The organism is Acidiferrobacteraceae bacterium (assembly GCA_037388825.1).
Lineage (GTDB): Bacteria > Pseudomonadota > Gammaproteobacteria > Acidiferrobacterales > JAJDNE01 > JARRJV01.
Genome location: JARRJV010000025.1, coordinates 3662 through 90891 on the forward strand (window position 1 = coordinate 3662; position 87230 = coordinate 90891).

Here is an 87230-nt window from a genome sequence, read left to right on the forward strand (position 1 = left end):
GTTGTATTTCTATAACGGAAATGGGGTCCACGCCGGCGAAGGGCTCGTCCAGCAGGATAAACTCCGGCTCCGTGGCCAACGCCCGGGCAATCTCGGCCCGCCGCCGCTCACCCCCGGAAAGGCTGATTCCCAGCGTATTTCGCCGCTCCTCGATGGCCAGGTCATGCAGCAGGGTCTCCAGCTTCTGCTGTCGTTGCTCGGCGTCCAGGTCAGACCGGGTTTCCAGGATGGCCAGGATGTTCTGTTCCACAGTCAGTTTGCGAAAGATCGAGGCCTCCTGGGGCAGATAACCCAGCCCCAGGTGCGCGCGCCGGTGCATGGGCAGGCGGGTGATGTCCTGTCCGCCCAGGGTCAGGGATCCCCCGTCAGGGCGAATCAGTCCGACAATCATGTAAAAGCAGGTAGTCTTCCCCGCTCCGTTCGGGCCGAGCAGGCCCACTACCTCACCGCTGGTGATCTCCAGGGAGACATCGTTGACGACCTGGCGTCCGCGATACTCCTTGTACAGGCCGGATACCGCGAGGGTATTCTTGTTTTGCTTTTTCGTGGTCACGGCTTGGTTTCCGGCTGGCGCCACAGGGTGGCGGATATCGGGTGACCAGGCCGACCCCACGCCTCCAGAATTCCCTTGTCCAGATCATAGATCGCCTTGTCTGCGGCAATCCGGTCGCGCCCCCGTTGCACGTCCACCTGGCCGTTCAGGGTGATCTGCCGGGGATGGGCATCGTAGCGTATGTTTTCTCCGCGCAGAATGATCTCCCGCGGTTCCTCTTCCACAAGCTGGCGTGCCCGCGCGGGCCTTCCCTGCGCGGTAACGGTTTCCAGCTCACGGCCATGCCTTATTGCTGTAGCAACGTCGGCGGAAATGTGCAGGCTTCCCTGGCGCAGGGAGACGCCGCCGCGATACTCGCTCTTCCCGGTGGCCTCGTTGTAGACAATGGAGTCTGCGCGCAGGTACACGGGCTGGTTCTGATCGGATTCCAGCGCTCGCGCCGTTGCCGGCGGGAACAGGATCGCGCCGACGATCAACAGGGCCGACAGGCGTACACAGGTGGCTGCTTTCACTGCTTCTCCGCTGCGGGTTTGGGCCGGGGTTTGAGCAGGACCTTGGTATGGTTGGCCGATACATCGCTGACCACCCGTCCCTTGCGCCGTTCCACGATTCGCACATTGTCGAACATTTCGATTTCCCTTCCACTGTCCGGGAAGCTGGCACGGTCGGCCCGTGTTGTTACGGTAACATCCCCCGGGTGGTACTGAACCAGGTCCGGCTTGTCCAGCAGGGACAGCTTGCGTACGGGAAAGTGCGTGAGCCGCTGCGCCGTCAGGCGGTACTCCGGTCGGCCTGTCTTGTCCATCTGCGTTGCGTGCATGTTTTCCATGGTGTAGTCCGGTACATCGGCCGAAGCGGGGCCTGGTGCGGCTCGTGGCAGATGAATCAGTCCCGATAGCCACCAAAGCAGGGCGGCGAACAGAATGACAGCCGCGGTGAGAGTTAGATGTTTTCGGTCCACGTGGACACCGGGCCAGGTCTCTACAGATATTTCTTCATTTCGTCGGCGTAGGACCCCTGCGCGTACATGAGCATTTCGCAGAATTCCCTCGCTCCGCCCCGACCGCCGGGACTGGGCGTCACCCAGTGGGAATATTCGCGGATCAACGGATGTGCATCGTGCACGGCGACGGAGAGGCCGACACGCCGCATGATCGGCAGATCCACGATATCATCGCCAACGAAGGCAGCCTGTTCGGGCGACAATCCGAGTTTTCCGATTAGCGCCTCGAATACCGGAAGCTTTTCTGCGGCGCCCTGGAACAGGTGCTTGATCTCAATGTCGCGGCACCGGTGCTCCACCACGCGCGAAGTCCGACCGGTAATGATCGCGGTCTCCACGCCGTTGCGCACCAGCATTTTCATGCCGTGACCGTCCCGGGAGTTGAACGCCTTGTACTCCTCGCCGTTATCCCCGAGGAAAAGGCTGCCGTCCGTCAGCACACCGTCCACATCGAAAATCGCAAGCCGGATGCCCCGCGCCCGCTCGATGACATCGCGGTCGATTTCGAATGTGGGTGCGAGATGGGCGGGTACCGGAGTTGGTTCGGTCATGGCTCTATACCAGTCCCGCACGAAGCAGGTCGTGCATATTGAGGGCGCCGATGATCTTCCGGTCCGGATCGATGACACAAATGCTGTTGATCTTCTTCTCCTGCATCAGGTTCACGATTTCCGCCGCGAGGACGTCATCACCGGTAGTGATGGGGTCGTGGGTCATCACATCGCTCATTCGTGCGTTGTAGACGTCGACGCCCTGGGCAAGAATGCGCCGAAGGTCGCCATCGGTGAACATCCCGACCAGGCGATCGTCGCCGGCAACCACGCCGGTCATGCCCAGGCCCTTGCTGCTCATTTCCACCAGTGCCTCGCGCAGCGGTGCGTCGTCCCGCACCACCGGAACACGGTCGCCCGTGTGCATGATATCGCGAACATACAGAAGAAGGCGTCGCCCCAGCCGGCCGCCGGGATGAGAGCGGGCGAAGTCATCAGCGGTAAACCCGCGCGATTCCAGAAGTGCCACCGCGAGGGCATCGCCCATAACCAGGGTCGCGGTCGTGCTGGACGTGGGCGCCAGGTTCAGCGGACATGCCTCCTTTTCCACACCGATGTCCAGGACGACGTCGGATTCATGCGCCAGCGGCGAGTTGCGGTTGCCGGTCATGGCGATGAGCCGAATATCCATGCGCTTGATCAATGGGAGGATAGTCAGGATCTCTTCCGTGTTTCCCGAATTGGAAATCGCGAGCACCACGTCCTGTTCCGTAATCATGCCGAGATCCCCGTGGCTCGCCTCTCCCGGGTGTACGAAAAAGGCCGGCGTTCCTGTACTCGCCAGCGTTGCTGCAATCTTGCCACCGATGTGCCCGGACTTGCCCATGCCAACGACCACGACACGACCCTGACCGGCCAGTATGATCTGGCAGGCGCGGACGAACTCGTCACCGATTCGATCCGCGAGCGCACCTATGGCCCGGGTCTCCAGCTGGACGACGTTCTTGGCGGGATTGAGAAAGACGGAGGATTCGGCCATGTGGCGTAATCGCTTGGCAGCCGGCTTGGCTGTATGTTTCAGGAATTGCGGGCCAGTATAATCCAATGTCGCCGGATTCGCCTATGAGGCGGCGAAATCCCGGAATAATCTGAGAGCCGGACGAGGAACGATGGAAGTGGATGAAACATTGATGGTGGGCACCCACGGGTGGGATCACGATGAATGGGCGGGGTCTTACTACCCGGAAGAACTGCCGGACGACTGGCGCTTCGGCTACTACAGCAACGAGTATCGCGCCGTACTGATGAGCGCCAATCACTGGTACCTGGAACAGCCGATCGAAGACTGGATCGAGGATGCGGACAAGGCGTTCCGCATGGTCCTGGAACTGCCGTCCGATTTGTCCCGCCCGTTGCCGAAATGGCGGGAAAAGTGGGAGCAGTTCCGGCGCGACAGTGAACTGCTGGACCCCTTTCGTCGCGGCTACGTGCTCACGACCGACCCGGCTGCCGAAACGGACGCGGAATGGTTGCGGCAGGTCCTGCGGACTCTAGGTGAATTGGCACCGGTTTCCGTCGATCTGGCCGGACCGTGGCGGACCGGGGCCCTGTCAGAGTGCGTATACTCAAATGGTGGCACCGTGCTTTGGTATTGCGATGAATCGGACATGGATGAACCTCCAGGCGATGGGTTGTGGGTCGCGATTGCCGGGGGTGCCGATGCCCGGCGCCAGCGGGAGGTCATCGAGAAGCTGGGTGCGTGGATGGAACAAAATGGGGGTGCCGCCGGACTCTTCTTTGAGGGGAGCAAGGCGCCGGAGGCCGCAGCAGGGGCCCGCATTATTGCCGAGATGCTCGGGATCTGAAAAGGAAATGCGAGTATTACAGCAATGTTGTGCGCGAAACTGCTGCAATGGCAAGTGCACTCGTCTAGAATCGGCCGGACGCTATCGCGGCCACGAGATCCGGTGACATGCAGGTATGAACGAAGCACGAAATGATGACAACGAAGCGATGGTAGTGGTTGACGGCGTCAGCTTCAGTTACGGCGACCGGCCCATTGTGAACAATCTCTCCCTCACCGTGCCGCGGGGCAAGGTAGTTGCCATCATGGGCGGCAGTGGCTGCGGAAAGACCACGCTGTTGAACATGATTGGCGGTCGACTCAAGCCAAGTTCCGGTCGCCTTATCGTGGACAACGAACCGGTTCCGGAGCTGAGCAAGGCGCGCCTGTTCGAGTTGCGCAAACGCATGGGCATGTTGTTCCAGACCGGTGCCTTGCTGACGGACCTGACGCTTTTCGAAAATGTCGCCTTTCCCATCCGCGAGCATACCCGGCTGCCGGAGACCATCCTGCGCAAGGTCGTACTGATGAAGCTGGAACGCGTTGGCTTGCGTGGCGCCTGGCAGCTCATGCCATCGGAACTCTCGGGCGGAATGGCGCGCCGTGCGGCACTGGCGCGCGCGATTGCCCTGGAGCCGATGATGATCATGTACGACGAACCGTTCACGGGGCTGGATCCGATCTCCAAGGGTGTGATCGCCAAGCTGATCCGAGAACTGAATCAGACGCTGGGAATCACGTCCATTGTCGTTTCCCATGATGTGCCCGAGACCTGCGAGATCTCCGACTACGCGTATCTGGTCGGAGAGGGACGAATTATCGGCGAGGGATTGCCGGAGGAAGTGCAGAAATCGACTTCACCTCATGTACGCCAGTTCATGGAGGGATTGCCCGACGGGCCGGTTCCCTATCAATACCCGGCACCGGAGTACTTCGGCGACCTTATGCAGGACGGAAGGCGTTGAACGGCGAATCGAAATCAATGCGGGGCCTTGGAAGGGTAGTCAATCTGATCGCGTCGCTTGGGTCGGCCGCGATCAATGACATCACTCGACTGGGCCGCGCCAGTCTGTTTCTGTACGAGATCCTGTCGGGACTCGGAAGCCTGGTGCCGCGCTTCTACCTTGTCATACAACAGGTGTTCAACGTCGGTGTACTGACGCTACTGATTATCCTCGTTGCCGGCCTGTTTGTGGGCATGGTGCTGGCGCTGCAGGGCTACAATACCCTGGTGACCTTCGGCGCCGAGGAGAGCCTGGGCCTGGTGGTCGCCATGGGCCTGGTACGAGAACTCGGGCCCGTGGTTACCGCCCTGCTATTTGCCGGCCGTGCCGGCTCGGCCCTGACCGCGGAGATCGGTCTGATGAAGGCAACCGAACAGCTGGCGGGCATGGAAATGATGGCCGTCGACCCGGTCAAACGTGTGATTGCACCCCGGTTTGTCGCGGGCCTGATCGCCATGCCCCTGCTGGCGGCGATGTTCAGCGCCGTCGGCGTGCTCGGCGGCCACCTGGTGGGTGTCGGCCTGGTGGGGGTGGATGCGGGATCTTTCTGGTCGCAGATGCAGAACGGGGTCGATTTCTACGATGATATCCTCAATGGCATCATCAAGAGTGTCGTCTTCGGATTCGTGGTCAGCTGGATCGCGGTGTTTGAGGGGTATGATGCGGTTCCGACCTCCGAAGGCGTGGCCCGGGCCACGAATCACACGGTTGTCTATTCATCGCTGGCGGTGCTGGCGCTCGATTTCATCCTGACTTCCTTGATGCTGGGAGAGCTGTAGATGGTACAGAAACGTACGGTGGAGCTATGGGTCGGCATTTTTGTTGCCGGCGGTTTGCTGGCGGTGGCGATGCTGGCCTTTCGCGTGGGCAATCTGGGCAGCGCGGACGTGTCCAACCCCTACGTGGTCACGGCGAAATTCCAGAATATCGGCGGTCTCAAGGTCAAGGCCGCCGTCACCATGGCCGGCGTGCGCATCGGTCGTGTAACGAATATCGGATTCGACCCCCGGAACTACGAGGCGATTGTATCCATGTCCATCGATGGCAAGTACAAAAACATCCCGGACGATGCCAGCGCTTCCATTCTGACCTCCGGCCTTCTGGGCGAACAATATATAGGTATCGTCCCCGGGGGCAGTGATCAGTACCTGAAGAACGGAAGCCAGATTACGCTTACGCAGTCGGCCCTGGTGCTGGAGAACCTTATTGGCCAAGTGATGGTCAAACTGACTGAAGGTTCCGGAACCGAGAAGAAATAGCCCTGTTGCGAGGAATGGTCATGAAAAATCTGTTATGGATGCTCCCTTGCCTGGCCCTGCTTGCTTCGCCCGCGATGGCGGCCGACACACAGCCCGCGCAGAAGCAGCCGGACGAGTTGGTCAAGGCGGTCAGCGGCGAGATTCTGCCCCTGCTCAAGAAAAAACACGGCTACTACGCGGCCGACAACAATCGCCTGTATGCCATGGTCAACGAGCGCATCCTGCCGTATTTCGATTTCCGCAAGATGTCGCAGTATGTGTTGGGTCTGGCCTGGCGCCGGGCGAGCGAGGCCCAGAAGCAGCGTTTTGCGGACGAGTTCCGCAAGCTCCTGGTTCGCACTTACGCCACGGCCCTGCTGCGCTACAACGACCAGCAGGTCATCTATCTCCCCTATACCGGCAAGCCGACCGACCACATCGTTCTGGTGAAGACTGAGCTCAAGCAGACCAGTGGCGAGGCCAATGTTCCGATCTACTTTACGTTCTACAACGGTCCGCAAGGCTGGAAGGTGTTCGATCTTACGATTGACGGGGTTAGTCTGGTGACCAACTATCGCAAGGTCTACGGCACGCGGATCCAGAAAGAGGGCCTGGATGCGGTCATCAACAGTCTGGCCGAACAGAACCGCAAGGCCGAGGCCGTTGCCGCCCAGGGAAGCAAGTGACGAACAAACCCGGCTCATCCGCGGCGACCGCGAGTGTCTCCCTGCAGGGTGACACGGTCCAGGTCACCGGTCCGCTCAATTTCGCCACCGTCCCGTCGGTGCTTCCGCAGTCTGCCCAGTGGCTGGGTCGGGGCCTGTCGAACCTGACCGTCGATCTGACGGGCGTGCCCTGGGCCGACAGCGCGGGACTTGCCCTGTTGCTGGAATGGCTGGTCCAGGCCCGTGGCAAGGGGCTCTCGATTCACTATGCCGGCATCGACCGCCAGGTTGCGGAGATCATCCGCATCAACGGCCTGCAGGATCTCATCGGCAACAACTCTCCGTCATGACGGAAGCGGCCATCGATATCCGTGGCGTCGAAAAGCGCTACGGAGACCTGCGTGCCCTGAAGGGTGTCACTTTCACGGTTGAACGCGGCGAGTTTTTTGGCCTGCTCGGCCCGAACGGGGCCGGCAAGTCCACACTGATCAACATCATCGCCGGTCTGAGTCGCGCCACTGTCGGGTCCGTCAGTGTTCTTGGAAAGGATGTGGTTTCGCAGTACCGCGAGTCCCGTCGACATCTCGGCATCGTTCCCCAGGAGCTTGTATTCGATCCGTTCTTTACCGTGCGTGAGGTCCTGCGGATCCAGGCCGGCTACTTCGGTCTGGGATCCATTGCCCATGACTGGATCGAACGCCTCATGGATGCCCTGCAACTGGCGGACAAGGCCGAAAGCAATATGCGTGCGCTGTCCGGGGGCATGAAGCGCAGGGTGCTGATAGCCCAGGCCCTGGTGCACAAGCCCGAGGTAGTAGTGCTCGACGAACCGACCGCCGGCGTGGACGTGGAACTGCGCCAGTCCCTGTGGGTGTTCGTGCGCCAGTTGCACGGCGAAGGACACACCATTGTGCTGACCACGCACTACCTCGAAGAAGCGGAATCCCTGTGCGACCGCATCGCGATACTCAATCACGGCGAGGTGGTGGCGTTGGACACCAAGTCCCGATTGCTGGCCCAGGGCATCGGTCGCCGCATGCGCGTGTGCATTTCCTTTGATGGTCCGGCCGGCGAGCTCCCGCCGGCGATCGCCGACAAGGTCAGGCGCCTGGACGAGCAGTCTCTGGAACTGGAACTCGATCGCGAGCAGGACTCGGTCGTTGACGCCATTGATGCCTTGCGAAGTTCCGGGGTCCGGGTGACCGATGTGCAGACCGAGGCCGCGGATCTGGAGGATGTGTTCGTGGAACTGGTACAGAGGCCCGAAGCATGAATCCCCGCGGTTTCTACACGCTGTTCTACAAGGAGACACTGCGGTTCTCCAAGGTGTGGCTGCAGACCCTGGGGGCCCCGGTCATCACTGCGTTGCTGTATCTCCTGGTGTTCGCCCATGTGCTTGAAGGCAGGATGGAGGTGTTCGAAGGTGTCGGCTACGGATCCTTTTTGATCCCCGGGCTCATGATGATGTCCCTGATCCAGAATTCCTTCGCCAACAGTTCGTCCAGCATCATTCAGTCGAAGGTAACCGGGAATCTGGTCTTTGTCCTGCTGGCCCCGCTTTCCTATCTGGAGTTCTATCTGGCCTTCGTTCTGGCGGCGGCGGCGCGAGGCGTGATGGTGGGGTTGGGGGTGTTCGTGGTTGGAAAACTGTTCGTGCCCCTGCCGGTGCAGCATCCCCTGATTGTCATCGCCTTCGCTATTCTCAGCGGGGCCGTTCTCGGTACCCTGGGGATCATCGCCGGAATGTGGGCGGAAAAATTCGACCAGCTGGCGGGGTTCCAGAATTTCGTGATCATGCCCCTCTCATTCCTCAGCGGGGTGTTCTATTCCATCCATTCCCTGCCCACGCTTTGGCTGCATCTGTCGCGGTTTAACCCGTTTTTCTACATGATCGACGGGTTTCGTTACGGGTTCTTCGGGGTCTCGGACATCGCCCCCTGGATCAGTCTCGCGGTGGTATTCGGGGCATTGGTGGCCCTGGCCGTGGTGACGCTGGAGATGTTGCGCCGCGGCTACCGCCTGCGGGACTGAGTCCGTACGCCCAGTGTGTTTTCTTTTGATTCCCAAGACCCTATGCTGCCGCCCTTGAATTCCCCGGGCCCAGCCCGATATAAAGGGACGATATGACGATGCAGGCAGACACCATCCGGCAGCTGATTGAGCAGGGCCTGGCCGGCGCCCGGGTGATGGTCCAGGGAGACGACGGAGCCCATTTCGAGGCGATCGTCGTTTCCGATGTCTTCGAGGGAAAATCCATGGTGGAACAGCATCAAATGGTCTACCAGGCCCTGGGTGACAAGATGCGGGCGGAGATTCACGCGCTTTCCATGCGCACCTTCACCCCGGCCGAATACGAGGCCGCCGGCGGCCAGTAGGCCAACACACCGAACCAGTCTATTTGAGGGGCACGAGTATGAGCACACAGGAACGTATTGCCGAGCAGATCCAGAACAACAAGGTCATGCTCTATATGAAGGGTACGCCGCAGTTTCCCCAGTGCGGTTTTTCCGGCCGCGCGGTCCAGATCCTGCAGGCCTGCGGTGTCGAGTTTGGGTCTTTTGATGTCCTTTCGGACGACGAAATGCGCTCGGGCATCAAGGAGTATTCGAGCTGGCCGACCATTCCGCAGCTGTACGTGGACGGCAAGTTCATCGGCGGGGCCGATATCATGACCGAGATGTACCAGCGCGGCGAACTCCAGAAGCTGGTGGAGCAGCTCAAGTAGCGCGACCGTCTACCGGCTCACATCGACAGGCTGCCCGGAGGGCAGCCTTGTTTTTTTGGGGCGCAGGGCATACCGTACGGGCTGTCCGTCCCCGGGCGGCGCGATTCCCGGGGTCTTCCCCGTCTACCCTGAACCACAACGAACAAGTCCATGGACAAGCTGATCGTAACCGGCGGCACTCCCTTGCAGGGCGATGTTCGCATTTCGGGCGCCAAGAACGCCGCACTCCCGGTGCTGGTGGCCTCCCTGCTGGCAAAGGGATCCTTGCGCATCAATAACGTCCCGCACCTGCAGGACATCACCACCACCATGGGCCTGCTGGGCATCATGGGGGTGCGCCTGGTGGTGGATGAAAAGATGTCCATCGAGGCCGATGCCACGGAGATCACCTCGATTCGCGCGCCCTACGATCTGGTCAAGACCATGCGTGCCTCCATCCTGGTGCTGGGCCCGTTGTTGGCGCGTTTCGGTGAAGCCGAGGTATCCATGCCGGGTGGCTGCGCCATTGGGTCGCGACCGGTCAATCTGCACATCAAGGGCCTGCAGGCCATGGGCGCGGATATTTCCATCGAGGATGGCTACATCAAGGCGCGGGCGCAACGCCTCAAGGGCGCGCGTATCTTCATGGACATGGTGTCCGTGACCGGTACCGAGAACATCATGATGGCGGCAACTCTGGCCGATGGGACCACCGTCATCGAGAACGCCGCCCGTGAGCCGGAGGTTACCGATCTCGCCGAGTGCCTCAACCGCATGGGCGCGCGCATTAGCGGCGCCGGTAGCGACATGATCACGATTGAGGGCGTAGAGGAATTGCACGGCGCCGAGCACACCGTGATTCCGGACCGGATCGAAACCGGGACCTATCTGGTCGCGGCCGCCATCACCGGCGGTGATGTGCGGGTGCGCAATACCCAGCCACGGCTGGTGGAGGCGGTGCTGGACAAGTTGCACGAAGCCGGCGTGGGTCTGGAGATGGGAGACGACTGGATCCGGGTGCAGATGAACGGCCGCCGGCCCAAGGCCGTGGGCGTACGCACGGCGCCGTACCCGGCCTTCCCCACGGACATGCAGGCGCAGTTCGTCGTCCTGAACTCCATCGCCGAAGGCACGGGGATGGTCACCGAGACCGTGTTTGAAAACCGTTTCATGCACGTGCAGGAACTGCAGCGCATGGGTGCCGACATCGAATTGAACGGCAATACTGCCGTGGTGACCGGCGTACCACAGCTGCACGCGGCACCGGTGATGGCGACCGACCTTCGCGCTTCGGCCAGCCTGGCCCTGGCGGGACTGGTGGCGGAGGGCGACACCGTCGTTGATCGCATCTATCACATTGACCGCGGCTACGAATGTATCGAGGAAAAACTGGCGGGGCTGGGCGCGAAGATCCGGCGCGCACCGTCGGAGACCCTGAAAAAGATACAGGATCGCCAGACGGCGTAGTTCCCATGACCGAGTCCCTGACCATCGCCTTGTCCAAAGGCCGCATCCTGGACGAGACCCTTCCCTTGTTGCAGGCCGCCGGCGTTACGCCCGCGGAAGATCCGGCCACCAGTCGCAAGCTGATTCTGCAGACGAATCTGCCGTCGATTCGTCTGGTGATCATTCGCGCTGCAGATGTGCCGACCTACGTGGAATTCGGTGCCGCCGATCTGGGTGTAGCGGGCAAGGATGTCTTGATGGAAACCGACGGCGCCGGCCTTTATGAACTGCTCGACCTCGGCATTGCCCGGTGCCGGCTGGCGGTGGCCGAGCCCGAGGGCCTGGCCCGCAGCGATGATCCGCGCACCTGGACGCGCCTGCGCATCGCCACGAAATACGTGAACATCACCCGCCGGCACTTCGCCGCCAAGGGAATCCAGACCGACATCATCAAACTGTACGGGTCCATGGAACTCGCCCCCCTGGCCGGTTTGTCGGACCGGATCGTCGACCTGGTCAGCACCGGATCGACGCTGAAGGCCAACGGCCTGGTGGAGGTGGAACACATCGCCGATATCAGTTCACGTCTCGTATCCAACAAGGCCGCCATGAAAATGAAGTCTGCCGCGGTCAAGGACCTGGTCTCGCGCCTGCGTGCCGCTGTGGAGGCAAAGGCGTGAGCGCGAAGTTGGCCATACGCGAGCTCGATGCCGGCGCCCCGGACTTTGCCGACCGGCTTGAGTCCCTGCTCGACCGTGGCCAGGGCGGTGACAACCCGGTGGAGAAAGATGTCCGCGCCATCGTCGAGGATGTTCGCGCCCGTGGGGATGTCGCCCTGCTGGAGTACACCGAGCGCTTTGATCGGCTCCGCGTGGCGAAGGCGGCGGAACTGGAGATCCCCCGTGCAAGAATGACTGATGCCCTGGGCTCGCTGAAGCCCGAGGTGCGCCAGGCGCTGACCGAGGCCGCCGAACGTGTGCGCCGTTATCATGAGCGGCAGAAGGGCGAGTCCTGGCAGTATGCGGAGGAGGATGGCACCGTGCTCGGCCAGCAGGTGACCCCCCTGGATCGGGTTGGACTGTACGTGCCCGGTGGCAAGGCGGCCTATCCGTCCTCGGTACTCATGAACGCCATTCCGGCCAAGGTCGCCGGGGTCGGTGAGCTGATCATGGTGGTTCCCGCGCCCAATGGTGCACTCAACGACATGGTGCTGGCCGCCGCCGAACTGGCGGGGGTCGATCGCGTATTTTCCATCGGTGGCGCCCAGGCCGTCGCGGCCCTGGCCTACGGTACTGACACCGTGCCGCGCGTCGACAAGATCGTCGGACCCGGAAACATCTACGTCGCTACCGCCAAGCGCATGGTCTTCGGCGCCGTGGACATCGACATGATCGCCGGGCCATCGGAGATCGTGGTGGTGTGTGACGGCAAGACCGATCCGGCGTGGGTGGCCATGGATCTTTTCTCCCAGGCCGAGCACGACGAGCAGGCCCAGGCCATCCTGATCAGCCTGGATCCGGAATTCGCCGCTGCCGTGCGCGCCGCCATGGAGGAGCTGATCGAAGACATGCCGCGGCGTGACATCATCCGCGCCTCCCTGGAGTCCCGTGGCGCCCTGATTACCGTCGCCGATCTGGACCGTGCCGTAGAGCTGGTCAACACCATGGCGCCGGAACATCTTGAGTTGTCCATCGAGGATGCCGAGGTGGTGGCGCATCGCATCCGTCATGCCGGTGCGATCTTTATCGGGCGCTACACGGCGGAGGCTCTGGGCGACTACTGTGCCGGTCCCAATCATGTCCTGCCCACGGCCGGTACCGCGCGATTCAGTTCACCCCTGGGCGTGTATGATTTCCAGAAGCGCTCCAGTCTGATCATGTGTTCCGCAAAGGGCGCCGATGCATTGGGGCGCACCGCCTCGGTGCTGGCGCGGGGAGAGGGCTTGACCGCCCACGCGCGTTCGGCGGAGTTCCGCATCAAGTCGCAGGCCTGAGAGATCCCATGAGTATCGATGATCGCGTACGCCGCCGGGTGCGTGACGAGATCCGCGAACTGCATGCCTATGGTGTGGCCGACGCGAGCGGTCTGGTCAAGCTCGACGCCATGGAAAACCCCTACACCTGGCCTGAGGAAATCCGCGAGGCCTGGCTGGCGCGCCTGCGTACCGTCGACGTGAACCGCTATCCCGATCCGGAAGCGTCCGCGTTGCAAGGTCGATTGCGCGAGGCGATGGAGGTTCCGGACGGGCAGGCCGTGCTGCTCGGCAACGGCTCGGATGAAATCATCCAGATGATCCTGCTGGCGCTTGGCCGTCCCGGTGCCGTGGTCCTTGCGCCAAGCCCGACCTTCGTCATGTACGCGATTACAGCGCAGTTCACGGGCATGGAATTCGTTGGCGTTCCCCTGCGGGCGGAGGACTTCGGTCTTGACCGCGAGGCCATGCTTGCCGCGATCCGGGCCCGCGATCCGGCGGCGGTATTTCTCGCCTACCCAAACAACCCCACGGGCAATCTGTTCGACACTGGCGATATCGAGGCCATTCTTTCCGAGACCTCGGGACTGGTGGTGATGGACGAGGCCTACCACGCATTTGCCGGAGCCAGCTTCATGGATCGCCTTGGCGAGTTCGAGAACCTGGTGGTTATGCGCACCGTGTCCAAGCTGGGACTGGCGGGATTGCGCCTGGGTGTGCTGGCCGGGCCCGGGCAGTGGCTGGCGGAATTCAACAAGGTACGCCTGCCCTACAATATCAATGTCCTCACTCAGGTGACCGCGGAGTTTGCCCTGGAGCGGCGTGACTGGCTGGAGCAGCAGACCTTGCTCATTCGTGAGGAACGGGCCCGGGTGGCCCAGGCCCTGGCGGACATGTCCGGCATACGAGTCTGGCCGAGCGACGCCAACTTCATCCTGTTCCGTACCAGTGAACGGGAAGCGGGTGAGGTCCATGCAAGGCTGCGGGACGCCGGGGTCCTGATCAAGAAGCTCGACGGTAGCGATCCGCAGCTGGCCGGTTGTCTGCGTGTCACTATCGGTACGCCGGAAGAGAACGACGCATTCCTGTCCGCAGTGGCCGGGTTGCTCTGAGGATGCGGATCCGTCCCGGGTTCTGGTAGTATCGCAGTCACTTTCCACCAGGCTGAAACCATTGTGAACGCGCGCACCGCGACCGTGAGTCGCGACACCAAGGAGACCCGGATTACAGTCTCCGTCAATCTGGACGGATCCGGCGAGAGCAAGCTGGCCACCGGTCTGCCGTTTCTCGAACACATGCTGGAACAGATCGCGCGCCACGGCCTGATCGACCTGAATATCCAGGCCGAGGGAGATCTCCACATCGACGCCCACCACACGGTGGAGGACATCGGCATTGTGTTCGGCCAGGCGGTGGCGCAGGCGGCGGGCGACCGCAAGGGAATCCGTCGCTACGGTCACGCCTACGTTCCGCTGGACGAGGCCCTCAGTCGCGTGGTCATCGATTTTTCGGGTCGTCCCGGCCTGGAATACCATGTCGCGTTTCCGCGTGCCCGCATCGGCGAGTTCGACGTGGACCTGTTCCACGAGTTCTTTCAGGGATTCAGCAATCACTCCCTGACGACCCTGCACATCGATGCCTTGCGCGGCGCCAATGCGCACCACATCGCTGAAACGGTCTTCAAGGCCTTCGGTCGTGCAATGCGGTTGGCGTTGGAGGCGGATGCGCGCCTGGGTGACGTCATACCGTCCACCAAGGGGAGTCTGTAGGGACCGCCACCGGCGGCACCATGTCCACGTTCGATTCCATGGAATCCCCGATGCAAATTCTATCGTTGGCGCCGGGCCGCCAGGACTAACCCCGATGGGCAGCGTTGCCGTCATCGACTATGGCATGGGAAACCTGCGCTCCGTGTGCAAGGCCATCGAACACGTGGGGGGCTCCACCCGGGTCACGATCGTCGACGATCCGGACGGCATTCGCCGCGCCGACCGGGTTGTGTTTCCGGGCCAGGGCGCCATCGGCGGTTGTGTCCGCGCCCTGCAGGAGCACGAGTTGCTCGATGCGCTCGAGGATGCCATGCGCAACAAGCCGTTCCTTGGGGTCTGCCTGGGACTGCAGGTGTTGTATGAGTCCAGCGAGGAGGGCGGGGGTACGCGCGGGCTGGGCCGGATTCCCGGTACGGTGCGTCGTTTCCCCTCGGGTCTTTCCGACGAAATGACCGGGGAGCGCCTCAAGATTCCGCACATGGGGTGGAACCAGGTGCACCACGTGCAGGCCCATCCCCTGTGGGCCGGCATACCCCAGGACGCCCGATTCTATTTTGTACACAGCTTTTACGCAGATACGACCGACGCGGACTTCATTTATGGTACAACCGAGTATGGTTTACGGTTTACCTCGGCCGCCGGCCATGAGAATATTTTTGCGGTGCAATTCCATCCCGAGAAAAGCCAACACGCAGGATTGCGTTTGTACGAGAATTTCCTGAACTGGGACGGCAGGAGTTAGTCAGGGTTTTCAACATGCTGGTCATTCCGGCCATCGACATCAAAGACGGCAAGTGTGTGCGGCTGCGCCAGGGGCGCATGGACGAGGAGACGGTGTTCTCCGATGACCCCGTTGCCATGGCCACGCGCTGGGTCGAAGCGGGCGCCAGACGCCTGCACCTGGTCGATCTGAACGGAGCCTTTGAGGGCAAGCCGGTCAATGCTACGGCAATCGAGGCGATCACCCGCGCCCATCCGGATGTCCCGGTGGAGGTTGGCGGTGGCATTCGTGATGAGGATACGATCCAGGCGTACCTGGAGCTGGGCGTGCAGTACGTCATCCTGGGTACCAAGGCAGTCAATGCGCCGCACTTTGTCGGGGACATGTGCGCGGAATTTCCGGGCCACATCATCGTTGGCCTGGATGCAAAGGACGGCAAGGTGGCCATCGATGGCTGGTCCAAGCTTTCGGGTCACGATGTGGTGGATCTGGCGCAGCGCTTCCAGGACGACGGCGTGGACGCGATCATCTATACGGATATCGGTCGTGACGGCATGATGAGCGGGGTAAACGTGGATGCAACCGTGAATCTGGCCCAGTCGATCTCCATCCCGGTCATTGCATCCGGCGGCATCAAGACCCTGGATGATATCCGTGCCCTGTGCGCAGTGGCCGACGAGGGTATCGTCGGTGCCATCACCGGTCGCGCGATCTACGAAGGGACCCTGGACTTCGCCGAGGCGCAAAAGTTGGCAGAAACCTGCAACTAGAACCCGGATCCGCACGGGGTTTTTGACCTTTCCCTCCAACAGGACGTACTCTTCTGGGTTTCCGGACACCCCGCCAACGGCGGTAACCATCATGGGCCTAGCCAAACGCATCATTCCGTGCCTGGACGTCGACAATGGTCGCGTCGTCAAGGGCATACGGTTCGTGGAGATTCGCGATGCCGGCGACCCGGTGGAGGTCGCGCGCCGCTATGACGAGCAGGGCGCGGACGAAATCACCTTTCTCGATATCACCGCCAGCTCTGACGACCGCGAGACCATGGTGCACGTGGTGGAGCAGGTGGCAAGCGAGGTTTTCATTCCCCTCACGGTGGGGGGCGGTATCCGCGAACTGGAAGATGTGCGGCGCATGCTGAATGCCGGCGCCGACAAGGTGGCCATCAATACGGCGGCCGTGGCGCGTCCCGAGTTCGTGCGCGAGGCGGCGGAACATTTCGGCTCCCAATGCATCGTGGTTGCCATCGATGCCAAGCAGGTGGCGGACGGCGAGAATCCACGCTGGGAGATCTTTACCCACGGCGGTCGCAAGGCAACGGGACTGGATGCCGTCGAATGGGCGCGCCGTATGGCCGAGTACGGTGCCGGCGAACTCCTGCTCACGAGTATGGACCGCGACGGGACCCGGGATGGTTTTGATCTTCGGCTCACCCGGGCCGTATGTGATGCGGTGGAGATACCCGTGATCGCATCCGGCGGAGTGGGCGAGCTGCAGCATCTGCTTGATGGAGTCCGGGACGGACATGCCGACGCGGTGTTGGCCGCCAGTATTTTTCATTTTGGCGAATACACCGTAAACGAAGCCAAGCAGTTTCTCGCACAGCATGGCATAGAGATTCGCGATACCAGCGCGAAGGAGGCAGCGGCATGAGTTCAGCTGGAAGCTGGCTGGACACGGTCAAGTGGGATGCCCACGGGCTGGTACCGGCGATCGCGCAGGAACAGGGCAGTGGGCGGGTGCTCATGGTTGCGTGGATGAATCGTGACGCCCTCGCGGAAACGGCTGATACCCGGCGGGCGGTCTACTGGTCGCGCTCGCGCCAGAAACTGTGGCGCAAGGGCGAGGAGTCCGGCCACGAGCAGGCGGTGAGCGATATCCGACTGGACTGCGATGGCGACGTGGTTCTATTGACGGTGGAACAGAAAGGCGGCATTGCCTGTCACACCGGTCGGCACAGTTGTTTCTTTCGCCAACTCCAGGGGGACCAGTGGGTCGAAGTGGAACCGGTCCTGAAATCCGAGGAAGAGATCTACGGGCGCAGCTGAGGCCGGTCCCCCGGCGGATCCATGTGGAACGAATGAATGTCTGATATTCTGAACAAACTGGCTGCCGTACTGGCCGAACGCAAACAGGCGGATCCGTCCTCCTCGTACGTGGCGGGCTTGTATGCCCGCGGTCTGGACACCATCTTGAAGAAGATCGGCGAGGAAGCAACCGAGACCGTTATTGCGGCCAAGGGCGGAGACGCCGACCAGATCGTGCACGAGACGGCGGATTTGTGGTTTCACACCCTGGTCATGCTGATCGAGCGCGGCATTGAACCGGAGCGTGTACTGGCGGAGCTGGAACGCCGTTTCGGCGTTTCCGGGCTGGACGAAAAGGCGGCACGAAAGGGATAGATACGGATCCGTGCCGAACACGCGGGGACCCCTGAGGTCCAAACTACTGACACAGACTATTGCATCGGAGAACTACCATGGGACCAGGTTGGGTACAGCTACTGATCGTTCTTGGAATTGTGCTGCTGATCTTTGGCACAAAGAAGCTACGTAACATCGGCGGCGACGTGGGCGGCGCGATCCGCAATTTCAAACAGTCGATGAAAGAGGGTGAGGCCGGCGAAGGCGAGGCCAAGCAGGTCGAGGAAAAATCGGGACGCGTCATCGAAGGCGAGGCGAAGACCGAGGAGAAGGACAAGGTCTGACGCGAAGGCTTCGGGCCACCCATGTTTGACGTCGGCTTTTCTGAACTGACCCTAATCGGGCTATTGGCCCTGATCGTGCTGGGTCCCAAGCGATTGCCTGAAGCAGCCCGGACCGCCGGTCTGTGGGTCGGTCGACTGCGGGCGTTCATCAGCAATGTGCGAGACGATCTCGATCGGGAACTCCAGGGCGGGGACCTCGAAGAGCTGCGCAAGCTGAAGCACGAACTGGATGAGACCCGGCGCATGGTCCGGCAGCAGTCATCGGAGACATTCAGTCAGTTGCAGGCCCTGGATGAGGCCATCACCGGCGACCATTCCATACTGCCTTCGGCCGAAACCCCGGCGCAAAAACCGCGCGCGAAAACCCGCAAGAAGGCTGCGAAGAAATCGACCCGGAAGAAGAGTGCAACAAAGAAGACTACGCGCCCCGCGAAAAAGAAAGCGAAGCGTTCCATCACAAAAAAGAAATAGATAACCCGGCAACTCCATGAGCGGGACCGAATCCACCGACGACGATCTGCAGGAAGGGACGCTGATCTCCCATTTGCTGGAGCTGCGCAACCGGCTGCTGTATATCGCCATTGTGATCACCGTGGTGTTTATACCGGCGGCGATCTTCTCCAATCATCTCTATCAGTTCCTGGCGGCGCCCCTCCTGTCGGTGCTTTCGGCCAAGGGCGAACTCATCGTCACCAACCCGCTGCAGGCCTTCCTCACGCCGGTCAAGCTGGCCTTCTTTGTCTCGGTTCTGATCACGATCCCCTTTACCCTGTACCAGGTGTGGGCCTTTATCGCACCGGGACTGTACCGGCGCGAACGGGGTATGGTGCTGCCCTTGCTGGTGTCCAGCACGGTCTTGTTCTACGCCGGCATGGCTTTCGCCTATTTCGTTGTCTTCCCGCTGGTGTTCCGTTTTCTCAGCGGGTTCACGCCCATGGGCGTGCAGTTCACTCCGGACATCAAGGCCTACCAGGACTTTGTCTTCACGCTGTTTCTTGCCTTTGGCGCGGCCTTTGAGTTGCCGGTTGCCCTGGTGCTCCTCGCCCGGGCCGGTGTCGTGAATCCCGATACCCTGGCGAAAAAGCGACCGTACGTGATCTTGTGGATCTTCGTGGCAGCCATGCTGCTGACTCCGCCGGACGCTTTGTCACAGACGTTCCTTGCCATTCCCATGATCATCCTGTTCGAGATCGGCCTGATCTTTGCGCGCAGGGTCTACCCCAAGGACGAGGAAGACGCGGAGTTGGATGATGCTGCGATGGAAGCGGATATGGAGAAAGAGATCGAACGCGCGCGGGAAGTGGAGCGGAGGAGACAGGCCCGGTCCAAGAAGAAGACCGCGAAGAAGTCCCCGCGCAAGAAGAAGGTCTCCGGAAAAAAGAGTACGAAAAGGCCGGCCGGGCGAAGAAGCGGAACAAAAAAACCTGAATGACCGTCTGAAGGGGTTATGAAACGGTCTTTCCTCATTTCCCTCCTGGTTGCGCTCCTGATACCCGCAGCGGTCGCAAGCCCAAAGCCGGCAGCCAAGCTCGAAAACCGGCTTGCGCACAATCCTTCTCCCTATCTGGCTATGCATGCCGGGGATCCTGTGGCATGGCAAATCTGGGACCGCAAGGCTGTCGCCGCGGCGCGGGCACAAAACAAGCTCCTGTATGTCTCCATTGGCTACTTTTCCTGTCACTGGTGTCATGTCATGCAACGGGAGAGCTACCGCAATCCGGAGATCGCCCGTTTCCTGAACACCCATTTCATCCCGGTGAAGGTCGATCGCGAGCTGGAACCGGCCCTGGACGCCCGTATGGTAGCCTTTGCCGAGCGGACCCAGGGTTCCAGCGGCTGGCCGCTGAACGTATTTCTGACTCCCGATGGCTACCCCTTGTATGCCGTTCTTTACCTGCCACCGAAGAATTTCCTTGCCGTACTGCAGCGTCTTCAGGGACTTTGGGGCCAGGACCCGAAGGCCATGGCCAAGCTGGCGCGCCAGGCCCAGCCGGGTGGCACGGGTCCGGGCAAGCCGGAACTGGACGCGGGCCAGGTTCGCCATTGGGTAGCCGCGGTAGTCGGACAGGCACGGGAGATCGAGGATCCGCTGAGCGGCGGTTTCGGCAAGCAATCCAAGTTTCCTTCGGTACCGCAACTGGATTTCCTGATGGCCTTCCTGGCCAGCCATCCGGATCCAAAGTTGGAGGAATTCCTCAAGCTCACCCTGGACCAGATGGGACAACAGGGCCTGTACGACCATATCGGCGGCGGCTTCTTTCGCTACACCATCGATCCGACCTGGCAACGGCCGCACTTTGAGAAGATGTTGTACGATAACGCCCTGTTGGCGCGACTGTACTCACGTGCAGCACGACAGTTTCACAGTCCCCGATATTCCCGGCTCGCGCGATCCACCTTCGCATTTATGGAGAACGCCCTGGAGCGACAGAGCGGAGGCATGATTGCGGCGCTTTCGGCCCTGGACGACCACAATGTCGAAGGCGGGTATTACCTTTGGTCCCTGGGGGACCTGAGGAAGATCCTGTCGCCGGAGGAACTACACGTGTATCGGAGTGCGCGGGGCATGACGGACGCACCGCCCTTCGACGAGGGTTATCTTCCCTTGGGCATCGTTCCGTCCGTTGGCGCCAAGGCCAGGGAACTCGGGCTGAAAACGGGCCAACTCAGGCGACTGGTCGACGAGGCTGACGCAAAGCTCCTGGCGGCCCGCCAGCGTCGCAACGTTCCCCCGGATCCGAAGCAACTTGCCGGTTGGAACGGGCTGGCACTATCTGCCTTTGCGGATTCGGCGCGCCATGACGGTGACCCTCACTATCGAGTGGTCGCCGGCCGATTACGCAATTTCCTTGTTACCCGGCTGTGGAACGGCCAGAAGCTGTATCGGGCCGTGTCCCGTGGGCACGGGATCGGTCAAGCCAGCCTGGAAGACTATGCCTATGTGGTCCGCGGTCTTGCCGATTGGGCACTGCTTACCGGAAAGCAGGAGGATGCCCGGTTCGCGATACGGATCGCCAATCGGGCATGGACGGATTTCTACGGCCCCCATGGTTGGCGCCTCGGGGAAAGCAGTCTGATCGCACCGGAAACCGGTCGGGATGCAATCGAAGATGGACCCATGCCGTCGCCTTCGGCGACCCTGATGGCCGCCTGTCTGGATCTTGCGCGCATACGCGGGGATGCGGCCCTTCGTCGGCGGGTACTGGCAGCGCTGAACAGTGGCACTGATCTCGTGCAGCAGAATCCGTTCTGGTATGCGACCCGTGTGCGCGTGATGCAGGAGGCCTTGCGGTCGGGTGATCGTGCCGGATCCTAGCTGTCCGTCGGTGGATGCGGCGGGCGATCCGCCGCCGTCGCAGTAATGGTCTGCTTCTTGTTGTCGCGCAAAATGGTGAGCCGGACCGCCTCGCCGGGTCTGTGACGAGAGATTGCTGTCTGCGCGTCCCGCCCGTCGTGGATCGGCTTGCCGTCAATTTCGATGATGACGTCACCCGGCTCAACACCGGCCTTGTGCGCCGGGCCATTGCGCAGGACTCCGATGACCACCACGCCCTGGGGTTTGTCCAGATTCATGGCCTTGGCAAGACTCGGGGTGACGACATGGGCCTCGATGCCCAGCCAACCGCGGCGCGCGTGACCGTATTCCAGAATATCCGACAACACGCCCTTGGCCAGGTTGGACGGGATTGCGAAACCAATCCCCTGGGAGCCGCCGGATCGGGAAAATATTGCTGTATTGATGCCAATGAGATTTCCGTAGGCGTCCACCAGGGCGCCACCCGAGTTTCCGGGATTGATGGCGGCATCGGTCTGGATGAAGTTCTCGACGGCATTGATGCCCAGTTTGTTGCGCCCGGTCGCGCTGACTATGCCCATGGTGACGGTCTGGCCGACGCCGAAGGGATTGCCGATGGCCAGGGTGACATCTCCCACGCGCAACTTGCTGGAATCGCCGAGGGTTATGGTGGGCAGGTTCGTCAGGCCCACCTTGAGGACCGCGAGATCGGAATCCGGATCGCTGCCGATCACCTTGGCGCTGGAAGAACGGCCATCGCGCAGCGATACCTGGATGGCATCGGCATTCTGGATGACGTGATTGTTGGTGAGGATGTAACCGTTCTTGCTGACGATTACCCCGGAACCCAGACTACGTTCCACCCGCTTCTGTGGCCGGATCAGGTCGTCCGGGTTGCCAAAGAACTGGCGAAAGACTGGATCGTCGAAAAAGGGGTGGGGTTTGACCGTCACTACCTTGGCGGTATTGACGTTGACCACGGCGGGCGCCGCGTGTGCCACCGCATCCGCATAGGACACCGGGCCCATGGTTCGCGACGACGTGGGGGTGCTCTGCTCGATCTCTACCGTTGTCGGGCGGCTGCGGGACAACAGGCCGGGTGCAACGACGGTGATCACGAAGGCCAAGGCCAGGCCGGCAACGATGGCCTGCAGGACGAATTTCACGCGGCGGGATAGGGCCATGAATCGGGGTTCCCTGCTGAGATGATGTAGGGGTCCGCATTGTACACTAGCGCCACATTTTGCAGGTGCACGCTGTGCGCATTTTTGCCACGTAAAGGCAGCGTTATGATCCGATTTTCGCCAAAATCCGCGTTTCCCTTGACTGAAAAGAGGCGTTGTATAATCCTATGCGCCGCCCGAGGGCGCAGAAGTACTTAATAATGTTCTTAACTTCCTGATCGAGCGAATATTTTTGAATCTCCGGGTGTCCATTCCGATCGGCCCGCATCCTGATTTGGGGGATAAATGAGTAACGATGGCGTTGACCGTAACCGGCGCCGGCTGCTGACGATCACCACCGGCCTGGGCGCTGTGGGTGTAGTCGGTGCAGCCGTGCCTTTCGTAATGAGTATGGAACCCAGTGCCCGGGCACGCGCCGCGGGCGCACCGGTGGAGGTTCCGATCGGCAAGATCGAGCCGGGACAGATGATTACCGTCCAGTGGCGTGGCAAACCGGTATGGGTCCTGCGCCGCACCAAGAAGATGCTGGACGAAATCAAGAAGGATGAATCCCTGCTGGTGGATCCGTTTTCGAAAGTAAAGACCCAGCAGCCCCCCTACGTGGGTCCCGAAACCCGGTCCATCAAACCCGAATACCTGGTATTGGTGGGGATCTGCACTCACCTCGGTTGTTCGCCGAAACCAAAGCTCCAGATCGGTGCCGCTTCCGGTATGGGTCCGAACTGGCCGGGCGGTTTCTTCTGCCCCTGTCACGGGTCCAAGTTCGACCTCTCGGGCCGAGTATTCAAGAACGTCCCGGCGCCGACGAACCTGGTGGTTCCGCCGTACAAGTATCTGAGCGACACCCGCATCATCATCGGTGTCGATGAAAAGAAAGGAGCGGCGTGATGCAAAAGCTGATTTCCTGGATTGACGATCGTTTCCCTCTCATCGAGACGTGGGAATATCATCTTTCGAAGTACTACGCCCCGAAGAACTTCAACGTCTGGTACTACTTCGGCTCCCTGGCAGTCGTGGTGCTGGTGATTCAGATTGTCACCGGCATCTTTCTGACCATGCACTACAAGCCGGATACGCATTTGGCCTTCGCATCGGTCGAGTACATCATGCGCGACGTCGACTACGGGCGCGACGTCGACTACGGCTGGCTGATCCGCTACATGCATTCCACCGGTGCATCGTTCTTCTTTATTACGGTCTATCTGCACATGTTCCGCGGCCTGATGTACGGTTCCTATCGCGGCCCGCGTGAACTGCTGTGGATCATCGGTGTGGTGATCTTCATCGCCCTGATGGCCGAGGCCTTCATGGGCTATCTGCTGCCCTGGGGCAATATGTCCTACTGGGGCGCGCAGGTGATCATTTCCCTGTTCGATGCCATCCCGTATGTCGGCCATGGTCTGTCGGAGTGGATTCGCGGTGACTTCGTGGTTTCCGACGCGACCCTGAACCGCTTCTTCGCCTTCCACGTGATCGCGGTTCCCCTGGTTCTGATCGTGCTGGTATTCCTGCACCTGGTGGCCCTGCATGCCGTCGGCTCCAACAACCCCGACGGGATCGAGATCAAGAAGAACAAGGGCGAGGATGGTATTCCGCTGGACGGGATTCCGTTCCACCCGTACTACACGGTCGGCAAGGACCTGTTCGGTGTGGTGGTGTTCCTGATGATCTATTCCGCCGTGGTATTCCTGGGACCGGAACTGGGCGGTATCTTTCTGGAGCATGACAACTTCGTTCCGGCAAACATCCTGCAGACCCCGCCGGAGATCAAACCGCTGTGGTATTTCACGCCGTTCTACTCGATTTTGCGTGCGACCACTTCGGATCTGAAGCCGATTCTCGGCGCGTTCTTTGGCGTGGTTGGTGCCATATCTGCCTATTATTCGAGGGGCAAGATACTTCGGGTTGGTGTGATTGGCGCGATCGTTGCGGTTCTCATCCTCGGTCTGTACGTGCTGGAGGCCAAGGTGTGGGGCGTGATCCTGATGGGTAGCTCCCTGGTGGTGCTGTTCTTCCTACCGTGGCTGGACCAGTCGCCGGTCAAATCTGTCCGCTACCGCGGGTGGATCTACAAGCTGGCGCTGACGGTGTTCGTGATTGCCTTCATCATTCTCGGATATCTCGGCATGAAGACCCCGGCAGGGGTGGACCTGATCTGGTTCCAGAACAAGACCTGGGCACAGGTGTTTACGATCATCTATTTCTCGTTTTTCTTCCTGATGCCGTTCTATACCCGATGGGACAAAACCAAGCCGGTACCGGAGAGGGTGACCAAATGAAGAAAGTACTGATAACAGTCATGTTGGCACTTTTGCCGGCGGTTAGCTTCGCAGCGGCGGAGAAATCCTGCGGTGAAATCGACTGCGATCACGTTCAGGTGGACCTGGGCGATCGTGAATCGCTGCAGCGCGGCGCGCGTCTTTTCGTCAACTACTGCCTGTCGTGCCACAGCGCCAGCTACATGCGCTACAACCGCATGGCCAAGGATCTGGGGATCGGCGACAAGATGGTCGAAAAATACATGGGCTTCATCACCGACAAGGAAGGCAAGTTCAAGGTTGGTGAGCTCATGAAGGCCAATATGACCCCGGAAGTGGCCAAGGCCACGTTCAACACGGTTCCGCCGGACCTGAGCGATGTCGCCCGGTCCCGGGGTCCGGACTGGATTTACACCTACATGCGCAGCTTCTACAGCGACACTACCCCGAGCGGATGGAACAACTTGGTGTTTCCCCACGTCGCCATGCCCAATGTGTTATATGGCCTGCAGGGCGTACAGCGCGCTGTGTTCGAAACCAAGAAAGACGGTGAGCGGGAGTTCTTGCGGATTGAAACCGAGAAGCCGGGCAGCATGTCGGAGAAGCAATACGATGCCGCCATGCGCGACCTGACCAATTTCATGGTCTACCTGGGGGAGCCGGCGAAGCTGGTACGCTATCGCCTGGGCGTATTCGTGCTGCTGTTCCTTGCCGTCCTGTTGCTGTTTTCCTGGATGCTCAAGAAGGATTACTGGAAAGACATCCACTAGTCTGTATGGTATGTAGGCGCATGGGCCAATCCCTGGCCCATGCGCCTGTTTCATGAAGCACTAGGAGAAAGGTCCGATGGCATCGCCCGCAAATCGCAAACCGGTAATGACCCTCTATTCGGGTACTACGGATCCATTCAGTCATCGAACCCGGATTGTGCTGTTCGAAAAGGATGTCGAGTGCCACATCGAATTCATCGATCCGAACAACAAGCCGCGTGAGTTGGCGGAGTTGAATCCGTACAATCAGGTGCCGGTTATGGTGGATCGTGATCTCGTACTCTACGAGTCGCTGATCATCAACGAATATCTCGACGAGCGTCTTCCGCACCCGCCACTGATGCCTGTGGACCCGGTCAATCGGGCCAAGGCGCGCCTGATGCTGTTTCGGTTTGACCGCGACTGGTACAGCCTTTTCCCCGTGATCGAGGGAAGCGACAAGAAGGCGGCGACCAAGGCGCGCAACATCATTCGTGACGGGCTGACGGTTATCTCTCCGGTATTCAAGCACCAGGAATTCTTCCTCGGGGACGAACTATCCCTGGTGGACTGTTCCCTGGCCCCCGTTCTGTGGCGCCTGCAGCACTTCAATATCATTCTCCCGCGCCAGGCCAAGCCCATCCTCGACTACGGGGAGCGCCTGTTTGCCCGCAAATCGTTCCAACTGAGCCTGACCGAGCTGGAGCGTGAGATGGTCAAGTGAGTCCTGGACGGGAAGCCGCGGGAGAGTCGGTATGAAGACCCTGAAGGCTTCCCTGCTGGATGCCGTCTACGGCTGGGCCCTGGACAATCAATTCACCCCCTACCTGGTCGCGGTGGCTGACTACCCGGGCATCGAGGTCCCGGAGTCCGCGGTCGACCAGGGCACCGTGGTTCTCAACATTCATCCCCGCGCCGTCCGCGATTTCGTTCTCGACGACGATTTCGTCACATTCAGCGCCCGCTTTTCCGGTCAGGCTCGAACGGTTTCCGTCCCGGTTGCCGCCGTGACCGCCCTCTATGCCCAGGAGAATGGCGAGGGCGTTTCGTTTGCCTTGCCGGAACCACCCGCCGATCCCACGGGCACCCGGCCCGCTGCAGGTGATCGGCCGGCACTGAAGATCGTCAAATAACCCCACTTCGCCCGTCGCGGTCAACCCGCGCGGTCTCCATATGTTATTGCAGTCACACACATGCCAGCGGTTCTGGCTGCTAGACTACTGTGACACACCAACAGGGAGACCGACCGGTGAGACTGCGACGAATCGTACCGCTTGCAACACTGCTGGTGTTGCCACACGTGGCGCTCGCGAACGATGTGGGCATCTTTAGCGAGGTTGACGGGGACGTAACGATTCTTCGTGGCGATACTTATTACCAGGCCGCGACCGGTGTGGATGTCAACGAGCAGGACATCATCGAGACCGGGAAGCAAGGCTCCGCGCAACTGGACCTCGAGGATGGTTCCAGTCTGCGCATCGCCGGAAACAGCCGGGTACTGCTTTCCGATTATCAGCTTCGCGAGGACGGTAACGTCGTCAGGGCGACGGTCGATGTTCTTACCGGTTGGCTGCGGTTCGCAGTCAGCAAATTGCATGGCCATTCGAGCTACGGCTTCAACACCCCGGTCATGACCATCGGAATCCGGGGAACCCAGGGCATCATTCAGGCCGATACGGGGGACGGCAGCCTGATGCTGGAAGAGGGACATGTTCGCGTTCACGGGATCGATGAAGAAGGAAATGAAAAACCCGGAGAGGAAGCCGTGGATGCGGGTCAGTATCTTTCTCGCCAACGGGGAAGGATGTTTGCCCGCCGGGCTGGAGCCCCGGCGGGCTTCTGGAGCCGTTTGCCTGCGCGCATGAAGCTTCGGCTCGTACGCAGGGCGCAGCTTCTGAAGCGGCATGGCATCCAGCCGCGTCCAATCCGGCGCATGCAGCGAAGGGATATGCTTCGCTATCTGCACAATCATCCGGCCATGAAGTGGCGCTTGCGCCGTCGTTTTCAGGCGCGATGGAAGGACGATCCCGAATTCCGCAAGGCATTTGCGCGTCACCGTCGAGACGTACGCGAGCGACGTCAAAACTGGCGCGAGCGCAGGCGGGTGCACCGGCATTTGGTGGACTAGGCGATCATGCTGCGGGCCATCCGGGCGGACATCACCACGCTGCAAGTTGACGCCATCGTAAATGCGGCCAACGAAAGTCTTTTGGGCGGCGGCGGTGTGGACGGCGCGATCCACCGCGCGGCGGGACCGGAACTGTTGGCCGCCTGCCGGGAAATCGGGGGTTGTCCCACGGGAGAGGCGCGCATCACGGCCGGATTCCGGTTGCCCGCGCGCTACGTGGTGCACACCGTGGGCCCGGTCTGGCACGGCGGCGATGCCGGGGAGGCGGCCCTGCTGGCCAATTGCTACCGAAACTCCCTGGAGCTGGCTCTGCAGCAGGGCGATATTCGAACCATCGCCTTTCCCGGCATCTCCACCGGGGTGTACGGCTATCCCAAGGAAGAGGCCGCGCGGGTCGCGATCACGATTTGTCGCGACTACGACTCGCGCTTTGAGGAGATCGTATTCTGCTGCTTCAGCGTGGAAGACCGGGAGCGCTACGAGCGACTGCTGGCTGCCGAATCGGACTAAACCGGTTCATGCCATTGCGGCACGAACCGGCCCGATGACTAGTCGCCGATACGGAAACCCATTTTCAAGGAGTAGGAGTTGGTGCCACCGGTATTGTCCGCCTCCACCGTCAGGTTGAATGCGGTCAGGTCGAAGGCCAGGCCGTAGAAATAGCGGGACCTGGTTTTGCCGTAATCCGAAAAACCACTGCCGCTCAGGTCCGAACCGTTGAGCTGCACGAAACCGATGCCGGCATAGGGCGAGATCGGTCCCAAGCCCTTGGAGATACTGGTGTCGAGCCCGGTGGTGGTGGCCTTGAGATAGCCCGGGACCTCATAGCTCGTATAGGAGCCACGTACGTTCCACGCCGGGGAGGCGATGCCGCCCTTCCAGATGGCGTAGCTCAGGGCCGCGCCGTAGCCGGTACCCGTAACCCCGGTAGTGGGGATGCCGATGCTGGTGTAGTAGCCAGCGATGTCGAGGCCGGCGACCAGGCCTTTCTGGAATTTCAGTTTGGGCAGGACCACCGAGTTGCCCTGGAATTTGCCACTGGTGCCCTCGACGCTGATGTCGAAACCGACGATGCCCAGGGGTGCGGCCGCCGCGACCGCGCGGTACTCGGTGAGGACGCCAAATTCGTCCATCAAATTGTTGAATGCGGCCTGCGATGCAGGGGGCGCTGCGTGGGCGACGGAGCTGGCGCCCACGAAGGCGACGGCAACCGGTATAAGACGCTTTTTCATTTCTTCCTCCATTCGGATGGGCCGGTCGCGTAGGGACTGGCATTGCCTGATAACTATAGTATCGGCGAACGCACGGCGAAAACCGTACCGGCCGTCGGTCCCTTAGCTACGGTCTTCCCCATTCGCTTCCGGAAAGATCTTCCCCGGATTGAGGATCCCTGCGGGATCGAACTCGTGCCGGATGCGCCGCATGAGATCCAGCGTTTCCGGGTCAATCTCGCGATTGATGTAGTCGCGTTTTTCCCGGCCGATTCCGTGTTCGCCGGAGAGGGTCCCGCCAAGGGAAAGAACCAGATCGAACACCGCGTCCAGGCACGGTCGCGCGTGCTCTTGTTGTTCCGGGTCCTGCGAGTCGTACAAGAGATTGACGTGAATGTTGCCGTTACCGGCATGACCGAAATTGACGATGGTAATACCATACCTGCGGCTGATCGTTTCCAGGCCGTCGATCAGATTTGGTATCCGTGATACCGGGACCACCACATCCTCGTTCAACTTGTTGGGTGCCACCGTGCGCAGGGCCGGTGACAACGCCTTACGCGCCGCCCACAGTTGTGCCGCCTCCTCCGCTGTCTGTGCCTGGCGCAGGTCCACCAGGCCATCGTTACTGGCAGCGCGCGAAACGGCTTCCACTGCCGCGTCCAGACCGGCAAGCGGGCCGTCGACTTCAATCATCAACATCGCCCCGGCGCCCTCGGGCAAGTCGGCACCGGCGTACTCGCGCGCCATGGAAATGGCGCGTGCATCCATGAACTCAAGGGAACGCGGGATGGTTGCCTGGCCCATGACGGCCGATACGGCCTCCGCGGCATGGCTGATGTTCTGGTATGCCACACGCAGGGTACGTATGGCCTCGGGCAGCGGCGCGAGCTTCAGGGTCAGTTCGGTGATAATCGCCAGTGTTCCTTCGGAGCCGATCAGCAGGCGGGTCAGGTCGTAGCCAACCACCCCCTTGGTGGTGTACACGCCGGTCTGGATGGACTCGCCGGCGCCGGTGACCGCCTTGAGGCCAAGGACATTATCGCGCGTGGTGCCGTACTTCAGGGCGCGCGGGCCCGCGGCGTTGACTGCCGCGTTGCCGCCAATGGTGCAGAAAGCGGCACTGGTGGGATCTGGCGGCCAGAAGAAACCGTGTTCGGCAGCGGCATCCTGTGCTGTCTGGTTGAGCACACCGGCTTCGACCACCATCACCCGGTTGGCCGGGTCGGTGGAGAGGATGCGATCCATGCGCTCCAGGGAAAGCACAACGCCCCCGGCGTACGGTACCGCCCCACCGGCGGTGCCGGTGCCGCGCCCACGAACGGTCAGGGAAATGGATCGCGATCGACACTCGCGCACGAGTTCCACAACTTCCTGTTCCGTGACGGCGAGCGCGACGGCTGCAGGTGGTGAGAGGTGGCGTGAGTTGTCCTGACCATAGACCCAGCATTCGGCGGGGTCCGTGAGCAGGCGTTCGGCGCCAAAGATCTCCCGCAGACGTGTCAGGAATTCGGGATCCAGCTCATGCGTGCTCACGAATGCGGCGTACCAGGTCGGTAGTGGAACGTTCGAAGCGGAAGGGAATGGAATGCACCTGGCCGCCGGACTGCGACACGAAATCCGCGCCGACGATCTGTTCCGGTGCCCAGTCGCCGCCCTTGACCAGGTGGTCGGGTCGCACCCGGCGGATGAGATCGAGCGGCGTGTCTTCATCAAAGGGAACTACCAGCGATACGCAGCCGAGGGCGGCCAGCACCGCCATGCGATCATCCAGCCCGTTGAAGGGCCGGTCGGATCCCTTGTCGAGGAGTTTTACCGAATCGTCGCTGTTGACGCCGACGACAAGGCTGGACCCCAGGGCCGCCGCCTGTTCGAGGTAGTCCACGTGGCCCCGGTGCAGGATGTCAAAACAGCCGTTGGTGAATACGATAGGGCGGGGCAGAACGGCGAGCCGTTTTTCCAGTTCGGACGGATCGCGGAGGATCTTCTTCTCGCTCGGATTCACGCCTGACCCAGCAATTGATGATCGATCAGATCGCACAGGCAATGGATCGTCAGGATGTGAATCTCCTGGATGCGCGCTGTGGACGGCCCGCGCACGCAAATATCTACATCGTTGCCGGTCAAAAGGGTCGTGATTTCGCCGCCGTCGCGACCGTTGAGCGCAACGACAATCATGTCCCGTTCCTGTGCCGCCGCGACCGCGCGGATCACGTTGGCGGAATTTCCGGAGGTGGAGATCGCCAGCAGCACGTCACCGGGTTGACCCAGGGCGCGCACCTGTTTTGCAAAAATATCGTCGTAGTTATAGTCGTTGGCGATCGAGGTGATCGTTGAGCTGTCCGTTGTCAGCGCGATGGCCGGCAGCCCGGGCCGTTCCTTTTCGAAGCGGTTGAGTAGTTCGGATGAGAAATGCTGGGCGTCCGCTGCGGATCCGCCATTGCCGCATGCGAGGATCTTGCGATCCGCGAGCAGGGCGGTAATCATGCGATCGGCGCCGTCGACGATGACCGGAATCAGCGAATCCTTCAGTTCGGCGATGGTCTGTGAATGCTGCTGGAAATTACCGACAACGCGTGCGGCCAGGGAGGAAGGTTCGCCGGGTGTCTTGACTGCTTTCATTGTGCACCTGTTCAGAAGGCGTTTCGATACCAAACAATTTTGCCGCTCCGGCTGTCGCCGGCTATCGCCACGACGTCGAAACGGCATGGGCGGGATCGGGAGCCGTAGCATTCCTGCAGATACTGTTCGGCGCTCAGCCGGAGCTTCCGCTGCTTGCTGCGATCCACTGTTTCTCCCGCAAGACCGTAGGCCTCGCTACGCCGGTATCGTACCTCAACAAAGACCAGTGTGTCCCCGTCCTCCATGACGAGATCGATTTCACCGCGCGGGGTGCGATAGTTTTGGTCGATGAGGGACAGGCCGTGGCGGCGCAGGTAGGCGCCAGCGCGTTTCTCAGCCTTTCGTCCCGACCGCAGGTGTTTTGGCGTCCGTGCCATCACTGATGTCCAGTTGTTCGCGATACCGTACGACGGTGTCCAGCAGACGCGGGATTCCGTGGCGGAACCGGGCCCAGATCAACTGCCGATGAATGTGTCCCGCCGGGTCGATGCTCAGGCCGCTCGTCACCCCGTTGTAGTGCACTGTGTCATCGCTGGCGATGCGCCCCAGATGAGGCGCCACCGCATAGCTGTCCACACCCAGGGCAAACAGGCGGTCGTAGGGGGAGTAGGCGTAGGGCCAGCCTTTCTGGAGTTTCTGCCGCAGCGCCTCCATGCGTGGATTGCGAAGCAGCATCCATGGCATGTCGCCGAAGACGACACCGTTCAGATCGGCATCCTTGGCCGCATCCGGTCGGCCGTAGTAGATGCTGGAGGTCGAGTAAACAGGAATGTTCGAGGCCTGGTTGTAGTTCAGCTGCGGTTTGATCAGCCGGCCGCGCTGGGGATCGGCGGCAAGAAAAATCATGTCGATGTCCTGGCGAGCCCGGGGTTCGAACTTCAGCTTCAGCTTCAGTTTGTGTTGGAGCAGGGCATCGCGCTCCATGCTTTGCGTGATGTTCAACAGGTTCTGAATCGGTTTCGAATAGTCGGCTTTGTTGTTTTCGTAGGCCTCACTCGTGACGATGATTCCACCGAGGGTGCGCCAGTGGTCACTGAAGGCCTTGAACATACGTTGGCCCCATTCGTTGTCGGGATACAGAATTGCCGCCTGGCGATGGCCGTCGAGGTAGGCTCGCTCCGCGGCCTGCCTCGCCTCCTGCTCCGGCGGTAGACCAAACTGGAAAACATTGTCGTCGCGTACGTTCCCGCTGGTGTGGCTCAGGAGTATCGTCGGTACCGACAGGTCACCGCTGGATGCCAGGCGATCGACGGCATCGGCACCGAGCGGGCCGATCACCAGTTGCGCGCCATCGTCGACTGCCTGTTCGTAGAAATCCGGTGCCTTCTTTGGATCATCGCCGATGTCGTACACGCGAATCGTCGGTTTGTCCGGGCTCGGGTTGTTGGCATCCATGGCCATAAAGCCATCGCGTACGGCCTGCGCGGCCCGCCCGTAGCGGGACGTGAGCGGTAGAAGCAGGGCGATGCGATCGATGCGACCGATCATGGTCGGACGACGACTGCCAATGGTGGCGAGCAGATCAGGCGAAACCGGGTGTCCGGGATAACGCTGCTTCCATGCATCGATTGCGCCCGGGAGGCTGCGCGGGTTGTGTGCACCCTCGATACCAACGGTGGCAAGATCGATCCAGCCGCGCAGCACGGTGTTCGATTCGCGGGCACGACGGGACTGCAATTCGGCCTGCGGAAGGGAACTCAGGATGGACCACAGCTGCAGCTGATTGTTCTCAATCTTCTTCTTGTCTGCCAGATACTGCTCGCGCTTTACGAGGTCGCGAACCGAGCGGAACGGATGGCCCAGGGAGAGATTCGCTTGCGCCCGGACCCAGTAGATATCGGCGACCTGATCCGGGCCAATGTTGTGTATCCGCGAGGCGGCGGCGGCGAGAAGAATGGCGCGTGCCGAATCCCCTTCGGCATGGGCGAGCCGCGCTTCAAGTACAAGCTTGCGTGCGCGCAGAATCGGACTGAGCCCGGTTACATCAATCTCATCGATGCGTCGCCGCGCTTCTGCAAACTGGGCCGCCTGGATCGTTTGCGCCAGTGCCTTGAGCTGGTAGTCCTGCTTCCTGGGTGGTGTCGCGGTCTCAGCAAGTTGATCGTAGATTCGCGCTGCCCGCAGAAATTCACCGGCGGCCTCGGCCTGGGCGCCGGCATCGGTCGTGGCCGGGCCTTCCGTTACGGGTTTCGGGGCCGTGGTCTGACACCCATTGATCAACAACAGCACGAGGCTGAGGAGCAGGAGTCCCGCGCCCTGCCGGATCGATGTCGCCGGGGTGATTCTCACGTTCGTAGTCCAAATCGGGTATAAAGCGTGGGAAAGTATCCAAGCAGGGCACAGGCATGTCAAACGAGCGCGGGACCCTTTATCTTGTGGCGACACCCATCGGTAACCTGGGTGACATGAGCGCGCGGGCCATCGAAACACTCAAGAAAGTGGACCTGATCGCGGCCGAGGATACACGGCACAGCGCGCCCCTGCTGCGTCATTTCTCCATTGCCACCACCACCACTTCGTTTCATGAACACAACGAAGCGGAGAAGGTTGGACAGCTCGTCGACCGCCTGCGCGCGGGCGAGGATATCGCCCTGATCAGCGATGCCGGGACGCCGCTCGTAAACGACCCCGGCTATCGCCTCGTACGGGCCGCGCGCGACGATGGGCTGCGGGTTGTCGCGGTGCCCGGGCCCTGTGCTGCCATCGCCGCACTGTCAGTTTCCGGATTGCCAACCGATGAGTTTGTCTTCGCCGGCTTCCCGCCGCCGCGCCGGGAAGCGCGCCGGCGTTGGTTTCAGGAACGTGCGAACGAGCGGCGTACCCAGATTTTCTACGAAAGCCCGCATCGGATCGTGGAATCCCTGGAAGACATGGCGGCGGTCTACGGAGGGGATCGGGCGGTGGCCGTCGCAAGGGAACTGACCAAGCGTTATGAGACTGTTCTCGACGGTCCGCTGGTCGCGGTTGTCGAGCGGGTCCGGGACGATCCCAATCAACAGAAGGGCGAATTCGTGGTCCTGCTTCGGGGGCGGGAAAAGAGAGAAGACGAGATGCCGGATGAAGCGGTGCGAACCCTGGAGATCCTGGCTTCCGAGTTACCGCCGCGCCAGGCGGCGGCCCTGGCAAGCCAGATTACGGGGCTGGCAAAGAACCGCCTGTATCGGTGGCTGGTGAACTCCGGCTCCGGGAGCAGCAGCTAGCCCGGCTGGCACCAAAAGCCGCGGCTGAATATGCCTGTTACCAAGCACAGGAGGAGGGTTGTGACCGGTTCAGTGTGCGAGCCACCCCAGAATGGCGGGAGCCAGCAGACACACAAGAAACAGGCTGAGGTTCAAATAGTGGCTGATGCGATCAGCCGGACCTGGATTCTCCACGTAGCGGATGTATCCCAGTTGTGAGCCTGCTTCGATAATCACTTTTGCCAATTTGCGTTTCATCTCAGGTCTCCTAGGTTTTGTTTCCCGGGAGCGCGTTAGCCGTTCTTGCCGTGTTTAGATTGCAACCCACGTGCCATCTGTGGCGAGGGACGGGAAACCGGGACGTTTCTTTTTGCAATCATACGCTTATCAATGGGACCGGATATTGACGGACGTCGATAGTGGGCCAAAGCGATGGCTTACCGCCCACGAATGGAAAACCCAGTGCACTATTCTGGTGCGAGTTCCGAATCACGTCGTTGGTTGAGGCTGTTATCCTTCCGGCGCGGATGGTGGCGGTGTGAGTGCCTACTCCGGGAGGTGAGTTGGAGCCTTTTTAACTATATAATTGCCGGCGGAGTCGGCCAGACAGTCGCTGCGCGCTTGGCGCGTGGAGGAAAGTCCGGGCTCCACAGGGCAAGGTGCCAGGTAACGCCTGGGGGGCGAGAGCCCACGGAAAGTGCCACAGAAAATACACCGCCTAAGCGGCCCTCGGGCCGCCGGTAAGGGTGAAATGGTGCGGTAAGAGCGCACCGCGCCGCTGGCAACAGCGGTGGCAGGGAAAACCCCACCTGGAGCAAGGCCAAATAGGGGAACCATGGCGTGGCCCGCGCCGTTCCCGGGTAGGCTGCATGAGGCGTACGGCGACGTGCGTCCCAGATGAATGACTGTCCACGACAGAACCCGGCTTATCGGCTGACTCATCCTCTTCCAATCCTCCAATATTTCAGTATATTGGAGGGTTCTTCTCTATCAGTTTCTTAGAAATTCTCCCGGCGGTTCTGCCGATGACGCTTCATCGAACCTCGCTAAACGCTTGTCGAAAAAAGGAAACTTGCCCCCCTGCGGTGGGAAATTCGCTTGACAGTGCTCTGAGATGGTACATATAGTGTGGATTAGTGGGAAAATGTGGGTAAATGTGGGTAGGAGCACTTCCGGGAGGAGGTATGTATCGCGGTGTCAGCACCATCAATCTGGACAGCAAGGGGCGAATGGCGATTCCGACGCGCTATCGCGATGGCCTGCTGCGCCAGTGCGAAGGCCATATGGTGGTCACCGTCGATCGTGACACCTGCCTGCTTCTGTACCCCCTGCCCGAATGGGAAGAGATCGAGCGCAAACTGGTGCGCCTCCCGAGTTTTAACAAGCAGGCCCGGCGCCTGCAGCGACTGCTGATCGGACATGCCACCGAATGCGAACTGGACGGCAACGGGCGCATCCTGTTGCCCCCGCCGCTACGCGAGTTCGCCGGCCTGGACAAGGCAGTGGTACTCATCGGTCAGGGCAACAAATTCGAGGTATGGGATGAGGCCCGCTGGGCCAGCCGGCGTGACGAGTGGATGCAGGCCGGAGATGAAGACGAAGGCGAACTCCCGGACGAACTGGGTTCGCTGTCGTTATAGGACGGCGATTGGAGGAGCGTGCACATGAGCCAGTACTTCTGGAGGCCGTGCTGAACGCGTTACAGCCTCGCGCAGGTGGCGTGTACGTGGACGCGACCTTTGGCCGCGGCGGCCACGCCGGCGCCATTTTGCGGGGACTGGGTGATGAGGGTCGACTGCTGGCCATGGATCAGGATCCGGAAGCCGTGGCCGTAGCGGAAAAAGAATTTGCCGGCGATGACCGGTTTGAAATAAGGCGCGGACCTTTTTCGATGTTGGGACAGTACGTGCAGGACTTGGGACTCATTGGGCAGGTCGACGGAATTCTGTTGGACCTGGGGGTCTCGTCTCCCCAACTGGATGAACCAGCCCGCGGCTTCAGCTTCAGGCATGCCGGACCTCTGGACATGCGTATGGATCCGGATCGCGGTGAATCGGCAGCCGATTGGCTGAATCGTGCAACGGAACAGGAAATCGCGCGGGTGATTCGCGACTATGGCGAAGAGCGGTTCGCCCGTCGAATCGCCCGTACCGTTGTCGCCGAGCGCGAACAGGCTCCCATCGAAACCACCGAGCAGCTTGCAGCGATTTGTGTTCGCGCCGTGCCCACGCGCGAACCCGGAAAGGATCCGGCCACGCGAACCTTCCAGGCCATCCGTATCCATATTAATCATGAACTCGACGAGCTCGAGTCGGCGTTGCCGCAGGCGGTGGAGGTGCTGCGGGAGGGCGGAAGACTCGCGGTCATCAGTTTTCATTCGCTCGAAGACCGGATCGTGAAGAGGTTTATGCAGAAAGAGGCGCGCGGCGACGAGTTTCCTCCCGACCTTCCGATTCCACAATCGGAGCTGAAACCACGTTTGCGGATCGTCGGCAAACCGGTGAGGGCCGGTACCGAGGAGGTGCAGCGCAATCCGCGGGCCCGCAGTGCGGTTCTTCGCGTCGCCGAACGAATCGGAGTCCGGCCATGAACCGGCGCGTTGTCATTCTCGCCGCCTGCCTGACCGTGACCGCCATCACCGTCATCGAATTGCGCCACCGAAGCCGGGATCAGTTCGCCGAGCTTCAGCAGCTGCTTGCCCAAAGGGATGCGCTCAACACGGAATGGGGACGTCTATTGCTGGAGGAGGGGGCCTGGTCCCAGCATCGACGGGTCGAGGCCATCGCGCGCACGCGTCTGGGGATGACCACGCCGGATTCGAAGCAGGCAGTGGTCCTGGATCTGCGTGCCGGTGGAGACAAGCCATGAGCGGGGCAATGAGTATGTCGTCGCGGTTCCGGGCCTGGCTGGTGTTGCTTGCCCTCGCACTGTCAATGGGTGGTCTTGTCACACGCGCTGCGTGGCTACAGATCTTCCACGCCGACTATCTACAGCGGCAGGGCAACTCGCGTTACCTGCGTGTGGTCAAGGACGTACAGCCCCGGGGAATGATTCTGGACCGCAACGGCGAACCCCTGGCGGTCAGCACCCCGGTGGATTCCATCTGGGCCCAGCCCGAGATACTGGCGCAGGCGCGGACCCATTGGCCGGCGCTGGCGCGCAAGCTTCACATGAGTACGCGGGAGCTCGCGCGGGCGGTTCGCCGTTACAAAGGCAAAGAGTTCATGTATCTCCGGCGCCAGGTGGCCCCGGAATTCGCCGACGCCGTTCTTGCATTGGATGTCCCCGGCGTTTCCGTGGTGCACGAATACCGCCGCTACTATCCTGCCGGCGCAGCGGCGGGTCACATACTCGGTTTCACCAACGTTGACGATCATGGCCAGGAAGGACTGGAGCTTGCCTTCGATAAATGGTTGTCGGGCACGCCCGGACTCAAGCGGGTGCTGAAGGACCGCTATGGAAAGATCGTGGAACCGGTGGAAAGCATTTCGCTTCCCAGGCGCGGCAAGGATCTGCGCATCAGTATTGATCGCCGCATCCAGTATCTTGCCTACCGCGAACTCAAGCATGCCGTGGAACTGCACAACGCGCGGGGCGGTACCGCCGTAGTCATGGATGCCCGTACGGGTGAGATCCTGGCCATGGTGAGCCAGCCCGGGTTCAATCCGAACAACCGGACCGATCTGCACGGACGGCTGGTACGCAACCGTTCGGTCACCGATGTATTCGAACCGGGTTCCACGCTGAAGCCGTTTACCATCACCACGGCCCTGGAGACGGGCGAGTACAAGCCCGGCACGCTGATCAATACTTCGCCCGGTCGCCTGCGCATCGGCGCCAATACCATCACTGATGTCGACAACTTCGGATGGTTGACGGTGACCCGGGTCATCGAGAAGTCCAGCAACGTGGGCGCGGCCAAGATCGCGTTGGATATTGGCAAGCAGCCCTTGTGGAACATGCTGGTGCGTCTCGGTTTCGGAAAGGAAACGGGAAGTGGTCTGCCCGGTGAGGTGAGTGGATTGCTGCGACCGCCAAGGGAATGGGCCCGGGTAGATAATGCCACGCTCGCCTTTGGCTACGGCATTTCCGTGACCACATTGCAACTCGCCCGCGCGTACTGTGTCCTGGCAAACGGTGGATACCTGCTCACCCCTTCCATCTTGCCGACGGATGCGCCGCTCAATCGGCGATACGTCGTAGACACGTCCCTGACGCACAAGGTGCGTGCGATGCTGGAGAAGGCGGTTAGCGTAAAGGGCACCGGACACAGGGCGGACATTCCTTATTACCATATCGCCGGCAAGACCGGGACCGTGAACAAGCTGGTGGATGGGCAGTATGCCGAGCGCCGGCACATGGCGCTGTTCGCCGGATTCGCCCCGGCCACCAATCCGCGCCTGGTCATGGTGGTCACGGTGGACGAGCCAGTACGCAACGGCTACTTCGGTGGCCAGGTCGCAGCGCCGGTGTTTCATAGCGTGATCTCCGGTGCCCTACGTCTGCTGAATATCGCACCGGACGATGCGCCGCATATCCGGCCCCAGCTTGTGCAAAGCCGGGACGGGAGGGCGACATGAACGCGGGCGATCGCAAGTTGTCCGATCTCCTGCAGGGAATGCTGGCCGTTCCCGCGGAACTGGATTGCGGGATTCGCGGTCTGGCGCTGGATAGCCGCCAGGTCGAACCCGGTACCTTGTTCCTCGCCTTCCCCGGAATCCGGGCCGACGGACGCGACTACATCGAGGATGCGAAGGCCCGCGGCGCGGTTGCCGTGGTGTTCGAAGGGGGTGACGGCTACGCGCTCGCGGACATGGGACTGCCGGCCCTGGCGGCCGACGGTCTGGCACAGATGGTCGGCAGGATCGCGGACCGCTTCTATGATTCGCCTTCATCGGGACTGACCGTGATCGGCGTCACGGGGACCAATGGCAAGACCACGGTCAGCCACCTGGTTGCGCAGGCACTGGATGGCAAGTCCGGTCGCTGCGCCGTCATTGGAACGTTGGGCAACGGCTTTCCCGGTGCCCTGGACCAGACCCTGCATACCACGCCGGACGCAATCACGCTCCATCGCCTGATGGCGGAGTACCGGTCCGCCGGAGCCACGGCCGTGTGCGTGGAGGTCTCTTCCCACGCACTCGAGCAGGGGCGGGTCGGTGGCGTCCGCTTCGACATCGCGGTGTTTACCAACCTTTCGCGCGACCACCTCGACTACCACGGAGACATGGACAGTTATGGTGCGGCGAAGGCTCGACTCTTCGAGATCGCCAGCCTGCGGCTGGCGGTCATCAATGAAGACGACGAGTATGGACAAGGTCTGCTTGCGACAGTCGGCAAACGGCTTGCAACCGTCGGCTACGGTCTTCGGGCCGGCGAGTTCCGAGCGACCCGGGTGCAGGCGACCCATGCCGGTCTGGAAGTGAGTGCCACCACACCTTTGGGAGGCTGCGAGCTGCGCAGCCCGCTGTTCGGGCGCTTCAACGCATACAACCTGCTCGCGGCCCTGGCGGTGCTGGTCCACTGTGAGCTGGATCTCAACGACGCCGCCCGGCGTCTGGGCTCGGCCCATGCGGTGGCCGGCCGAATGGAGCGCTTTGCGGGTAGCGAACAGGCGCCACTGATCGTGGTCGACTATGCCCATACCCCGGATGCCCTGGAGAAGGTGCTTATCGCACTTCGAGAGCACACCGAGCGGCAGCTGTGGTGCGTGTTCGGTTGCGGTGGCGATCGCGATCGCGGGAAGCGGCCGCAGATGGGTGCGGTTGCTGAACGACTGGCGGATGCGGTCATCCTGACCGACGACAATCCGCGCCACGAATCCCCGGCCGTCATCGTCGGAGAGATCCAGGCCGGCATGAAACGGTCGGCGCCGGTTGTACACAATCGCGCCGAGGCGATCCGCAGCGCGTTTTCGCGGGCCGGTGCCGGCGACATCGTTCTGGTCGCCGGGAAGGGGCACGAGGACTACCAGCAGTTCGGCGACGAACGTCGCCCGTACAGCGACCGGGAAACGGTGCGGCAACTTATGGGGGAGGCGGCGTGATGTCCCTGCACGAGGCCGCGAACGTATTGAAGGCGCGACTGCACGGCAGCGATGCGGTGTTTACCGGCGTGGATACCGATACCCGCCGCCTGCGACCGGGCGATCTTTTTTTCGCCCTAAAGGGCCCGCGTTTCGACGGTCATCTCTTTCTGGGTGAGGCCGCGGCGGCGGGCGCGGTCGGGGCGGTGGTCAGCCGCGAGATTGAGGCGCCGCTATCGACCGTGGAGGTGGCAGATACACGGGTGGCCCTGGGTGAGCTGGCCGCTCACTGGCGCGCACGGTTCGAGTTCCCCGTGATCGCCGTCACCGGCAGCAACGGCAAGACCACCGTCAAGAACATGATCGCCTCCATCATGGCACAAACCGGTCCGGGCTCTGCGACCGAGGGGAACCTGAACAACGACATCGGTGTACCGCTGACCCTGCTCAAACTGAAACCGGAACATCGCTATGCCGTGGTCGAGATGGGAATGAACCATCGCGGTGAGATCGCCTATCTGACGAACCTTGCCCGGCCGACGGTGGCCGTGATCACCAATGCCGGCGCCGCGCATCTTGAGGGGCTGGGCTCGGTGGAGGCCGTTGCCCGTGCAAAAGGAGAGATCTTCGCCGGTCTGGCAAGGGACGGGATCGCGGTGATCAATGCCGACGATGAATATGCCGGCTTGTGGCGGGAACTTGCCGCACCCCGGCGCTACATCACCTTTGGCCTTGAGAACAAGGCGGACGTCAGCGCGCAGTACCAGTCCCTTGCGGACGGAAGCACGATTCAACTCACCACCGAAATGGGGGAAGTGGAAATGAAATTACCATTGCTCGGGAGACACAACGTGATGAATGCAGTGGCGGCTGCCAGCGCATCCCTGGCGGGAGGCGCCAGTCTGGCCGATATTCGTCAGGGCCTGGAGAAGCTCAAGGCCGTGGCTGGCCGGCTGGAGATCAAGCAGGGCATCAACGGGGCGCGCATTCTCGACGATACCTACAACGCCAACCCGGCGTCAGTCGCCGCGGGACTGCAGGTCCTGCGTGAAGCATCGGGCGAGCGCGTACTGGTTCTCGGAGACATGGCCGAACTGGGTGAGGCCGCGGAAGAAATTCATCGCCGCGTCGGTGAGATGGCGCGCCGCGTCGGTGTGGAGCGACTGCTCACGGTGGGGACGCTGAGTGCCGCCGCGGCGGAGGCCTTTGGCAAGGGCGCGAAACATTTTGCCTCGCACGAGGAATGTGCCGATGCCCTGCTGGACCTGCTCCATGGCGAGGTGACGGTGTTGATCAAGGGCTCGCGCAGCATGCACATGGAAGATGTGGTGCGGCGCGTCGTGCAGGCGGACCAGGGATAAGACGGGGACGGGACCAGGACAGTGCTGTATCACCTGTTCGAATATCTGTCGCGGGACTTCAGTTTTCTGAACGTCTTCCGCTACCTGACCTTTCGGGGGATTCTCGGGGTGCTGACCGCGCTCGTGATCTCGTTCTGGATTGGTCCGGGCATGATTCGCCGTCTCGGCTATCGTCAGTTGAGCCAGACCATCCGCGACGACGGACCGGAAACCCATCTGGCCAAGGCGGGCACGCCGACCATGGGCGGGGCGATGCTGCTGGTCGCCATCGGAATCTCCACGCTCTTGTGGTCGGACCTTACCAATCGATTCGTGTGGACGGTTCTGCTCACCACGCTTGCCTTCGGCATTGTGGGCTTCATCGACGACTACAAGAAGATCATCAACAAGGATCCCCGCGGTATCGGCGCCAGGGCCAAGTTTTTCTGGCAGTCCGTAGTGGGGCTTGGTGCGTCCGTGTTCCTGTATGTTTCCGCCACCGCGCCGGCGGAGACACAGTTGATCGTACCGGTTTTCAAGAATGTCGCGATCCATCTCGGTCCGGGCTTCGTCATTCTTTCGTACCTGATGATCGTGGGCTTCAGCAACGCCGTGAACTTCACGGACGGGCTCGACGGCCTGGCGATTCTTCCTACGGTCATGGTGGCGGGAGCCCTGGCGGTGTTCGCCTATGCCACCGGCAATATCCAGTTCTCCCAGTACCTGGGGATTCCCTACATCGCGGGAGCCGGCGAAGTGCTGGTCTTCTGCGCCGCGCTGGTAGGCGCCGGACTCGGGTTCCTCTGGTTCAACACTTATCCGGCGCAGGTGTTCATGGGCGACATCGGAGCGCTCGCCCTGGGTGCGGCCCTGGGTGTGATTGCCGTGGTGGTGCGCCAGGAAATCGTGTTGCTGATCATGGGCGGCCTGTTCGTCATGGAAACCGTATCCGTGGTTCTGCAGGTGGTGTCGTTCAAACTGGTGGGCAAGCGGGTGTTTCGCATGGCGCCGCTGCACCACCACTTCGAACTCAAGGGTTGGCCGGAGCCGCGTGTCATCGTGCGGTTCTGGATCGTGACCGTAATTCTGGTCCTGATCGGGCTGGCCACCCTGAAGGTGCGATGACATGGGGGCAGAGGAACTGGCGGTGAGCACAAGAGGGCATGCACTGGTGGTGGGCGTTGGCAAGACCGGCTTGTCGTGCGTTCCCTTTTTGCTGCAGCAAGGGTACACGGTCGAGGTCGCGGACACCCGTGATGCACCGCCCATGTTGCCTGCCCTGCAGCATTCTTTCCCCCACGTGCCCGTTCACACGGGCGGTCTGGACCCCGAACGCCTGCGCCAGGCCGATCTGCTGGTCGTGAGCCCGGGTGTATCGGTACACGAACCGGCGATCGCCAATGCCGGTGTGGAGATCGTGGGCGATATCGAATTGTTTGCCCGTGTCGCAAAGGCGCCCGTGCTGGCGGTGACCGGTTCCAATGGCAAGAGCACGGTTACCGCCCTGCTTGGCGAGATGGTGCAGCACGCGGGTTTCGTGACCCGGGTGGGTGGAAACATCGGTGTGCCGGCACTGGAGCTGATCGAGGCCGACGAGCCCGATGTCTATGTACTGGAGTTGTCCAGCTTCCAGCTGGAGACCACCTCCACCCTGTCCCCACGGGCCGCCACGGTACTGAACGTCAGCGCCGATCACATGGATCGCTATGGCGACGTTGAGGCCTATGCCGCCGCCAAGCGCCGGATCTTTCATGGCGATGGTGTCATGGTGCTCAATGCCGATGATCCCCGCGTCATGGCCATGGCCGAACCGGGCCGCACCGTCGTGCGATTCACAACGGGCGAGCCGCCGCGGGAACAGGACTACGGTGTGGTGCAGCATGAGGGTGAGGTCTGGCTGGCCCGGGGCGATACACCGCTGCTGCCGGCATCGGCCCTGCGCATTGACGGGCGCCACAACATCGCCAACGTTCTCGCGGCCCTGGCGCTGGCCGAGGCCGCGGGCGTCGAGCCTGCGCAGGGGGCTGAGGCGGCCAGGTCCTTTGCCGGTCTTCCGCACCGCTGCCAGCTTGTGGCCGAGGTCGGCGGGATTCGCTGGATCGACGATTCCAAGGGCACCAATGTCGGTGCGGCACTGGCGGCCCTGGCCGGAATGGATCGGCCGGTGGTGTGGATCGCCGGCGGCGAGGGCAAGGATGCGGACTTCTCCCATCTGCGCACCGTCGTCGCCGAGCACGTGCGTGCCGCTGTCCTCATTGGCCGCGATGCGGCACTGATCGAGCGTGCCCTGGGTGGTGCGGTACCGGTCTATCGCGCGGCCGACATGCAAGATGCCGTGCGCCAGGCGCAGGGTCTGGCCCGATCGGGAGATGCCGTACTGCTTTCGCCTGCCTGCGCCAGTTTCGACATGTTCCGCAATTACGAGCACCGTGGCGAGGAATTCGCTGAAGCGGTGCGGGATCGGTTGCAGCCATGAGCAGCGCCCTGTTTACCTGGGTACAAACCCGCACCGCCGGCCACCGCCGGCCACCGGCCGATCCGTGGCTGATGGGGGCGGTCGGGACCTTGCTCCTGTTCGGTACCGTGATGGTCTATTCCGCCTCGATCAATCTCGCAGCGCGGGAAACGGGCCATGACGCCTACTTTCTGTTTCGCCACACGCTGCATGTATGTGTCGGGCTCGGTGTGATGTGGTTGACCTCACGCAGTCGCCTGACTTTCTGGGAGCGCAGCGGCCCGGCATTTCTCATCGTCGCCGTCATCCTGTTGGCTGCGGTCATCATTCCCGGACTCGGCACCCACATCAACGGCAGCACGCGCTGGTTCCGTTTCGGTGGCGTCGCCCTGCAACCGTCCGAGTTGGCCAAGGGCTTTATGGTTATCTATGTCGCCGGCTACCTGGTCCGGCGACAGGAACAGTTGCGCCAGTTCACCCAGGGAATCCTGATGATAGGCATCGTCCTGGCCGTGGTCGGCATGCTGCTCCTGCAGGAGCCTGATCTCGGGACCATGGTCGTGATCGTCAGTACGGTGCTGGCCATGTTGTTCCTCGGCGGGGTGCGCCTGTGGCATTTCATGGTGTGCATAGCCGCTGGCATCGCTTCCGTGGGCATCCTGACCCTGATCTCGCCCTATCGCCTGGAACGGGTGACCGGATTTCTCAATCCCTGGGCGGATCCGTTCAATACCGGCTTCCAGTTGGTGCAGGCACTGATCGCTTTCGGTCGCGGCGAATGGTTCGGCGTCGGGCTCGGCGCCAGTGTGCAAAAGCTGTTCTACCTGCCCGCTGCCCATACCGATTTCCTTCTGGCCGTAATTGCAGAGGAGTTGGGCTTTGTGGGCGTACTTGGGGTCATGGCGCTGTTCACCATTCTTGTGTTTCGCGCCTTCGCCATCGCGCGCGCGGCGGAAAACGTGGGGCTGGAGTACGGCGCGCGTCTGGCCCAGGGCTGCGGTCTGCTGCTCGGTTTGCAGGCCATGATCAATATGGGAGTGAACCTGGGCGTGTTGCCGACCAAGGGTCTGACCTTGCCGCTGATGAGCTACGGCGGCAGCAGCATGGTTTCGAGCTGCTTTGTCGTCGGACTTCTGTTAGCGGTCGACCGGACCGTGCGCGCGCAGGGAGGTGTGCGATGAGTACGATCCTCATTACGGCTGGTGGCACCGGCGGACATGTCCTGCCGGGGCTCGCCGTGGCGCGCCGACTGCACCACAGCGGCATCCAGGTCGTATGGATGGGTACGCGCCGCGGTCTGGAGGCCAAACTCGTTCCGCCGACCGGAATCCACATGGAATGGATCGCGATCCAGGGTCTGCGCGGACGCGGACTGCTGGGCTGGTTGCTGTTGCCGTTTCGGGCCCTGTACGCCATGACCCAGGCCGCGATCATTCTCCTGCGCCGCCGGCCAGCGGCGGTCCTTTGCATGGGCGGTTTCGTATCGGGACCGGGCGGGCTGATGGCCTGGGTGCTTCGCCGGCCCCTGGTCATCCACGAGCAGAATGCCGTTCCCGGATTCACCAATCGCATCCTGTCCCTGTTCGCCACCCGGGTGTTGGTGGGATTCCCGGAAACTTTCCGTCACATCCCGGGCGTGCAGCATGTGGGCAATCCGGTCCGGCCGGAGATCAGCGCGATCGCGGCGCCGGAGGATCGGATGGGGGACCGTAGGGGGCCGCTCAGGGTGTTGCTGTTGGGCGGCAGCCAGGGCGCGCGCGCCCTGAACCGGGTGTTGGCACAGACCTACAGCAAGCTGGCCGGGGAAAACCTGGTGGAAATCTGGCATCAAAGTGGCGAGCGCTGGCTGGACGAAACCCGCGCTGCCTATGGGGCGCATGCGGACCAGGTCCGGTTGTCTCCCTTCATCGACGACATGGCGGCCGCCTACGAGTGGGCCGACATCGTGATTTGCCGTGCCGGCGCCATGACCGTGGCGGAACTGACGGCAGCGGGAGTGGGCGCCATCCTGGTTCCGTTTCCCCATGCCACGGACGATCACCAGACGGCCAATGCGCGATTCCTGGCCAGCCGGGACGCGGCCGTATTGCTCCCCGAACTCGAGTGCACGCCGACGCGGCTGGCCGAGGTGTTGCGCGACCTGGCAAGCGAGCGCGCCGCCGTGTTGCAAATGGCACAGCACGCCCGCGAGTGTTCCACGCCCGATGCGGACGAGACCATCGCCCGGATCTGTGAGGAGGTGAGGCGTGCGTGATCGGGTAAAACACATTCACTTCGTTGGCATCGGGGGCGTGGGGATGTGCGGCATCGCCGAAGTCCTGCACAACCTGGATTACACGGTGACCGGGTCCGATGCCGCCGAGAGCGCCAACACGCGACACCTGCGGGAACTGGGCGTGCACCTATCCATCGGCCACGATGCGAGCCATGTTGGCGATTCCGACGTGGTCGTCATTTCCTCTGCGGTTGCGGGGGGCAATCCCGAAGTGCAGGAGGCCCGTGCGCGCAAGATCCCGGTGATCCCGCGTGCCGAGATGCTGGCCGAGTTGATGCAGTTGCAGCGGGGTATCGCGGTGGCCGGTACCCACGGCAAGACCACCACCACCAGTCTCATCGCCAGCCTGCTCGCAGAAGGGAATCTCGATCCGACCTTTGTTATCGGGGGGCGCCTGCTCAGCGCAGGTTCCCACGCGCGCCTTGGCCATGGCGAATATCTGGTGGCCGAGGCGGACGAGAGCGATGCTTCCTTCCTGCATCTGCACCCGTTCATCAGTGTGGTGACCAACATCGATGCCGATCATCTTGGCGCCTACGGTGGCGATTTTGCGCAACTGAAAAAGGCCTTCGTCGATTTCTTGCACAACCTGCCGTTTTACGGATTGGCCGTGCTGTGCGTGGATGACCCGGTGGTTCGGGAAATCCTCCCGCAGGTTCACAAACCCGTGTTGACCTACGGAACGCGACCCAAGGCGGATATTCGCGCCAGCGAGATCACGCAGGAAGGCGGCCGCACGCGGTTTCGCGTTTCCCACGGAGAGCGCGAGGACTGGCTGGATATCACGCTCAATCAGCCGGGCAAGCACAATGTCCTGAATTCACTGGCGGCCATCGCCGTGGCCAATGCCATCGGCGTAAGCGACGAGGCGATCACAAACGGATTGCACAACTTCGCCGGCATCGGCCGCCGGTTTCAGATCTACGGCGAAATTCCGTGGAACGACGGAAACGTACTTCTGGTGGACGACTACGGTCACCATCCGCGCGAGGTGGCCATGACCATTGATGCCGCACGCCGCGGCTGGCCGGAGCGCAGGCTGGTGGTGGTGTTCCAGCCTCATCGCTACACCAGAACCCACGACCTGCTCGACGACTTCGCGGCCGTGTTCAGCGACCTCGAACCCCTTTTGATCACGGAGGTCTATGCCGCGGGCGAACAGCCCATCAGCGGAGCGGACGGTCGCACGCTATGCCGTACGATTCGCGCGCGCGGTCTGACCAATCCGATCTTCGTGGAGAATCTTGAGACTCTACCGCAGGTATTGCGCGGCGTGCTGCAGCCAAATGACATCCTGCTTACCATGGGCGCCGGCAACATCGGCCAGCTCGCCGCGAGTCTGCCCGAGCAGCTGAAGGAGGTCGTGTGAACGTAGCGGCCAATGTAATGCACGGACAGCTGAAGCGGAACGAACCGATGTCGCGCCATACCAGTTGGCGTGTCGGCGGCCCGGCGGATTGTTACTACCATCCCGCGGATCTTCAGGATCTGTCCCGGTTTCTGGGCACGCTGCCCGAGGGCGAGCCCGTGTACTTCGTCGGCCTGGGCAGCAACCTGCTGGTGCGTGATGGCGGCGTGCGCGGGACGGTAGTCGCGACCTCCGGAGCGCTGGGGGATCTGGAATTGATGGAGGCCGGTTTGGTGCGCGCCGAGGCGGGTGTCGCCAGCGCCAAGGCCGCCCGATTCTGTGCCCGGCACGATCTGGTTGGTGGGGAATTTCTTGCCGGAATTCCCGGGACCATTGGCGGCGCCCTGGCGATGAACGCCGGCGCCTTTGGCGGCGAGACCTGGAACATTGTGGCCGCGGTGGAAACCATCGATGTCCATGGCCAGATTCGCACGCGTACACCGGACGACTTCACCATTGCCTATCGCTCGGTCCACGGACCGGAAGGTGAGTGGTTTGTCGCCGCCCATTTCCGCTTGCGGCCGGGCGATGGAAGCCATGCAAAGGCTGAGATCAAGCGCCTGCTTGCGCAGCGGGGCAGCAGTCAGCCGACCCAGACAGCCAACGCCGGTTCCGTTTTCAAGAATCCTCCGGGCGACCATGCCGCGCGCCTGATCGAGGCCACTGGGCTCAAGGGTATCTGCGAAGGCGAGGCCTGCGTTTCGGACATGCATGCCAACTTCATCGTCAATACCGGCGGTGCCCGTGCCGCCGATATTGAACGTCTCATCGAACGCGTCCGGCAGGCCGTGCACGAAGCCCACGGCGTCCTGCTGGAACCGGAGGTACGTATCGTGGGGGAGGCCGAATGAGCGCGCGTGGTCTCGGCAAGGTGGCGGTCCTGATGGGCGGACCCTCGGCGGAACGGGAGGTTTCCCTGCGCAGCGGCGCCGCCGTACTCGCCGCCCTGCAACGCCGCGGTGTGGATGCCCATGGGATCGACGCCGGTCGCGATGTGCTCAAACAACTTGAGCAGTAAGCAAAGGTATTCTAACATCAAGGTCTCTTGAATCTGTTGTAGCAAAATACCTGATAAACGATAAACAAGCAGAAAATTGGTGATGTATTACGTGAAAATTATTAATCCAGTGACTTCACAAAATATCTTACTGAAAAAGTGCATCAGACTAACGGTCAAGATGAAACATTCGAACAGAAACTGTCAGGTGCCTTAATCACGCTGGGGCCTCTACAGATGACTTTTAATTTTACCGGCAATTTCTTCAAACTCCTCTTTTACTGGGCCTGCCGATGGCGGTAAAACCCAATGCGCAGGGATCCAGTGTCGGCGTAAGCAGGGTAGACCGGCGCGAAGAACTTGCCACCGCCTGGGAGATGGCGCGCGCCCTGGACCCGGTTGTGCTGGCGGAGAGCTGGATTACCGGGAAGGAGCTCCACGCCGCCATTCTTGACAACGAGCCGCTGCCCCTGGTGTGGGTGGAGGCGCCTGGCGGTTTCTATACCTACGACGCGAAGTACAACTCCGACGCCACACGCTACCACTGCCCGAGCGGCCTTGACCCGGAGGTCGAGGAGAGGGTTCGCATGCTGGCCCTGCAGAGCTTTCACCTGCTCGGTTGTCGCGGCTGGGGGCGGGTCGATGTGCTGCTGGACGAGTCATCACACCCGTATGTGCTGGAGGTAAACACCCTGCCGGGTATGACGGACCACAGCCTGGTACCCATGGCGGCACGGGAAGCGGGCATGGATTTCGATGAACTGGTGATGCGAATTCTGGAGGGCAGCCATGGCGAGCGTTAATCCGGTCCCGCAGCTCAATCTGACCCGGTCCCTGTTTAATACTGGCCTGGTGCTGTTCTGGTCCCTGGTGGCGCTCGCGGTTGTGCTCGTGGGCCTGGACTGGGCATTAAAACCCGATACCTGGCCGGTGCGCAGCGTGAGTTTCCAGGGCCCGTTTCACCACGTGAGCCGGGGTCAGCTGGAAAACAGCGTGGTGGGCCAGTTGGCGGGCAATTTCCTGAGCGCGGACCTGCCCCGCGTGCAACAGACCGTCGAAGCCCTCCCCTGGGTGGATCAGGCCTGGGTCAGTCGTCGCTGGCCCAATGGCGTTCAGGTGCGCTTTACGGAGCAGCACTTCGTGGCGCGCTGGGGCGATTCGGCATGGGTCAATGGCAAGGGCAAGGTGGTCCGGCTTCCGCAAGACGACGGACCGGAGGATGTGGTGGGCCTGGCCGGACCGGAAGGCAGCGCCCCCCGGGTGTTGAAGCAGTACCAGGACCTCGAATCCATGTTCGCCGCGGCGGGCCTGCACGTCGACAAGCTTACGCTCAGCGACCGGCGTACCTGGAGCCTGGAACTGCACAACGGAATCTCCCTGGAATTCGGGCGCGAATCCCTGCAGCGATCCGCACAACGCTTTCTGCTGGCCTATCCCTATCTGGCCGCGTACATGGGGCGCATACGTCGAATCGACCTGCGCTACGCCAACGGTTTTGCCGTGGGGTGGAAGAGGGGGCAAGCGGTCCCCATCCGTCTCGCATCCAGCAACGAGAGGTGAACGATGTCGAAAAAGGATAACGAACGTCTGGTGGTCGGACTGGATATTGGCACGTCCAAGGTCCTGGCCATCGTCGGCGAGGTCACCGCGGACGGAGAGGTGGAGATCATCGGCGTTGGCCACCACCCCTCACGAGGCCTGAAAAAGGGAGTGGTGGTGAACATCGAATCCACCGTCCAGTCGATCCAGCGTGCGGTCGAGGAAGCGGAGTTGATGGCGGGATGCGAGATCCATTCCGTCTTTGCCGGGATCGCCGGAAGCCATATCAGCAGTTTCAATTCCCACGGAATTGTCGCGATCAAGGACAAGGAAGTGGGTGCAAGCGACGTCGAGCGTGTCATCGAGGCTGCGCGGGCGCTCGCTATCCCGGCGGACCAGAAGGTACTGCACATCATTCCGCAGGAATACATCATCGACAAGCAGGAAGGGATCCGCGAGCCGGTCGGTATGAGTGGCGTGCGCCTGGAAGCCAAGGTGCACATCGTCACTGGCGCGGTCAGCGCGGCACAGAACATCATCAAGTGCGTTCGCCGCTGCGGGCTGGAAGTGGACGACATCATTCTCGAGCAACTCGCCTCCAGCATCGCCGTCATCACCGACGACGAGAAGGAGCTGGGCGTGTGCCTGGTGGATATCGGTGGCGGTACCACGGACATCGCCGTGTTCACGGACGGGGCTATCCGTCACACAGCAGTCATTCCCATCGCCGGCGACCAGGTGACGAATGACATTGCCGTGGCTATGCGCACGCCCATGCAGCATGCCGAGGAAATAAAGAAACAGTATGGCTGCGCGCTGACGCAACTGGCGCGTACCGACGAGACCATCGAGGTTCCCAGCGTCGGAGACCGTGCTCCGCGCAAGCTCGCACGCCAGACCCTTGCCGAGGTGATCGAACCACGCATCGAGGAGCTGTTCACCCTGGTTGCGGCGGAGCTGCGTCGCAGCGGATTCGAGGATCTTGTGGGGTCGGGTGTGGTGCTTACCGGTGGTAGTTCCAAGCTGCAGGGAATGGTGGAACTGGCCGAAGAGGTGTTTCACATGCCGGTACGGCTGGGCCTGCCCCACAACGTAAGCGGCCTGAGCGGCGTCGTTGAGAACCCGATGTATGCCACCGGTGTCGGCCTGGTCCAGTTTGGCGCCAGACATCGTGGCGGGTCCGAGTTCGTGCAACAACCCGGCCGGTCTTCGCCGGGAATGAAGGGTGTACTGAGTCGAATGAAGAGCTGGTTTCAGGGAAATTTCTGATCGTGAGCGGAAGATTTTCTTTTAACGGGTGCAACAATCGGAGGAGCGACACATGTTTGAACTGATGGATACATACGGCCCGCAGGCCGTGATCAAGGTGATAGGCGTGGGAGGCGGAGGTGGCAATGCCGTCGACCACATGGTCCACGCGAGTATCGAAGGTGTGGAGTTCATCAATGCCAACACGGATTCCCAGGCGCTGGGCAAGACCCGGGCAGGGACCATCCTGCAACTGGGCGCAAGCCTGACCAAGGGGCTCGGGTGCGGTGCCGATCCCGATGTCGGTCGCCAGGCTGCGGTGGAAGACCGTGAGCGCATCGCCGAGGTATTGAACGGCGCCGACATGGTGTTCATCACAGCCGGCATGGGCGGCGGAACCGGAACGGGGGCGGCGCCCATTGTTGCGCAGGTTGCACGGGATCTCGACATCCTGACGGTGGCGGTCGTGACCAAGCCATTCCCCTTCGAGGGACGCAAGCGCATGGCAGTGGCGGATCAGGGCGCGAAGGATCTGGCGCAGTTCGTCGATTCCATTATCACGATTCCGAACGAGAAGCTGCTGACTGTGCTTGGCAAGGAGGCCACCTTGCTGGATGCCTTTGGCAAGGCCAACGAGGTTCTGCAGGGCGCGGTTCAGGGGATTGCCGAACTGATCACCCGCTCGGGCCTGATCAACGTCGACTTTGCCGATGTCCGCACGGTGATGTCGGAGATGGGCATGGCCATGATGGGATCGGCCTCTGCAGGTGGTGACAACCGGGCGAGTGAAGCGGCTATGGCTGCGGTGGCGAGTCCGCTGCTGGAAGACATCAACATCTCCGGCGCCCGCGGCATCCTGGTGAATGTGACTGCCGGCCCCGACATGTCCATCGGCGAGTTCGAGGAGGTGGGCAATACCGTCAAGGAGTTCGCCTCGGAAGACGCAACCGTGGTTATGGGTACGGTCATCGATCCGGAAATGAGTGGAGAATTGAGGGTTACCCTGGTGGCGACCGGCCTGGGCCGTGAGGCCAAGCCGAAGCAGCCCTACCGGGTGATCAAGACCGGAACCGGGACCACGGATTTCGAGGATCTCGATACCCCGACCGTGATCCGCAAGCGGCGCGACCATGAGGATGCCGCCGCCGCGGATTCGGTGGAGTACCTGGATATACCGGCCTTTCTGAGAAAGCAGGCCGACTAGCCCGGTCTCCTGTGTCGCAAAGGACAGGGACGTCCACTTTTTTCGGTACCCCGGGGTTCACCCGGCCCCGGGTTACCGGCTTTCCTTCCCATTCCCGTAATGTCGCCTTCAAGTCACTGATCGGTGGTGTTTTTTCTCCTGCGATTGGAGATCGTCCGTGTTTGCGGGCAGTCGCTGGACCATGCCGGTTTTCGTCGATCCGTGCGTTTATCGGGGCACATCGACCGGACGTAGGGTCGCTTGCGGGCGCAAGCTGGACAGGTTCTAGAAATTGCCTTTAAATACATGGAATACCTAGGGAGTTTCCTATAAAGTTCCACGTTCCCGCGGGACTCATGCCTGTGGGGCAGGGTGATTGATCTCTGGGGACGGTCTGGTTTGCGCAAGAATCCCGGCTATAGTGGGATGGCGAAAGCGCGGTGTACGAACAATAAAATGATTCGACAAAGAACGCTGAAAAACACAATTCGAGCTACCGGTGTCGGCCTGCACACCGGTGACAAGATCTATCTGACCTTGCATCCGGCGCCTGTAGATACCGGCATTGTGTTTCGCCGAACCGATCTTAAAGAACCCGTCGATGTAAAAGCCTGTCCCCAGAACGTAAGTGATACCCGCCTTTCCACCACCATTGAAAAAGATGGTGTCCGAATCTCCACCATTGAACACCTGATGTCCGCCTTTGCCGGTCTGGGCATCGACAATGCATTGATCGAGTTAACGGCGGCCGAAGTCCCGATCATGGATGGTAGTGCAGGCCCGTTCGTTTTTCTCCTGCAGTCCGCCGGGATCGAGGAGCAGTCGGCACCAAAACGTTTTCTTCGTATCAAGCGCAGGATCGAGGTAAAGGAAGACAACAAGTGGGCGGTATTCGAGCCGTTCGACGGTTTCAAGGTATCCTTCACCATCGATTTTGATCATCCCATGTTCCAGAGCGCCCAGCAGACCGCGACCCTGGATCTGTCGACCACCTCATTCGTGAAAGAGATCAGTCGGGCGCGCACTTTCGGTTTCATCGCGGAGGTGGAAGCGTTGCAGAAAGCGGGATTTGCCCGTGGTGGCGGGTTCGACAATGCGGTTGTTCTCGACGATTTTCGGGTGCTGAACGAAGACGGTCTGCGCTATGACGATGAATTCGTGAAGCACAAGATTCTGGACGCGATCGGGGATTTGTATCTGCTTGGTTATCCCCTCATTGGCGCGTTCAGCGCGTATCGTTCGGGACACTATATGAACAATCGCCTGCTGCGCGCCCTGATGGCACAGACCGATGCGTGGGAACTCGAATCCTTTGAAGAGAATGAGGAAGCGCCGATCGCCTTCGCGGCCGGTGCAATTCCCGCAGGCTAATCGCATGCCGATTTCCGAAACACGAATCCGCCCGGTACGAACCGGTACAGACAAGGAGCCAGCCTCGTCATGAACATCATCATCGTTCCCGACAAGGGCGGGTCCAGCCGCCATGCAAGTTTGTCGCACCGACATATTCTGGTCATGGCATTCGTTGGGCTGATTCTGATGCCGGTGCTGTTCGGTGTGATTACCTACCGTGCCAATGCCCTGCTTGAACGCTACAACGGAAGCGTTGATGCAGATCTCGTTCTTCGTCAGCAAAATGAGCTGCGCGCGCAGCGTGAAGCGATTCGCCAGGCCCGGGTCAATGCCGAGACCCATCTCAATGCCCTGGCGCAAAGGCTTGGCCATTTACAGGCCCAGATCATCCGCTTGAATGCCCTTGGCGGCCGTTTGACCCGCATGGCCGGCCTGGACCCGCGGGAATTCGATTTCTCGACCCAGCCGGCGATGGGTGGTCCGGCGGAATCTTCAACCGACTTCAACGGGTCGATGATCATGTCCTCACTGAAGGAGCTTGATCAACAGGTATCCGAGAAATCGGAACAGTTGAACGCGCTTGAGTCGCTTCTCATCGATCGTCAGACGCGCAAGGCCCTGAGCCCCTACGGTTGGCCGGTAAAGGGATGGGTGTCCTCAAATTTCGGCATGCGGGCCGATCCATTTACCGGGCGTCTGTCCCTGCACAGCGGGGTCGACATCGCGAGTCCGCTGGGATCCGTCGTTCACGCCATGGGTGACGGCGTCGTAACCTACTCCGGCCCGCGTTTCGGCTACGGAAACCTGGTGGAGATCACCCACGGACAGGGCTATAGCACGCGCTATGCGCACCTCAGCGCCGAACTGGTGAAGGTTGGAGACCGGGTCAAGCGGGGACAAGCAATCGGACGCGTGGGCAGCACCGGCCGTTCTACCGGCCCGCACCTGCATGTCGAGGTGTTGCGCGATCACAAGAAGATCGACCCGATCAGCTTCCTGGAAAGCGGCGGACCGAAGGCCCGGAACTAGACCGAACCGCGAACCGGTCCAGCTCCCGTTACGGCGCGGTTTGGAGACTGGCCCGACGCAGCGGATCTGCTGAGCTTCCATTCCCGATCCGGTACACCATTACCGAATTTCCACCACGAAGGTCGCGCCCCTGGGATGTCACCCAGAGTTGGGTGTTATCCGGTGACACCGCGAGGCCAACCGGATAGGAGTCCGCCGCCACCCGGGCAAGGGGCTTCAGGGTTCCTGCGTCCAGAACAACCACCTGACTCTCCTTGTTTGCCGCCGCAAATATCCAACGTCCATTTGGGGCAACGGCAATCGTCCGTGTCGATTCTCCGGTGTAGATTTCCCGTTCGGGTTTGAGCTTGCGCACATGCCTGCGAGCTGCATGGACCAGATCTTCAATGCGGTAGCGTGATACATAGCCGGCGAAGTTGGAGCTTACGAAGAGCGTATGGCCGTCCGGGGAGAGTTCCAGATGCCGTGGTGTCGGGCGCATGCCGAACACGGTGTCGACGTAGCGCCGGCGGCGGACATCGATTACGGCAATGCCTCCTCCCCCCATGCGTGCCACCAGAAGGTAGCGGCTGTCGGGGGTAAAGGCCGCGCCCCGCAGACAAAAGCCGCACCCGTGATCCCGGTCCGCATCGTTGATCGTGTTCAGATTGAACTGGCGGCCGACAGTAATCAGTGCTGCCCGTCGGTAGCTCGAAGGTTTCTTGTTAAGGGTATCGATCAGGCCCACGGTATTGTCGCCCCAATGCACAACCGCCATCCAGTGGCCATCGGGTGAAGCGACGACATACTTGGGGATGGGGCCGGTACTCATGACACGCACGATCCTATCCGTGCGTACATCAATGATCGCCACGGCAGAAGGCATTTTGGACAAACGATCGTAGTCGCGCCGGTAGTAGGGGACCCAGAGATAGTGGCCGTCGATGGACAGCGCCGATTCCACCGGTTTTCCGGAAAACTGGTTGGGGTCCGCCGGTACGCCGGAATCCGGGAAGCGCAGCCACGGACTGCCGCCGTGGCGCGAATCAAACAGCCCGGCATCGTTCTGGTCGAAATGGTGGACAATGGTATCGATGCGCCGCAGGTGGCGTGGATCGTAGACCACCGTCGTGAACCCCTCCAGGGCATTCACGTACACCTTGCTCCCGTCTTCAAGGAAGCGGACGGATTTCGGCGAAAAGACAAACGGGTCGAAATGATCGCTGGTATTCGCCGGACGCGGATTGTAGTGCTGGAATCTGGCAATCAGTTCCAGCGTGGGTCCAGTGGACGGGGCGTCCGGGGACGGAGCGGAAACGGCGCCAATGGGAACCCGAACCAGGGGCTCAAGCCTGCCGTCCAGATTGTCTTGGGCCTCCCTGAGGTAGCGCGCAAGTTCCGGCGGACCCGCTTTCAGGCGGCTGGCCTCCCGCCAATGACGCACGACCCGGGCCCAGTCGCCCTGGACCCAGTAGCTCCAGCCGAGTTCGTAGTGCGCGGGCCCGAGGCCGGGTTTCAGGCTGAGGGCTTTCTTGTAGGCCTTGATGGCGTCCTCGGTCTTGTGGGCCTGTTGCAGCGCCATGCCCTGGCGGTAGGCATCTTCCGCCGGCCCCGCCCACACAGGGGATCCTGCCGCCAAAGAGCACAAAAAAACCGGCAAGATCAGGAACTGAGGGCGAATCATGCAGTCTATTGTAGCCATCACGTTAAGAAGGGGAAGGTCGTCTGTCGGCGCCGGATGGCCGGAGCTCCGGTCCGGGAAGCTGCTTCAAGTCCCGACCTTTTTCCTCCATAATGCCCGTTTTTTCAGGCCGGGCAGCCCCGGCCGCAATCCGGTATCCATGGTTACAAAAGTCCTGAAGAAAATCGTGGGCAGCCGCAATGCCCGTCTGATCAAGCGCATGCGGCAGCAGGTCGCCCGTATCAATTCCCTGGAATCCTCGATCTCCGCCCTCAGTGATGAGGAACTGCGGGCCAAGACCGGGGAGTTTCGCGAGCGCGTGAGCCAGGGCGAGACCCTGGACGACCTGCTGGTTGAGGCCTTTGCCGTCGTGCGTGAAGCATCGATGCGTACCCTCGGCATGCGCCACTTCGATGTACAGCTCATTGGCGGGATGACCCTGCACATGGGCAAGATTGCCGAGATGCGCACCGGCGAGGGCAAGACCCTGGTGGCCACCCTTCCGGCGTATCTGAATGCCCTGTCCGGAAACGGGGTCCACGTCGTTACCGTGAACGATTATTTGGCGCAGCGCGACTCGGAATGGATGGGGCAGGTATACGGTTTTCTGGGTCTTACCGTCGGCGTTGTGGTGTCGGACCAGGATCCGGAAAGCAAGCATGCGGCTTATCGTGCCGACATTACCTACGGCACCAACAATGAGTTCGGTTTCGACTACCTGCGCGACAATATGGCGTTCCAGGCCGAAGAACGTTTTCAGCGGCCGTTGAATTTCGCCGTTGTCGATGAAGTGGATTCCATCCTGATCGACGAGGCCCGAACTCCTCTTATTATTTCCGGTCCGGCGGAAGAGAGCACCGACCTGTACGTCAAGGTCAACAAGATCATTCCCCATCTGCAGAAGCAGGAAACCGAAGATGGCCCCGGGGACTACTCGGTCGACGAAAAGGCCCGTCAGGCCTATCTCACCGATGCCGGCCATGAAAAGGTGGAGCGCCTGTTGGAACAGTCCGGGGTGCTTGCCGAAGGCAGCAACCTGTACGATGCCTCCAACATTATGCTGTTGCATCACGTAAATGCGGCCCTGCGCGCGCATACGCTTTACCAGCGCGAGGTCGACTACATCGTTCGCAATGGCGAAGTTGTGATCATCGACGAGTTCACCGGGCGCATGATGAGTGGCCGGCGGTGGTCCGAGGGTCTGCACCAGGCCGTGGAAGCCAAGGAAGGGGTGCCGATCCAGAATGAAAACCAGACCCTGGCCTCCATAACATTCCAGAACTATTTCCGGCTGTACAACAAGCTCAGCGGCATGACCGGTACGGCCGATACCGAGGCGTTTGAATTCCAGCACATCTACGCGCTGGAGGTGGTCGTGATTCCCACGCACAAGCCGATGGTTCGCAAGGACAATACCGATTTGGTTTATCGCACCAACCGGGAGAAGGAGCACGCGATCGTCGACGATATCCGCGATTGTCACGAGCGGGGTCAGCCTGCGCTCGTCGGGACGATTTCGATTGAGTCGTCGGAACGACTTGCCGCGCTGCTGAAAAAACTCGGGATTCCGCACGAGGTTCTCAATGCAAAACAACACGAACGGGAGGCCCAGATCGTGGCGCAGGCCGGGCGTCCGGGTGCGGTGACGATTGCCACCAATATGGCGGGTCGCGGTACAGATATTGTGCTGGGTGGCAATCCGGGGGACGGCGAGAATGAACGGAATGAGTGGGAGCAACGGCACCAGCAGGTGCTGGATGCCGGCGGCTTGCACGTAATTGGTACCGAACGTCACGAGTCCCGCCGAATCGACAATCAGCTGCGGGGTCGTTCCGGCCGCCAGGGTGATCCGGGCTCGAGCCGGTTCTACCTCTCGCTGGAAGACAACCTCATGCGGATCTTCGGGTCCGAACGGGTATCGGGCCTTATGCAGAGACTGGGGATGCAGGAAAACGAGGCCATTGAGCACCCCTGGGTCAGCAAGGCGATCGAGAATGCGCAGCGCAAGGTAGAAGGCCGCAACTTCGATATCCGCAAGCAGCTGCTTGAATACGACGATGTCGCCAACGATCAGCGAAAGGTGATCTATCAGCAGCGCAACGAGCTGATGGACGCAGACGAGATCAGTGAAAGCGTGCGCACCATTCGCAGGGAAGTGGTTAACGACCTGGTGGATCAGTACCTGCCGCGGGAGAGCCTGGAGGAGCAATGGGATGTGGGTGGCCTGACCACGGCCCTGGAGGCGGAATTTGATCTCCGCCTGCCTTTGCAGGCGCTTCTGGACCAGGAATCGGACATGGACGAGGAGGCCCTGCGGGACCGGATTGTCTCCGAGCTGGAGAGCCAGCACGATGCCAAGGCGGCAGCCATCGGGTCGGAGGCCATGCGTCACCTGGAAAAGGCGGTCATGCTGCAGATTCTGGACAAGCAGTGGAAGGATCATCTCGCTGCCATGGACTATCTGCGTCAGGGGATTCATCTGCGCGGCTATGCCCAGCAGAATCCCAAGGAAGAATACAAGCGCGAGGCCTTCCGCCTGTTTTCGGAGATGCTGGATCAGATCAAGGTCGAGGTCGTCGCCACGCTGGCACGTATTCGTATACAGAGTGACGAGGAGATCGAGGCCTGGGAGGCACAGCAGCGCCGTCAGAGCGAGGTTCAGTACCTTCACCCGGAGCTTCAGTCGGGCGGCGAGGCGGAGCCGGCGCCAGAAGAAGACGTTCAGGTTGCCGCTCGGCCGGTGGTACGGTCCACCCCCAAGGTTGGCCGGAACCAGCCCTGCCCCTGCGGGTCCGGCAAGAAATACAAACACTGTCACGGGAAACTTGTCTAGCGGGTCGCCGTCGACGCTATAATGAAGTGATTCGAAAGCGGGGGGTCAGGCCCCCCGTTTTGATTTGTACGAGGCAACGATGGCGGTCGGACTGAAACCTCTCGAGAAACTCTTGCCGGTTCGCGGTACGCGCGTGGCTGCTGCCCACGCGGGCCTTCGCTATCGCAAGAGAGCAGATCTCGCAGTACTGCTTGCGGACGAGGGAACCTCGACGGCGGCGGTGTTTACGCGCAACCGCTTTGCTGCAGCGCCCGTGCTTGTCGCGCGCGAACACATGGAGAAGGCGGTGCCGCGGGCGCTGGTCGTCAACTCCGGCCAGGCCAATGCCGGAACGGGCGAACCCGGTCTGGCGTTGGCGCGCGATGCATGTGCCTGGGTGGCCGGAGAAGTCGGGTGCGCGCCGGAACAGGTGCTTCCTTTTTCCACCGGGGTGATCGGCGTGGTACCCCCTTCTGATGCGATGCGTGCGGCCATTCCGGGCCTGTGCAGCGCCCTGTCCGAGGATGCCTGGAACGAGTTCGCCGAGGCCATCGTGACCACCGATACGGTACCCAAGGGCATCTCGGTTCAGCTGTCCCTTGGGGATGCTTCCGTGACCCTCAGCGGCGTTGCCAAGGGTTCCGGAATGATCCGGCCGGACATGGCAACCATGCTTGCCTTTGTCGCAACCGATGCGTCGATCGATACCGGGGTTCTCCAACGCGCCCTGTCGGCGGCGGTCGACGTTTCATTCAATCGAATTACCGTCGATGGCGATACATCCACCAATGACGCCTGCGTGATCATGGCCACGGGCCGCGCCGCAAACGAGACCATCGACGGCCCGAATCATCCCCTGTTCGAGCCATTCCGTGCCGCGCTCACCGAGGTTTGCACGACCCTGGCGCAAATGATTGTCCGCGACGGAGAGGGCGCAACCAAGTTCGTCACCATCAAGGTCGGCGGCGGCCGTACCGTCGACGAGTGTCTTCAGGTTGCCTATACGATTGCCCATTCCCCGCTTGTGAAAACGGCTCTGTTCGCCAGTGATCCGAATTGGGGACGCATCCTGGCTGCCGTGGGACGTGCGCCGGTCGTGGATCTGGATATTGACCGGGTTGAACTCGATATCAATGGTGTGGCCGTGGTTCGCAATGGAGCCGTCGCCGATTCCTACAGCGAAGAGCAGGGGCAGCAGGCCATGGCGCGGGACGAAATCCTTATTGAGGTTCGCCTTGGTGCCGGCAAGGAGTCGGCAATGGTCTGGACCACGGACCTTTCCCACGAGTACGTGCGAATCAATGCCGAGTACCGCAGCTGACGGCCGGATTCACGTCGCTGTCGGCGCGGTGCAACGTGGTGACCGGGTGCTGATCGCGTTCCGGCCGCCGGATCTCCACGAAGGGGGAAAGTGGGAGTTTCCCGGCGGCAAGGTGGAGCCTGGCGAGGATGGCCGCGAGGCGCTGCAGCGTGAGTTGCACGAGGAACTCGGAATAGAGACTCGCCGCGCCGTGCCGCTGATCCAGATTCCTTACGATTACAGCGACCGCAAGGTATGGCTGGATGTCTGGTGTGTCACGGAGTTTTCCGGTGAAGCGACGGGTCGCGATGGACAGGACCTGCGGTGGGTCGCGCGCGGCGAGCTTTCCGACTACGAGTTCCCAGCGGCCAATCGGGCGATTGTGCGTGCCCTCCAGCTGCCGTCCCTGTACCTGATCAGCGACCTCGGCCGATTCTCCGGTCGCCGCGAGTTTCTTGGCGCGCTGGAGGAGGCCCTGGCGGCCGGCGCACGGCTGATCCAGCTTCGCGAGAACGGCCTGGATGATGAGGAATTCGCGATTCTGGCGGGGGAGGTGCTTGCCCTTTCCCGGGCGCACGGTGCAAGGGTTCTGGTGAATCGGGACCCGGAGATGGCGCGACGCGTCGGTGCCGACGGGATACATCTCAGCGGTCGGCGCCTGCACGAGACTGTGGAAAGACCCCTGTCACCTCCGGCACTGCTTTCCGCTTCCTGTCATACGAAGGAAGACCTCCGTCGCGCCGAGGCGATTGGCGCGGATTTTGTTGTGCTCTCTCCCGTACGGCCGACGAACAGTCATCCGGGCGAGGCGGGTATGGGATGGGAGCGCTTTCGCAGACTTTGTGCCGAAACCCGAATTCCGGTGTATGCCCTCGGCGGCATGAAACCCGGAGATCTGGAACTTGCCGTCAACCACGGCGCCCAGGGCCTTTCCATGATCGGGGGAGTCTGGTCCTCCCCATCCATTTCCGCGGCCGTACGGACCTGTCAGTCGCGATCGTAGTCTCCAGTGGCGGCCAGTTGTTCATAGCGGCGGTGCAGGTCCAGAATGGATTGCCGCAGTTCTGCAAGATTCCCTGTATTGTCCAGGACATCGTCGGCCTTGCCGAGGCGCAGGGCATCGTTGGCCTGCGCGTCCATTATGGACTGCGCCTGGTCGGCACCGATCGCGTCCCGGCTCATGACACGCCGGGCCCGGGTGTCCCGTGGCGCGTTGACGACCAGGACGCGATGAACCAGGTCCTGCATACCGGATTCGACCAACAACGGCACGACGATCACGCAGTAGGCGGAGCTGAGGGCCTGTACTTCCCGGACGATGGCTGCCCGGACCCGGGGATGCAGGATTGCCTCCAGGCGTTTCCTTTGCTTCGCGTCGTGAAAGACAAGGTCCCTGAGTCGCTTCCGGTCCAGTGACCCGTCCACGGATACAATGTCCCCGCCGAATGTCGCCACCACCTCCTCGTAGGCCTCGGTCCCGGGTTCCACGAGTTCGCGGGCAATCCGGTCTGCATCGATTACCGGCACGCCCAGTTCGGAAAACAGATTGGCGGCTTCGGTTTTCCCGGCACCGATCCCGCCTGTCAGCCCTATGCGCAACATGAGGCTATCCGATTCGTGCGAGCTGGAGGTAGGCCCGGGTGAGAGTGTCGCCCCACAGGAGGGTGATCCAGCCAGCAACACAAAGGAAGGGTCCGAAAGGGATCGGGTGGTCGCGGCCGCGCCGGGAGAAATAGAGGGAAGCACCGCCGATCACGGCTCCGGTAAAGGCGGCAATCAGAATCAGGATCGGGAGTTGTTGCCACCCGAGCCATGCCCCGAAGAGGGCAAAGAGCTTGAAGTCACCGAATCCAATACCCTCTTTCCCGGTCAACAGTCTGAAACCCTGGTAGACGAGCCAAAGAGAAAGGTAGCCGGCGATTGCGCCGAAAACGGCCGACTGCAGATCAGTGAAAGTACCAAAGCTGGAGAAAATCAGGCCGAGCCAGAGGAACGGCAGTGTTATGGAATCGGGCAGGATCTTGTGCTCGTAGTCGATAACAGCGAGCGGAATCAGGCCCCAAACCAGAATCAGGGCACCAAGGGACTGAATCGTCACGCCAAAATGCCAGGCCGTGCCCACGGACAGGATTGCCGTGGCCAGCTCGATCAGCGGGTATCGCGGGGAGATAGGTGTGCCGCATTCAGAGCATCGTCCGCGCAGCAGGAGGTAACTCACAACCGGAATGTTTTCCCATGCGCGGATCGGGTGTCCACAGTGTGGGCACTGCGAACCCGGCCTGAGCAAGTTGAAAGCGGGAACGGTTTTCTCTTGCGGGAGTTCAAGCAGCTCACGACATTGGCTGCGCCAGTCGCGATCCAGCATTGCGGGAACCCGAAGGATAACCACATTCAGAAAGCTGCCAAGTACCAGACCGTAGAGGGCAACCGCGGTCAGGAACAGTCCGGGGTGGATTTGCAGGTAAAACTGAAGTCCGGAAAACATGCCGCGGGCAGCGTGGATCTGCGGCCAGGGCGTCAGATGACGGATGCGAGTTTGAAGATGGGCAGGTACATCGCGACCACCATGCCGCCCACAATGATACCGAGAAAGGCCATGATGATCGGTTCGAGCAGACTGCTTAGGCCGGCTACGGCGTCGTCGACCTCGGTTTCGTAGATATCGGCTACCTTGCCGAGCATGGCATCCAGTTCACCCGATTCCTCGCCAATGGCTACCATTTGCACGACCATATTCGGGAACAGGTTTACCTGGCCCATGGCCGCCTGCAGCTGGGTGCCGGTACTGACCTCGTCCTTGATCTGCAGCGTTCCATCATAGTAGACCCGGTTGCCCGCGGCGCCAGCGACGGAATCCAGGGCTTCCACGAGCGGTACACCGGCGGCGAACATCGTTGCAAGGGTGCGACAGAAGCGCGCGATCGTGGCCTTCTTGATGATCGGTCCAATAATCGGAGCGCGCAGCAACAGGCGATCCATCATATGCTGCATCTTCGTGGATCGCCTGTAGGCATAGAAGAATCCGCCAATGGTGCCGAAGATGCTGCCGAAGATCAGGATCGCGTGGTTCGTAAAGGCCTTGGACAGATTGATGACGAATACCGTCAGTGCTGGCAGGTCGGCGCCAAAGTCGGCGAACAGACTTTCAAACTGGGGAATCACGAAGATCAGCAAGATCGCGGAAATAATGAATGCGACCACAATGACCGCCGTTGGATAGAACAGCGCGGACTTGATCTTGCTCTTCAGGTTCTCGATCTTTTCCTTGTAGGTCGCGATCTTGTCCAGCAGGGTCTCGAGAATACCGGCCTGTTCACCGGCTCCCACCAGGCTGCAGTAGAGGGAGTCGAAATAGAGCGGATGCTTGGACAAGGCCTCGGTCAGATTGGTGCCGGATTCGATATCCTGCTTGACGCGGATCACAAGATCCGCGAGACCCGAATTTTCCGTTCCCTTGGCTACGATATCGAATGCCTGAACGACCGGTAGACCCGCCTGCAACATCGTGGCAAGTTGGCGCGTGAAGACCGCAATGTCCTTTGGTTTGATCTTCTTCTTGGTGTTGAACAGGGACTTCTGGGCAACGCCAGTTCCTTCCATCTCTCCCTTGATGGTCTTGCCCTGACGGTCGGTACCTTCAAAGATGAAGATATTTGCTTTCTTGACGGCAGCTTGCGCCATGACGGATATTCAGTTTCCCTTGATCGTTACTGGTTGGTGACGCGCTCGATTTCCTCGAGGCTGGTGACGCCTGCGGCAACCTTGCGCAGGCCGGAGCGGCGCAGGGGGGTTACGCCTTCCTTCAGCATCTGCTGTTCGATGTCCAGTTCCGTCCCTTCGCGCATGATGATTTCGCCAATCGCCTCGCTCACGGGCATCACTTCATAGATGCCTACACGTCCTTTATAGCCGCCGTTGCACGAATCGCAACCCACGGGGCCGTAGACGGTGAGTCCGGCGCCGATTTCCTTGTCCGTGAATCCGGCCTTTTGCAGGGCCTCATTGGGTAAATCCAGCTTGGTCTTGCATTTCTCGCACAGCCGGCGCCCGAGCCGTTGGGCAATGATCAGGTTCACGGCGGAAGCAATATTGAACGGGGGTACACCCATGTTTACCAGACGCGTCAGGGTGGCCGGGGCGCTGTTGGTATGCAGGGTGGAAAGCACCATGTGACCCGTCTGGGCCGCCTTGATGGCGATGCTGGCGGTTTCCAGGTCTCGAATCTCACCTACGAGAATGATGTCCGGATCCTGGCGCAGAAAGGCGCGCAGTACGGAGGAAAAATCCAGTCCGGCCTTTTCATTGATGTTGACCTGGTTGATGCCGCCCAGATTGATTTCCACCGGGTCTTCGGCCGTGGAAATGTTGCGATCCGGCGTGTTCAGGATATTCACCGCCGTATATAAGGTAACGGTCTTACCAGACCCCGTCGGGCCGGTGACAAGCACCATTCCGTAAGGCCTGTGGATCGCCTCCATGAACAATTCTTTTTGATCAGATTCAAAACCGAGTTTGTCCACACCGATTGTCGCCGAGGTCGGATCGAGGATACGCAGCACGATCTTTTCACCCCAGAGTGTGGGCAGGGTGCTGACACGAAAATCGATGGCGCGATTCTTGGAGATGCGCATCTTGATGCGTCCGTCCTGCGGCAGACGCCGTTCGGCGATGTCCAGCCGGGACAGGATCTTGACGCGTGCTGCGATTCGTCCGGACAGTGCCAGGGGAGGGGCGGCCACCTCGTTCAATACGCCATCTACGCGATAGCGTACCCGGTAGGTCTTTTCATAAGGCTCGATGTGAATATCCGATGCACCGCGGTTGATCGCATCGAGCAGAACCTTGTTGACGAATTTTACGATCGGGGTGTCATTGACTCCGGTCTCATCGCCTCCCGCTCGATCCTCGGCGTCTTCGGAAACAACGTCGAGGTCATCGAGACCATCCAGGGACTCATCATCCGAAAACTGCGTGAAAGTCGTGTCGTTGGCCTCGAGGAACTTGTCAATGGCCTCGCTGAGCTTGTTGTCCTCGACCAGAACCGGTTCGGTAACGCAGCCGGTATGGAACTTGATTTCGTCGAGGGCGGTGACGCTGGTGGGATCGGAGGTAGCGATATAGAGTCGATTTCCGCGCTTGTACAGGGGCAGTACCCGGTGTCGGCGAATGATCTTTTCGTCAACCAGCTTGACCGGCGCCGCCTCCACATCGATGGAATTGATATCCACCAGGGGAACGCCGAATTCCTCGGAGGCGATGCGCGCAAGGGTCGCGCTGTCGACCTTCTTGCTTTCAACGGCGTAGGAAACGAAAGAGGTCTTTTTCTGCAGCGCCCCTTCCTGAAGGCGCTCGGCGTCTTCCGTGGTCAGGAGCTTGTCGCGTACCAGCCGCAGGGCGAGGCCGCTGAGTCGGGTTGCGGTCGTCGGTGTCGCCATGGTTGTGGATGAAACTCCCGGTGATCTTTCAGTCGGTGGCATACAACACGACCCGGATACAATTATCGTGCCCGAGCCGATTCACTGCTACTCGTATGATAGTAGATGAGATGTTGCGCGCAGCCAAACATTTTTGGCTGTTTTTTCATGTACCACAACAAGGGGACAAAACAGGCTTTCCCGGGGAGATTGTGGGGCTTGATGGATATCAATGCGCCTGTGTGCCCGCTCTCCGAGAATGATTGACACCGGAAAGGCAAAAAATTAGAATGGTTCTAAATCGGTTAGGAGCACCCTCATGGACCTTAAAGGAAGCAAGACGGAAGAAAGCCTGAAAGAGGCCTTTGCCGGCGAGTCCCAGGCCAATCGCCGCTATCTCTACTTCGCAGCCAAGGCGGATGTCGAAGGTTACAACGACGTTTCCGCAGTGTTTCGCTCCACGGCGGAAGGCGAAACCGGCCATGCCCATGGCCATCTCGAATACCTGGAGGCCGTCGGCGATCCGGCCACCGGTCTGCCGATTGGCAGCACCTCGGACAACCTGAAGGCGGCCATCGCCGGTGAGACCCACGAGTATACCGATATGTACCCGGGTATGGCCAAGACGGCCCGCGACGAAGGTTTCGACGAAATCGCAGACTGGTTCGAGACCCTGGCCAAGGCCGAGCGGTCCCACGCCAATCGTTTCCAGAAGGCGCTGGATTCGATGGACTAGACCGCCGGGAAGACCCCGACCCCCTCCGAAATGGGGGACGGGGTTGATTCCCGTTCGTGCACGGGCTGTGCGAATCCCGACCCGAGACAAACGTTCGAATCGGAAAATAACCAAAATGGCAGATTCCACCGGAAAGCGAGAAGGAAGCCTGGAGGCCCCCACGCGCCACCCCCTGGAGTGGACCGAGGCCGGTTTCTGGAACGAGGATTCCCTGTTCGACGAATTGGAGCGTGTTTTTGACATTTGCCACGGCTGCCGCCGTTGCGTGAGTTTGTGCCATTCCTTTCCGACCCTGTTCGATCTGGTGGACGAATCCGACACCATGGAAGTAGACGGGGTCGCCAAAGCGGATTTCTGGAAGGTCGTGGATCACTGTTATCTCTGCGACCTCTGCTACATGACCAAGTGTCCCTACGTTCCGCCCCATGAATGGAACGTGGATTTTCCCCACCTGATGCTCCGCGCCAAGGCGGTGCGATTCCGCCAGAATGGCGCTAGCCTGCGGGACAAGATGCTCAGCGCTACCGATGTCGTCGGCTCCCTGGCCGGCATCCCGGTGATTGCGCAAATCGTGAATGCGGCCAATCACACGGGAATCGCGCGCAAGGCCCTGCAGGCCATTGCAGGAATTGATGCGGATGCGATTGTCCCGGAATACCACAGCAAGACCCTGCGCAAGTTGTACAAGAATCATGATTCCGGTCTGACTCCCGTGCCCACGGCCGAAACCCGGGGCAAGGTAGCCTTGTTCGCAACCTGCTACGGGAATCGCAATGAGCCCGAGGTTGGCGCAGACCTCATCAAGGTCTTCGAGCACAACGGAATACCTGTCGTGCTGGCGGAGAAAGAACAATGTTGCGGCATGCCCAAGCTGGAACTGGGTGATCTGGAAGCCGTGGCAAGGGCGAAGGAAGCGAACATTCCCGTATTGGTGCAACTGGTCGACGCAGGTTATGACCTGGTGGCCCCGGTGCCGAGCTGCGCGTTGATGTTCCGTCAGGAACTGCCGCTGATGTTTCCGGACGATCCGGACGTGACCAAGGTGCGCGATGCCTTTTTTGATCCCTTCGAATATCTGGCACTGCGGCATCGGGAAGGGAAGCTGAACACGAATTTCAGTCAAAGCCTGGGCAAGGTGGTTTGGCACGTGCCTTGTCACCAGCGGGTGCAGAACATCGGTCCCAAGACACGCGACATCCTGTCCCTGGTCCCGGACACCGAAATCGAGACCGTGGAACGATGCTCTGGTCATGATGGAACCTATGCGGTAAAGAAGGAATTTCACGAGATCTCGATGAAGATCTGCCGCCCGGTTGTTGGGCGAGTGGAAAAGGCCGAACCCGATCACTACACCAGCGACTGTCCCATGGCTGGTCATCAAATCGAGAATGGGCTGAAAAACGGAAAGGCACCGGAGCACCCCCTCACCCTGCTGCGTCAGGCCTACGGACTATAACGAGGAACGAAAATGGCAAGCGAAGGCTATCACGAGGAAGTACAGGATCTGTCCGATGAGACGCGCGACATGCATCGCGCGATCGTATCCCTGATGGAAGAACTGGAGGCGGTGGACTGGTACAACCAGCGCGTCGATGCGTGCAAGGATCCTGAACTCAAAGCCATCCTCGCGCACAATCGCGACGAGGAGAAGGAACATGCGTCCATGGTGCTGGAGTGGATCCGTCGCAAGGATCCGCGTTTCGATCATGAGCTGAAAGACTACCTGTTTACCGACAAGGAAATTGCACACAAGTGATGGCGGTCGATACAGGTTTGGGAACACACGTGGAGAATGGCCCTATGTCCCGGAAACTCAAGCGCGAAGATCTGTGGAGTCTCGAAGAGTATGCCCGCGAGCGGGCCGGGTTCCGCGTCCAGGTGATGGCGCACAAGAAGAATCGTCAGATTCATATCGGCCCGAATGTGACGCTCTATTTCGAAGACCGGATGATCATGCAGTACCAGATCCAGGAAATGCTTCGTGCCGAACGGATCTTCGAGGACGAAGGGATCCAGGAGGAGCTGGATGCCTACAATCCGCTCATTCCCGACGGCACCAACTGGAAAGCAACTTTCATGATCGAGTTTTCCGACGAGGATGAGCGACGCGACGCGCTTGCCCGCATGGTCGGGATCGAGGACCGTGTGTGGGTACAGGTTCACGGATTCGACCGGGTCTGGGCCATCGCCGACGAGGATCTGGAGCGCGAAACCGAAGAAAAGACCTCGTCCGTACATTTCCTGCGTTTTGAGTTGAGTCCGGAGATGATCCAGGCAGTCAAGACAGGTGCGGACATCGGTGTAGGGATCGACCATGATGCCTACCGGTACGGCGTCGATACTCTGGCGGCTCCAAATCGGGAATCCCTGCTGGACGATTTGAACTAGCCGGGATCGGGCCGGATGCCCGCGGCCCTTGTCATCTTCGCGGATTCGTGCGAAGTTTTCGCGCCATGATCAATATACATTCGTGGCGCAGCACATCCGGCCGTCCGGCTCCGTTCACGTTGGTTCACCCGATCTCCTTTTTTCTCCATGGCATCGACATACGATTCGTCGGCGATTGAGGTCCTGACCGGCCTGGAGCCGGTGCGCAAGCGTCCGGGGATGTATACCCAGACCGAGCGCCCAAACCATCTGGCGCAGGAAGTCATCGACAACAGCGTCGATGAGGCCATCGCCGGACACGCGAAGAAGATCGACGTCACGTTGCACAAGGATGGATCGGTGTCCGTATCCGACGACGGGCGAGGCATGCCGGTCGACAAGCACAAGGAAGAAAAGGTGTCCGGGGTGGAGGTCATCCTGACCCGGCTTCATGCCGGTGGCAAGTTCTCCGGCAAGAATTACACTTTCTCCGGCGGTCTCCACGGAGTGGGCGTATCAGTGGTCAATGCCCTTTCCGAGAAGCTGGAGGTGGAAGTGCGCCGTGGCGGCAAGATCTATCGCATGAGCTTTGCCGACGGTCAAAAAACATCGGAACTTCGGGCCTCCGGCAAGTGCAAAGCCTCCGAAAGCGGGACGACGGTGCATTTCTGGCCCGATCCCAAATTTTTTGATTCACCCAAGATCAGCGTACCGCGCCTGAAACATGTCATGCGTGCCAAGGCGGTTTTGTGCCCGGGGCTGACCGTCACTTTCCACAATGGCGGCAACAAGGCCGATGACGAGCAGTGGTACTACGAGGGCGGGCTTTCCGATTACCTATTGTCCGAACTGGAAGGCGAGACCCTGTTGCCGGATACGCCGTTTACAGGGAACAGCGTCGGAGAACTGGAACAGGTTGATTGGGCGGTGGTGTGGTTGCCGGAGGGTGGGGAACCGGTACTGGAGAGCTACGTCAATCTCATCCCGACGGTACAGGACGGTACCCACGTAAACGGATTCCGCAGCGGGTTGACCGAGGCCATGCGTGAGTTCTGCGAGCTGCGCAATCTCTTGCCCAAGGGTGTCAAGATCGCCCCCGACGATGTGTGGGGCAGATGCAGCTTTGTCCTGTCCCTGAAAATGCAGGATCCCCAGTTCTCCGGGCAGACCAAGGACCGCCTGTCCTCGCGGGAAGCGGCGGGATTTGTCGCATCCGCGTCGCGCGATGCCTTTGGTCTGTGGCTGAACCAGCACGTGAAGATGGCCGAGGCCATCGCCGAACTGGTGATTGATAGTGCCCAGGCCCGGATGCGCGCGGGCAAGCGCGTGGAGCGCAAGAAGATCAGTGCGGGACCGGCGTTGCCGGGCAAACTGTCGGATTGCCTGAGCCAGGACCTGGGGCAGACGGAGTTATTCCTGGTGGAGGGAGATTCCGCCGGTGGTTCGGCGAAGCAGGCACGCGACCGCAACTACCAGGCGGTCATGCCGCTGCGCGGCAAGATCCTGAACACCTGGGAAGTCGACCCGGGCGAGGTGTTGGGCTCGAAAGAGGTCCATGACATCGCTGTTGCCCTCGGGGTGGACCCCGGCTCCAGCAGACTCGACGGCTTGCGCTACGGCAAGGTGTGCATCCTTGCCGATGCCGACTCCGACGGCGCCCACATTGCGACGCTCCTCTGCGCCCTGTTTGTGCGTCACTTCCGTTCCCTGGTGCAGGCGGGCCATGTGTATGTCGCCATGCCGCCCCTGTACCGCATCGATATCGGCAAGCACGTGTTCTATGCCCTGGACGATGCCGAGAAAAAGCAGGTTCTGAAACGAATCGAAGACGAGAAGCTGCGCGGAAAGGTCAATGTGCAGCGCTTCAAGGGACTTGGGGAGATGAACCCCTCCCAGCTACGCGAGACCACCATGGCGCCGGATACGCGACGACTGGTCCAGCTGACGGTTCGCGCCGGGGACAACACCAACAAGGTGCTGGACATGCTGCTGGCCAAGAAACGGGCGGCGGACCGCAAGTCATGGCTGGAGAAGAAAGGTAACAAGGCCGAGGTTCTGTAATTCATGGCGACCCGGAAGAAAAAAGCGGCGAAGAAATCCGCGAAGAAAAAGGCCGCGCGCAAGACTGATCGTCTATGCCATGTCCGAACTGGGCCTGAACGCCGCCGCCAAGTACAAGAAGTCAGCGCGCACCGTAGGTGACGTATTGGGCAAGTTCCATCCCCATGGTGATACGGCCTGCTACGAGGCCATGGTGCTCATGGCCCAGCCCTTCAGCTATCGCTATCCACTGGTGGACGGACAGGGCAACTGGGGATCGCTGGACGATCCAAAGTCGTTTGCCGCCATGCGCTATACCGAGGCTCGGCTAGCCCGTTATTCACAGGTCCTGTTGTCGGAACTGGGGCAGGGGACGGCGGATTGGGTGCCCAACTTCGATGGTACGCTGGAAGAACCCCGCGTATTGCCCGCACGCCTGCCCAACGTGCTGCTGAACGGAACCACCGGCATCGCTGTGGGTATGGCTACCGACATTCCGCCGCACAATCTGCGCGAGGTCGGGGCCGCCTGCGTACAGCTGCTGGAGAAGCCGTCCAGCAGCATTGCCGATCTGTGCAAACACATTCAGGGACCGGACTTCCCTACCGATGCGGAAATCATCACGCCGCAACGCGAGATCCGGGAGATTTACGAGAGCGGCAATGGCACGGTTCGCATGCGTGCGCACTGGCGCCAGGAGGAGGGCGAAATCGTGGTTGACGCCCTGCCGTACCAGGTCTCCAGTGGCAAGATTCTGGAACAGATCGCCGCCCAGATGCAGGCCAAGAAACTGCCCATGGTTGAAGACCTGCGCGACGAATCGGACCAGGAGCATCCGGTCCGTCTCGTTATCGTTCCCCGCTCGTCCCGGGTCGATGCCCAGCAGATGATGTCCCATCTCTTCGCCACCACGGATCTCGAGCGCAACTATCGCGTCAATCTGAACATCATTGATCTGACCGGTCGCCCGCGGGTGTACAACCTGCGTGATTTGCTCCGCGACTGGATCGATTACCGGCTCGAGACCGTACGAAGGCGCCTGCAGTATCGCTTCGACCGCGTCGTCGCGCGATTGCATGTCCTGGAAGGCCTGATGCTGGCCTACCTGAACCTGGACGAGGTGATTCGCATCATTCGTACCGAGGATGAGCCAAAACCGAAACTGATCAAGCGATTCAAGCTCACGGACATCCAGGCGGAAGCGATCCTGGAAACGCGGTTGCGGCACCTGGCCAAACTCGAGGAAATGAAGATCCGCGGCGAGCAGGAAGAGTTGACAGTAGAACGGGACAGTCTGGACAAGATTCTCAAGTCCAAAACGCGCCTCAGAACGCTGGTGAAAAACGAAATCAAGGACGATATGCATGAGTTTGGCGACGAACAACGCTCGCCTATCGTCGAGCGCGAAGCGGCACAGGCCATCGATCAGGCATCGTTGTTGCCCACGGAACCGATTACCGTTGTTCTTTCACAAAAGGGTTTCGTGCGTGCGGCACGCGGGCACGAGATTGACCCTCGTTCCCTGTCCTACCGTTCCGGGGACGAATATCTGCACCACGCCCGCGGGCGAAGCAATCAACTGGCAATCTTCATCGATTCGACCGGCCGTGCGTATTGCCAGCCGGCACACAAACTGCCTTCGGCCCGGGGGCAGGGAGATCCGGTGGCGAGCTACTTCAATCCGCCTCCGGGCGCGACCTTCGCCGGTGTAATCATGGGGCAGCCGGACGACCTGTATCTACTCTCAACGGATTCCGGCTACGGCTTTGTCGCCCGTCTGGAAGACCTGCTGACCCGGACCCGCAACGGCAAGGCGGTCCTGAAGGTGCCCAAGGGTGCACGCGTTCTGCCACCGCAAAGGGTCATGAGCCATGAAGAAGACTGGGTCGCGGCAGTGACCAATACCGGGCGCTTGTTGACCTTCATGATCGGTGAGCTGCCGGCCATGGCCCGCGGCAAGGGAATCAAGATCATCAACGTCCCGACCAAGAAAGCCGCGGCACGGGAAGAGTTCGTCGTTTCCGTTTGTGTGTTTCCGGAGGACAAGGGATTGACGGTCTATGCCGGACAGAAGAAGCGGGTCCTTACGGTAGACGATCTGGATCAGTTCATCGGCGAGCGGGGCCTGCGTGGCAGCAAACTGCCCAAGGGCTACCAGAAGGTTGAGCGGATGGAGGTCACGGAATAGACATCGGATCGTGACCGGTGCTTGCACACAGGCTGTTTCCATCCGGAAGAAAGGAATATCATTGTGGGCTTTGTCGTCGCCGGAATGAATCGACGTTGCGGTTACCGGCCTCCGGAAGTGCCAGCATCAGGGGCAGGACCATGTCACGGAAATTTCGCTTTTTCCAAGTCCTTTTGATCCTCAATCTGGCCGCCACGGCGCGGGCTGTGGCGGATCTCCCCCAGGCGATCGACCAGCAGAACCTGAATCTCGCCGCCACAAGGACGGGCGGTGCGCCCGCATCGAACTACCTCGAAAATGCGTCCACTCCGGAACCCTACAAAAGCGGCTGGGAATTCGTCCTCGACAACGATGCCTTCTCCCTGCTACGCCGGGATTCGGACTACACGGGCGGGTTCATGCTCAGCCTGTCCGGCCATCGCGCGGCCGAGTATCCCTATTCGATCGATCCCTGGCTTAGCCGGCTGGACCAATGGACCGGTCTCGATAGCCTGAAGGATGTCCCCGGTGCGCGCCAGACACACAACATTGTTTTTGGCCTCGCTTCCTACACGCCAAAAAACATCCAGCTTGCGACACCAATTTACAATGAGCGTCCCTATGCGAGCGTGCTGTTCATGGCCAACAGCCAGCAGACGGTCATTCCAGAACAGGAAGTTGCCCATCAGACCACGCTGACGCTTGGGGTCCTGGGTCTGAAGGTAGCCAAGGACTTGCAGGATGCTATCCACAGCGCACTCGGCCAAAATGGCGCCTCCGGATGGGACAACCAGATCTCGAGTGGCGGCGAACTCACTGCTCGCTACACGGTCTCCGCGCAGCGCGCCTACATGACAAAATATAATAATCCGGAGCGCGACATCGATGTTGTCCGTACCATGGACGCGAGCATCGGCTATAAGACCGATTTTGGAGCGGGACTGGCGTTTCGCATCGGACGCATCCGTTCCACGTGGTGGTCATACAATCGAAGTCAGCCGGACTATCTCAATATGGTATCGCCCGTATTGCGGAGCGGATCGAAACCCCGCGATGAGTTCTTTCTTTGGGGGGGTATCAACGCCCGGGTGCAGTTATACAACGCATTGTTGCAGGGGCAGTTCCGCGACAGTGCCGTGACCTTTTCCTGGGAACAACAAAATCACTTCCTGTTGAGCGGGTGGCTTGGACTCAATCGGCAGTACCGCAACGGTTTGCGCGTCGCCTTTGTCATTCGGGCAAACACTCCGGAACTGAATACAGCCACGGAGCATACGGACCTTTGGGGAAGCTTCATCGTGGGCCGTTCGTTCTAGGCCCGGGCTTTCTGCCTCACGTGTTCGCGGGGCGTCGTATCATCTCGTACAGTTTGTCCTTCAGGTGTACCCGGCGCATCTTGAGCGGCTCGAGGTACTCGTCTGATGTGGGTTCAATATCCTGTTCGTGCCGGTAGATCTCCTGATCTACATCGTGGTATTCGTCGAACAATTCACGAAATTCCGGATCACTGACCTTGAGTTCGTGGATACGGTCCTGGTATTCGGGGAATTCGCGAACCAGCGGGTGGTGTTCAAGCGTCATGGGGTCAGTCCTCAGTTGCGTTTTTCTGATTGCCAAAATAGCATAGTCGTGCCTATATCGTACTTGTCACGGATCAATTTCCATCGTAGCGGGCATGGGCTTCTCCTGGTTGTGGGACCCGGGCCGCACGCGAAGGTAGTTACCAAGGCGGAGACCTGGCTCGTGAAACTGGGAATCGTTATCTATTCAGGGGATCCGGAAACGGTGTGGAACGGATTCCGGCTGGGCTTGCTGGCCTTGAGTGCCAATGATTCAGTCAGTGTCTTTCTACTGGCCAAGGGAGTGGAGGCCGAGCTCATGGATACGGAACAATACGTCGTTTCGGAAAAACTGGTGGAGTTCGTCGAAGCCGGAGGCAAGGTAATGAGCTGTGGTACCTGTCTCGTGGCCCGTTCGCTCGATGCTTCCAAGTACTGCAAGTCGGCAACCATGGGATCGCTCTACGACTTGATCAAGGAATCAGACAAGGTCATCTCCTTGTAGCCAGCCCCGGATGCAAATCCGGGTTGCGGGGCCAGGACCGCTCTCCCTTCAATCAGATTCTATGCCCATGCGAATCGCCGCTATTGTTGAGTACGACGGTTCCGCGTTCCGTGGCTGGCAGTTGCAGTCGGGTGTGCGCACGGTCCAGGAAGTCCTCGAGAAGGCACTGGCATATGTGGCCGATGCTCCCGTGCGCGTGATCACGGCGGGGCGCACGGACACGGGTGTCCATGCCACCGGCCAGGTGGTGCACTTCGATACCGAGGCGGTACGCGATCCCCATGCATGGGTTCGCGGTACCAACAGCCGCTTGCCGAAGGATGTCGCGGTCTTATGGGCGGGAGAGGTGGGGGAGGATTTTCACGCCCGGTTTTCAGCCACCGGCAGGCACTATCACTATTGCATTCTCAACCGGCCGGTACGGCCAACGTATCTCGCCGGGCGTGTGAGTTGGGACTATCGTCCATTGGATGTTGACCCCATGCAGGCCGCGGCCGCGACTCTGCTTGGCTCCCACGATTTCTCCTCCTATCGCGCGGTCCAGTGCCAGGCGAAGAGCCCGGTGCGCGAATTGCGCGCACTGGATGTTTGGCGGACACGGGATCGGGTGATCATCCACGCCTACGCCAACGCCTTTCTGCACCATATGGTGCGCAACATCGCCGGCGTGTTGTGTACCATCGGCGCCGGCGAGCGGCCGCCGGAATGGGCGCGGGAAGTGCTGGAGGCGCGCGATCGAACCACTGGCGGGATCACCGCCTCCCCGGACGGGCTCTACCTCACGCAGGTGGAATACCCGGAAGTCCACGGAATCCCGCAACTTTCGTCCGATCCCGGGCTCTGGTAAAGTGCGCCGTTCCTGAAATCCGGGTGATTTCATGCGCGTTCGCGTCAAGATCTGCGGAATTACGCGTCTCGAAGACGCGCTCGCGGCGGTACAATACGGGGCAGACGCCATCGGTTTTGTGTTCGATTCCGGCAGCCCCAGGTTCATCGACGGGGAAAAAGCTGCCGATATCGCCGGCGCCCTGCCACCGTTCGTGACGAAGACCGGTTTGTTTGTAGACGCCGACGCGGGATTCGTCCATCGCATGCTCGAACAGGTCCCTCTGGACTTGCTGCAGTTTCACGGCGAGGAAGAATCCGGGTATTGCGGCCGGTTTCGGCGACCCTATATCAAGTCTGTGGCCATGAATGCGGATGTGGACCTTGCGGCCGTGGCGACCGTCTATTCCGATGCGTCGGCCCTGTTGCTTGATGCATCAGTCCCCGGCATCCCCGGTGGCACGGGCGAGCGGTTCGACTGGAGCCTCGTACCCGCCGATGCCAGTGCACCCATCATACTGGCCGGCGGTTTGACTCCGGAGAACGTGGGCGAGGCGATCGCCAGCGTGCGTCCCTATGCGGTCGATGTCAGTAGCGGCGTGGAGCGGGAAAAGGGAATCAAGGATGCGGCACGCATCGAGGCATTCATGCAAGAGATAGGTCGTTTGTCATGAGCAAGGCACTTCCGGATGAACGCGGTCACTTTGGCGTCTATGGCGGCATGTTCGTCGCCGAGACGCTGATGCAGCCCTTGGCGGAACTTCGTGCCGCCTACGAGAAAAATCGTGCTGATCCTGAGTTTCTCGGCGACCTGGAGCGAGACCTGAGTCTGTTCGTGGGCAGGCCGTCGCCGCTGTATCCCGCCGAGCGCTGGAGCGAGACGCTGGGCGGAGCCAGAATCTACCTCAAGCGTGAAGACCTGAACCACACCGGTGCGCACAAGATCAACAACACGGTGGGCCAGGCACTGCTGGCCAGGCGCATGGGCAAAACGCGCGTGATCGCCGAAACCGGGGCCGGGCAGCACGGCGTGGCCACGGCAACCGTGGCCGCCCGTTTCGGCCTGAAGTGTGTGGTCTATATGGGCAGCGAGGACATCAAGCGTCAGGCGATCAACGTCTACCGCATGCGGCTTCTGGGTGCGGAGGTGGTGCCGGTGACGTCCGGTTCCAGGACCCTCAAGGACGCGATGAACGAAGCCATGCGTGACTGGGTGACTCATGTGGACGATACCTTTTATATAATCGGCACCGTCGCCGGGCCTCATCCCTATCCGGTTATGGTGCGCGATTTCCAGACTGTGATCGGCCGCGAGGCGCGTGAGCAGATCCTGGCCGCCGAGGGCCGTCTGCCCGATGCCCTGGTGGCCTGTGTCGGTGGCGGTTCCAATGCCATCGGGCTGTTCTATCCTTTTCTGGAAGACAAATCGGTTCGCCTGATTGGTGTCGAGGCGGCCGGCGAGGGGATCGCAACGGGCCACCATGCGGCACCCCTGTGCGCGGGGAGGCCCGGAGTGCTGCACGGGAATCGTACCTATCTTATGGAAACCGACGACGGACAAATCATCGAGACCCATTCCATTTCCGCCGGACTGGATTATCCCGGCGTCGGTCCGGAGCATGCCTGGCTCAAGGATTCCGGGCGAGCGGAGTACGTATCCATCGAGGACGACGAGGCGCTGGCGGCATTCCACGAGCTGACGCGTACCGAGGGCATCATGCCGGCGCTGGAATCCAGTCATGCCCTGGCCCACGCAAGCAAGATCGCCCCGGAACTCGGTCGCGACGCGATCATTATCGTCAATTTGTCCGGGCGCGGGGACAAGGATGTGCACACCGTGGCCGAACGCGAAGGGATCCGCTTCTGATGTCTCGCCTGGAAAAACGCTTTTCCGAACTGCGGCGGGATGGTCGCACCGCGCTGATTCCGTTTGTCACGGCCGGTGATCCCGAGCCCTCGATCACGGTACCGCTGATGCATGCCCTGGTCTCGGCAGGTGCCGACGTGCTTGAGCTCGGTGTACCCTTTTCTGATCCCATGGCCGAGGGCCCGGCCATCCAGCACGCCTGCGAGCGTGCTCTGGTCCATGATGTCAGTCTGCACAATGTCATCGACATGGTCCGCGAATTCCGTCAGCAGGACGGCGACACGCCCGTGGTCCTGATGGGGTATCTGAATCCGGTGGAAGTTATGGGATGTGAGGCGTTCGCCAGTGCCGCGGCCGATGCCGGGGTCGACGGTGTAATCACCGTGGACCTGCCGCCGGAAGAGGCCGGCGACTACGTGGCCGCGTTTCGCAAGAGCGGGCTGGACCCGATCTTCCTGCTTGCACCCACCAGCACCGAGGAGCGTGTCCGCAAGGTCGCGGACGTGGCCAGCGGATTCATCTATTATGTATCCCTGCGAGGCGTAACCGGCGCCGCCCATATCGATACCGACGAAGTGAAATCCAGGCTGGACGTGATCAGAAAACACACTGCACTCCCGATTGGAGTCGGATTTGGCATCAAGAGTCCGGACATTGCCGCGCGTGTGGCGACGGTTGCCGATGCCGTTGTGGTCGGCAGCGCGCTGGTGAGCCGGATCGGGGAATTGGCGGATCAACCCGATGCCATCCTCAAGGACGTGCCGGCCTTTCTCGCCAGTCTGCGTGAGGCCGTCGACACGGCGGAGGCGGCCGCGTGAGTTGGTTCGACAAACTTTTGCCGCCCAAGATCAAAAGCCGCGGTACCAAGAAATCCATTCCCGAAGGGTTGTGGAAGAAATGCCCTTCGTGCTCGGCCGTGCTCTATTGCGTCGAGATCGAGAACAACATGGATGTCTGCCCCAAGTGCAACCATCACATGCGCATCGGCGCACGTCGTCGCCTGGATCTCTTTCTCGATCCGGAGCCGAGGAGGGAAATCGGCGAGGCCCTGCGGCCGCTGGATGTGCTGAAATTCAAGGACAGCCGGAAGTACAAGGACCGGCTCTCTGACGCGGAGAAGAATACCGGAGAACATGACGCTCTCGTAGTGATGGAAGGCGCCGTCAAGGGCGTACCACTGGTGGCGGGTGCGTTTGAATTCGCGTTCATGGGCGGGTCCATGGGTTCGGTAGTCGGAGAACGATTCGTCCGTGCCGTCGATACGGCCCTGCAGCGGGAGATTCCGCTCGTCTGTTTCGCCGCAAGCGGCGGGGCACGCATGCAGGAGGCACTGTTGTCCCTGATGCAGATGTCCAAGACCTCCGCCGCACTGACACGCCTCGGCGCCGCCGGCATCCCGTTTGTATCGGTGCTGACCGATCCCACCATGGGTGGCGTATCTGCCAGCTTCGCCATGCTTGGCGATGTGATCGTCGCCGAACCCGGTGCGCTGATCGGATTTGCCGGCCCGCGGGTCATCGAACAGACCGTACGTGAGACCCTGCCGGAGGGATTTCAGCGGTCGGAATTTCTGCTCGAACACGGCGCCATCGACATGATCGTGGATCGGCGTGAGATCCGCGACCGCCTCGCCAGCCTGTTGCCCATCCTGATGACCGATCGGGTCAGCGCGGTGAAATCGACTCCGCCACCCGTTCCTCCTTCCCCCGAACCCCCGGTTGACGAACAACCCTGAGCGCGACCACTCTCGCTGACTGGCTCGAGCGCATCGAGCGGCTGCATCCCCGAGAGATCGAGCTCGGACTGGATCGCGCGCGTGAAGTGTGGCGGCGACATCACGACGATTTGCTTCCATTTCCCGTGATTGTGGTTGCGGGTACCAACGGCAAGGGTTCGGTTGCAGCGATGCTGGAGGCCATCTACCGCGCTGCCGGCTACCGGACTGCGTGCTACACCTCGCCGCACCTGGTGCGCTACAACGAACGCGTGCGCATCAACGGGCAGGAATGTACGGACGAACAGTTGTGCCAGGCTTTTGAGCGGGTGGAACGTAGCCGGGGAGACACACCGCTGACCTATTTCGAATTTGGCACCCTGGCGGCGCTCCATCTTTTTGTCGACGCGGCCGTCGACGTTGCCATTCTTGAGGTCGGACTCGGGGGTCGCCTGGACGTGGTGAATATCTTCGATGCCGATGTGGCGATCGTTACCACCATCGGCGTGGACCATTCCGACTGGCTGGGTCCGGATCGCGAGAGCATCGGGCGGGAGAAGGCCGGTATCTTTCGCGCAGGTCGGGCGGCGATCTGTGGCGATCCCGAACCGCCGCGATCCGTCGGCGAGGAGGCCGGGCGCATTGGCGCACGCTATCTGCGTTTGCGCCACGACTTCGATTATGTGTGCGAAGGGAATGGCTGTACCTGGCGCGGCCCCGGGAAACAGCGCTCGGCTCTGCCGCGTCCCGTGCTCCCGGGACCGCACCAGTTGCGGAATGCCGCCTGTGCGCTAATGGCGGTGGCCGAGCTGGCCCCGCACCTGCCGGTGGATCAGGCGGCCGTGCGCAGCGGCCTGCTTGCGGTTCGTTTGCCGGGACGCCTGCAGATACTCCCGGGCAAGCCGCAGGTGACACTCGATGTCGCTCACAATCCCCAGGCCGTAGCCGTGCTGGCCGACCAGCTCGGTGCGCAGGCTTGTCCTGGCCACACCCATGCGGTCATCGGCATGATGGGCGACAAGGACATCGCAGGGTGTCTGCGCCCAATGGCGCCACGGGTGGATCACTGGTACCTGGCAACGCTTGCGCCACCACGTGGGGCGGCAGCCGAACAACTGCGTGAGGAGCTCGAACGAATTGCACCCGGAGCGGCTGCAAGCACGTTTGATACGGTGCTTGAGGCATTTCAGTCTGCTCGCTCGTCTGCATCGGCCGACGACCGAATCGTCGTGTTTGGTTCTTTCGAGACCGTGGGTGCTATAATGCGCCATTCCTCAGGATCGTAGGAAATGGCAGTTTCTCAACGCGACACAGCCGAGTTCGAACCGCGTCGGCGCATCATTGGCGCCATCATACTCGTCACCCTTGCTTTCGTAGTTTTCTCCCTGGTATTGCAGGACAAGCCTGTGGAACCGGGTACCGCGAAACCGGAGCAGGAGCCCGACACACAAGTTGTTGTTGCACCGGTTCCGAGTCCTTCGGCAACAGCGTCCCGACCCGCAGCCTCGCCCGACTCTCCGGCGACGACGGAGCCAACTGCAGTTACCCCGACAAAACCGGTCCCGCCGCCGGCGCCAACGGCAAGCGTGCCGAAGCCGGAGCCGAAACCCGCTACACAACCGAAGACCGAAGCCGCCAAGCCGGCACCGGCGCCGGTGGCGACCGGGAACTGGCTCGTGCAGGTAGGCACCTTCTCCGAGCCGGAGAATGCGCGGCGTCTTGGTGAGAAGCTCAAGGGGATCCATTATCCGGTGAGGCTGAAGGTAGTGACCCTGGACAAGGGCAGGGCGGTCCGGGTTCAGGCCGGACCCTTCGCGACCAAAGCCAGCGCCGTTGCGGCCAGGGATGATATTGAAAAACGCCTCGGCTTGCGGGGTGTCATACGTGTGCGCAAGTAGCCCCCGCCCACGGCGTCCGTAGAATTCGCACCGGGGTTCGCCAGGTTCCGTAGCCCATGAACTTACTCGACTGGATCCTTGCCGTGGTCTTCATGGTATTCGTGGCGCTGGGATTTCGCCGGGGGTTCCTCAAGGAGATCCTGTCCCTGGCAGCTTGGCTGGTCGCCGCCGTGGTGGCCTGGCTGTTCGCCGCCGATGTGGGGCCGCTATTCTCGGTCTGGCTCCGGGACCCGGCGGCCCGGACCGGAGCGGGGTTCGTCGCTACATTCGTGGTTGTCTTCCTGATTATGACTGGGCTCGGGATCTTTTTGCGGCGCTGGCTGTTGGTACGACCATGGACCCGTTTCGTGAACTACCTGCTGGGAGGATTTACGGGAGCGGGGCGGGGGCTTCTCGTTCTGGTCGTTTTCACCCTGCTGGCGGGGCTGACCTCCGCGCCGCGCCAGCCGTGGTGGCGGGAATCCCTGTTTATGCCCACACTTCAGGAAGTGGCTCTGGAGGCCGGGGGCTATCTGCCGCGGGATGTCTTGCGGTATATCAGTTATAATTGAATTCTTTCAGACCCGTCCCCATCTGGGGAGTCTGTTGCGACGAGGGCGGTAATCATGTGCGGCATTGTCGGTATCCTGGCCAAGGGTCCGGTAAACCAATCCATCTACGATGCGCTTACGGTACTTCAGCATCGCGGCCAGGATGCAGCCGGGATTCTGACCAGTGACGGCCAGCGCGTCTATCTGCGCAAGGAAAACGGACTGGTCCGGGACGTCTTTACCGCGCAGCACATGTTCAATCTCACGGGTAACATGGGTCTGGGGCATGTGCGCTACCCCACCGCCGGTTGTGATTCCGCTGCCGAGGCCCAGCCCTTTTACGTCAATTCCCCCTTCGGGATCGCCCTCGGCCATAACGGGAACCTGACAAATGCCGATGAGTTGCGCGAAGAGATCTTTCGCGAGGATCTGCGGCATGTGAATACGGATTCCGACTCGGAGATTCTCCTGAATGTCCTGGCCCATGAGCTTCACGCCCTGGGCAAGATGCGTCTGTCCCCGGAAGATATCTTCCGTGCCGTGGCCGCGGTCCACCGGCGCGCGCGCGGTGCCTATGCGGTAACCGCCCTGATCGTCGGTTTTGGCCTCCTGGCCTTCCGCGATCCGTATGGAATCCGTCCCCTGGTCTATGGGCGGCGCGAGACCGATACCGGGCCCGAGCACATGGTCGCTTCTGAAAGTGTCGCTTTGGACACGCTGGGCTACGATCTGGTTCGCGATGTCGAGCCAGGCGAAGCCGTCTATATCGATCTTCAGGGTCACGTGCATACGAGCCAGTGCGCGACCGATGCCCGCCATGTCCCGTGCCTGTTCGAGTACGTATACATGGCGCGCCCGGATTCGATGATCGACGGCATAGCGGTGCACAAGACCCGTTTGCGCATGGGCGAGAAACTGGCGCAAAAGATCGCGCGCGAGTGGGGTGAGAGGGAGATCGATGTCGTGATCCCGATTCCCGACACGAGTCGCACCTCGGCCTTGCAGATGGCCTATGAACTGGATATCAAGTACCGGGAAGGATTCATCAAGAATCGCTACATCGGGCGAACCTTTATCATGCCCGGTCAGGCGCAGCGCAAGAAGTCCGTGCGCCAGAAGCTCAATCCCATCGATCTCGAGTTTCGGGGCAAGAACGTGCTGTTGGTGGACGACTCCATCGTTCGTGGTACTACCTCCAAGCAGATCATACAGATGGCGCGCGAGGCCGGTGCCCGCAAGGTGTACTTCGCTTCGGCGGCGCCCCCGGTGCGCTATCCCAATGTATACGGAATTGATATGCCTTCCGTAACCGAACTGGTCGCCGCCGGTCGTACGGATCAGGAGATTGCCGCCGAGATTGGAGCGGATGCCCTGATCTACCAGGACCTGGAGGATCTGATCCAGGCAGCCCATGAAGGCAATCCGGCAATCAGCGAGTTCGATGCCTCCTGCTTCAACGGAGAATACGTAACCGGTGATGTGCACCAGGATTATCTGGACCGGATCGAGCAGCGGCGCAACGACTCGGCGAAGAGCAGCCGCGCGAGCAACGAACTGGTATTTACCGAGCCCCATACCAACTCCGGCCGAACCTCGCCGCATTGACACCGCCGGTGTCCTTCGATAGGGTTTGTCCTGTCGCGCCGATTTGAGCTCAGCTTGCGGGCGCGTTAAAAATGCAGCTAAAGAGAGGAGTAAGAACCCGCTTTGGCTGTCCGTGGCGGGTTTTTTTGTGCCCGCCGTTCGTGACCCAAATCCTGTAGAGGAGTTGCCAGATGGCTGACACCGAATCCAACAAGCCTGGCTTTGCCACCCGGGCCATTCGCGCCGGGCAGGTGCGGACACCGGAGGGCGAACAGAGCGAACCGATCTATTCAACCTCGAGCTATGTGTTCGAAAGCGCGGCGCAGGCGGCAGCGCGATTTTCCGGCGCCGAACCGGGGAACATCTATTCGCGCTTCACCAATCCCACGGTGCGAACCTTCGAGCAACGCCTTGCTTCGCTGGAGGGAGGCGAGCGCTGCGTGGCCACGAGTTCGGGAATGGTGGCGATTCTTTCAACCTGCCTCGCCCTGCTGAAGGGCGGAGACCATATCGTGTCTTCCCGTGGTGTATTCGGGTCGACCACCTTGCTGTTCCAGAATTATCTCGGAAAGTTGGGTATTGAGACGTCGGGTGTTCCCCTGACCGATCTGGATGCATGGCGGGCGGCGATCCGACCCGAGACCCGAATTCTGTTCCTGGAGACTCCGTCCAATCCCCTTACGGAAGTAGCCGACCTTCGGGCGTTGGCCGAACTTGCCCATGCGCACGGCTGTCTTCTGGTGGTCGACAACACCTTGTGCACGGCCGCGTTGCAGCGGCCACTGGAGCTCGGCGCCGATATTTCAATTGTTTCCAGCACCAAGTACATCGATGGCCAGGGCAGGTTTATTGGCGGCGCGGTGATCGGCAGCGACGAACTCGTTGGCAAGGATGTGTACGGTTTCCTTCGTACCTGTGGTCCTGCCATGAGCCCGGTGACGGCGTGGGCCCATCTTAAGGGGCTGGAGACCCTGCCGCTGCGGATGAAAGGCCACTGCGCCAATGCCCAGGCCCTGGCCGAGTGGCTGCAGGCCCAGGAATTGGTAGAGCAGGTGTACTACCCGGGGCTTTCGGCACACCCGCAACACGATCTGGCTGCGCGACAGCAGGACGGTTTCGGTGGCTTGCTGTCGTTTGAGATTCGCGGCGGGCAGACGCAGGCGTGGCAATTCATCGATGCCCTGCGGTTGATTTCCATCACGGCGAACCTGGGGGATACCCGGACCATGGTTACCCATCCGGCAACCACGACCCACGGACGCATCAGCCCCGAGGCGCGGGTCGAAGCGGGCATTCGCGATAATCTGGTTCGGCTTGCCGTGGGCCTGGAAGAGTTGGGCGATATCCAGCGTGATCTGCAACGTGGATTCGATGCCGTCACTTGACGACCTGCGCGCGAACGTCCGCGCAATCTTCGACCGGGCCACAGACGCGGTAAACGGTGAACGCGCTGTATACCGGGCGTTGCGGGAAGAGGCGCCGGCGGGCCCGGTCGCACTGCTGGCTGTCGGCAAGGCGGCGGGGAGCATGAGCCGCGGGGCGATTCACGCCCTCGGGGAACGAATCGATCGTGCTTTGGTAATCACCAAGCACGGCTATCAGGAAAAGTTGCCCTGGCCGGTGCTCGTGGCCGGACACCCGGTGCCGGATGAAGGGAGCATCGCCGCGGGCAAGGCGGTCGGTCAGCTGGTCGCCGATCTTCCCCAGGGCCACAGCGTGCTGGTGCTGTTGTCCGGCGGCACATCAAGTCTCATGGAATGGCTGCCGGAAGGGGTGACGCTGCGGCAGCTGCAGGACCTGTACCAATTGTTGCTCGGCGCGGGGCTGGAAATCGCCGCCATGAACGCGATCCGCTCGCGGGTGTCCAGACTGAAGGGAGGACGACTGGCGCTCCTGCTTGCGCCACGCCCCGTACATTGCCTGGCCATTTCCGACGTCCCCGGCGATGATCCGGCGCTAATCGGTTCCGGACCCCTGACTGCAAGCAGTGATGCGCTCGCACTGCCCGAGGTGCCGGATTCCCTGCGCAGTCTTTTTGATCGGGCACCCGCGAGTCCGGCGGCAAGCGATCCGGCATTTCGTGCGGTAAATTACAGGATAGTCGCCGGAATCGGGGGCGCCGTGGCGGCAGCGGCGGAAGCGGCGCGGGCCTTGGGGTATGATGCCGACCCGGCGCCGGAGTTGCTGGGCGGGGATGCCATCGAAGCGGGCGAGCGCCTGGCGAAGGAATTGCTCGAACGCCCGCCAGGCTGCGTCCGTATTCATGGGGGTGAAACCACCCTCGTCCTTCCTTCATCGCCGGGGCAGGGCGGACGCAACCAGAGCCTGGCCCTTTCGGCAGCGCGGGTGCTGGATGGTGCACGCGACTGTGTATTGCTGGCGGCAGGAACCGACGGCACGGACGGTCCCGGGACGGACGCGGGCGCCCTGGTCGATGGAGATACCGTTCGGCGCGGCCGGGAGGCCGGGTTGAATGCGAAGGATGCATTGCAGCGGGCCGACGCGGGTCGATTCCTGGAGGCAAGCGGCGATCTTGTTCGTACGGGTCCCACCGGGAATCGACCCGCGTCGGCCCGCTGCAATGCATCCTTCGCATTCAACCCGGCCTCCCGGCCGCGCCGAACGGTATCTCCATCGACCAGGGCGCCCGCGTCC

At 61.1% G+C, this 87230-nt stretch carries 91 protein-coding genes, 1 other RNA gene, 1 pseudogene and 1 riboswitch; of the genes and pseudogenes, 74 read left to right on the forward strand and 19 right to left on the reverse strand.

Annotated elements, in window-relative coordinates; all coding sequences use genetic code 11:
• The 5 genes from lptB to P8X48_06340 form a co-directional block, all read right to left on the reverse strand.
• The coding region (lptB, locus tag P8X48_06320; protein ID MEJ2106931.1) for an LPS export ABC transporter ATP-binding protein at window positions 1–508 on the reverse strand (508 nt) is incomplete at its 3' end.
• A gap of 41 nt (window positions 509–549) precedes the next feature.
• Window positions 550–1065 carry a lipopolysaccharide transport periplasmic protein LptA gene (lptA, locus tag P8X48_06325; GenBank protein MEJ2106932.1) on the reverse strand — a complete coding sequence of 172 codons (516 nt, stop codon included), beginning with the start codon at window positions 1063–1065 and terminating at the stop codon, window positions 550–552.
• Complete coding sequence (lptC, locus tag P8X48_06330) at window positions 1062–1514, reverse strand: LPS export ABC transporter periplasmic protein LptC (protein MEJ2106933.1); 453 nt, start codon at window positions 1512–1514, stop codon at window positions 1062–1064. Before lptC ends, lptA begins: the two co-directional genes overlap by 4 nt.
• Before the next feature lie 20 nt (window positions 1515–1534).
• Window positions 1535–2107 carry a 3-deoxy-manno-octulosonate-8-phosphatase KdsC gene (kdsC, locus tag P8X48_06335; GenBank protein ID MEJ2106934.1) on the reverse strand — a complete coding sequence of 191 codons (573 nt, stop codon included), beginning with the start codon at window positions 2105–2107 and terminating at the stop codon, window positions 1535–1537.
• 4 nt (window positions 2108–2111) lie between these two features.
• A complete protein-coding gene (locus P8X48_06340; protein ID MEJ2106935.1) occupies window positions 2112–3086 on the reverse strand; it encodes a KpsF/GutQ family sugar-phosphate isomerase in 975 nt (324 codons plus the stop codon).
• A gap of 136 nt (window positions 3087–3222) precedes the next feature.
• Here P8X48_06340 and P8X48_06345 point away from each other — a divergent pair, with 136 nt between their 5' ends.
• The 24 genes from P8X48_06345 (at window position 3223) to P8X48_06460 (ending at window position 21435) form a co-directional block, all read left to right on the forward strand.
• Window positions 3223–3912: a hypothetical protein gene (locus tag P8X48_06345; GenBank protein MEJ2106936.1), complete on the forward strand. Its 690-nt coding sequence runs from the start codon at window positions 3223–3225 to the stop codon at window positions 3910–3912.
• A gap of 115 nt (window positions 3913–4027) precedes the next feature.
• Entirely contained in the window at window positions 4028–4855 is an 828-nt protein-coding gene (locus tag P8X48_06350; protein ID MEJ2106937.1) for an ATP-binding cassette domain-containing protein, read from the forward strand.
• A gap of 17 nt (window positions 4856–4872) precedes the next feature.
• Window positions 4873–5673: a lipid asymmetry maintenance ABC transporter permease subunit MlaE gene (mlaE, locus tag P8X48_06355; protein MEJ2106938.1), complete on the forward strand. Its 801-nt coding sequence runs from the start codon at window positions 4873–4875 to the stop codon at window positions 5671–5673.
• The gene (gene mlaD / locus P8X48_06360) at window positions 5674–6153 is read left to right on the forward strand and encodes an outer membrane lipid asymmetry maintenance protein MlaD (GenBank protein ID MEJ2106939.1); all 480 of its coding nucleotides are present in this window, start codon (window positions 5674–5676) and stop codon (window positions 6151–6153) included. It abuts the gene before it with no gap.
• Between the two features lie 20 nt (window positions 6154–6173).
• Window positions 6174–6818 carry an ABC transporter substrate-binding protein gene (locus P8X48_06365; GenBank protein ID MEJ2106940.1) on the forward strand — a complete coding sequence of 215 codons (645 nt, stop codon included), beginning with the start codon at window positions 6174–6176 and terminating at the stop codon, window positions 6816–6818.
• Window positions 6815–7147 (forward strand): STAS domain-containing protein, encoded by a 333-nt coding sequence (locus P8X48_06370; protein ID MEJ2106941.1) that lies wholly within the window; start codon window positions 6815–6817, stop codon window positions 7145–7147. Before P8X48_06365 ends, P8X48_06370 begins: the two co-directional genes overlap by 4 nt.
• Window positions 7144–8070, forward strand: coding sequence for an ABC transporter ATP-binding protein (locus P8X48_06375; protein ID MEJ2106942.1), 927 nt, complete (start codon window positions 7144–7146; stop codon window positions 8068–8070). Before P8X48_06370 ends, P8X48_06375 begins: the two co-directional genes overlap by 4 nt.
• On the forward strand, window positions 8067–8828 hold the full coding sequence (locus tag P8X48_06380) for an ABC transporter permease (GenBank protein MEJ2106943.1): 762 nt from the start codon (window positions 8067–8069) through the stop codon (window positions 8826–8828). Before P8X48_06375 ends, P8X48_06380 begins: the two co-directional genes overlap by 4 nt.
• A gap of 98 nt (window positions 8829–8926) precedes the next feature.
• Window positions 8927–9172, forward strand: a complete 246-nt coding sequence (locus tag P8X48_06385) for a BolA/IbaG family iron-sulfur metabolism protein (GenBank protein MEJ2106944.1) — start codon at window positions 8927–8929, stop codon at window positions 9170–9172.
• A gap of 38 nt (window positions 9173–9210) precedes the next feature.
• The gene (gene grxD / locus P8X48_06390; GenBank protein ID MEJ2106945.1) at window positions 9211–9522 is read left to right on the forward strand and encodes a Grx4 family monothiol glutaredoxin; all 312 of its coding nucleotides are present in this window, start codon (window positions 9211–9213) and stop codon (window positions 9520–9522) included.
• Between the two features lie 150 nt (window positions 9523–9672).
• Complete coding sequence (gene murA / locus P8X48_06395) at window positions 9673–10968, forward strand: UDP-N-acetylglucosamine 1-carboxyvinyltransferase (GenBank protein MEJ2106946.1); 1296 nt, start codon at window positions 9673–9675, stop codon at window positions 10966–10968.
• Between the two features lie 5 nt (window positions 10969–10973).
• Window positions 10974–11627, forward strand: a complete 654-nt coding sequence (gene hisG / locus P8X48_06400; GenBank protein ID MEJ2106947.1) for an ATP phosphoribosyltransferase — start codon at window positions 10974–10976, stop codon at window positions 11625–11627.
• A complete protein-coding gene (gene hisD / locus P8X48_06405; protein ID MEJ2106948.1) occupies window positions 11624–12940 on the forward strand; it encodes a histidinol dehydrogenase in 1317 nt (438 codons plus the stop codon). The genes hisG and hisD overlap by 4 nt, the downstream gene beginning before the upstream one ends.
• An 8-nt stretch (window positions 12941–12948) precedes the next feature.
• Complete coding sequence (hisC, locus tag P8X48_06410; GenBank protein MEJ2106949.1) at window positions 12949–14031, forward strand: histidinol-phosphate transaminase; 1083 nt, start codon at window positions 12949–12951, stop codon at window positions 14029–14031.
• 63 nt (window positions 14032–14094) lie between these two features.
• The gene (gene hisB, locus P8X48_06415; GenBank protein MEJ2106950.1) at window positions 14095–14688 is read left to right on the forward strand and encodes an imidazoleglycerol-phosphate dehydratase HisB; all 594 of its coding nucleotides are present in this window, start codon (window positions 14095–14097) and stop codon (window positions 14686–14688) included.
• Between the two features lie 94 nt (window positions 14689–14782).
• A complete protein-coding gene (hisH, locus tag P8X48_06420; GenBank protein MEJ2106951.1) occupies window positions 14783–15430 on the forward strand; it encodes an imidazole glycerol phosphate synthase subunit HisH in 648 nt (215 codons plus the stop codon).
• Between the two features lie 14 nt (window positions 15431–15444).
• Complete coding sequence (hisA, locus tag P8X48_06425) at window positions 15445–16179, forward strand: 1-(5-phosphoribosyl)-5-[(5-phosphoribosylamino)methylideneamino]imidazole-4-carboxamide isomerase (GenBank protein MEJ2106952.1); 735 nt, start codon at window positions 15445–15447, stop codon at window positions 16177–16179.
• A 91-nt stretch (window positions 16180–16270) separates the two neighbouring features.
• On the forward strand, window positions 16271–17065 hold the full coding sequence (hisF, locus tag P8X48_06430) for an imidazole glycerol phosphate synthase subunit HisF (protein MEJ2106953.1): 795 nt from the start codon (window positions 16271–16273) through the stop codon (window positions 17063–17065).
• Entirely contained in the window at window positions 17062–17460 is a 399-nt protein-coding gene (hisI, locus tag P8X48_06435) for a phosphoribosyl-AMP cyclohydrolase (protein ID MEJ2106954.1), read from the forward strand. Before hisF ends, hisI begins: the two co-directional genes overlap by 4 nt.
• 36 nt (window positions 17461–17496) lie before the next feature.
• Window positions 17497–17814, forward strand: a complete 318-nt coding sequence (locus P8X48_06440) for a phosphoribosyl-ATP diphosphatase (GenBank protein ID MEJ2106955.1) — start codon at window positions 17497–17499, stop codon at window positions 17812–17814.
• 77 nt (window positions 17815–17891) lie between these two features.
• Complete coding sequence (gene tatA / locus P8X48_06445; protein ID MEJ2106956.1) at window positions 17892–18119, forward strand: twin-arginine translocase TatA/TatE family subunit; 228 nt, start codon at window positions 17892–17894, stop codon at window positions 18117–18119.
• A gap of 21 nt (window positions 18120–18140) precedes the next feature.
• Window positions 18141–18590: a Sec-independent protein translocase protein TatB gene (gene tatB / locus P8X48_06450; GenBank protein MEJ2106957.1), complete on the forward strand. Its 450-nt coding sequence runs from the start codon at window positions 18141–18143 to the stop codon at window positions 18588–18590.
• A gap of 16 nt (window positions 18591–18606) precedes the next feature.
• A complete protein-coding gene (tatC, locus tag P8X48_06455) occupies window positions 18607–19551 on the forward strand; it encodes a twin-arginine translocase subunit TatC (GenBank protein MEJ2106958.1) in 945 nt (314 codons plus the stop codon).
• Window positions 19552–19566: 15 nt separating this feature from the next.
• On the forward strand, window positions 19567–21435 hold the full coding sequence (locus P8X48_06460) for a DUF255 domain-containing protein (protein MEJ2106959.1): 1869 nt from the start codon (window positions 19567–19569) through the stop codon (window positions 21433–21435).
• Here P8X48_06460 and P8X48_06465 read toward each other — a convergent pair.
• On the reverse strand, window positions 21432–22598 hold the full coding sequence (locus tag P8X48_06465) for a Do family serine endopeptidase (protein MEJ2106960.1): 1167 nt from the start codon (window positions 22596–22598) through the stop codon (window positions 21432–21434). The two genes, P8X48_06460 and P8X48_06465, sit on opposite strands and share 4 nt — an antisense overlap.
• A gap of 285 nt (window positions 22599–22883) precedes the next feature.
• Between P8X48_06465 and petA the strand changes: the two genes are divergently transcribed.
• From petA to P8X48_06500, 7 genes are all read left to right on the forward strand, one after another.
• The gene (petA, locus tag P8X48_06470) at window positions 22884–23486 is read left to right on the forward strand and encodes a ubiquinol-cytochrome c reductase iron-sulfur subunit (GenBank protein MEJ2106961.1); all 603 of its coding nucleotides are present in this window, start codon (window positions 22884–22886) and stop codon (window positions 23484–23486) included.
• The gene (locus P8X48_06475; protein ID MEJ2106962.1) at window positions 23486–24877 is read left to right on the forward strand and encodes a cytochrome b N-terminal domain-containing protein; all 1392 of its coding nucleotides are present in this window, start codon (window positions 23486–23488) and stop codon (window positions 24875–24877) included. Before petA ends, P8X48_06475 begins: the two co-directional genes overlap by 1 nt.
• Window positions 24874–25626 carry a cytochrome c1 gene (locus tag P8X48_06480; protein MEJ2106963.1) on the forward strand — a complete coding sequence of 251 codons (753 nt, stop codon included), beginning with the start codon at window positions 24874–24876 and terminating at the stop codon, window positions 25624–25626. Before P8X48_06475 ends, P8X48_06480 begins: the two co-directional genes overlap by 4 nt.
• 76 nt (window positions 25627–25702) lie before the next feature.
• Window positions 25703–26329: a glutathione S-transferase N-terminal domain-containing protein gene (locus P8X48_06485; protein MEJ2106964.1), complete on the forward strand. Its 627-nt coding sequence runs from the start codon at window positions 25703–25705 to the stop codon at window positions 26327–26329.
• 31 nt (window positions 26330–26360) lie between these two features.
• Window positions 26361–26738 carry a ClpXP protease specificity-enhancing factor SspB gene (locus tag P8X48_06490; protein ID MEJ2106965.1) on the forward strand — a complete coding sequence of 126 codons (378 nt, stop codon included), beginning with the start codon at window positions 26361–26363 and terminating at the stop codon, window positions 26736–26738.
• Window positions 26739–26854: 116 nt separating this feature from the next.
• On the forward strand, window positions 26855–27733 hold the full coding sequence (locus P8X48_06495) for a FecR domain-containing protein (GenBank protein ID MEJ2106966.1): 879 nt from the start codon (window positions 26855–26857) through the stop codon (window positions 27731–27733).
• A gap of 6 nt (window positions 27734–27739) precedes the next feature.
• A complete protein-coding gene (locus P8X48_06500; GenBank protein MEJ2106967.1) occupies window positions 27740–28243 on the forward strand; it encodes an O-acetyl-ADP-ribose deacetylase in 504 nt (167 codons plus the stop codon).
• Window positions 28244–28281: 38 nt separating this feature from the next.
• Here the strand turns inward: P8X48_06500 and P8X48_06505 are convergent, their stop codons facing one another.
• The 6 genes from P8X48_06505 to P8X48_06530 form a co-directional block, all read right to left on the reverse strand.
• Window positions 28282–28965 carry a hypothetical protein gene (locus P8X48_06505; protein MEJ2106968.1) on the reverse strand — a complete coding sequence of 228 codons (684 nt, stop codon included), beginning with the start codon at window positions 28963–28965 and terminating at the stop codon, window positions 28282–28284.
• A gap of 102 nt (window positions 28966–29067) precedes the next feature.
• Entirely contained in the window at window positions 29068–30480 is a 1413-nt protein-coding gene (locus P8X48_06510; protein ID MEJ2106969.1) for an FAD-linked oxidase C-terminal domain-containing protein, read from the reverse strand.
• On the reverse strand, window positions 30467–30949 hold the full coding sequence (gene rfaE2 / locus P8X48_06515; protein MEJ2106970.1) for a D-glycero-beta-D-manno-heptose 1-phosphate adenylyltransferase: 483 nt from the start codon (window positions 30947–30949) through the stop codon (window positions 30467–30469). The genes P8X48_06510 and rfaE2 overlap by 14 nt, the downstream gene beginning before the upstream one ends.
• Window positions 30946–31566 carry a phosphoheptose isomerase gene (locus tag P8X48_06520; protein MEJ2106971.1) on the reverse strand — a complete coding sequence of 207 codons (621 nt, stop codon included), beginning with the start codon at window positions 31564–31566 and terminating at the stop codon, window positions 30946–30948. The genes rfaE2 and P8X48_06520 overlap by 4 nt, the downstream gene beginning before the upstream one ends.
• Window positions 31567–31577: 11 nt before the next feature.
• Window positions 31578–31943 carry a YraN family protein gene (locus P8X48_06525; protein ID MEJ2106972.1) on the reverse strand — a complete coding sequence of 122 codons (366 nt, stop codon included), beginning with the start codon at window positions 31941–31943 and terminating at the stop codon, window positions 31578–31580.
• The gene (locus tag P8X48_06530) at window positions 31900–33855 is read right to left on the reverse strand and encodes a penicillin-binding protein activator (GenBank protein ID MEJ2106973.1); all 1956 of its coding nucleotides are present in this window, start codon (window positions 33853–33855) and stop codon (window positions 31900–31902) included. Before P8X48_06530 ends, P8X48_06525 begins: the two co-directional genes overlap by 44 nt.
• Window positions 33856–33911: 56 nt before the next feature.
• Here P8X48_06530 and rsmI point away from each other — a divergent pair, with 56 nt between their 5' ends.
• Window positions 33912–34766 (forward strand): 16S rRNA (cytidine(1402)-2'-O)-methyltransferase, encoded by an 855-nt coding sequence (gene rsmI, locus P8X48_06535; GenBank protein ID MEJ2106974.1) that lies wholly within the window; start codon window positions 33912–33914, stop codon window positions 34764–34766.
• Between the two features lie 69 nt (window positions 34767–34835).
• On the opposite strand, the gene P8X48_06540 is transcribed toward rsmI, so the two are convergent.
• Window positions 34836–35003, reverse strand: a complete 168-nt coding sequence (locus tag P8X48_06540; protein ID MEJ2106975.1) for a hypothetical protein — start codon at window positions 35001–35003, stop codon at window positions 34836–34838.
• A 336-nt stretch (window positions 35004–35339) separates the two neighbouring features.
• Between P8X48_06540 and rnpB the strand changes: the two genes are divergently transcribed.
• The 20 genes from rnpB to P8X48_06640 all read left to right on the forward strand — a co-directional run bounded on the left by rnpB (window position 35340) and on the right by P8X48_06640 (window position 55597).
• An RNA gene (gene rnpB, locus P8X48_06545) (RNase P RNA component class A) lies at window positions 35340–35690 on the forward strand.
• A gap of 239 nt (window positions 35691–35929) precedes the next feature.
• A complete protein-coding gene (gene mraZ / locus P8X48_06550) occupies window positions 35930–36385 on the forward strand; it encodes a division/cell wall cluster transcriptional repressor MraZ (GenBank protein ID MEJ2106976.1) in 456 nt (151 codons plus the stop codon).
• Window positions 36386–36393: 8 nt separating this feature from the next.
• The gene (gene rsmH / locus P8X48_06555) at window positions 36394–37335 is read left to right on the forward strand and encodes a 16S rRNA (cytosine(1402)-N(4))-methyltransferase RsmH (GenBank protein ID MEJ2106977.1); all 942 of its coding nucleotides are present in this window, start codon (window positions 36394–36396) and stop codon (window positions 37333–37335) included.
• Entirely contained in the window at window positions 37332–37613 is a 282-nt protein-coding gene (ftsL, locus tag P8X48_06560) for a cell division protein FtsL (GenBank protein ID MEJ2106978.1), read from the forward strand. Before rsmH ends, ftsL begins: the two co-directional genes overlap by 4 nt.
• The gene (locus P8X48_06565) at window positions 37610–39325 is read left to right on the forward strand and encodes a penicillin-binding protein 2 (GenBank protein MEJ2106979.1); all 1716 of its coding nucleotides are present in this window, start codon (window positions 37610–37612) and stop codon (window positions 39323–39325) included. The genes ftsL and P8X48_06565 overlap by 4 nt, the downstream gene beginning before the upstream one ends.
• Window positions 39322–40791 carry a UDP-N-acetylmuramoyl-L-alanyl-D-glutamate--2,6-diaminopimelate ligase gene (locus tag P8X48_06570; protein MEJ2106980.1) on the forward strand — a complete coding sequence of 490 codons (1470 nt, stop codon included), beginning with the start codon at window positions 39322–39324 and terminating at the stop codon, window positions 40789–40791. Before P8X48_06565 ends, P8X48_06570 begins: the two co-directional genes overlap by 4 nt.
• Window positions 40791–42131 carry a UDP-N-acetylmuramoyl-tripeptide--D-alanyl-D-alanine ligase gene (gene murF / locus P8X48_06575; protein ID MEJ2106981.1) on the forward strand — a complete coding sequence of 447 codons (1341 nt, stop codon included), beginning with the start codon at window positions 40791–40793 and terminating at the stop codon, window positions 42129–42131. The genes P8X48_06570 and murF overlap by 1 nt, the downstream gene beginning before the upstream one ends.
• Before the next feature lie 21 nt (window positions 42132–42152).
• Window positions 42153–43235 (forward strand): phospho-N-acetylmuramoyl-pentapeptide-transferase, encoded by a 1083-nt coding sequence (gene mraY / locus P8X48_06580; protein ID MEJ2106982.1) that lies wholly within the window; start codon window positions 42153–42155, stop codon window positions 43233–43235.
• 22 nt (window positions 43236–43257) lie between these two features.
• A complete protein-coding gene (gene murD, locus P8X48_06585; protein ID MEJ2106983.1) occupies window positions 43258–44586 on the forward strand; it encodes a UDP-N-acetylmuramoyl-L-alanine--D-glutamate ligase in 1329 nt (442 codons plus the stop codon).
• Entirely contained in the window at window positions 44583–45746 is a 1164-nt protein-coding gene (gene ftsW, locus P8X48_06590) for a putative lipid II flippase FtsW (GenBank protein ID MEJ2106984.1), read from the forward strand. Before murD ends, ftsW begins: the two co-directional genes overlap by 4 nt.
• Window positions 45743–46819 (forward strand): undecaprenyldiphospho-muramoylpentapeptide beta-N-acetylglucosaminyltransferase, encoded by a 1077-nt coding sequence (murG, locus tag P8X48_06595; protein ID MEJ2106985.1) that lies wholly within the window; start codon window positions 45743–45745, stop codon window positions 46817–46819. The genes ftsW and murG overlap by 4 nt, the downstream gene beginning before the upstream one ends.
• Window positions 46812–48209 (forward strand): UDP-N-acetylmuramate--L-alanine ligase, encoded by a 1398-nt coding sequence (gene murC / locus P8X48_06600; protein MEJ2106986.1) that lies wholly within the window; start codon window positions 46812–46814, stop codon window positions 48207–48209. Before murG ends, murC begins: the two co-directional genes overlap by 8 nt.
• Window positions 48206–49099 carry a UDP-N-acetylmuramate dehydrogenase gene (gene murB / locus P8X48_06605; protein ID MEJ2106987.1) on the forward strand — a complete coding sequence of 298 codons (894 nt, stop codon included), beginning with the start codon at window positions 48206–48208 and terminating at the stop codon, window positions 49097–49099. Before murC ends, murB begins: the two co-directional genes overlap by 4 nt.
• On the forward strand, window positions 49096–49266 hold the full coding sequence (locus P8X48_06610; protein ID MEJ2106988.1) for a hypothetical protein: 171 nt from the start codon (window positions 49096–49098) through the stop codon (window positions 49264–49266). The genes murB and P8X48_06610 overlap by 4 nt, the downstream gene beginning before the upstream one ends.
• 272 nt (window positions 49267–49538) lie before the next feature.
• The gene (locus P8X48_06615; GenBank protein ID MEJ2106989.1) at window positions 49539–50048 is read left to right on the forward strand and encodes an ATP-grasp domain-containing protein; all 510 of its coding nucleotides are present in this window, start codon (window positions 49539–49541) and stop codon (window positions 50046–50048) included.
• Window positions 50035–50805 (forward strand): cell division protein FtsQ/DivIB, encoded by a 771-nt coding sequence (locus P8X48_06620; GenBank protein MEJ2106990.1) that lies wholly within the window; start codon window positions 50035–50037, stop codon window positions 50803–50805. The genes P8X48_06615 and P8X48_06620 overlap by 14 nt, the downstream gene beginning before the upstream one ends.
• 3 nt (window positions 50806–50808) lie before the next feature.
• The gene (gene ftsA / locus P8X48_06625) at window positions 50809–52053 is read left to right on the forward strand and encodes a cell division protein FtsA (GenBank protein ID MEJ2106991.1); all 1245 of its coding nucleotides are present in this window, start codon (window positions 50809–50811) and stop codon (window positions 52051–52053) included.
• Window positions 52054–52105: 52 nt separating this feature from the next.
• Window positions 52106–53236, forward strand: coding sequence for a cell division protein FtsZ (gene ftsZ / locus P8X48_06630; GenBank protein MEJ2106992.1), 1131 nt, complete (start codon window positions 52106–52108; stop codon window positions 53234–53236).
• A gap of 435 nt (window positions 53237–53671) precedes the next feature.
• A complete protein-coding gene (lpxC, locus tag P8X48_06635; GenBank protein ID MEJ2106993.1) occupies window positions 53672–54586 on the forward strand; it encodes a UDP-3-O-acyl-N-acetylglucosamine deacetylase in 915 nt (304 codons plus the stop codon).
• Between the two features lie 69 nt (window positions 54587–54655).
• The gene (locus tag P8X48_06640; protein ID MEJ2106994.1) at window positions 54656–55597 is read left to right on the forward strand and encodes a M23 family metallopeptidase; all 942 of its coding nucleotides are present in this window, start codon (window positions 54656–54658) and stop codon (window positions 55595–55597) included.
• Window positions 55598–55625: 28 nt separating this feature from the next.
• On the opposite strand, the gene P8X48_06645 is transcribed toward P8X48_06640, so the two are convergent.
• On the reverse strand, window positions 55626–57197 hold the full coding sequence (locus P8X48_06645; protein ID MEJ2106995.1) for a beta-propeller fold lactonase family protein: 1572 nt from the start codon (window positions 57195–57197) through the stop codon (window positions 55626–55628).
• Between the two features lie 220 nt (window positions 57198–57417).
• On the opposite strand from P8X48_06645, the gene secA reads away from it, so the two are divergent.
• The 3 genes from secA (at window position 57418) to P8X48_06660 (ending at window position 62372) form a co-directional block, all read left to right on the forward strand.
• Window positions 57418–60090 carry a preprotein translocase subunit SecA gene (gene secA, locus P8X48_06650; protein MEJ2106996.1) on the forward strand — a complete coding sequence of 891 codons (2673 nt, stop codon included), beginning with the start codon at window positions 57418–57420 and terminating at the stop codon, window positions 60088–60090.
• Between the two features lie 79 nt (window positions 60091–60169).
• Window positions 60170–61390: a bifunctional glutamate N-acetyltransferase/amino-acid acetyltransferase ArgJ gene (gene argJ / locus P8X48_06655; GenBank protein ID MEJ2106997.1), complete on the forward strand. Its 1221-nt coding sequence runs from the start codon at window positions 60170–60172 to the stop codon at window positions 61388–61390.
• Window positions 61371–62372, forward strand: a complete 1002-nt coding sequence (locus P8X48_06660) for a Nudix family hydrolase (protein MEJ2106998.1) — start codon at window positions 61371–61373, stop codon at window positions 62370–62372. The genes argJ and P8X48_06660 overlap by 20 nt, the downstream gene beginning before the upstream one ends.
• Here the strand turns inward: P8X48_06660 and coaE are convergent.
• The 4 genes from coaE to pilB are packed head-to-tail and all read right to left on the reverse strand — an operon-like array spanning window position 62357 to window position 66804.
• Entirely contained in the window at window positions 62357–62971 is a 615-nt protein-coding gene (gene coaE / locus P8X48_06665; protein ID MEJ2106999.1) for a dephospho-CoA kinase, read from the reverse strand. The two genes, P8X48_06660 and coaE, sit on opposite strands and share 16 nt — an antisense overlap.
• Before the next feature lie 4 nt (window positions 62972–62975).
• Complete coding sequence (locus P8X48_06670; GenBank protein ID MEJ2107000.1) at window positions 62976–63854, reverse strand: A24 family peptidase; 879 nt, start codon at window positions 63852–63854, stop codon at window positions 62976–62978.
• A gap of 32 nt (window positions 63855–63886) precedes the next feature.
• Window positions 63887–65050 (reverse strand): type II secretion system F family protein, encoded by a 1164-nt coding sequence (locus P8X48_06675; protein MEJ2107001.1) that lies wholly within the window; start codon window positions 65048–65050, stop codon window positions 63887–63889.
• Between the two features lie 26 nt (window positions 65051–65076).
• A complete protein-coding gene (gene pilB, locus P8X48_06680; protein MEJ2107002.1) occupies window positions 65077–66804 on the reverse strand; it encodes a type IV-A pilus assembly ATPase PilB in 1728 nt (575 codons plus the stop codon).
• A gap of 298 nt (window positions 66805–67102) precedes the next feature.
• Between pilB and P8X48_06685 the strand changes: the two genes are divergently transcribed.
• The 7 genes and pseudogenes from P8X48_06685 (at window position 67103) to P8X48_06715 (ending at window position 75409) form a co-directional block, all read left to right on the forward strand.
• Window positions 67103–67519, forward strand: a complete 417-nt coding sequence (locus P8X48_06685) for a rubrerythrin family protein (GenBank protein MEJ2107003.1) — start codon at window positions 67103–67105, stop codon at window positions 67517–67519.
• Between the two features lie 115 nt (window positions 67520–67634).
• The gene (locus P8X48_06690; protein ID MEJ2107004.1) at window positions 67635–68975 is read left to right on the forward strand and encodes a heterodisulfide reductase-related iron-sulfur binding cluster; all 1341 of its coding nucleotides are present in this window, start codon (window positions 67635–67637) and stop codon (window positions 68973–68975) included.
• 12 nt (window positions 68976–68987) lie between these two features.
• Window positions 68988–69275, forward strand: a complete 288-nt coding sequence (locus P8X48_06695) for a ferritin-like domain-containing protein (protein MEJ2107005.1) — start codon at window positions 68988–68990, stop codon at window positions 69273–69275.
• Window positions 69276–69319: 44 nt separating this feature from the next.
• Window positions 69320–69907, forward strand: a complete 588-nt coding sequence (locus P8X48_06700; protein ID MEJ2107006.1) for a DUF3501 family protein — start codon at window positions 69320–69322, stop codon at window positions 69905–69907.
• A gap of 147 nt (window positions 69908–70054) precedes the next feature.
• Complete coding sequence (gene parE / locus P8X48_06705; GenBank protein ID MEJ2107007.1) at window positions 70055–71947, forward strand: DNA topoisomerase IV subunit B; 1893 nt, start codon at window positions 70055–70057, stop codon at window positions 71945–71947.
• 61 nt (window positions 71948–72008) lie between these two features.
• A pseudogene (gene parC, locus P8X48_06710) lies at window positions 72009–74114 on the forward strand (DNA topoisomerase IV subunit A).
• A gap of 140 nt (window positions 74115–74254) precedes the next feature.
• Window positions 74255–75409: a lipid A deacylase LpxR family protein gene (locus tag P8X48_06715; GenBank protein ID MEJ2107008.1), complete on the forward strand. Its 1155-nt coding sequence runs from the start codon at window positions 74255–74257 to the stop codon at window positions 75407–75409.
• A gap of 16 nt (window positions 75410–75425) precedes the next feature.
• Here P8X48_06715 and P8X48_06720 read toward each other — a convergent pair whose 3' ends face one another.
• Window positions 75426–75674: a DUF465 domain-containing protein gene (locus P8X48_06720; GenBank protein ID MEJ2107009.1), complete on the reverse strand. Its 249-nt coding sequence runs from the start codon at window positions 75672–75674 to the stop codon at window positions 75426–75428.
• Between the two features lie 162 nt (window positions 75675–75836).
• Between P8X48_06720 and P8X48_06725 the strand changes: the two genes are divergently transcribed.
• From P8X48_06725 to P8X48_06780, 12 genes are all read left to right on the forward strand, one after another.
• On the forward strand, window positions 75837–76157 hold the full coding sequence (locus P8X48_06725) for a DsrE family protein (GenBank protein ID MEJ2107010.1): 321 nt from the start codon (window positions 75837–75839) through the stop codon (window positions 76155–76157).
• Between the two features lie 67 nt (window positions 76158–76224).
• Window positions 76225–77004 carry a tRNA pseudouridine(38-40) synthase TruA gene (gene truA, locus P8X48_06730; protein ID MEJ2107011.1) on the forward strand — a complete coding sequence of 260 codons (780 nt, stop codon included), beginning with the start codon at window positions 76225–76227 and terminating at the stop codon, window positions 77002–77004.
• A gap of 31 nt (window positions 77005–77035) precedes the next feature.
• Window positions 77036–77656 (forward strand): phosphoribosylanthranilate isomerase, encoded by a 621-nt coding sequence (locus tag P8X48_06735; GenBank protein ID MEJ2107012.1) that lies wholly within the window; start codon window positions 77036–77038, stop codon window positions 77654–77656.
• Window positions 77653–78849 (forward strand): tryptophan synthase subunit beta, encoded by a 1197-nt coding sequence (trpB, locus tag P8X48_06740; protein MEJ2107013.1) that lies wholly within the window; start codon window positions 77653–77655, stop codon window positions 78847–78849. Before P8X48_06735 ends, trpB begins: the two co-directional genes overlap by 4 nt.
• Window positions 78849–79667: a tryptophan synthase subunit alpha gene (gene trpA / locus P8X48_06745; GenBank protein ID MEJ2107014.1), complete on the forward strand. Its 819-nt coding sequence runs from the start codon at window positions 78849–78851 to the stop codon at window positions 79665–79667. The genes trpB and trpA overlap by 1 nt, the downstream gene beginning before the upstream one ends.
• On the forward strand, window positions 79664–80584 hold the full coding sequence (accD, locus tag P8X48_06750) for an acetyl-CoA carboxylase, carboxyltransferase subunit beta (GenBank protein ID MEJ2107015.1): 921 nt from the start codon (window positions 79664–79666) through the stop codon (window positions 80582–80584). Before trpA ends, accD begins: the two co-directional genes overlap by 4 nt.
• Window positions 80581–81849 carry a bifunctional tetrahydrofolate synthase/dihydrofolate synthase gene (folC, locus tag P8X48_06755; protein ID MEJ2107016.1) on the forward strand — a complete coding sequence of 423 codons (1269 nt, stop codon included), beginning with the start codon at window positions 80581–80583 and terminating at the stop codon, window positions 81847–81849. The genes accD and folC overlap by 4 nt, the downstream gene beginning before the upstream one ends.
• 3 nt (window positions 81850–81852) lie before the next feature.
• On the forward strand, window positions 81853–82461 hold the full coding sequence (locus P8X48_06760) for an SPOR domain-containing protein (protein MEJ2107017.1): 609 nt from the start codon (window positions 81853–81855) through the stop codon (window positions 82459–82461).
• A gap of 56 nt (window positions 82462–82517) precedes the next feature.
• On the forward strand, window positions 82518–83012 hold the full coding sequence (locus tag P8X48_06765) for a CvpA family protein (GenBank protein ID MEJ2107018.1): 495 nt from the start codon (window positions 82518–82520) through the stop codon (window positions 83010–83012).
• A gap of 54 nt (window positions 83013–83066) precedes the next feature.
• Complete coding sequence (gene purF / locus P8X48_06770; GenBank protein ID MEJ2107019.1) at window positions 83067–84596, forward strand: amidophosphoribosyltransferase; 1530 nt, start codon at window positions 83067–83069, stop codon at window positions 84594–84596.
• A gap of 25 nt (window positions 84597–84621) precedes the next feature.
• Window positions 84622–84698, forward strand: a riboswitch (SAM riboswitch).
• A gap of 68 nt (window positions 84699–84766) precedes the next feature.
• Entirely contained in the window at window positions 84767–85960 is a 1194-nt protein-coding gene (locus P8X48_06775; GenBank protein MEJ2107020.1) for an O-succinylhomoserine sulfhydrylase, read from the forward strand.
• A partial coding sequence (locus P8X48_06780; GenBank protein ID MEJ2107021.1) for a DUF4147 domain-containing protein occupies window positions 85947–87230 on the forward strand: 1284 nt, incomplete at its 3' end. The genes P8X48_06775 and P8X48_06780, both read left to right, overlap by 14 nt.

Excerpts from the sequence above, each read along its gene's own strand:
- kdsC (MEJ2106934.1), bottom strand. The coding sequence starts at position 2,107 with ATGACCGAACCAACTCCGGTACCCGCCCATCTCGCACCCACATTCGAA.
- P8X48_06340 (MEJ2106935.1), bottom strand. The coding sequence starts at position 3,086 with ATGGCCGAATCCTCCGTCTTTCTCAATCCCGCCAAGAACGTCGTCCAG.
- P8X48_06350 (MEJ2106937.1), top strand. The coding sequence starts at position 4,028 with ATGAACGAAGCACGAAATGATGACAACGAAGCGATGGTAGTGGTTGAC.
- mlaE (MEJ2106938.1), top strand. The coding sequence starts at position 4,873 with ATGCGGGGCCTTGGAAGGGTAGTCAATCTGATCGCGTCGCTTGGGTCG.
- mlaD (MEJ2106939.1), top strand. The coding sequence starts at position 5,674 with ATGGTACAGAAACGTACGGTGGAGCTATGGGTCGGCATTTTTGTTGCC.
- P8X48_06365 (MEJ2106940.1), top strand. The coding sequence starts at position 6,174 with ATGAAAAATCTGTTATGGATGCTCCCTTGCCTGGCCCTGCTTGCTTCG.
- P8X48_06375 (MEJ2106942.1), top strand. The coding sequence starts at position 7,144 with ATGACGGAAGCGGCCATCGATATCCGTGGCGTCGAAAAGCGCTACGGA.
- P8X48_06380 (MEJ2106943.1), top strand. The coding sequence starts at position 8,067 with ATGAATCCCCGCGGTTTCTACACGCTGTTCTACAAGGAGACACTGCGG.
- P8X48_06385 (MEJ2106944.1), top strand. The coding sequence starts at position 8,927 with ATGCAGGCAGACACCATCCGGCAGCTGATTGAGCAGGGCCTGGCCGGC.
- grxD (MEJ2106945.1), top strand. The coding sequence starts at position 9,211 with ATGAGCACACAGGAACGTATTGCCGAGCAGATCCAGAACAACAAGGTC.
- murA (MEJ2106946.1), top strand. The coding sequence starts at position 9,673 with ATGGACAAGCTGATCGTAACCGGCGGCACTCCCTTGCAGGGCGATGTT.
- hisG (MEJ2106947.1), top strand. The coding sequence starts at position 10,974 with ATGACCGAGTCCCTGACCATCGCCTTGTCCAAAGGCCGCATCCTGGAC.
- hisC (MEJ2106949.1), top strand. The coding sequence starts at position 12,949 with ATGAGTATCGATGATCGCGTACGCCGCCGGGTGCGTGACGAGATCCGC.
- hisH (MEJ2106951.1), top strand. The coding sequence starts at position 14,783 with ATGGGCAGCGTTGCCGTCATCGACTATGGCATGGGAAACCTGCGCTCC.
- hisA (MEJ2106952.1), top strand. The coding sequence starts at position 15,445 with ATGCTGGTCATTCCGGCCATCGACATCAAAGACGGCAAGTGTGTGCGG.
- hisF (MEJ2106953.1), top strand. The coding sequence starts at position 16,271 with ATGGGCCTAGCCAAACGCATCATTCCGTGCCTGGACGTCGACAATGGT.
- hisI (MEJ2106954.1), top strand. The coding sequence starts at position 17,062 with ATGAGTTCAGCTGGAAGCTGGCTGGACACGGTCAAGTGGGATGCCCAC.
- P8X48_06440 (MEJ2106955.1), top strand. The coding sequence starts at position 17,497 with ATGTCTGATATTCTGAACAAACTGGCTGCCGTACTGGCCGAACGCAAA.
- tatA (MEJ2106956.1), top strand. The coding sequence starts at position 17,892 with ATGGGACCAGGTTGGGTACAGCTACTGATCGTTCTTGGAATTGTGCTG.
- tatB (MEJ2106957.1), top strand. The coding sequence starts at position 18,141 with ATGTTTGACGTCGGCTTTTCTGAACTGACCCTAATCGGGCTATTGGCC.
- tatC (MEJ2106958.1), top strand. The coding sequence starts at position 18,607 with ATGAGCGGGACCGAATCCACCGACGACGATCTGCAGGAAGGGACGCTG.
- P8X48_06460 (MEJ2106959.1), top strand. The coding sequence starts at position 19,567 with ATGAAACGGTCTTTCCTCATTTCCCTCCTGGTTGCGCTCCTGATACCC.
- P8X48_06465 (MEJ2106960.1), bottom strand. The coding sequence starts at position 22,598 with ATGGCCCTATCCCGCCGCGTGAAATTCGTCCTGCAGGCCATCGTTGCC.
- petA (MEJ2106961.1), top strand. The coding sequence starts at position 22,884 with ATGAGTAACGATGGCGTTGACCGTAACCGGCGCCGGCTGCTGACGATC.
- P8X48_06475 (MEJ2106962.1), top strand. The coding sequence starts at position 23,486 with ATGCAAAAGCTGATTTCCTGGATTGACGATCGTTTCCCTCTCATCGAG.
- P8X48_06480 (MEJ2106963.1), top strand. The coding sequence starts at position 24,874 with ATGAAGAAAGTACTGATAACAGTCATGTTGGCACTTTTGCCGGCGGTT.
- P8X48_06485 (MEJ2106964.1), top strand. The coding sequence starts at position 25,703 with ATGGCATCGCCCGCAAATCGCAAACCGGTAATGACCCTCTATTCGGGT.
- P8X48_06490 (MEJ2106965.1), top strand. The coding sequence starts at position 26,361 with ATGAAGACCCTGAAGGCTTCCCTGCTGGATGCCGTCTACGGCTGGGCC.
- P8X48_06500 (MEJ2106967.1), top strand. The coding sequence starts at position 27,740 with ATGCTGCGGGCCATCCGGGCGGACATCACCACGCTGCAAGTTGACGCC.
- P8X48_06505 (MEJ2106968.1), bottom strand. The coding sequence starts at position 28,965 with ATGAAAAAGCGTCTTATACCGGTTGCCGTCGCCTTCGTGGGCGCCAGC.
- P8X48_06520 (MEJ2106971.1), bottom strand. The coding sequence starts at position 31,566 with ATGAAAGCAGTCAAGACACCCGGCGAACCTTCCTCCCTGGCCGCACGC.
- P8X48_06525 (MEJ2106972.1), bottom strand. The coding sequence starts at position 31,943 with ATGGCACGGACGCCAAAACACCTGCGGTCGGGACGAAAGGCTGAGAAA.
- rsmI (MEJ2106974.1), top strand. The coding sequence starts at position 33,912 with ATGTCAAACGAGCGCGGGACCCTTTATCTTGTGGCGACACCCATCGGT.
- P8X48_06540 (MEJ2106975.1), bottom strand. The coding sequence starts at position 35,003 with ATGAAACGCAAATTGGCAAAAGTGATTATCGAAGCAGGCTCACAACTG.
- mraZ (MEJ2106976.1), top strand. The coding sequence starts at position 35,930 with ATGTATCGCGGTGTCAGCACCATCAATCTGGACAGCAAGGGGCGAATG.
- ftsL (MEJ2106978.1), top strand. The coding sequence starts at position 37,332 with ATGAACCGGCGCGTTGTCATTCTCGCCGCCTGCCTGACCGTGACCGCC.
- P8X48_06565 (MEJ2106979.1), top strand. The coding sequence starts at position 37,610 with ATGAGCGGGGCAATGAGTATGTCGTCGCGGTTCCGGGCCTGGCTGGTG.
- P8X48_06570 (MEJ2106980.1), top strand. The coding sequence starts at position 39,322 with ATGAACGCGGGCGATCGCAAGTTGTCCGATCTCCTGCAGGGAATGCTG.
- murF (MEJ2106981.1), top strand. The coding sequence starts at position 40,791 with ATGTCCCTGCACGAGGCCGCGAACGTATTGAAGGCGCGACTGCACGGC.
- ftsW (MEJ2106984.1), top strand. The coding sequence starts at position 44,583 with ATGAGCAGCGCCCTGTTTACCTGGGTACAAACCCGCACCGCCGGCCAC.
- murG (MEJ2106985.1), top strand. The coding sequence starts at position 45,743 with ATGAGTACGATCCTCATTACGGCTGGTGGCACCGGCGGACATGTCCTG.
- P8X48_06610 (MEJ2106988.1), top strand. The coding sequence starts at position 49,096 with ATGAGCGCGCGTGGTCTCGGCAAGGTGGCGGTCCTGATGGGCGGACCC.
- P8X48_06615 (MEJ2106989.1), top strand. The coding sequence starts at position 49,539 with ATGGCGGTAAAACCCAATGCGCAGGGATCCAGTGTCGGCGTAAGCAGG.
- P8X48_06620 (MEJ2106990.1), top strand. The coding sequence starts at position 50,035 with ATGGCGAGCGTTAATCCGGTCCCGCAGCTCAATCTGACCCGGTCCCTG.
- ftsA (MEJ2106991.1), top strand. The coding sequence starts at position 50,809 with ATGTCGAAAAAGGATAACGAACGTCTGGTGGTCGGACTGGATATTGGC.
- ftsZ (MEJ2106992.1), top strand. The coding sequence starts at position 52,106 with ATGTTTGAACTGATGGATACATACGGCCCGCAGGCCGTGATCAAGGTG.
- lpxC (MEJ2106993.1), top strand. The coding sequence starts at position 53,672 with ATGATTCGACAAAGAACGCTGAAAAACACAATTCGAGCTACCGGTGTC.
- P8X48_06640 (MEJ2106994.1), top strand. The coding sequence starts at position 54,656 with ATGAACATCATCATCGTTCCCGACAAGGGCGGGTCCAGCCGCCATGCA.
- secA (MEJ2106996.1), top strand. The coding sequence starts at position 57,418 with ATGGTTACAAAAGTCCTGAAGAAAATCGTGGGCAGCCGCAATGCCCGT.
- argJ (MEJ2106997.1), top strand. The coding sequence starts at position 60,170 with ATGGCGGTCGGACTGAAACCTCTCGAGAAACTCTTGCCGGTTCGCGGT.
- P8X48_06660 (MEJ2106998.1), top strand. The coding sequence starts at position 61,371 with ATGCCGAGTACCGCAGCTGACGGCCGGATTCACGTCGCTGTCGGCGCG.
- coaE (MEJ2106999.1), bottom strand. The coding sequence starts at position 62,971 with ATGTTGCGCATAGGGCTGACAGGCGGGATCGGTGCCGGGAAAACCGAA.
- P8X48_06670 (MEJ2107000.1), bottom strand. The coding sequence starts at position 63,854 with ATGTTTTCCGGACTTCAGTTTTACCTGCAAATCCACCCCGGACTGTTC.
- P8X48_06675 (MEJ2107001.1), bottom strand. The coding sequence starts at position 65,050 with ATGGCGCAAGCTGCCGTCAAGAAAGCAAATATCTTCATCTTTGAAGGT.
- pilB (MEJ2107002.1), bottom strand. The coding sequence starts at position 66,804 with ATGGCGACACCGACGACCGCAACCCGACTCAGCGGCCTCGCCCTGCGG.
- P8X48_06685 (MEJ2107003.1), top strand. The coding sequence starts at position 67,103 with ATGGACCTTAAAGGAAGCAAGACGGAAGAAAGCCTGAAAGAGGCCTTT.
- P8X48_06690 (MEJ2107004.1), top strand. The coding sequence starts at position 67,635 with ATGGCAGATTCCACCGGAAAGCGAGAAGGAAGCCTGGAGGCCCCCACG.
- P8X48_06695 (MEJ2107005.1), top strand. The coding sequence starts at position 68,988 with ATGGCAAGCGAAGGCTATCACGAGGAAGTACAGGATCTGTCCGATGAG.
- P8X48_06700 (MEJ2107006.1), top strand. The coding sequence starts at position 69,320 with ATGTCCCGGAAACTCAAGCGCGAAGATCTGTGGAGTCTCGAAGAGTAT.
- parE (MEJ2107007.1), top strand. The coding sequence starts at position 70,055 with ATGGCATCGACATACGATTCGTCGGCGATTGAGGTCCTGACCGGCCTG.
- P8X48_06715 (MEJ2107008.1), top strand. The coding sequence starts at position 74,255 with ATGTCACGGAAATTTCGCTTTTTCCAAGTCCTTTTGATCCTCAATCTG.
- P8X48_06720 (MEJ2107009.1), bottom strand. The coding sequence starts at position 75,674 with ATGACGCTTGAACACCACCCGCTGGTTCGCGAATTCCCCGAATACCAG.
- truA (MEJ2107011.1), top strand. The coding sequence starts at position 76,225 with ATGCGAATCGCCGCTATTGTTGAGTACGACGGTTCCGCGTTCCGTGGC.
- P8X48_06735 (MEJ2107012.1), top strand. The coding sequence starts at position 77,036 with ATGCGCGTTCGCGTCAAGATCTGCGGAATTACGCGTCTCGAAGACGCG.
- trpB (MEJ2107013.1), top strand. The coding sequence starts at position 77,653 with ATGAGCAAGGCACTTCCGGATGAACGCGGTCACTTTGGCGTCTATGGC.
- trpA (MEJ2107014.1), top strand. The coding sequence starts at position 78,849 with ATGTCTCGCCTGGAAAAACGCTTTTCCGAACTGCGGCGGGATGGTCGC.
- P8X48_06760 (MEJ2107017.1), top strand. The coding sequence starts at position 81,853 with ATGGCAGTTTCTCAACGCGACACAGCCGAGTTCGAACCGCGTCGGCGC.
- P8X48_06765 (MEJ2107018.1), top strand. The coding sequence starts at position 82,518 with ATGAACTTACTCGACTGGATCCTTGCCGTGGTCTTCATGGTATTCGTG.
- purF (MEJ2107019.1), top strand. The coding sequence starts at position 83,067 with ATGTGCGGCATTGTCGGTATCCTGGCCAAGGGTCCGGTAAACCAATCC.
- P8X48_06775 (MEJ2107020.1), top strand. The coding sequence starts at position 84,767 with ATGGCTGACACCGAATCCAACAAGCCTGGCTTTGCCACCCGGGCCATT.